This is a genomic window from Paenibacillus sp. FSL H8-0317, assembly GCF_045040685.1.
Taxonomy (GTDB): Bacteria; Bacillota; Bacilli; order Paenibacillales; family Paenibacillaceae; genus Paenibacillus.
In genome coordinates this window covers 4440709-4556051 of record NZ_CP150294.1, presented here as the reverse complement: position 1 = coordinate 4556051, position 115343 = coordinate 4440709, and the positions used below count along the sequence as shown (strand labels likewise).

Sequence of the window (115343 nt, the reverse complement as noted above, 5' to 3'; positions counted from 1 at the left end):
TAAATTAGATTTACCTTTTCAATATATTTTCTTCATACTTTTTTTACGAATTGGCATGGAATTAAAATCACATATTTCATCATTTATTGCTGGAGCTGGTATATCTGCTTACGCAGCAATACAAATGGGGATTTTTCACATGTTTGAGTGGATGGATGTAATGCATTCTGGTATTGTTCAACAGAATGAGGGGAGTCTGGTTTATTTACTACAGTTGTCTTCTATATTAGTTACATATTTAATTTGCTTCATCTTTTCTCTGTTCGATTTTGGATTTTCTTTTATTATAAGACCTCCTCATGATTTTATAATTAAAGAAAATTATCTGTCTAAGACAAACCTTTCCTATTTAATTGGAACGATGATCTCTGCAATAACAATTTGTATGACTTTGGTGTTGCTATACAGATCAGAACCAACAGGATTGTTAATATTAGCGATTGCTACTTTCGGAGTATCTTACTTCTTTTCAGTAAGGAGGGAGCGAGGTGATATTAGAAAGGCTGTCGAGGCGTATCGCAGTAAGCATAAAAAAATCTGATCCAGAGGGACCAGGTACTGTTGAGGTATTGGAGTACGAATTGGGACTACGACTCAATTGGTATACCGGACTGTTGCTTACGGTTATTTTAGGAATGACTTTCGGAACGACTATCGGCGCCTTGATTACTTTATTTTCATTTGTTGCATTAAGAAAGTTTTCAGGTGGCGTTCATTTGCCAATAACTATATGTTCAATTGTAACGGGCTTTGCGGCTGCGTTAATTCCCTTAATTAATTTAAATTACGAATCGATTATTTTATTGAATACAGTAAGCCTAATTATAATGTTAATTTACGCTCCAAATGATTTTGAATACGTTAATTCCACCCAATGGGATAAGTGGCTTAAGTGGATATCAGTTGCGCTGGTCATTGTAAATTTCGTAATTATATCACCAGAAATTACATTGGCATTCTTTGTTCAAGCCATTCTTATTCTTCCAGTATGGACAAAAAGTGAAGGAGGTGGTTAAATTGAATCAGAAAATAGCAAGAATGCTTAGTACTGACCTTACTAAAGGAGCAAAAAAATCATCCAAGAAACGAAAGGTTATTGTTGGAGCGATGAAAATGCCAGAAGAATTGAAAAAGAAGTGATCCTTGATGAATGATCGATCAATAATAGGTATTCAAGTCCAAAGCGATGGCTCTTACGGGCCTCGTTTTTCTTTTTCCGAGAATGATATTATGGGCATCGAAATGTGGAAGCCATCGAAAAATTACAATGTCCCATTTTTTTATACAAGAACGGGGAACTTTACTGTGCTTACAACGTTAAGCGCATGCGAACAGGCTTTTCCCAACTATAAATTTCTTGATGGATCAAATCTAGTGAATATAGATAACATCGATCGAGTATTGACTGGTTCATATGGCGGAATCGCATACTTTAAAGACGATATACATACCGGAATCAACCAGAAGAATCTCAAAGTCTGGAAAGATATCGTAGATGAAGTGAGACAGTTAAAGAAGGACAGCAGGCAGATTTTTGGTGTAGAAATAGTGGAGAACGGTCAGTTATCAACAAGTGGATTCTTTGACGCTTGTGATATTTACTATATAGATATGTGGGAGCCTAAAGCCAACTATTATGTACCTCGATTCCACACAAGCAAAGGTCTGTTCACAGTTGGATTGACATACAAAGCTTGCGCTGAGGCTATGCCATACCTCTATCCTGCTCATAATGGTAACCTGGTCAATCCATATTGGATCGAGAGAATTGATGAGCAGATATTTGGCTCTACAGCAATTTTTAAAGAATCTGATTATAGAGTTACTGTAGCGAGAAGTAAATTAAAAGCACTAAAAGGAATCATCAATTAGCAAACCCGGGGGAACCGGGTTTTTATTTATCACAAAATACATTTGTTGTCAAGATCAATCGATACTAGGTAACTAGAGGAAGTTTCGACAACCATCGACAAGTTACACGGCTGCGACATGTTATTATTAAATTGGAAAAAACAAGAATGAGTATTGGAGGGAATAGATATAAGATGACATTCAAAGTTGAATAGACACGTAGCTTATTGATAGGAGTGTGTGGATCACAAATTTCGAGTACTATATTAGTACTCATTCGACCGGGGAGAGCGGAATATTCCGCGACTCACTTCGTTAGTACTTCCCACTCATACAGCTGTTCCATTTGAATATCTAAGATCATCGCGGCTAGGTACAAAGCTTCTACATTCATAGGGCGCTGACTTGTCGCGAAAAACGAGACCATTCTTTTGGACCAACCCGTACGACGAGAGAATTCGGCTTGGGTCATTTGGCGGTGATCAAGCCAGTACTGAAGTAAGCATCTCCCTCGGATTATTTCCACCAAGAGTGCTCCTTCAACCATTTAGAGAGTTTAAATCAAATCGAAGTATAACATGTTCTGCAAAACAAGGTAAACAACAGAAATTCGTAAAATACATCATAGGAGTGCTGCGTAATGTTAAAAGGGTGGTTGGAACCAGCTATCGAAAAACGCCTTTGGGAAGTTGTAACTATATGCGAGGACGAAAATAAAGAGTTGTACGATGATTTTAATGTCACCTTAAATAGATTGAAGAAATACATTCCGTTGGAGTTAATCGACGACCTTAATAAATTGGAAGATATCTTCCTACAAAAAGGTTCCTCAATCAAGACTGCATACAGAACTGGATTTGACGATGGGTTAACGTTGGCACAAGAGTTAAGGAATACAATCTAAAAAAAAGGCCCTGTATCCGTAACGGATGACAGGGTCTTTATAATAGAAGATAAAAGGTTTAGTTTCAGGACAATACTCTCCACTCCTATCCAATAACTGTATTGCTCCACGTGAGCAATGGCCGCTTTTGTAAGCGGTCTTTTTTTTGTCTTGAAAAGTTATGGGAAAGGCATTGATATGTTAATAGTTACATTTAAACTTACATCCTCTATTTACATCTCCCTCCTTAATCTGTTAGGATACCTTAGATCAAAAAAATATCACATTTCTGTAACCTTTTCAGTATGTCGTCCGTCTATATAAGCAAGGCTTACCAAAAAGGAGCAAAATGAAGTCATGAACGTGAAAATGACCGCATATGAATGACAGGTCGGGTTCTGTGGATACCAATGGATTTGCCAGGATGATGCAGACCGTTGTACAATAAATACTGTTAATGTAGAAACGTTGGGGAAATTGCCATTACATAGGGGAATTTGGCGGGAAGGCCAGTTATGGCGCTGAACGCTGTTTATATGCGGTGAGAACCGCAACTTTTTTGTGCCTGTTCGGTAATACATGGATAGAGTCGAACGGGGAGAAGCACATGGATGGGCGAGGAGGGGTCGCACTCAAATGACGGATTCCCAGTTGATTCGAGAGATCAAGGAAGGTAACCTGGAGTTATATTCCGAGCTGATGAGTCGTTATCAGCGTAAAATACTGGCTTTCGTATATCATATGTTGAAAAGTTCCAATATGGAGCTGCTTGCGGAAGATCTCTGTTCTGAGACTTTCTATAAGGCGTTCCGCAGTCTGCACTCTTTCCGTGAGGTGGATGCCTCATTCTCAACCTGGTTATATACCATTGCGAGAAATACGGTACTGAGTGAGCTTCGCAAACAGCGCAGCGGAAATGTCCCACTTGAAGAGAGCGGGATTGTTCCCGTTGCTCCTTCGGAGAATACACCGGAGTATGCTGTACTACGTAGCGAGCGGGTGATGCTGGTTAGGGATGCGATTAACAATTTGCCAGAGAAGCAACGTTCTGCGATTATACTCCGCGAGTATGATCAACTAGACTACCAAGAGATTGCGAATATTCTTGGGCAGAGCGTCAGTTCTGTGAAATCGCTATTATTCAGAGCAAGATCAAGCGTAAAAACTCAATTGGAACCTTATTTCTTCGAACCGGTGTACGAGCCATATGAAGGGATGAAGAACCGATGAATTGCAATGAAGCCCAGGAACTGTTTGCACTGGTCTGGGACTTGCCGGAAACTCATCCTCAGCGGATTGCATTTCATGCTCATCTCGCTGGTTGTGATGAGTGCTCCGAGCAATTTGAGGTCTGGGAAGAAGCTCAGATCTTGCTGCACAGCATTCCGGTTCCAGTGACAGAACAACAGGCAGAGAGAGTGAACCGTAACGTGATGGACCGGATCTACGCGGAGTCTCCATGGCTTCTGCCGGAAGAGGTAAAGGTTAATCGTTTCTCTGCTGTGATCCGCAAGCATATGTCTTTGTGGATCGCCGCGTTCCTGGCTATTTTTTTATGCAGCTTTCTGTATATGGCAATGTTTAAGCCAGACGTATCAGAAGCTGAGCAAACCAAGGTTGTTGCTACGGGTATTCTGGAGACAGGGGTTGCCGGAAGCGGACCATCGTCCTCTGGAATGTATCAGTACAACATGACTGGAGCGGACAGAGGAAGTATCATAGAACCTTTTGTTGTGAGCATGGGACCTGCTTATCCACAGTATTGGATGGCCCTCTCTTTACTTGCAATAGGAATGGCGTTATTTTCTCTTGGACGTATGCATCGAACAACGAATAAACGCAAACAAGGTGCGAGTGCATAGGTAATAACCTTTCGTTCGCCGTGTGGAGAAATGAGGGATGTAAGTGCGAATCGGGCTTATTCGTCACGGTCTTACAGACTGGAATGCGGCGGGCCGTATACAGGGTCAGACGGATATTCCTCTGAATGGAGAAGGTCGTGAACAGGCAGAGCGCCTGGGAAGACGTCTGCTGACGGAAGAATACCAATGGGACTATATCATCACAAGTGGATTATCGCGGGCACAGGAAACAGGGGAGATTATCTCCAAGCTGTTGAATGTACCTTTGCTTGAGCCGGACGCACGGTTGAAAGAAAGGGCTTTTGGTCAGATTGAAGGTCTGACTTCAGAAGAACGGGTTGCCCGCTGGGGCAAATCCTGGGAGACATTAGATTTGGGGCAGGAGCAGATAGCGGATATCCAGATTCGTGCACTGGCGTTTCTGGAAGATCTATGGTCTGCCTATCCAGACCAAAACGTACTCATTGTCACTCACGGAGCTTTCTTAGCCAACCTGTTAACAGCCTTGTTTAAAGATCGCTATACAGAACGTATTGGAAACCTGTCACTGACGATCCTGGAAAAGGAACGTGATGACTGGAGTCCGCTGTTATATAATTGCACACGACATCTGTCTTTGGACACAGCGAAACAACCTGAGTAAGCTAACTTGGGTTGTTTTTTTGCGTTTTATGGGGAAATAAGACTTTATATGATTTCAAACCTCTCATTTTTCTTCTGATTGACCAACTTGAGGCATAGTATGTTTTAAAACATAAAAGATTTCCAAAAAGAGGTTTAGATTATGGGAATTCCGTCAACGATGTTTACAAAACCAAACTATTTCAGGCTCCGAATCAGCAGTCGAAGTAGTTAACGGGCGAGGCGATGGACCCATGAATCTAGCGGATATGCTTACTTTTGCCGATATTGGCCAGCTTAATCGAATAGCAGACTATTACCAATGTGAATGCAAGCCCAATTCCAAACATGAACTCATCCAGAGTATTCTCACTACATTGGGCAGCAGACCCTTTTTTGAGCAGCAGGTACGTCAACTGAATCAAGCAGATCAGCGTTTTTTGAACAACTTGTTGTTTGACCCTCGCCAGTATTATGGTATGGAAGAACTCATTGCCATAGCCCGTCAATCGATGGACAAAAAGGAGAGTGAGGCAGGCGCGAGTCCGCGTGATCTCATTGTTCGCTTCAATAAGAGTGGATGGTTGTTCAATGGAACAACGCAGCAGACCAGGTATTTGTATCAGGTACCCCAGGATCTGAAACTAAGATTCAGGGATGTGTTATCCACACATCTGCGAGCAGGGATTACCAAAACAACAGAACCACCCATGTATCGGGATGAGTATCATCTCTTAGCGGATGATCTCAAGTTGTTCCTGCAGTTTGTCCAGCAGCACGAGATTGCCCTTAACGCTGAAGGCATGATGTACCGTCGCTCTCAACAGCAGATTATGGAGCACCTGCACATTAGTGAGGAATTGGTGGGCAAAGGTGGATGGAGATTCGGATATGGCCGTTCCTTCAAGGATTACCCGGATCGTTTCGCACTTCTCTACGACTATGCATTTCACCATCGGCTGGTTCGTGAGGAGCAAGGCACGCTGAAGTTATCACCAGCTGGAGAAGACAAGCTGGGAGCTGAGAAAACAGCCGAAATGATACAGCTATTTAGGTTTTGGTTAAGATTGTATAAAGGTGCTATTCCCAATCTGTCCTCTATTGTGTACTGGACAGGCGAATGTGCCCAAGAATGGTCAACTGCCGAGTCGCTGTTTCGTCAGATCGGTCCATTCATTCAGCCGTTTTATTATGATACGGCCGATGCCATCTATGATAACAGAATTGTTAAAATGATGCTGCATCTTGGCATGGTTCGTATTGGGGAACATGAGGAAGGCCGGACTATACAAATGACAGCTTGGGGCACTCGTCTTGCTGTATCCTGTCGCTCCATCTCAGGAGACATTACACCCATTATGTTTGACAAATGAAGGAAAAGTTGCTAAAATCACTCCCAAATTAAGGAGTGATAATAATGATAATTCCATACAAAGGTCTACAACCTCAGTTACACTCTTCGGTATATATGGCTGAAGGTGCAAAACTGATCGGTGATTTGAGAATGGGAGAAGAGTCTTCCGTCTGGTTCAATGCAGTCCTGCGGGCTGATTTGGCTCCTATTATCATTGGAAAGCGCTGTAATATTCAAGATAACGTTGTCGGGCATGTCAATACTGATCAACCTTTGATTGTGGGAGATGATGTTTCAGTAGGACATACAGCGATCATTCATGGGTGTTGTATTGGAACAGGATCATTAATCGGCATGGGAGCCATTCTGCTGAATGGAGCCGACATTGGCGAATATACGCTGATTGGAGCCGGTTCTGTTGTTACTGAGAATAGTAAAATTCCGCCCTATACTCTTGCTTTGGGGACACCTGCCAAAGTGATACGTGAGCTGACTGATGCCGATTTGGAGCGGATGTCCAGAACTTCACTGGGTTATGTTACCAAAGGAAAAGAATATAGGAGCTCTTAAATCCGTTTTGGAGGTGCATCCTATTGGATAAAATGAAAGTTACGTATGAAGTCATGTTGGGGCTGGCAGCTGAGATGGTGTGGGACGAAGCGCTTCGCAAACAGCGCAGCGAGAAACTCTATTTGGAAATCGATAAAGCGTTAGCTACCGGAGACGAAGTAGCTTTCCGGAGTCTGACGGATGAACTGAGGACCATAAACTGATAGGCAAAATAGTTCCTTTCTGAGATAAAAGGGAATGCGCAGAGGCGTATTTCCTTTTTTGATATGTGTAATTCCAAAATGAATGTCTGGATTTATAAGATATGGTCATATATAATATGGGAATAAAATGGATAGAGAGGGGATATAGGGAATTGAAATTCAGTGAGATGACTCAAGACAGCTGGGCTGAACTGCAACTCTATCTGGATACATGCCTTATTCCATACACAGCTCTTAGCGGTGAGCAGTCGCCAGTTGAAGCTACCGAGGCATTGGAGCGGCTGAGAGATTTTCTGGATCTGGTCGAAATTCCTTTCAAAGGGAGAATCATGACTTATCCAGCCTTTCATTATGCTAATTCGGAATTGTCAATGACATTAAATTCCTTGTCCGCACAGCTTAAATCCTCGGGATTCAAATATGTGGTTATTATGTCATCAGATGGTCATTTGAATGGCATGGAAATTCCAGCTGCTGATTTGGTTTTGAGTCGGTCCGTGTTAACTCGTGAGGTCGGAGAAGAGGGGATTGCGAGATTTATAGGGGAGAAAATACGAGAGTTGTGGAAAAAATAGTTTTTGGCGACAAATGTGACAATTTTACAACATTTTTTTAATAACGCTTACAATTGAACCTTAAAAATGTGTGACAAATTCTTGACGGTGTTCTAGGGCTACTATATGATTATGTATGTTCTAGTAAGTCGTGGAATTTATGAAAATGAAAACGTTTGAGAGAGTTGGCTGAAAAAGGGGGTTGGAGACAGTATGAGCAGTGAGCATGACCACCACGAAGCTTCATTGAAATTGCCAAGCCGCATGGAGATGTCACGCAGGCAGTTTTTGACGTACACGCTTGGTGGAGCTACAGCCTACATGGCCGCCGGTGCAATCCTTCCTATGGTCCGTTTTGCGGTGGACCCGATTTTGCAACATAAGGGAGAAGGCACCTCTGTCAAAGTAGCTGAAATCAGCAAAATTACGAATGAGCCTCAAGAATTCACCTTTGAACTTAAACAACAGGATGGTTGGTATCTGAGTAATGCATCGTTAGTGGCGTGGATTCGCAAAGATGAACAGGGTAAAATTTATGCACTCTCACCTATCTGTAAACATCTGGGATGTACAGTAGGCTGGAATAGTGACAAGCAATACCCTGACGAGTATCATTGCCCCTGCCATGGCGCGCACTATGACAAGGAAGGGAAGAATCTTGCCGTAGCCCCCAAACCGCTGGATGAGTACGTAGTCAAGGAAGAGCAGGGTTGGGTATATCTGGGCGACATTGTTCCGAACACCCGAGTGAATTAGGAGGCGTGAACGCAGATGTTTAAAAATGTCTATGACTGGATTGACGAGCGTCTTGACATCACGCCAATCTGGCGGGACGTTGCGGATCATGAAGTTCCAGAGCATGTAAATCCGGCTCATCACTTTTCCGCATTCGTGTACTGCTTTGGTGGATTGACGTTCTTTATTACTGTTATTCAGATTCTGTCAGGCATGTTCCTGACCATGTATTATGTACCTGATATTATCAATGCCTACGCAAGTGTGGAGTATCTGCAGACCAAAGTAGCCTTCGGCCAAATTGTTCGCGGCATGCACCACTGGGGAGCCAGTCTGGTTATCGTAATGATGTTCTTACATACGATGCGTGTGTTCTTTACAGGCTCTTACAAGGCACCGCGAGAAATGAACTGGGTTGTTGGCATGCTGATCTTTTTCGTCATGTTGGGCCTGGGGCTCACAGGGTACTTGCTACCATGGGATAACAAAGCCTATTTTGCAACAAAAGTAACACTGGAGATTGCCAACACGGTTCCTTGGCTGGGACCAATCATCAAAGAATTCCTGCAAGGCGGTACGATTGTTGGTGCACAGACACTAACCCGATTCTTTGCCCTGCACGTATTCTTCCTCCCCGCTGTGCTTCTGGTGCTTCTGGTCGGACACTTTATCATGATCCGCAGACAGGGCATTTCGGGACCACTATAAACTGAGAAGGGAGGAATCGCAATGGCTCACGGACATAAGAAGGATGATGAGGAAAAGGTTATCTTTGTCGGTGATTCACGGGTCCGTAAAGGGGCGGGATTTATTACCCCTCCTGATTACACGGCATATCCCGGCAAATCAGAAGCCTTTATCCCCAACTTCCTGCTGAAAGAATGGATGGTTGGTGTCGTTGTATTGGTGGGGATTCTGGTTCTCACGATCTCAGAACCTGCACCTTTAGGCTATCCGGCCAATCCGAGCGCATCCGTAATTCCTATGCCGGACTGGTACTTCCTTTTTCTGTATCAGTACTTGAAGTATCCATACGCATCTGGCGATTACGTTCTGCTCGGCGTACTGGGGGTCAGCGGAGTCGCTTTTGGAGCTTTGCTGCTGGCACCATTCCTGGATACAGGCAAGGAGCGGCGTTTCTATAAACGCCCAATTGCTTCATCACTGATGATTTTGTCGGTCATTTCTGTATTCTACCTGACAAATGTAGCGTGGACGCACTACGAGCATGAGTTGGAAGCAAGTGGACAGAAGCCTGAACATATTCAACGTGAAGAAGAAGCGCTGGAGAGGCGTGAACAGGGGCTCCCACCCGTTTCCAATGCACCTGGACAGCAAGAAGAAGTTGCGATCGTGGAACAGGATGATCCTGCAATGGAAACGTACAAGAAGGCCGGTTGTATTGGTTGCCATGCGGCTGATATGAAGGGTGCAAGTGGACCTTCACTTCGGGGTGTGGGTGACAAGCACAGCCAGGAAGAGATTCTGACCATCATTAAAGAAGGTTATAACGAGATGCCTCCTCAGTACAATAACGCCATCGCTCAAGGTGTCACGGATGAAGAGATCACTCATCTGACCGAATGGCTTGCGAAACAGAAAGCAGAACAGTAAAATCGAAATAACCAATGAAACCTGATCGTTTATTCGGTCAGGTTTTTTTGAAGTGTTTTTTTGGATAGTACTGTATCGTGCACAATATTGATGAAGGAAGGGGCAGGGAATGTGGCTTTATCGTATTTCTGGAGTAGGGAATTTCTAACCAATCGTTATTTCCTGTGGCTATTATTTTGGTGTAATGCGGTAGGAACGGTATACGGATACATCTGGTACGGAGAGCAAATGAAATTGACGCTGGTTGAGCAGCCGATGTGGCAGATCGTATTTGTGCCAGATAGTCCAACAGCGAGTTTGTTTTTTACTTTATCGTTGTTATGGGTCTTGTACCCACCACGGTCCATCATGATCAAACGGATCGGACATGTGATTCAGGCGCTTGCCGTGGTCACATCTGTGAAATATGGCGTGTGGGCCGTATCCATTATTTTCGCTGGCTGGATGCAAGGTGGTACACAGCACTGGCAAGACTGGATGTTGATTGCTTCGCATAGTGCGATGGCCATTGAAGCTCTAATTTATGTACGCTTTTTCGGCTTCCGCTGGGCTGCCCTTGTCGTTGCAGGTCTCTGGACACTGTTGAACGATACGATGGATTATACATATGATATATACCCTTGGTTACCCGCTTCCCTCTATGATCATGTAGATGGTGTGCGTAATTTCACATTTGGACTGACACTGGTGAGCATTCTGTGCGCGTGGCTGGCCTTAAGACAAGCGAAACGAACCTGATATCCGATCTTGAGCTTGTTCTAACGAACTGTTTCCCGCCATACATTGGTGGTGGGAGGGATGTCCATGAAGAGAACGTTTGGGGTCAAAACTGGTTTATTGGTGGTATCGTTCATGGCTCTGCTGCTTTGGACGAACTTAGCATATCGTGTATCCGCGCAAAGTGAAGCATTGAATTCGAATTCAGATCAGCAAGTGTCCACAAGCAATTCAATTGCACAACTGAACGAGGAAGCAGCCATATTGTATCGTCAGGCGCTCGAGAATAATATTGAAGAAGTGCGAGGAAGCATTCTGCGTATCAGTAAAAGTCTGGAGCATATCTCCTTTGAGGGACAAACAACAGTTGAGGGCATTCACGCCTTGTCCGAAACCATAGTTGAAGTGAAACAAGCCGTTGTGAAGGTGAAAAATGACGATGCTTCTCTTCAGCAGTCCTCTGCCAAACTCAGACTTGCAGCAGATAGTCTCGCGAATCCAACCAAGCCTCTATGGCTTCAGTATTATAAAATCGTGAAAAACGATCTGGACGCTTTATCCGCTGCTACAAATCAAGGGCAAACTGCGGCCGTACTGGCAAACCGCTACACCGTTCTGGAGGAGCATTATGAGACGATTCGTCCTGCCGCACTGATTCGCCGTGAACCGTATGAGATTGCTCAGATGGACGCCTGGTTATCTCATACCAAAGGGCTCACCGCTGCCAAGCAACCTGATCTGGCTCGATTAAAGAGCATGGTGGGCCATGGGGAGGAACTGGTGAATCAGTTGTTTGGTCGCGAGAAGGACGAGAGCGCCTTTGTACCTTTTGTACAGGGGCCCGATCGCAGGGCAGCCGGGCTGCTCATTAGTTCGGTCATTGTGGCGACGTTAAGTTACGCCGGATATCGTAAATATCGTGCACAGCAGCAGGGGATTTTTCCTTTTCGGCGCTAATTGGATATGAAGTTGATCGTGGTATATAAAAAGACCTCTTTCCGCATGACCAGCCACACTAACGGCTCTTCATGTAAAAAGAGGTTTTCATGTACTTTCTGTGTTATATCAGCTTTCTTTGAAACCTTCGCCATGTACATCGTGAACATCGCTGATGATGACAAAAGCTCTCGGGTCAATGGAACGTACAATGGTCTGCAGTCGCCTGAACTCTTGCCTGGAGATCACGCAGTAGGCCATGTGTTTGGCCTGTTTAGAGTACGCGCCAATGGCTGGAATGAGGGTGACGCCACGGTCCATATCCTGTGTAATCTGGTCCGCAATCTCGGGTGCATGGTCACTAATGATCATAAATGCCCGGGCAGAATATGCACCTTCCTGAATAAAGTCGATGACTTTGGAGGCGATGAATACAGCTACGAGCGTATACAGAATTTTTTCTTTGGGGATGTAGATGAGAGAGAGCCCGATAATGACGAAGTCGATGCCCAGTAATACTCGGCCCATACTCCATCCATACTTGCGGTTGAGAATACGGGCAATGATGTCTGAACCGCCCGTCGTTCCACCCCAACGAAATACAATGCCAAGGCCGGCTCCAAGGGTGACACCTGCATATAGGGCTGCGAGCAGGAGGTCATTCTCGGTATGTAATGGTTCAATCCAGCCCAGATGAATCAACTTCTCAAACAACCATAGAAAAACGGTCAGTGCCCCGATTCCGATACCCGTATAGATCATCTGTCTGCCGCCCAAAATTTTGAGCCCAATCAGAAAGAGGGGAACATTCAGAATCAAGGTTGTAAGTGAAGGTGAGATGCCAAAAGCGTAATTGATCAGCACCGTAACCCCGGTGAGGCCGCCTTCCATAAGCTGGTTGGGGATAATGAAATAGAGGAGCCCAAAGGCATATAAGGCTGTCCCCAGCACGATGGGAAGAACCAGTTTAACTTGAACCCAGGTTTTGGCAGTGCTCATAAGATCCCTCGCTGTAGATAAATTAGAATGAAGAACTAATCATTCCCATCTAGTATACCTGTTTATTGAATCTTTAAAAATGATTTGTCGCTGATGATGGTGGAAGTGAATCTAAATAACTGATATTATTAGGAACAAATACGACATCATTTCAAAGGAGAATCCGTTCTCATGGAGAAAAGCATCGCAGAAATGCAGCGTGAGGTTGATCAGTATATCTCCCAGTTCAAGGAGGGGTATTTCAGTCCTCTGGCCATGTTGGCCCGGATGTCTGAAGAGGTTGGGGAGCTAGCGAGGGAAGTGAATCATGAGTTCGGTGAAAAGCCGAAGAAGTCTTCCGAAGCAGCCAATTCCATTGAACTTGAGCTTGGAGATATTTTATTTATCACGATTTGTTTTGCGAACTCGCTGGGAATTGATCTGGCTGAGGCGCACGACAAAGTCATGCATAAATTTAACACCCGCGATGCCAATCGGTGGACACCCAAAAACACCGATTAGGCGTAGATTACATATGCTGTACCATCACCCGATCGGGGAGGGTCAGCTTAATGATGAAACCGGAAGAATATATGCAGCAGGCTTACCGCTGTATATTGCAAAATGATTTTGAGCAGGCGATTCGTTGGTTCGAGTCAGCCATTCACGCTCATCCAAAACATGCGGAGTTATATTATCGCTGTTCCATTACACACGCCCGCAGCAAACATCTGGTTCCAGCGCTTGAATATGCGCGCAAAGCGGTTGAACTGTCCCCAGGAACAGAAGAGTATATTTTGCATCTGCAGACGTTGGAAGCAAAAGAATTGACCTCCAGAGCGAAGTTGCTGTTGGAGCAGGCGGGGATTGCAACACAGGAGCGCTATGTGGAAGCGTCTACGCTTCTGCAAGAAGCGGTCAAACTTGATCCGCTCTCAGTGGAGGCTCATGTTATGCTTGCGCTGGCTTACAGTGATTTGAATGAATTTGACTATGCAATTCAGGCGCTGCGTGAGGCAATTTTGCTGGACCCGCAGAATGGGCAACTGCATCAGATGTTACAGGAAATCAAGCAACGTATGAAATCCATTCAATAAAGAATTCATTTTGCAAAGATTTCTTTCGAGTTGAAATGGATTCTGCGATATGATCCAACATAGTGAGGAGATGCAGTCAATATGAGTGAAGTAATCAGAGTTGCCGTGATCGGAGCGGCTGGCCGTATGGGCCGTGAAGTTGTGAAATTGGTACTTCAGGACCCGGAATTGGAGCTTGCAGCGGCTGTCAACCGCTCCGGAGCAGGCACGGATGCAGGAACCCTTGTTGGTTTGCCAGCGTGCGGGGTGCTGGTGACTGATGATATCGAAATGGCTTTTGCCGAAACAAAACCTCAGGTTATGGTTGATTTTACAGTGCCGCTATATGCTTTTACACATACCGAAATCGCAATCCGTCATGGAGTCAGACCTGTCATGGGTGTTACCGGCTTTACGCCGGAGCAGATTGAACAGTTGGACAAGCAATGCCAGGACAAAGGAATTGGAGGGCTTATTGCCCCTAACTTCTCGATTGGTGCCATTCTGATGATGCGATTCGCAGCACAGGCTGCCAAACATATGCCAAATGTGGAGATTATCGAATATCACGGGGATCAGAAGCTGGATGCTCCTTCCGGAACTGCGATCAAAACTGCCGAACTGATTGCTGCCAATCGGGAAGAACTTCGTCAGGGTAATCCGAATGAGGAAGAAACGATTGAAGGATCACGCGGCGGTTATTACAACGGCTTCCGAATTCACAGTGTACGATTGCCTGGAGTATTCGCGCAGCAGGAAGTTGTTTTCGGAGACTATGGACAGTCTCTCAAAATTCGGCATGACTCCTATGAGCGCGCAGGTTATATGCCTGGTGTTAAGATTGGTGTGCAAAAGGTTATGGAATATACAGGAATGATCTACGGATTTGACCACTTTATCGACTAAAGGAGATTGTCATGTTGAAAATAGCATTTATCGCCCATGATCGTAAAAAAGAAGAGATGGTTAACTTCGTGACGGCATATGAGCCTGTTTTTACGGACCATCAATTATATTCTACAGGAACAACAGGCCTTCGTATTATGGAAGGAACGTCTCTGAAGATTCATCGATTCGAATCAGGCCCACTGGGCGGAGATCAGCAGATTGGAGCTTTGGTTGCGCAAAATGAGATGGATCTGATTATTTTCCTGCGCGATCCACTGATGGCACAACCTCACGAGCCGGATATTAATGCGTTGCTGCGTCTTTGTGATGTGCAGGGAATTCCACTTGCCACCAATATCGCAACCGCTGAGATTCTGGTTAAGGCTCTGGATCGTGGCGATTTTGCCTGGAGAGAGCTGGTACATAAATACAAGCCGGAGGCTGGATTGAATTCGGGTGATTCCGAATGAGTCTGGATATTCTCATCTTTGGAGCACATGCAGACGATGCGGAGATTGGTATGGGTGGAACGATTGCCAAACATACCGCTGCTGGCTTGAAAGTAGGCGTGTGTGATCTGACTCGTGCTGAGATGTCTTCCAACGGAACAGTAGAGCGCAGAACCGAGGAAGCGGAGCAAGCCTCCCGCATCCTCGGTCTTTCGTGTCGAACGAATCTGGGGCTTCCTGATCGTGGCTTGTATCTTACTCCTGAACATGTAGAGGCGGTAACGGCTGAGATACGGCGTCATGCCCCTCGGATGGTGTTTGCTCCGTATTGGGAAGATCGTCATCCGGATCATGTCAATTGCAGTAAGCTTGTGCAGGAGGCTGTATTTAACGCCAAGCTTCGCAACTACATGCCGGACATGCCTGCCGTGCAGGTGAAGGAACTTTATTTTTACTTTATTAATGACATCGGCCCTACGGATTTGATTGTCGATATTACGGAACACTATGGGCAAAAAGAAACATCATTGCTCTCTTATCGTTCCCAATTCGAACTGGGAGACGGAGCGGTCTCGACGCCATTGAATCAAGGGTATATCGAACGTGTAAGAGCCCGTGATTCCTTGCTCGGACAACGCAGTCTTATCCCGTTTGCAGAAGGTTTTGCTACAATTACGCCTTACGTGGTTCATCAATTTGGGCCGGGTGCCCAATGAACGATTTCACATTTTACGTTTAATGAAACGAAGGGTTTCATTATTCTGTTGTATTATATCAACCTGCATGAAGCGGGAGATCAAAGGAGCGTCCACAGGATGGATAAAAAGCTAAAAATCGGCATCACCTGTTATCCGTCCCTCGGCGGGTCTGGCGTTGTCGCAACGGAGCTGGGCAAATTACTTGCCGAACAGGGGCATCAGGTTCATTTTATTGCCAACAGTATCCCGTTCAGACTGGGTACGTTCCAGAAAAATATTTTTTATCATGAAGTTGAAGTAAATGATTATTATGTTTTCCGTTACCCTCCGTATGACCTGTCACTGGCAACAAAGATGGCTCAGGTGGCTAAGTCACAGCAGCTGGATCTGCTGCATGTTCATTATGCCGTGCCGCACGCAGTATGTGCTTTTCTTGCGAAACAGATGGTAGGAGACGGTCTTAAAGTGGTTACCACCTTGCACGGAACGGATATTACGGTTCTGGCTCAGGATGAATCTCTGAAGGATCTGATCCGTCTAGCCATTAATGAAAGTGACGCGGTTACTGCCGTATCACAAGATTTGATTCGGGAAACGGTCGAATTGCTGGATATTCAGCGCCCAATCGATCTAACCTATAATTTCATTGACAAACGAATATATTATCCGCGGGATGCTGCCAGTCTGCGAAGAGACTTTGCTGCGCCCGACGAAAAAATATTAATGCACATCTCCAATTTCCGACCGGTGAAGAGAACTCAAGATGTGGTAGAGGTCTTCCGTCAGGTCCAGGAGCAGGTTCCTGCCAAACTGTTATTTGTTGGTGAAGGACCAGATTTGCCGAAGATGCAATGGAAAATTAATGATCTCGGCTTGAATGATAAAGTTCATTTCCTTGGCAAACAGGATGACATTGCTCAGGTCATTTCCATGGCAGACGTGTTGATGCTTCCATCGGAGAAGGAGAGTTTCGGACTTGTGGCGCTCGAAGCAATGGCTTGTGGCGTACCGACGATCGGTTCACAGGCCGGAGGAATTCCGGAACTGGTCTTACATGGTAAAACGGGGTATTTATCCGCGATCGGGGATACACAATCCATGGCCGAGAACACCATCCGTTTGTTGACGGACGATCGTTTGGCTGCGGAGTTCAGGGAAGCATGTCTTCAGCGTGCGCATCACGACTTTTGCAATGATGCTATCCGGCATGAATACGAACAGATTTATTACCGGGTGTTGGGAAGGGAAGTTCCGAATCTGAAGCCGGTTTGTGGTTAATCATTTCTTTGACGAAATCATACTGTGCATACCACAACAGGCAAGAGAAGAGGTGATATGTGGTGGTTCAATGGACACAGGTAGATCATGAAATGGCAATGCAAAGTGAGAATGTACTCACAACATTAAACAAACATGGCTACAAGGCATATTGGGTAGGTGGTTGCGTTCGTGACGAATTGCTGGGACGAGTTGTAGACGATATGGATATCACGACATCTGCTTCTCCTGAGCAAGTCATGGAACTGTTTGACGATTGTATTCCTACAGGTCTGCAACACGGTACGGTTACCGTTCGTTCAGGCGGTTATTACTTTGAAGTGACCACATTTCGAACAGAATCCGAATATCAGGATAACCGCAGACCTGCTACGGTTCAATTTGTTCAGGATATCAAGGAAGATTTACAGCGGCGCGACTTCACGATGAACGCTCTAGCCATGGACGTCACTGGCACAATCGTTGACCCTTTCGGTGGGCAGGCAGATATCAAGGAAGAGCGAGTCAGATGTGTAGGTTCTGCGATGGAACGATTTGGTGAAGATGCACTGCGCATGCTCCGCTGTGTTCGGTTTGCTTCCGTATTTGATTTCAAAATTGCCCATAACACGTGGAAAGGTCTTGTAAGGCAGAAAGACCTGCTTCAACATATAGCAATGGAACGGGTACGTACCGAGATGGTAAAAATGATGTCTGGACCGCATCCTTTAAGAGGGTTGGAGCTGTTATACAGAAGTGATTCCCTTGCTCATATCAAAGCGCCGGTAAGCTCGACCCGATTTAACAAGATGTTGTTATCCAATTTGGAACAATTGTCGGGTCAGCATGTGTTGCTTCGTTGGTCACTCATCCTGATTGCTGGCGGTTATAGCAAGGATGAAGCAGATGTATTATTACGTCAGTGGACATTCTCCAATGAACATCGTTCTCGAATAACAGGGGTTCTTCAGGTGGAACAGTTGATTCATACTTCCGTTCAGGAGCAGAAGGATATGGTCAGTCTTCGTTCCGATTGGATCGTTACTGTTCTGGCTTGTGGCGTTCAGGCGGCGGATGATTGGCTTCGAATACAGTCTACATTGCCAGCAGGATGGCGGAATCAGTCCGAACAGGCAGAAATGCAGGTTGTTTTGGTTCAAGAGCTTGCAGGCGAATGGAGTCAATCGATCCCTGTGCATGACTTGAAAGAGCTGGATATCACAGGGGAACAAGTGTTACAAATGGTACAGCGCAAAGGCGGACCTTGGCTGGGTCAACTGATGAAACATTTGTTACGAGAAACAGCGATTGGAACGATAGAGAATCAGCATGCAGCACTAAGTGCAGAAGTGAAGCGGGTGGTTCAAGATGACCAAACATGAAGATCTGTTACATATGTTATTAAATGCAGAAGGACGATTCGTATCGGGTGAAGAGATCAGCCGTAATCTGTCCATCAGTCGGACCGCTGTGTGGAAACATGTGAACAAGTTGCGAGACATGGGTTATGAGTTTGAAGCCGTATCCCGCAAAGGATACCGTCTGGTAACGAAGCCGGATAGCATTGACGCTACTGCCCTCCAATTGGCACTGGATACAACCGTATTTGGCCGTAAGGCTGTTTTGTTGACTTCGACCCTGTCTACGCAAGGGGATGTTCTTAAGCTAGCTGAGCAAGGGCAGGCAGAAGGTGCTGTGGTCATTGCGGAAGAACAAACAGGAGGAAGAGGACGTTTTGGTCGACAGTGGTTCTCTCCTCCGGGTAAAGGAATCTGGATGAGTGTTCTGTTACGCCCTGATCTACCACTTCAGCACACGCCGCAGCTAACTTTATTAACAGGAGTGGCTGTATGTCGTGCCGTTCGAGCTTGTTCAGGAGCTGATGCAGGCATCAAATGGCCAAATGATCTGTTGATTGATGGACGCAAGGTATGTGGCATATTGCTTGAATCCACGGTGGAAGATCATGAAGTCAGATACTGTATTGCAGGTATAGGTGTTGACGTGAATTTTGATCCAGAGGATTATCCGGAAGATCTTAAAACTATAGCTACTTCGCTCAAGATGGAGACGGGTCAACCCGTTGATCGCACCAAACTAACGGCTGCCATTTTGACGGAGCTTGAACAGTTGTATTATTTGTATCAAAAAGAAGGATTCGGCGTGATCTCAGCACTATGGGAGGCCCTGTCCGTATCGATGAATCGAGAGATTACTGTGACGAATCCTCATGGTGTCATTGAAGGGAAGGCCATCGGTCTTGACCCTTCTGGAGCACTTATCGTGGAGAAGCACGATGGAGAACATACACTAATCATCTCTGGTGAGATTTCCTGGAAATTATAAACAATTTGTCGAATTTTCACTGGTAAAATGAACATAAGACGTGAAGTTTGAGCAGAACTTTGGTATACTGTGTTCGTGAGGCGATATCGGCTAATGCAGACCGAATTGCACTCCCGTAACAGTAACCTGTTCTGCTTGAATGGTTTTATATAAGCAGACCGCAGTGCAAGAATGAAATACGTTTAAGTGAGTTGTTGGATTCTGCTCTGAGCCGAAGAGGACCGAGACAGAAGGGACGATCGCAAGTGACTCTTTTTTGACTTTTCGGGACTTTTTAGTGGAAAACTAAAAGGTTTTTTTTGTTGCGTTTATTTGAAAAGAAGAAAGGAGCCATGAGAGAAAATGGCGAACAAACAAGCGATGAATATTGTGAAAATGAAAAAATACAAGCAGGATGGTGTGCCACTTACCATGATCACGGCTTATGATTATCCAACGGCGCTCCTCGCAGAGGAAGCAGGTATCGATCTGATCCTGGTTGGTGACTCACTTGGTAATGTAGTACTGGGTTATAACTCGACGCTTCCGGTGACCATCGACGACATGGTATACCATACACGTTCCGTAGTGCGCGGGGCCGAGAAAACGTTTATTGTGGCTGATATGCCTTTTATGACCTATCATGGCAGCGTGGATGAGACGCTTAAGGGTGTACGTCGACTGATGCAGGAGGGGCAAGCCCATGCGGTTAAAATGGAAGGCGGAGTCGAGATAGCGGACACCGTCAGAGCAGTCGTGCAAGCAGGCGTGCCTGTTCTTGGACATATTGGACTGACGCCTCAATCGGTTAATCAGATTGGTGGTTACCGCATTCAGGGCAAGGATGCAGCGGATGCAAAACGTCTGATGGACGAAGCCAAAGCTCTGGAAGCTGCAGGCGCGTTTGGCATTGTGCTTGAACTGGTTACGGAAGAAGTTGCACGGGCGATCTCGGAGGAACTGTCCATCCCAACCATCGGAATTGGAGCAGGACGAGGTTGTGATGGTCAGGTACTGGTATTCCACGATGTGGTTCAATACGCCTCTCCGTATACGCCCAAACGATTTGTCAAAACCTATGGAGATGTGGGTACATTAATCAGAACCAGCATCGAAGCTTACGTAAAAGAAGTGAAAGATCGTTCGTTCCCGGCCGAAGAGCATGTATTCAATGCTGCGGATGGTGTTCTGGATCAACTGTACGGCGGACAACGCAAGGAAAAGGTGGGGAATAACTCATGAAAGTATTACGGACAATCGCAGAGTTAAGACAGGAACTAAGCTTGAAGCGTCAAGCGATTCGGTCCAGTGCGTCCGTTGTAGGTCTGGTACCAACAATGGGTTATCTTCATCAAGGTCATGCAAGCTTGATGCAGGCAGCCAGACAACAGAGCGATATCGTGGTATTAAGCATATTTGTTAATCCAATTCAATTTGGACCTAATGAAGATTTTGACAGCTATCCGCGGGATGAAGCCAGAGATGTGGAGACAGCACGTTCACAAGGAGTGGATATCGTATTTATTCCCTCTGTTGAAGAGATGTATCCACAGGCAACGCAAACGACGGTATCTGTCTCCAAACTGACGGAGCGCCTATGTGGCGCTTCCCGTCCGGGGCATTTTGACGGGGTAACGACCGTAGTCTCCAAACTGTTTAACATTGTACAGCCACAGCGTGCATTTTTTGGAATGAAAGACGCTCAGCAGGTTGCGGTCATTCAACAGATGGTGAATGATTTGAATATGCCTGTAGAAATTGTACCTTGTCCGATTGTTCGCGAAGAGGATGGTCTTGCCCTCAGTTCACGTAACGTCTATCTTAGCGCTGAACAGCGTAATCAGGCTCTAGTTCTGTCGAAGGCACTGCGTGCAGCTCAAGAAGCGGCAGATACAGGTGTAGCTATAAACGCCGCAGATATCCGTCGTATTCTGCGCGAGCAGATTGCAAGCTCACCGCTTGCTGTTATCGACTACGCCGAGATTCAGGCTTTTCCAAGTCTGGAGCCGCTCGCAGATCAGGAAGAAATTCAAGGACGTGACGATCTGCTCATCGCACTTGCGGTGAAATTTGGAAAAACAAGATTGATTGACAATATAAGGTTGCAAAAATCGGAGGTACTGTCCCATGTTTAGAACACTGATGAAATCCAAAATCCACCGGGCTACGGTAACGGAAGCCAATTTGAACTATGTGGGTAGCATTACCATAGATGAAGACTTGATGGAAACATCCGACTTGATGGAAAACGAAAAAGTGCAAATTGTGAACAACAACAATGGTGCACGTCTGGAAACTTATGTGATTCCAGGACCGCGCGGAAGCGGGGTCATATGTCTTAACGGCGCAGCTGCACGTCTGGTGCAGCCTGGAGATAACGTCATTATCATTTCTTACGCCATGATGTCGCAAGAAGAGGCAAATATTCACAAACCAACCGTTGTATTTGTAGATGGACAGAATAAACCTGTACAAACGATGAAACAGGAAGTCCACGCAACAATTATGTAATCGACTGGTAAGGAGAATGAAATCGGCCCTTGAAGCAAAAAATGAGTACAGGTCACTGCACTAATCCATTTTTTCAAGGGTGGGGATGCATCGATGTTCCAGCATGTTTTCGCAGAAATGAACGACATGTTAGATGAAATTATCAAGAGCTATCCTTCCGCTGAAGGCCTGAACAAACAGGAATTGTTGCAAAAGTGGAATTTGCTTAAGCGGATGAGTGACGGAATGCTGGATGAATGGCTGATGTTTGAAGAAAAGATGAGCCAGGTGAGGGAGCGGGAGATGGATAAGCCTGCTTCCCTTGAACCGGAACAGGAAGCTGTTACCGCTCTGCCTGAACTCCATCTGGAATGTTTCAGTCGAGGTCAGGGTTATTTCAAATTACAGATGTATCCGCAGGCGATCATGCAGTTCTCCCGGGTTGTGACCGACCATCCGGAGAGTGCATTGACTCGTTTTTACCTGGCGCTCGCGTATCTGAATCTGGAACAAATGGCGGAAGCCGGGACACATTTGCAGCAGATCATGTACCTTAAGGGTTCACCCCGCTTAAAAGGGCTTGTATGTAACGCCCTAGGCTGTATTCAAGCCAAGCTTGCGAATCCCGAAGCTGCATGTTCACTCTTTGCACAGGCCCTTCAGTATGACCCGACATTGACCGAACCACTGTACAACATGGAAGCTTGCAGGTTGAACAGGGGAAAATTGCAATATGCTAATCAGCTGACGACCCTTCATTAAGCGGGAATTCGGCGACAAAAAACGGTGTTCCCTCCTTTGGCATAGCGGCGGGGACACCGCTTTTTTGTCAGTTAATTTTCAAATCCCCTTTTTTTTGCTATGCTGTAACATAGACTGGAATGGAAGGGACCGTACATTGCAATGAAATTTGCCGTATTGGATTTCGAAACAACCGGCACGCAGTCCGACGGTGAGATTATACAGGCCGGACTTGCCATCATAGATCATGACTACAGCATAACTCAAATATATAGTTCTTATGTGAACCCTGGTGTACCGATTCCCCCGTTTATTTCGGGGTTAACGGGTATTACCGATGAAGATGTGGCGGACGCTCCTTCACTCGAAGAGATGATGATGGAGATGGTTCCGCTGCTTAATGATGTGGTGCTTGTTGGACACAACGTCGCTTTTGATTTTCACTTTTTGCAGAATGCTCTCGACCGTTGCGGTTATTTGCCGTTCACCGGCCGCATTCTGGACACGATTGATTTTCTGAAGATCACATTCCCATCACTGGGTTCTTATCAACTCGGTTATGTGTCTTCCGAATTTGGATTTCAACATGATCGCCCTCACCAGGCAGACAGTGATGCACTGGCGACAGCCTATGTGCTGCTCAAGTGTCTGGATGAGTTAAAGGAATTACCGCTCATAACGATTCAGCGCCTCAGTGACCTGTTTGCACCAGAAGACAGTGACTTGGGCTGGTTCTTGGACGGAATGCGCAGTGAGAAGGAAGCAGAGCCGATTCAGGATCTGGACGGACATACCTATTATCGTCAGCTTGCTCTTAATGTAAGTGATTGGACCGATATTGGTGCACCACGCGATGAGCGGGAGGCTAACCCCCTTGATGGTGTAAGCTTCGAACAGTTTATGGACCAGGTTCGGGAGAACCTGAAGGATACACTGGATCATTACGAAGAGCGTGAAGCGCAGACTCAGATGTTCAGCAGTGTAAGGCAAGCCCTGGATGAAGAGAAACATCTCTTGATCGAAGCAGGAACAGGCACTGGTAAATCTCTGGGTTATCTGTTGCCTGCTATTTACGAAAGTGTGAAGCAAGAACAGAAAGTTATGGTTAGCACGCATACAATCAATCTGCAGGAGCAATTGAGAGAGCGAGACATTCCGATGCTGACCCAAGTGGTTCCGTTCCCGTTTAAGGCTGCTGTCTTCAAAGGACGTGGACATTACCTGTGCCTGCGCAAATTTGAACACAAAATCAATAAACGTGAATTCGCCACACCTAAAGAGGATTATTTCACAGCGGCTCAGATGATTGTCTGGCTCACGCAGACCGAAACCGGAGATGATGAGGAACTTAACCTTAGCGGACGCGGAGGGGACTTCTGGGAGACGGTACAGAGCGAATCCGAATCATGTCTGGGAAGATCCTGTCCATGGTTCCGTAAATGCTTCTACCATCGTGCCAAACATGAAGCAGGGTTGTCTGATATCGTAATCACCAATCACTCCAAATTATTTACGGATGTAAAAGCCGCGCATCAGTTGCTGCCAGCCTATGAGAGTCTTGTGATCGATGAGGCACATCATTTGGAGGATGTCGCTGGTAAACATCTTGGAATGCATATGAAATATTTCACCTTGGTTCATACACTGACCCGCCTGTTTAAAGACAGTCGTAATGGTCAGTTGCCTATGCTTCGTTCCCAGTTATCCGGGCATGAAAATTCAGTGCAATGGGGCTCCATGGTGGATCAAATGTTCCCGCTCGCTCTTGAAGTTAAGGAGCTGTGGGATCGTATGAGCGATGCCTTGTTCGGTCTGTTGCCTGAACGAAGTGATGCTTCACCGGGAGAGACGGGGCAATTTTCACTGCGTCTGAAAGCATCTCAGAAACCTGCTAAATGGGAGGAGTTGCAGGATCTGGAGAACCAGATCTATGTGACTCTGGGCGATTTGGTTCGCAAAGGGGACAAATTGCTGCTTGAGGTGAAAGAGGATCAGGATGATTATCAATCGGATAGTCTGATCACGGACATTACAGGATTGCTGAAAGATCTGACCACATTGAAGGAGAATCTACGTTTCTTCATGCGAATGGATGACGCCAAAACGGTGTACTGGATGGAAGCCAGCGGCCAGTTCCGCAGTAAATCTCTCCAGCTGTATGCCGTACCTGTAGATGTCAGTGCACAGCTTAAGGATTTGTTTTTTGACAAAAAGAAAAGTGTTGTGCTTACATCGGCTACGCTCTCTGTGGATAAGTCATTCCAGTTCATGATTGAACAGCTTGGCTTGCAGGAAGCTTCCGAGAATAATCGGCTGTTAACGTCGATGCTGCCTTCACCTTTCAACTATCGCGATCAGGCACTTCTGGTGATTCCGCGTGATTTCCCGAGTGTGAAGGGAAGTGTGGGTGATGCGCACTTTGTTAATATGCTGGTGCAATCCCTCGCAGAGACGGCAATTGCCACGCGTGGACGCATGATGGTTCTGTTTACTTCATACAAGATGCTGCGACAGGTCTATGATCCGCTGAAAGAAGCTCTTTCTGGTAACGACATCTCGTTACTTGGGCAAGGCGTTGACAGTGGAAGTCGTTCCAAATTGACTCGCAGGTTCCAAGATGCCAAAGCAACGGTACTTTTGGGCACAAGCAGCTTCTGGGAGGGTGTAGATATCCCGGGAGAGGCCCTAACCTGTCTCGCTATTGTTCGACTGCCTTTCCAGCCACCGAATCATCCGTTGGTGGAAGCCAAGAGTGAGCTGCTTCAGGAACAGAAGAAAAATCCGTTCATGAAACTGTCCGTGCCGCAAGCGGTCATTCGTTTCAAACAGGGATTTGGCCGGTTGGTGCGTACAGCGAAGGACAGAGGAATTGTCATTGTTTATGATACACGGGTGATTGAAGCGTACTATGGTAAATTCTTTTTATATTCATTACCTGGTCCCAAAATGGAACACATGCTCACGGAGCAGATGGTTCCACGAATTACCGAGTGGTTGGAAAAACCTGCTAATGAACAAAAATAATGGTTGTTTTGTTCGTTACATCATTGCATGACACTATTGTTTGGCGTTAAACTTTATTAGATATTCCCGTATCCGATTTAAGCAGTTGCACGCAAGAACTTATAACCTAAATTACAAGGAGCATTCTGTATAAAATGTCACGTTTATCTTTGAGTTTATACAGAATGCTCATCTTTTCATCTATTATTTTATCGTGGCCTTGGTAAGGGGGAGCAAGAATGAAATCGGATAAAATTTCGGAAGCGGTGGTACGACGTCTGCCTGTATACTTGCGTTATTTGAACGAGTTGCATCAGCGTGAGGTGGCTACTGTTTCTTCTCAAGAGCTTGGACAGAGGCTGGATCTGAATCCGGCCCAAATTCGTAAAGACCTGGCTTACTTCGGTGATTTTGGTCGTAAAGGGATCGGGTATGATGTATCCTATTTGATCGAGAAAATTCGTCACATTCTCAAGATCGATCAGCAAATTAATGTAGCTCTGGTAGGCGCGGGTAATCTAGGTCAAGCCTTGTCCAACTACAACGCATATCTGAAAGACAACATGAAGATTGTTGCTGTATTTGATGCATATGGACCGAAGATTGGTAGTCAAATCAACAGTTTGACGGTAAAACCAATGGATGAATTGACGGAAGCGGTTAAAACGGATAACATCCGCATCGGAATTATCACGGTTCCGGATACGGAAGCCCAAAATGTAGCCGATCAGCTTATTGAATCCGGAATCGAAGCGATCCTTAATTTTGCACCAACAATTCTAAAAACACCGCCGCATATCCGCATTCACCATGCTGACTTTACAACGGATCTGCTTAGTTTGGCCTATTACTTGGAGACTGGAAAGGACGACGAGGAAGATGACAACAAATAGATGGGTAATCCACAACGGCAAATTTGCCGTTAATGAAGGCGGCACAACATGGAACGTGGTCCAAGGATACATGGTTGTTGAGAATGACAAGATTGTGCATATTGGTGAGACATTGCCGGATGAAGACAAAAATAGTACCAAGGTAGATGGAAAAGGACTGTTCTTCCTGCCGGGTCTGATCAATACGCATGGTCATGCAGCGATGTCGTTGCTCAGAGGGCACGGAGACGATCTTGCATTGCAAGTATGGTTGCAGGAAAAAATGTGGCCGATGGAAGCGAAAATGACTTCAGAAGATGTATATTGGGGAACCTCGCTATCGGTGCTTGAAATGTTGAAAGGCGGAACTACGGCTTTCCTGGACATGTACGATCACATGGATCAAGTGGCCAAAGTTGTGGAGCAATCCGGCGTTAGAGCAGCACTGGCACGTGGTGTAATCGGGCTGTGCTCGGAAGAAGAGCAACTGCGGAAGCTGGAGGAGTCGGCAGCGTTTGCACGTGAGTGGAATGGACAGGCAGATGGTCGTATTACAACCGTAATCTCGCCACATGCCCCATATACATGCCCTCCTGACTACATAGAGAAGCTTGTACAGGTAGCGAATGACCTAAACCTTCCTCTCCATACACATATGTCTGAAACGCTTCGTGAAGTGGAGCAGAACGTGGCTGATTATGGACTGCGTCCTGTGGCACATCTGGAGAAACTGGGCTTTTTCTCCCGTCCATCCCTGGTTGCACATGCGGTGCATCTGAATGATGAAGAGATTGAAATTCTGGCCCGTCATGATGTGGCTGTATCCCATAACCCGGGAAGTAACCTGAAACTTGCTTCCGGAGTTGCGGGGGTACCTGCATTGCTGAAAGCAGGAGTTACCGTGTCACTCGGAACAGACGGACCAGCAAGCAACAACAACCTGGATATGTTCGAGGAAATGAGACTGGCTGCATTGATCCACAAAGGTGTATCTGGTGACCCGACGGCAGTACCGGCAGGCGAAGCGTTACTACTCGGAACGTCATATGGTGCCAAATCCATCTTCTTGAACAATACCGGAGCGCTTCAGGTCGGCATGAAGGCTGATTTTATCGCCCTTGATATTGAACAGGCACATTTCTATCCACATACAGACCTGATCTCACATACGATCTACTCGGCTTCTGCCAAAGATGTTGAGCACGTATGGGTGGATGGAAAACAAGTGGTGAAACATGGCGAATGTCTGACGCTGGATGAAGAACGTATTTTGCGTGAGTCTCAATTGGCATTTGATGGTCTGCTTGCTCGTTAATTGCAGGACAGCATCATAGGGAAAGGAAGTTCGGCTTTTGAAGAAAAAAAAGAAGTGGATATGGATTTCGCTACTTGCACTGGTTCTGATTCTGTTTGGACTTCAGCGTTATTACGTCTATGTCACGCAGGACCAGCGCAAGGAAGAAGCGCTCGCTATAGAGGCAGCACAGAAGCAACTGGGCATTACATCCTATGATGAATTGCGCAAGTACATCTGGGGAGACAAAGAAGGCTCTGACAATATCTACTGGACCCTGATCGGCAAAAATAAGGATAACCAGGATGTTATGGTCTGGGTTAAATTCGATGCAAACAATCAACCGGCTAAGGGTGCAAACGCTGTACACAGTGAGCTGCTGCAGAATGGCATGTCCGAAGCGCAGATCCGCAATCGCTTCAGTTCTGAAGTTCCTGCCGGTGAGATTAAGCGAATCATGCCCGGAGTTGTGAATGGAATATATGTGTGGCAAGTGTATTATAAAGACGGTACGCATAACCACTATCGCTTTTATCGTTTTAGCAACGGAGAACAGGTGGACCTGGTCTACACACTCCCGAACAGCTAGAACAAATAGAGTGACATAACTAGAGAATTTAAAGAAATGAAAGAACCGGCAGACGGATATCCGACTGAACCGGTTCTTTGTGTTGTCTGTAAACATTTTTGATTTAAATAGTTAAAATTAATAATTTATTCATATTTTCGCCTTCGAAATTGTATATACGATGTGATATACTCAGATATGTACTCAAAGTTACATTCAAAACAAATAAACCTGTCGAAATTATCGCAGGAGTCAATGATTCGTATATACCAATAAGCCAGTAGGTTAGGCCAAAATCTGGGAGGGGTAATTCACTTGAAGCTAAAAGTATTGCCTATTGCTTTAACTGCCGTCATTTCAGCCGTTGTGTTGTTTGGAGGTTGGTTTGTATATCGTCAGGTGGCCGTGCAGAATCCGATTGAAAAGATGGTTAACCAGTACGATGGAGTCAATGACGTTCAATTAACTATTAACCGCAATGACGTACAATTGAAACTGGATCTGCAACCTGATGTTGATTTGGGCAGACTGGTACAATATATTCACAAAGAAGGACAGACGGTGATTGGTTCACGCTCGTTAAAGCTGGATGTTGTGGATCATTCCAACGAGGCGCTTGAGAACTGGTGGGGTGATGCCATGTTTACCGTAGCCCAGGCGATGGAGAACAAGCAGTACACCGAAATTACACCAACGTTGTCGAAGATGGCGACGAACGGGATTAAAGTGAATACAGCTATGGATGACAACAATGTATATGTCAGTCTCAGTGACGGAGATGCTAGCAAGTTTATAATTCTGCCGCGTGTGCCCGGTCAGATAGGAGTGTGGCCTAATGCCTAAATGGACAAAAGAAGTTGCCATCGGATTTTTTCCTGTGTTGATTATTTTCCTTGCGTTTACTGGTGTTAATATTGTTCCGATTCTTATTGCGGCGGCGGTTGTCGGTGGTCTGCTGTTCATGATGCAAATGCGTGGCGGGATTACAGTAGGCGCTGCACAGGAACGTAAACGTAAGAAAAAAGGACCTTCCAAGCTTACTTTTGAAGAAATTGGTGGACAGGACAGTGCCAAGCAGGAATTGCGTGAAGCGCTTGACTTTCTGATCAAACATGAAGAAATCCGGAAGTTCGGGATTCGCCCGTTAAAAGGGATCTTGCTGACGGGCCCTCCAGGGACAGGGAAAACGTTGATGGCGAAGGCTGCTGCACATTACACCGATTCTATTTTTGTAGCAGCATCGGGTAGTGAATTCGTGGAAATGTATGTTGGTGTGGGTGCCAGCAGAATTCGGGATTTGTTCAAGGACGCGAGAACCCGTGCCACCAAGGAAAATAAGGAAAACGCTATTATCTTTATCGATGAAATCGATGTCATCGGGGGGAAACGTGAGGGTGGTCAACAGCGTGAATATGATCAGACTCTGAATCAGCTCCTGACGGAAATGGATGGAATCTATTCTTCCGATACGCCAAGAATTCTGGTTATCGCTGCAACGAACCGTAAAGAGATGCTGGATAGCGCCCTAACGCGACCGGGACGTTTTGACCGTCACATTCAAGTGGACTTGCCTGACAAAAAGGGCAGAAAGCATATTCTGGAACTGCATGCGGTGAACAAACCTCTGTTGAAGGAAGTTAATCTGGAGAAAACAGCGGAAGAATCATATGGTTTCTCTGGTGCACAACTCGAAAGTGTGATGAACGAAGCGGCAATATACGCCATGCGGGATGGGCTGTTGAACATCGAACAGCGGCACTTGTCTCTGGCTATTGATAAAGTCATGATGGGTGAAAAGACAGACCGTGAGTCCAGTGTGGAAGAGAAGAAAAGGGTCGCTATTCATGAGTTGGGACATGCCATTATGGCTGAACTTGTTCGTCCAGGCAGTGTTAGTCAGGTGGCACTCAGTCCGCGTGGTCAGGCGCTGGGATATGTCCGTCATAACCCGCAACAGGAACAGTTCCTATATACGAAGCGCTTCCTGGAAGAGCAGATCATGATTGCACTCGGAGGAGCAGCTGCGGAGGAAATGTACTACGGTGGTCGTTCCACAGGTTCACGCAATGACTTCGATCAGGCAACCAATGTTGTGCAGACGATGATGGCTTCCGGATTGACTTCACTTGGGATAGTGAACATGGATATGGTGACAACCGAGGAACTGATGAGAGAGAATAAATTAATTCTGCAAGAACTGATGGAACAGACGAAGCGGTTGCTTGAAGAACAACGGACAATTTTCGACAATTCACTCGACATCTTGATTCGTGAGGAAGTTTTGTCTGGCGAACAATTTCGTTGTCAATTTCGTGACAGTGCCCTTCTACCAGCATAATTTATTTATGCTGGTTATTTTTTTTTACATTTCACTCGTGCTAAGATATTATTATATGTTGGGTCGAAATTTGTAATTTTCGGCGAACAGGGTACAATAGAGAAATAGAGAACCGAAAGGATGGAGCAGAACCATGTTTTTCAAAAAAATAGGAGTTGTCGGCGGCGGTACGATGGGACAAGGTATTTCCCAGATGCTCGCAGCTAAAGGACTTGATGTGCTTCTCGTGGAGCATACAACACAAAAGCTGGATCATGCATATGACATGATCGAAACCAATCTGGATAAACAACTGGAGAAATGGGCGATTACAAAAGCGGAGAAGAAATTGATTCTTTCCCGCATTACCAAGGTAGCTCATTTAGCTGAACTTGGAACTTGCGACATGGTCATTGAGACAATTTCAGAGGATCTGGATGCGAAAAAAGCAGTATTCAGCCAACTGGACCAAGTTTGTCCAAGCAATGTCATTCTGGCAAGTAATACATCCACGCTGAGTTTGACCGAGCTTGCAAGCTCGACCAAATATCCAGAGCGTGTTATTGGCATGCACTTTATTCACCCGGTATCCCGGGTTGATCTTGTAGAGATTATTCGTGGACTGAAAACTTCGGATACAACATTCGAAGAGACCAGACGTTTTGTTGAAGAAGTAGCGGACAAAAAAGGAGTCATGATTTATGAATCCCCTGGATTCGTAACTTCCCGTCTGATCTGCCTGCTGATTAACGAAGCGTTGCATGTATTGCAAGAAGGTGTTGCATCTGCTGAAGATATCGATGATGCAATGCGTATCGGATACAACTTCCAACATGGACCACTCGAAATGGCTGACCGTTTCGGATTGGATTCTGTTGAAGCTGCACTCGAAAGAATGTTCCGTGAATTCGGAGAATTGAAATATCGTCCTTCTACAGTCCTGAAGAAAATGGTGCGTGCAGGACACCTGGGTGCCAAAACAGGCGAAGGATTCTTCAAGTACGACAAGGATGGTGACCGACTGTGAAAGTACTCGTAATTAATGCGGGGAGTTCCTCGCTCAAATATCAACTGTATAATATGACTGACGAATCTGTACTGGCTAAAGGTCTGGTAGAGCGGATCGGAATGGATTCCTCCATCCTGACACACAAACCGACAGGCCGTGAGGATGTTACAGAAGTTAGTGAGATTCTGGAGCATACAACAGCGATCCGTAAAGTCATTGATATTTTGACTCACAAAGAAAATGGTGTACTGGATTCTGTAAGTGAAATTCAAGCGGTTGGACACCGTGTTGTTCACGGTGGTGAAGCATTTAAAGAATCTGCATTGGTAGATGATGCTGCCAAAGCTGAAATTCGTCGTTTGTTCGACTTGGCTCCACTTCATAACCCTGCAGCAATGATGGGTATTCGTGCGGCTGAATTAAATATGCCTGGTGTGCCACAGGTAATGGTCTTTGATACAGCGTTCCATCAGACGATGCCGGAAAAAGCTTATCTGTATGCTATTCCGCGTGTGCTTTACAAAAAATATAAAGTACGTCGTTACGGCGCACATGGTACTTCCCATGATTTCGTAAGCAAGGCTGCTGCTGAGTATCTGGATCGTCCATTGGAAGATCTGAAAATCATCACTTGTCACGTGGGTAACGGTGGTAGTGTAACGGCAGTTAAAGGTGGCGTATCCGTGGATACTTCGATGGGTATGACTCCACTTGAGGGACTGATGATGGGAACACGTAGTGGTGACCTTGATCCAGCCATCGTACCTTATGTAATGAACAAGGAAGAACTGAGCGTAAGTGAAGTGAACTCCATGTTGAACAAACACAGTGGATTGCTTGCGATCTCCGGAATCAGCAGTGACATGCGTGAGATTACGGAAGGTATGGAGAATGGCGATGCCAACTCCACGCTTGCTTTTGAAATGTACGAATACCGTCTGCGTAAATACATCGGCTCATATGCAGCTGCAATGAACGGTGTAGACGTGATCGTCTTTACGGCAGGTGTAGGTGAGAACTCCGTTGTACTTCGCCAAAAAGTATGTGAGCAACTCACTTATCTGGGTGTTGAACTGGATGAAGCGCTGAATGCCATTCGTTCCGGCGAACCGCGCCGGATCACAACAGCGAATTCCAAAGTGGAAGTTCTCGTTGTGCCAACAAACGAAGAATTGGTCATTGCACGTGATACACACCGAATCGTATTGAATTCTCAGTAATCTAACTGTAAAGTAAATATAGAATGACAAGGAAGTGCAGAGGACAGGCATAAGCCTGCCCGCTGCATTTTCAAATTCAGGAATCAAGGGGAGATATGGGCATGAATACGAATTGTGTAATTCGTAATGTGAACGAGCATGTGGGCGAAACCGTAACAATCGGTGCCTGGATTAACAACAAACGTTCCAGCGGTAAAATTCAGTTTTTGCAGCTGCGTGATGGAACCGGATATATCCAAGGGGTCGTTGTAAAAAGTGAAGTTAGTGAAGAGATCTGGAACAATGCGAAAAGCCTGACCCAAGAAAGCTCTTTGTATGTTACAGGTATTATTCGTGAAGAACCTCGCAGTGCGTCCGGTTACGAGATGACTGTTACAGGGGTTGAGATTATTCACCTGACTGAAAACTATCCAATTACGCCTAAAGAGCATGGTGTTGATTTCTTGATGGATCATCGTCATCTGTGGCTTCGTTCCACGAAGCAACGTGCTGTTATGGTGATTCGTGCAGAGATTATTCGCGCTGTTCAGCAGTTCTTTGATGGTAACGGATTCACACAAGTTGATCCTCCGATTTTGACACCATCGTCTGCGGAAGGAACAACGAACCTGTTCCACATCAAATACTTTGATGAAGATGCTTATCTGACACAAAGTGGTCAATTGTATATGGAAGCTGCAGCTATGGCGCTGGGCAAGGTATATTCCTTTGGTCCAACATTCCGCGCAGAGAAGTCCAAAACACGTCGTCACTTGATTGAGTTCTGGATGATTGAGCCGGAAATGGCATTTGTAGATCACGAGGAAAGTCTGCGTGTACAAGAGAAATTTATCGCTCATGTCGTTCAATCCGTGGTGAAAAACTGCCGTGCAGAACTGGAATCTATCGGTCGTGACGTATCCAAACTCGAAGGCATCGTAGCGCCATTCCCGCGTATTACGTATGATGAAGCTATTGAATTCCTGCATGGACAAGGCTTTGATATTCCTTGGGGAGAGGACTTTGGTGCACCGCACGAAACAGCAATTGCTGAGAAGTATAATACACCGGTCTTTATCACACATTACCCTGCTGGAATCAAGGCATTTTATATGAAACCAGATCCGAATCGTCCTGAAGTTGTCCTCTGTGCGGATATGATTGCACCAGAAGGCTACGGAGAGATTATTGGCGGTTCACAGCGTATCGATGATCCGGAATTGATGCAACAACGTTTTGAGGAGCACAATCTCTCGGATGAAGCTTACCAATGGTATCTGGATTTGCGTAAATACGGATCGGTTCCTCACTCCGGTTTCGGTCTGGGATTGGAGCGGACGGTAGCATGGATCTGTGGATTGGATCATGTACGTGAAACAATCGCATTCCCACGTATGCTCTATCGTCTGTACCCTTAATGCTTAACCGGGGAGCGTCTATGGAAGACACTACATCCAAAGCTTGGATGGATGGAGCAGCTTATGGCATGACTTCGGGTACAGCCCATCTGCCGTATGCCTTGTTACGTTATTATCACCAGCTTGGCCTATCAGATGCAGAAGTTCTTCTTCTGATTCAACTGCTAGGGTTCCGTCAGGCAGAGTTCAATGAGTTTCCCACGCTTGAAGAGCTTGCGGCGCGCATGGGACTTGCACCTGAAGGCATTGCCAGAATGTTGCAACGTCTAATGAGGGATGGGTATATTGCTATTGACGAGCACCGTGACGAAGAACGGGACATCCAGTACGAGCGATATGATTTACATGGATTATATGCCAAGCTTGCAGCATGTACTGCTGAAGAAGTAGCCGCATTCCGTGCGGAGCAGCAGAGTAGCAATTCAGCACGTCAAGATTCGAACAGTGTTCAAAAAGAAGAGGAAGAACGGAACATGTTCTCCATCTTTGAAAAAGAATTCGGACGTCCGCTCTCGCCAATGGAGTGCGAGACGATATCCGGCTGGTTGGATCAGGACCGTTATCAAGAGGAATTGATTCTCATGGCTCTGAAGGAAGCGGTGTTTGCAGGCAAAGTACATTTTCGGTATATCGATCGAATCCTGCTTGAGTGGAGTCGCAATCGTGTCAAGACCGTTCAAGACGCGAAGGCGTACACACAGCGGTTTCGTAATGGTGGACGTTAATTCCAGCGTAGACAGGGACAAGAAACAGGCCAGAAGTCATTCTGTGCCTGTTTTTTTTGGATTAAAGATTGGATGAGTGATCAGCAACATCAACCTTTCAGGCAATGATTTCATTTTGTTTTACAAAAATTTGATGGATCACGCAGGGGTTAACACACAAGCTGTCGTCTATAGTATTGGAGAGGAGGGGAGAGTTATTGATGAAGCGCGCGTAATCGAACAAATCCGTCAAGGAGATACATCCCAGATGCGTACTCTGATTGATAAGTATAGCCAGCATGTATACCATGTGGCCTATTCCGTACTCAGGAACGATCAGGAAGCACAGGATGCAGCTCAGGAGGCGTTCATACAGATGTATAAGTCTCTCCCCGACTACCGTTCTGAAGGTTTCAAAACGTGGTTAACCCGAATTGCCTTTCACAAAGCGATTGATGCCAAACGCAAGCTGGGCAGACGAGCTGCTGAGGATCCGGGTGGAGAAGAAAAAATAATCAATATGCCCGGACGGGATGAAGACGTTCTTACCCGTCTCGTTCGTGAAGAACGTCAGGATAAACTTCTCGAACGAATTAATCAGTTGCCTGCTCAGCATCGTGACATTATCACTGCGTATTATCTAAGCGAAAAAAATTATGAGCAGATTGCCAGTGATGCACAGGTGGCTGTGAAGACCGTGGAATCCCGCTTGTATCGTGCCCGGCAGTGGATTCGAAAACATTGGAAGGAGGATGAATGGCGTGAGTAAACAGGAGAAGTATACCGCTGCGCAATGGACTGATTATATTGAAGGCCATATGAGTGAAACTCAAGCGAACCAAATGGAACAGCTTCTGCTGGAAGATCCGGATGCGATGGACATATATTTGGAAGCGCTCGGTATCCATGGGGAACTGCCTCCGTTGTCTGACCCGGCAGGGTTTGCGGATTCAGTCATGCATCGGATTGAAGGCATTCAATCCTCTAAGTCTCAACGTAAATCCCGCGCTGGACGAAACCGGCGCTGGCTTGAACATAAAGTGTTTCATTATGCGGTAGCAGCCTGTCTGACATTGATCTTCCTCTCATCTGGACTTTTTGACAAGGTAGCCCCTTATCACAAGTTCCAGGATGGCGACCACAGAGGGTCTTTCACCGAGAAATGGACGGAGACAGCCACTTCATGGCTGGATAACCTCAAGCCTAAACCATAAATGGTTTCGCATTGCCTGAAAAGAAAGGATGACGACTGTGCACTCAGATCGTAACAAATTACTCGCATTTCTATTAAACCTGATACCCGGTCTTGGTTTCATGTATTGGGGACGGGCTGCAAGAGCCGTGATTTATCCATTGCTTTTCTTCGGAACAGCTGTTGGTTCATTCATGTTAGCCATGGTCACTAATGAACAAGATTTATTGATTTTCGGTGCACTTTTTGCTGCTTTCTTCTGGGGGATCAGCATGCTGGATATGGTTATTGTTCTGCTCCGTACACCTTCTGCCCGAGAAGCACATTATAGGGGATACGGTGCGGCTTATGGAGCGCCTCCACACCAAGGGGCAGCCTACCAGGGAGCATACATGGGTCAGCAAGGGCCTATGGAGCAGATGAATGAAGATGAGCTGCATCAACATCCAGGTGGTGAATATGGCCATCCTGAGGGGCCCTATGGTCAACCCATGTACCAAAAAGGCAGTGAGGGTGAACGATTCTTCACTATTTTGCTCTCATTTGTTCCAGGATTGGGACATCTTCATCTGGGATTGTTGCATCGCGGGTTGTCCTTCCTGATGGCGTTCTTTGGTTCATTTGCCATGATGGTTTTTGTAGCTTCGATCACCAATGAATCGGTATTTTTGATGTTCCTACTCATACTGCCTGTAATATGGGTATACTGCATGTTTGACGCGGTACAGCATGTCCACCGTAAGCAGGCTGGTGAGATATTGCAGGATCGGACATTATTCGAAGAATTGGAGATGGGCAGAGTAGCCGGACGACGTAGCAAAGTGCTTGCAACGCTGCTATCTGCTTTTCCAGGTGCAGGTCATCTATATCTTGGATTGCAGAAAAGAGGCATGCAATTGATGTTCCTGTTCCTGGGCAGCATCTATGTTCTGGACCTGCTTCATTTATCGGTGTTTCTGTTCATGATTCCGTTGATCTGGTTCTACAGCTTCTTTGACGGGCTACAGTGCTCCAGTCGCTATGGACGCGAGCCTTTGGTTGATCAACCGATCTTCAAGGACTGGGCCCGCCATCAGCGTCTGATTGGATTCGGGATTGCCGCGCTGGGTCTATATTACCTGGCGATCCGTCTTGTCATTCCTCAGCTGAATGAACTCTTCCCTAATGCATTTATGACGTATGAGATACGTTCCTATTTAAATACCGTCATCGTATCCTTGCTGCTCATTTTTGGCGGTTTGAAACTGCTGTTTGGCAAGCAACGGGGGACGGGTATCCAAAGTGGTACTCATCGAAATGATGAGGGAGCAGACAGTCTCTTTTTATTCAAGGATCGGGATGATCGACTGTAGAGTGACCTAAAGATTATTTACACTGACACTACGATGACAGAGCAACCTTTCAATCGCTGTTATCCCACAACAAAAACACGCCAAAGGCTTATGTATATCAGCCTCTGGCGTGTTTTTGGTTGTGCAGCTTTGATTTCGAATAAATGATTGCTATTTCGTAGCGTTCTTCAGCAGAAGTTGACGGTACATCACTTCGAACAGGAACTCGAACGCTTCCAGATGACGTTTCGCTTCAAAAGCATCTTTACCCCAGGCATAAATACCATGGTTCCGAAGCAAGATCCCTGGTACATTGGCATCTAGAACATCCGGTACCAATTCAGCGATAGATGGAATATCCGCAAAGTTAGGCAGGACAGGTACACGAATCTCCGCATTTTCTTCCCAAATGTTAAAAGCCTTGATCAATTCAATTCCTTGAATCGGTACGTGCCCATCTGCTCCAAAGAATTCACTGATCAGGTTGTTAAACACGGAATGCACGTGGAATACAGCACCGCAGCCGGTCAAACGATAGATTTCGCAGTGAATCAACGTTTCGGCACTTGGTTTCAACGTTGTTGTTTCAATCGCTTTACCATGCTTGTCTACAAAAAGGAAGTCTTCAGGTGTGCGAAGAGATTTGTCTTTGCCAGAGGCGGTAACCGCAAAATAAAATTGCTCTGGATCAAAATCTCCTACACGCATCGACAGGTTGCCACTTGTTCCAGGGAACCAGTTACGACTGGCGAACAGTGCTTTAATATCAGCCAGTTCTTCCAGGACCTGACGTTTGTGTTCCAATGTAATCTTTTCAAAACCCATCGTTTACAGCACTCCTTGTGTTTGCTTCTGTTTCATATCTTCGATGATATCGTAAAAGGTAGCGAATGGGACATGGTCCACACCAAGTTCAATACATTTATCCGTCAAAATGGAGCGGGAGTAGACGAGATCGGCAATCTTTGCACCCTCAAAATCTGTCAGACTGTCTCCAATAAGAATTCGATTGTATTGTTCTTCCGGGAAGGTACGAATCACGGTTGTTTTGCACATGCCGCAGCCATTCTCACAAGGAGGTTGGCAGGGATTCGGCCATTCAATCTTAATGGTTTCACCCGAGAAGTCAGCTCCGTTGCAATAGACATGATCCTGCGGGATATGAAATGGTGCGAGTAACGGTTCGATAAAAAAGTCCATACCCCCGCTGGTCACATTGAATTCGATCCCTTCGCTGCGAACGTAGTCAAGAAACTCGCTGAATCCTTCACGGATCCCCGCTTGTCCAAGCACGAACTCCACAATTTCATCTTTCTGGGATGCAGGCAGAAGAGCGAACATGGCTCCAACACCTTCACGCAGCGAGATTTTTTGCTCAATCGTATCTTTCATAATCGCTTCAATGCCCTCAGGCTTGAAATGTTTCATGATTGCAACAATATTGTCCGAGAGCGTAATCGTACCGTCAAAGTCACAGAAAATGACTGTTTTCTTATCACTTCTCATCGTTCGCCACCCCACAGATCCAATGCGCTTTTCAGCTCTGGATGCTCAGTTGCATACTGAGCGAGTGGAATGGAACGCTGGGCTGCCTCAATCGCTTGCAGGAATGCACGTCCGCCTGCTTCAGTGCCCATAGGATGTCCATGAATACCGCCACCAGCATTAACGATGACATCTGTGCCAAAGTCGCGCAAAATAAGCGGTACAAGGCCTGGATGGATACCGGCTGAAGGTACGGGCATACTGGTTCGTACTGGCAGATCAGCTGTCAGTAATTGCTCCGTGATCGCCATGTTTTCTTCCTTCGGCATCGTTACTGATCCATAAGGAGAAGGGAAGAGCACCAGATCGGCACCCGCAAGACGCATCAACTGGCCAAGTACAACCGAAGCCGAGATGCCGTAATGTGGTGAAGGATACAGTGCACCTGCAAGAGCAGGGTGAGCCATAATCGGCACATTGATATCAGGATCACTGCTGAGTTCATGCAGGACATCATATCCGTATGACAATACGTTGAACAACAAGGCATTTGCTCCTGCACCAATAGCGCGTTCAGCCTGCTGCTTCAAACGAGATGTAGGTCCTGTAAGATTGGTTGCATAAAGAAGTTTCTTGCCTGTCTCCTGGCGTGCCTGTTCGGCAGCTTTCATGCAGACCTCGACTCTTTTTTCGATAGGGGTCAATTTATTCTCGAACAGAATTTCATCGTCCTTGATCAGATCAACGCCTCCAAGGGCCTGACGAATAAATTGTTCACGCAGTTCATCTGCATCCAGCCCAATAACCGATTTGAAGATACTCATTAACAGTGGACGGTCATGTACACCAAGCAGATCACGAACACCATTCAGTCCAAACTTGGGTCCCGGGAATGCACTCAGGAAGCCATCCGAGAAACCAAGCTTTGTTAATTTGATCCGGCCATCCATTGAGATTTTGCCAAAGACCGTCACGAGCAGGGCAGGGATATCACGGCTGAAGTTAACATCAGGATATCCGATGGTAATATCAGCGTAACGCTCACCCGCAGCCATTCCATCAGCTTCATGGACTTCTACGCTGATTACTTCGCCCAGATGTTTCTGCATCGCTTCACGCTGGGCTTGTGGCAACTCAGTCCAGCTACCCACGGTCATGCCAATCGCGATGGACTGAGCTTTCTTGCGAAAGTCTGCATGATCATCATGCAGACGATATGTGGCTGTGCACATGTTATTCATTTTAAATCCCCTTCCAAAGCAGCTCCCATCTCCCGTGAGCGCTCTGCACAGCGGTTGACGGCTGCGATTACATTTTCAAAGAAATCTCCTTCGTCCAGCGTTTTCAGCGCTGCCTGGGTTGCCCCTCCCGGGGATGTCACATCACTACGAAGCTTCATCGGTTCCAAACCGGTTTGTTGTACCATACGTGATGCGCCCAGCACCGTCTGAACTGTGAGATCACGAGATTGCTGGCTGGATAAACCACCACGAATACCTGCGGCAATCATGGCCTCCATTAGATAGTATACATAAGCAGGGCCGCTTCCGGAAATCCCTGTGAGTACTTCGAGTTTATCTTCAGGCACAATGGTCACGATTCCAACTGCTTCAAACATGGTCATTACCGTACTGCGCTGATCATCCGTAATCTCCGCAGAGAAGGCAAGACCGGTTGCGCCAAGTCCGATGGTACTGGATGTATTCGGCATGGTTCTGGCGATCGGTTGTTTACGACCGAGCAAGGACTGCATCGTGCGGATTGATAATCCGGCAATGACAGATACGATCAGTTGATCAGGTGATAACAGCGGACCCAGTTCGCGCAGTGCTGCGGCAGCATCTTTGGGTTTCATACAGAGTACAATGACCGGAGTGGAGGCAAGGTGATCCAGAGATTGTGAGGCCGTTCCGGTATGTACAGCATAACGGGTGCTGAGCTCCTCCTGACGTTTCTGGTTGCTGCGGTTCAGCATCGTAATATCCTGAGGACGAACGACTAGGCGGGAGATCAGTCCGCGCACGATGGCTTCAGCCATCGCGCCTGCTCCGTGGAAAGTAATCTTCTGTTGTAGTAACGTCTGTTGCTCTTGACTCATATTTATCGTTCCTCCTATATAACTGGTGCTGAGATATTATTGACGAATCTGTCCATTGCCTGTAATCCGATATTTGGTTGATGTCAGTGCTGGCAGTCCCATCGGTCCACGTGCATGCAGTTTCTGGGTACTGATTCCGATTTCGGCTCCATAGCCAAATTCAAATCCGTCAGTGAAACGTGTGGACGCATTGTGATAGACGGCTGCTGCATCCACATCATGCATAAAACGCTCTGCATGGGCTGTATCCCGGGTTACGATACACTCGGAATGTTTGGTTCCGTAATGTGCGATGTGCTGCATCGCTTCATCCAGATTCTTGACCACACGGATATTTAAAATATAATCGTTGTACTCGGTCGCATAGTCTTCCTCGGTTGCCTCAAGAGCGGAAGGGACAAGACGGCGTACCGTGTCGCAACCTTTCAAAATCACATTGGCCTCACGGAATTGTTCGGCAAGAGCAGGCAGGTGCTCTTCCGCGTATGCGGCATGTAGCAGTAACGTTTCCATGGAGTTACATACAGAAGGACGTTGTGCCTTGGCATTGATGGCAATTTCGGCTGCCATGACCGGATCGGCTGTTTCATCCACATAGGTATGGCAGATGCCAGCCCCAGTTTCGATGACAGGTACGGTTGCATTGGCAACCACATTACGAATGAGCGAAGCCCCGCCTCGTGGAATAATAACGTCCAGTAATCCGTTCAGTTTGAGCATTTCATCCACGGAAGCACGATCTGCATCCTCAACCAGTTGCAGCGCATCAGCAGGCACGTCTGTGGTTGTGAGTGCCTGATGCAGTACCTCGACAATTTTGCGGTTGGAGGACAAGGCAGAGGAGCCGCCGCGCAGAAGCACCGCATTACCTGTTTTGAGACATAATCCGGCTGCGTCCACGGTTACATTAGGTCGAGCTTCGTAGATGATACCGATCAGACCAATCGGCACTCTAAGTTTTTCAACATGCAATCCGTTAGGACGGGTAAATGTCTCCAATACTTCACCGACTGGATCAGGGAGATCCGCAATCTGACGTAATCCTTCAGCAATGCCAACAATGCGCTCTTTATTGAGGGCGAGTCGATCCAGCATGGATTCCGGCGTACCTTGTTCTCTGCCGCGTTCCAGATCTTCGGCGTTTGCCGTAATGATGGAATCTGTCTCCTTAATCAAAGCATTTGCCATGACACGCAGGGCTGTATTTTTCTGTTCTGTATTCAATCGGTTCAGCTGTGGAACCGCGGCTTGGGCCTTGATGGCTTTTTCTCTGACTTCACTCATCTTAATTCCTCCTCATATATATAATCTTAAAATTTTAACCACTATATAGCTTCATAGTTATTTTAACGTAATCCATTCGTCTCTATGAATAACTTCAAGTCTGTGGATGCTAGAAAGTTGTTTCATCACTTCGCCACTGGGAAGTCCGGCAATAAGTCGAAGCTGGTCATCATCATAATTGACGATACCGCGACCGAGCAAGGTTTCATCCATGCCAATGACCTCTACGACGTCTCCTGCATGGAATGTTCCCAGTACTCGCTTGACCCCTACAGGCAGAAGACTGTGGCCCCCATGGACAAGTGCTTCTTCAGCACCATCATCCACAACGACGGTTCCCAGCGGAGTGGACATGAAGCCCAGCCACTGCTTTTTACGGGATAACGAAGCGAGTCGTGTCTCAAAGTAAGTTCCTTTGCCCGTGCCATCCACTGCCTTCTGCATATCTCCGGGTTCTTTCACACTTCCCACAAATACCGGTACGCCTCCACGTGTAGCAACCTTGGCAGCATCAACTTTGGATCGCATTCCGCCTGTGCCAACCGATGATCCTGAACCGCCGGCAAAAGCATAGATCTCAGCCGTTATTTCGGGAATACGGTCGTAACGAACGGCAGAAGGATCTTTGCGCGGATCTGCGGTGTATAGTCCGTTGGTATCCGTAAGAATGATCAGATGTTGAGCCTTCACCAGGTTCGCAACGAGCGCGGACAACAGATCATTATCACCAAACTTCAATTCGTCCACCGAAACTGTATCATTCTCATTGAAAATTGGAATCACTCGCTGTTTGAGCAGCTCTTCTACGGTCATGCCTGCATTACCCATGCGTTTACGACTGTGAAAGTCTGTACGAGTTAACAGGATTTGCGCTGTAGTAACGCGGTGCGCTGCAAAAGCCTGTTGATATGCCTGCATCAGTAATGCCTGCCCAACGGCCGCTGCGGCTTGTTTCTCATGTAGCAGTTTGGGGCGCTGAGGATAACCGATCTCACGGAATCCGGCCGCTACCGCTCCTGAGGTGACCAAGAGCACTTCATGACCCTGATCAGCCAATGCTGCAATTTCTCCGGCAAAAAAAGTGATCGAACTGCGATCCAGACCGCCTTCTTCCGTTGTAAGCGAGCTGCTTCCAATCTTAACTACAATACGTGAAGTCATGGTTTCACTTCCTTAAACATGATTATTAAGTGCTTCTGGAGCAGGCTTTAGCGGGTACAAAAAAAACTCCCGCCCTTTAGTTAAAAAGGACGAAAGTTCGTTACTTCCGCGGTACCACCTTTATTGATGAATAAATCATCCGGCTTCATGCCCTGTAACAGAAGGCACTGTCCTGTACGTAACAGGCCGCTCAGGGGTAGGTTTCAGAGAAGAGTCGCGGTAAATTCTTTCAGCAGGGTGGAATTTACTCTCTGGGCGCGACTGATATTCTCTTACTGGTCCCGTCATCACGTTTCGTTCAATATTTCTTATAACATACCATGGAAAGTTGGCATATGCAAAGGGGTTATGGTCCTGTAAATTACTTGAATAAATTCAGTTTGCCAATCCGCTCCACAGCTTCGCGTAATCGGTTTTCATCACTTAGCAGTCCTGCGCGCACATAGCCTTCACCATGTGAACCAAAACCAATACCTGGGGCTACGGCCACCTTGGCTTCTCGCAGTAACAAGTCTGCAAATGAAGCGGAGGTATAACCGGCAGGTACAGGCAACCAGCTGAAGAATGAACCTGCTGGTTTCGAAGCTTGCCAGCCAATAGAGGATAGAGCGTCATAAAACGCATTGCGACGCGATTCGTAGCGGGAAACCAGTGAGGCAACACATTGCTGAGAGCCAGTCAGTGTTTCCGTTGCCGCAGCTTGAATTCCACCGAAAAGACTGACATAGATATGATCCTGAAGCAGATTGATTTTAGAGACAATCTCTGCATTACCGAGTGCGAATCCAACACGCCATCCAGCCATATTGTATGTTTTGGATAACGTATAGAATTCAATGCCCACTTCTTTGGCACCAGGGGCTTGCAGGAAACTGACTGGACGATGTCCGTCGAATCCAATTGCACCGTAAGCAAAGTCGCTGGCTACTACGATTTGATTTTGAATGGCGAATTCTACCGTATCTTCGTAGAACGAAAGGGGTGCCGTTGCTGACGTTGGGTTGTTGGGATAGTTCAGGAACATCAGCTTGGCTTTCTCCCGATCTTCGGCTGTAACAGCTTCATAATCCGGCAGGAATGCGTTAGACTCCAGCAAAGGCATAAATGACATGTTTGCTTTGGCGAGCGCAACACCAGACCAGTAATCCGGGTAGCCGGGATCTGGAACGAGAACGGTGTCGCCGGGGTTAAGCAGTACCTGTGGTAACTGAACCAGACCTGTTTTGCCTCCGAACAGAATGGCTACTTCAGTCTCGGGGTCCAGATCAACGTTGTAATCTTCCTTATAACGTTTGGCGACAGCTTCCTTCAGGAAAGAGTACCCTCTAAAAGGGGAGTATTTGTGGTAGAGGGGATTCTCAGCCGACTCTTGCAGTGTTTTCACAATATGAGGTGGTGTAGGTGTATCCGGGTTCCCCTGACCCAGATTGATCACGTCATGTCCACTTGCGATTTCACGATTTACATTTTGAACAAGGGTAGCAAAAAATTGCGTTGGCAGCTGTGTCATCACATCAGAAGTCGGTATCTTAAAAGCTGAACGAGCAGATGTATGGTCTGAATGGGTCATTAGATTCATCACTCCGGTTTATTAAAAATGGCAAATAGTTCTCATTAATTTATCACGCCAATCCCGAGCTGTATAGAGGGAAATGCACTTGAATATACAGTACATAGGAGGAAAGAGCGGAGTATTGTACAAAACTGAAAGTGCTCATTTCGTTTTGTCCATTGAGCTGAGAGAAACCATGTTTTATGATAATATCCGATAATGATAATCAATATCATTAATTTCTAGCACAACGCACATGATACAGGGGGAGAAATAGAAATGAAAAAAGGCATACGAAATACGGGAGTATTATTAACGATCACATGGTTATCCATCCTGCTACTGGCTTGTGGAAATCAGGCTGCAACACCTGCTGCTGGCGCAGATGATTCCAAAGCAGCCACAGAAACGACAGAGACCACGACTGCAACGGAAGAGACGAATGAGGGCGAGACCCGGATATTCAAAGACTGGACAGGCCATGAAGTTGAGATTCCTGTAAATCCGAAGCGAGTTATCTATCATGGAGAAGTTACAGGGGATCTGCTCGCGCTTGGTGTTGTTCCTGTCGGCATACTTCGTCAAGAGGGGACCGTGTACGATGAACAGGTTGCCCAGGCAGAAGATGTAGGATTTCCAATCAGTGTGGAAAAGGCGCTGGACTTGAATCCCGATCTGATCATTTTTTCCAACAGTGATGAAGCACAATATGATCAGATCGCAAAGGTTGCACCTACGGTTACATTTGATTCGTTTGGTTCAATAGAAGATCGTATTCGTATCCTTGGCGACTTGTTGAATAAGAAGCAAGAAGCGGAGGATTGGATTACGGCTCATCAAAAAGCGACGGAAGAGATGTGGACGCAACTTCATGAGAACGGATTAAAAGAAGGGGAGACCGCTTCGGTATTCACGATGTATCCGGGGAATCGTCTGTTTGTCATGGCGGGTGCAGGATTGCCACAGTTGTTATATGGAAAGGACGGGCTGAAGCCAACCGCGGAAATTCAGAACGTATTGGATGAAGACATGGGATTTGTAGAGATTTCGACTGAAAAATTATCTGAATTCGCCGGTGATCGGATATTTATTCTGGATCCTGTAACCGACGATGCGAAACAATCCACCAAGGAATTGCTGGATAGTACAATTTGGAAGAACCTGCCTGCGGTAAAAGAAGGAAAGGTATATCGTTTTAATATCGTAAAAGCTTCTAGTGATGCTCTTTCCAGGGAGTGGCTGTTACAAGAACTGCCAAAACAGATGATTCAATAATGGTGATGAGCTAGTGAGGCAGCAGTAACACCTTTGAGTAATGCAGTTATAAAAAAAGTGAAAGGGGCCTTCAACATTTCGTTGAACGCTCTTTTTTGCTGAATAAAGTCATATCTGGATTATTAACAATCGCTCGCTTATAATCAGACCATACAGAATGATTGATAATTATTCTCATTTTAGAAAAACGAGGTGAACCGACATGCAGGCTTTGGATGCCGATGGGGGAGCGTTGTTCTTTTCAGCATTCATGTTTCGGCTGGATCATCTGGTACGTCGAATTGAACCACCTGAACAGGTGATGCTGGAAGTAGCTTGTGAGAAACATGCCTTCCTCATCTGCGAAGAAGGGGATGGGCATTTATATATTGGACATGAACAGTTTCCGTTTACTACGGGATGTGTTTATCCGCTTTCTCCGGGAGAGGTGTACCAGATTGAACATCGTAATAACTCGGAATTGAAATATATCATAATGGCTTTTGATGTTATTCATGTGTTGACGGGTGATCCCGAACTCTTTACCCGCGCTGTATTTGAGCACAGAAACCAATTGAATGGTTATCCCTATGCTCCGTTAAGTGGGCTGCTGGAGCAGATGTATGTCATTCGGAATTATAAAACAGATGCTGAATACAGTCATTTGAATGCACAGTTCCAAAAATGGATGGAGATGATCATTACCCGGTACACTTCTCCAAAGACGGAACAGAGTATGGAGGCAAGACTACACAGTACCATTCAGTATGTAGACGACCATTATGCTGAAGAAATCACTGTACAGAAACTGGCACGTCTTGCGGAGATCAGACCTGTACAATATACGACCCTTTTCAGACAACTCACGGGTCACAAGCCGCTCGATTATGTGAATCATGTTCGCATCAAACATGCCAAGGACTGGCTTCGCAAATCAGATGAACCACTTCGGGATATAGCGAGCCGCGTGGGGTTTAAGGATGAGTATTATTTCAGCAGGCGTTTTCGCCAAATGACGGGATTATCTCCTCGTCAATATGACAGATCGATTCAGCAGCAGATGTTGGTACAGGATTGGTTGGGTCATGATGTGAATATTCCAGTTAACCCGGAGCGAATTATGTATTATGGAGATTCTGCTGGGGATCTGTTGATGCTGGGCATTCAGTTGCTGGAAGATCGGACATATGACGCGGTAGCCCCGGTTAATGTGGAAGCCGCTGTTATCATGAAGCCGGATTTGATTATTTTTGATAGCAGTAATGAACAGCAGTATGAACAACTTTACCGGATTGCACCGACGCTTGCTTACAATTCACATGCCACGTTGGAAGAACGAATGCGCAGATTGGGCAGCTGGTTTGGCAGACAACCGCAGGCTGAACAATGGCTAACCTCCTATGCGGAGCGTACTGAGCAGATGTGGGCGAAGATCCATACTGTGATTGAAGAGGGGGAAACGGCATCCGTATTTACATACCATCGGGGTGCACGATTATTTGTTATGGGCAATATCGGTCTCGCGCCTATGTTATATCATCCAATGGGATTCAGGCCAGTTACCAAAGTGAAGGAAGCACTTGCGGCAGGCAGAGCCTATAAGGAAATTTCGGCTGAAGCGGTACGTCAGTACGCGGGAGATCATGTGTTTGTTATGCTGCCTGAGGAAGTTGTGGCAAGACAGGCTACAGAGATGCTGATGAAAAGTCCCACTTGGCAGGCCCTTCCGGCTGTGCAGAATGGACGAGTATACCCTGTGGAGGAGTCAACATGGAATGTGGGTGATGCGCTCACGAGTGATCGATTGTTGACCCTGCTGCCTGAGTTGTTATGTGGAAGTTCATAACAAAAACAGGCTTGCAGTCTTCAGGAGGATCAAGCTATGATAGCAGGTATTACGGTTCAGAGGAGTGCTTGTCATGACAGAAAAACAACAGGGAGAAATGCGTGTAGCCCTGATTCAGGGTGATATTCAACTCGGAGACCCTGAGGCCAATCATAAACATATGCAGACGTTGCTTGAGCGTGCGGTAGAACAATATCCGGATCTGGGGCTGGCTGTGTTACCTGAGATGTGGAATACGGGCTACGCTCTGACGCAAATTCATGAACTCGCTGACCCGGAAGGCCAGAAATCTCGGGAATGGCTGTCTGCTTTTGCTCAAAAACATCAAATTTCCATCGTTGGCGGGTCTATCGCTGAGAAACGGGATGGTCAAATATACAATACAATGTACGCTTATAATCGTGAAGGGAAACAGGTAACACGATACGATAAATTACATTTGTTCCGTCTGATGGATGAAGAGAAATATCTACAGCCTGGTGCGGAACCTGAAATTTTTGAATTGCAGAACGGTCTTACAGCGGGGGCTTCGATCTGTTACGACATCCGGTTTCCGGAACTGGCCCGTACACTTGCTCTAAACGGGGCTAAGGCATTGATTGTACCTGCGGAATGGCCGAATCCTCGTCTGCACCACTGGCGTACCTTGCTTACGGCACGAGCGATTGAGAATCAGATGTATGTAATCGCCTGTAACCGTGTGGGTAAAGGGGGAGAGACTGAATTTTTCGGACATTCCCTCATCATTGATCCTTGGGGTGAGATTGTGGCTGAAGGTGGCGAAGGGGAAGAGATCGTGACCGGAATTATTCGTCCATCTCTGGTAGATGAGGTTCGCGGACGTATTCCCGTATTTGAAGACCGTCGACCTGGCGTTTATTTTGGCGAAAAATAAAAAAGCGGAATAAAATTTTCGTAGAAGTGTTTATTCTTCCATGACGCGGGTAATGATAACTATCCCGTCACCAAGGAGGATGATCAATCAATGGACAACCATGTGAAAGATACGCTCAGGAGACTGGAACAGGATAACACAAGGGAAGATCACTTAAGGGCATTCTTAGAGAATGGAGCAGGAGGGCTATCACCCCCTGATTCAACTGTTCAGGACGAAGGCCGTGTAATGAATCAGCAAAACAGGCTGACAAGCGATCGTAATTTGCGTAAATAAACCGCCAAACATGAAGTTTTCTTATGTACGTTTCAACGTTAACATTTTAAATAAGCATCGAAAACCAAACAACTTAACAAGCAACATTGTACTGGAACCAGTTACTGTGATTGCAAAGTAAGAACTTTATCCTGCGGATGCGGGAAACGAGTATAACAAAGGCTTGGCCCATAGGGGTCAAGCCTTTGTTTTGGTTCAGTATGAAATGTACCCATACCCATAGGAGAAATTTTTTAGTCTCCCTTTGACAGTTCGGCCACGGTTTGTTGAAACGTATGGATGAATGCTTCGGCTGCCTTCGACAGCACTCTGCCTTGACGATAAGCGACAACTAGTGTTCTGCTGGGAGTAGGCTCAGCAAGTGGCACATACACAGGCACGAACTCACTGCGCGGCGCACGGGCAATAAAGCGTGGAACCAGGGTAATACCCATACCTGTGGCGACCAGCGACTGAACGGTTTCAATATTTGTGCTTTCAAACACAACTTGGGGATCAAAACCAGCCTGCTCACAGAGATCAAATGTAAGTTTGCGGAAGCCCTGTCCTTTTTTCAATACAACAAAGGGTTCATCCCGAAGTTCTTCAATTCGCACAGGAAGCGGATGTTCCGGATCTGCCCTGCGTGCCAAAGGGTGATTCGGGGGAACTGCCAGATCAATCTTTTCCTCTCCAATGGCAACATAGGCGAGACTTGGCTCTTGTAAAGGAAGAGATAACAGACTGAGATCTGCTTTGCCGCTTGCTGTCAATTTCTCAAGCGTAAGCCCGGAGTCTTCCAATAAGGTAACCTCAATCTCGGGATAAGCTTGTTGAAACGCAGGAAGCACGTGTGGGAGCAGGTGTGATCCCGTGATCGGCATGCTGCCTACAACGACTTTACCTTTGCGAAGCTGGGAGATATCGGACATTTCCTGACGCAATAGCTCCACGGCATCTACGATCTTCTGGGCTTGCTCGACAAACGTAACACCCGCATGGGTTAACTCCACGGTACTGGTATTACGCTGAAACAGCAGCACACCCAATTCTTTTTCCAATTTGGATAATTGCTGGCTTAATGAAGGCTGGGCAATATGCAGCTTCTCTGCTGCCCGGGAGAAATTTCGTTCGGCCGCAATTTGCAGCGTATATTGAAGTTGTCTGAATTCCATCGTCATTGGTCATTCCTTTCGTTATGCCACCATTATATCATTACAGATGAAGAAATCATTAATTTCGCTTAACCGCTTGCACTCCATCAGAAGAGTTGATATACTGATTTTGAAAACGCTTAATAAGAACCACTTACCCGGGTAAAACAAAATCAACGTTTTCATGTGTGCCAGTTTCAAGTGTTAAAATGTTCATATTCTTTTTCGTTTATATAATTGAATAACATTCATCCAACGATGGCGTGTTACTGTTCGGCAGGCAAGACCTAGATTGGGTGGGAAGAGTTTCTTTTTCCTACCCTTTTTAGGTCTTTTTTTGTTCCCATCAAGAAAAAATGGCGGAGGTGCACCATGAATCACAAACAATTAGCCCAATCGATTATGGAGCTGGTCGGTGGCAATGATAATATCAACACGTTAATTCATTGCTCTACCAGGCTCAGACTTACCCTGAAGAATCCGGATATGGCGAAGACCCAAGAAATTAAGAGCCTTGATGGTGTTATTGGCGCAGTGAATAGCGGCGGACAATATCAGGTTATTATCGGTAATGACGTCGCGTACGTCTACAATGAACTTGCCAAGATGATGGATACTCGGCAATCAAACGAAATTCAGGAGAAACAAAAAGCGGATTATAGCCCCAAAGGACTGTTTAATACTTTTGCCAGTGTCATTGCAGGCATTTTTCAACCTATTATCCCAGCCATTGCTGCCTCGGGCATGCTTAAGGCACTGTTGCTACTGGCGACCGTGACCGGCCTGATGTCTAAAGAGAGCCAGACATATACCGTTTTGAGTGTCATGTCTGATGCTGCCTTTTACTTTCTTCCGATTCTACTGGCTTATTCCAGTGCAAATAGATTTAAAACCAACCCCTTTGTTGCCGTTCTGTTTGGTGGAATCATGTTACACCCGAATATGATTGGTCTGCTTGGCGGTGAAGATCCGGTGTCCTTTATTGGCATTCCTGTTGCATCCGTTCAATATGCGACATCCGTGGTACCCATTATTTTAACGGTCTGGTTCATGTCTTACATTGAAAAGTTCGCGGACAAGATCTCACCAGGGCCGGTCAAAATTTTCCTTAAACCTTTGATTGTTATTCTCATTGTTGCTCCAGTTGCCCTGATTGTACTTGGACCTCTGGGGATGTATCTCGGAACGGGAATGTCCAACCTGATCTATTGGATTCAGGATAAGATTGGATGGTTGACCGTTGTCATTATGGCTATACTGATGCCTCTGATTGTCATGTTCGGTATGCATAAAGTATTTTATCCCATTATTTTCGCAGCCTTGGCTTCACCTGGATATGAAACACTGGTGCTGGTTGCGATGCTGGCATCCAATATGGCGCAGGGAGCAGGCGCACTGGCGGTGTCATTCAAAACCAAAGACATCAAGCTGAAACAAGTCGCTTTGTCTGCAGGAATTTCAGGTGTATTCGGTATCACGGAACCTGCTCTGTACGGTGTACATTTAAGGCTCAAGAAAACGCTGTTTGCCTGCATGATCGGCGCCGGAGTCGCTGGGTTGTTCGCAGGTATTGTGAATCTCAAGGCATATGCTGCCGTGGGTCCGGGGATTGCATCTATGCCTATGTTTATCAGTGAAGATCATATGAATATTATCTATGCGATCATTACCATGCTGATCTCTGCCATTGTCGCGTTTGTCGCCGTATATGTCATTGGATTTCAGGATGTTGTTCCAACAGCAGTGTCGATGGAAGGCAGTCCTACAAACCAAGCGAGAGGTGAATCTGAAATCCAGCCATCTACAGGGATCAAATCGAAAAAGATCGTTTTTGCTCCTTTGGAAGGTAAAGTTCTGCCATTAAGTGAGGTGAAGGACGAGGCATTCTCGCAAGAAGCCATGGGACAAGGTATGGCGATTCAGCCAAGTGTTGGCAAGGTGTTTGCACCGTTTGACGGTACCGTTGAGACGGTGTTCCGCACTAAACATTCCATCGGTCTGAGATCGGTAGAAGGGGTTGAACTTCTGATTCATGTCGGATTGGATACGGTGAAACTGAAAGGCCAGCATTTTGATGTAAAAGTGAACGAAGGAGAACAGATCTCTCATGGTCAGCTCCTGATCGAGTTTGATCTTGAAGCTATACAAGCCGCAGGTTATGACACGACGACCCCTGTAATTGTGACCAATTCCTCCGATTATCTGGAGGTACTGGGCAATGAATCTGCAGCGATGACGGGACCGGGAAAACCATTAATTACGGTGTTATAAACCGCTGAAATATGAATGAAAGGCAGGCAGCCTGATATGGAAGTCATAAAAATACTGAATTCGAGCATTGTTCTTGCCAGACGTGGTGAGGATGATAAGGAAATTATTGTGATGGGAAAGGGCATCGGCTACAGGAGCAAACCGGGAGATGTCGTGGGCGAGGATGAGATCGAGAAGATCTATGTCTTTGAAAATGAAACGATCTCTTCGGATCTCACCGCTCTGATGAAGGAAACGCCAAAAGAATATCTGATTCTGGCTGATGAAATCATCTCTCACGCCAAACATACATTGTCCCGCCATCTGAGTGATCATCTCTATGTCGCATTAACAGATCACCTGTATATGGCCATGAAGCGATTCAAGGACAATATGACGATCCAGAACCGAATGTTGTGGGAAGTGAAAAAGTTCTATCCGCAGGAGTTCAGTATCGGGTTGCATGGTCTGTCTCTCATTCAAAAACAGCTTGGACTCTCCCTGCCTGAGGAGGAAGCGGCGAATATTGCCTTTCATCTCGTTAATGCGCAGCAGAATGATGACAATATGAATCAGGTCATGATGATGACCAATACAGTTAAGGATGTACTCAATATTATCAAAATTCACTATCAAGTGGAGCTGGATACACACAGCATCAACTATTCACGCTTTTTGACCCATTTGCAGTTTTTTATTCAACGGCTTTTTGAGCATAAAACATTAAACACACAGGATCATGAGCTCTTTGAGCAGATCGCGAATAAATATCCCCAGGAAGAAGCCTGCGTACTGCTAATCAAGGATTATATTGAAGCCCGGTTTGAACATACGATCTCCAATGAAGAGATGATGTATTTGATTATTCATATCAATCGGGTCATGAGTCGCAATTGAGCAAGAATGAAAGAGTCACAGAGATAATCCAAGGAGGAATACACAATGACCAATACAACAAGAACGTTTCCAGAAGATTTTCTATGGGGAGGAGCGATTGCTGCCAATCAGGCAGAAGGAGCGTGGAATGTGGATGGCAAAGGTCTGTCTACAGCCGACATTGCTATCTATCGCAAAGGTGTAGCCAAGAGTGAATATAAGAAACACAATGCGATCAATGAAGAGCAGATCAAGGCTGCGATGGAGTCTACCTCGGACAGAGAATATCCGAAACGCAGAGGCATTGATTTCTACCACCGTTACGAGGAGGATCTCGCCCTGTTTGGGGAGATGGGGCTCAAAACGTTGCGACTATCCATTGCATGGACCCGAATTTTCCCAAATGGCAACGAAACAGAGCCGAATGAAGCCGGTTTACAGTTCTATGACCGCGTTATTGATGGCATGCTGAAACAAGGGATCGAACCATTGATTACGTTATCGCATTATGAGATGCCGATGTATCTGGTGAATCACCATGGTGGGTGGACGGATCGGAAAGTCGTCGAGTATTTTGTTCACTTTTGCAAAACCGTGTTCACCCGTTATAAGGATAAAGTGAAGTATTGGATTACATTTAATGAAATTGACAGCATTGTTCGTCATCCGTTTACGAGTGGTGGTATTGTTCCGGAGCGTTTCGAAAATGTGGAGCAGGCTGTATATCAGGGGTTGCACCATCAATTTGTAGCGAGTGCGCTCGCAGTGAAATACTGTCATGAGATCATTCCTGGCTCTCAGATCGGATGTATGCTTACCAAACTGACAACATACGCTCATACATGTAATCCCGAAGACGTACTCGTTGCTTCCCGGGATAATCAATTCAATCTTATGTTTACGGACGTACAGGTGCGGGGAGCGTATCCGTACTTTACGAAGAGGTTTTTTGCCGAAAAAGGGATTAACCTCGATATGCTTGCGGGAGATGAGGAGATTCTGAAATTACACACTGTGGACTTTATCTCATTCAGTTATTATATGTCCCTGGTATCAAGTGTGGATGGCGACCGATTGGAGCAGGTGAGTGGCAATACAACTGGAGGGGTGAAGAACCCGTATCTCCAAACCAATGATTGGGGCTGGCAGATTGACCCGGTAGGTCTGCGCATCTCACTGAATGAACTGTACAGCCGTTACGAGGTGCCCTTGTTTATCGTTGAAAATGGGATTGGAGCGGTAGACACGATTGAAGCTGATGGTAGCATTCAGGATGATTATCGTATTGATTATTTCCGCTCTCACATTGAACAGATGCATGAGGCGATTCTGGACGGTGTTGAACTGCTGGGCTATACCAGTTGGGGAGTGATTGATCTGATTAGTTATTCTTCTTCAGAGATGGAGAAACGATATGGCTTTATTTATGTAGATCAGGATAATGACGGCAATGGAACACTGGAGAGAAAACGCAAGAAGAGTTTCTATTGGTACAAAGATGTGATTGCAAAAAACGGTTTGTAATACAGTAGTCGGACAAGCATTCTCATAGAAGGCGTCTTTTCTTTTCATTTCATAACAGAAACTAGCAAAGCAGCTCTGGATTCAGGGCTGTTTTTTGATGTTCTAGATAAAAAGCATTGACAGCGAAGCAGCGGAAACGTAGTATAAGACTTATCTGATAATGATAATTGTTATCAATTGAAACCTCTGCGATGAGCAGTGGTTTATTTGTCTTTATTACATTATAGGTTAAACCTATTACATCTATAGATATTATATCTTGGAACAATGAAGGACGGGGTGATATATTTATGTCATTCAAGAGCTTCACTTTTTAAAGAAAACAGAGGCTCTTCCAAGGACCGAACTTATAATGAGGTGAAAATGATGAGTAAAAAAACGATGTTTGAGAAAATTTGGGAAAATCACGTAATTCATCAAGAAGAAGGCAAACCAAGCATTCTGTATATCGATCTGCATCTGGTGCACGAAGTAACTTCTCCACAGGCATTTGAAGGTCTTCGTCTCAGCGGACGTAAAGTTCGTCGCCCTGAACTGACATTTGCAACAATGGACCACAACGTTCCAACGAAAGACCGTTTCAACATTACAGATCCTATCTCCAAACAACAAATTGATACACTTTCGCAAAACTGCCGTGATTTCGGCGTGAAATTGTATGATCTGGACACGATTGATCAAGGCGTTGTACACGTTATGGGACCTGAACTGGGTTTGACTCACCCGGGTAAAACGATTGTATGTGGTGACAGTCATACGTCCACACACGGTGCGTTTGGCGCACTGGCATTCGGAATCGGAACAAGTGAAGTTGAGCACGTTATGGCAACGCAATGTTTGCAACAAGCAAAAGCCAAAACGATGGAAGTTCGTTTTGTCGGCAAACGTAACCCGGGTGTAACCGCAAAAGACATGATCCTCGCAGTCATCGCCAAATATGGTACAGACTTTGCAACAGGTTATGTTATTGAGTACACAGGTGAATCCATCCGTGAGTTGAGCATGGAAGAGCGTATGACGGTCTGCAACATGTCCATCGAAGGTGGAGCAAGAGCAGGATTGATCGCTCCGGATGAAACAACATTTGAATATCTGCGTGGACGTGAATACGTACCAGCGGATGCGAAGTTTGATGAAGCGGTAGAGGGTTGGAAACAACTTGTAACCGATGAAGGTGCCGAGTTCGACCATGTGGTTGAAATCGATGTGGAGACATTGATTCCGCAAGTAACTTGGGGAACAAGCCCAGGTATGGGAACCGACATTTCTTCGAAAGTTCCTGTTCCGGCTGAATTGCCTACTGAAAACGAACGCAAAGCGGCTGAAAAAGCGCTTGAATATATGGGACTTGAACCGGGAACACCAATCGCCGAGATTCCAATTGACTATGTATTTATCGGTTCTTGCACCAATGGACGGATCGAAGATCTGCGTGCAGCAGCACAAGTGGCTAAAGGTCACACGGTATCCAGTCAGGTTACAGCAATTGTTGTACCAGGCTCAGGACGTGTTAAAATTCAGGCTGAACAAGAAGGTTTGGATAAAATCTTTACGGAAGCCGGATTTGAATGGCGTGATGCGGGATGCAGTATGTGTCTGGCAATGAACCCGGATGTATTGAAGCCAGGTCAACGTTGTGCTTCGACGTCCAACCGTAACTTTGAAGGACGCCAAGGACGCGGAGGACGTACGCACCTGGTATCCCCGGCAATGGCAGCAGCAGCAGCGGTTAAGGGTCACTTTGTGGACGTACGGGACTGGAATTTCAAAACAGAAGCAGCGATCTAATCTATAACAGACAGAAGGGAGAACGTTTAATATGGAAGAATTCAAAACATTACAAGGCATCGTTGCACCGGTAGACCGGGTCAATGTAGATACAGACGCAATCATTCCAAAACAGTTCCTGAAACGGATTGAACGTACCGGATTTGGACAATTTTTGTTCTATGAATGGCGTTTTGATGAAGAGGGCAACAATAATGCTTCCTTCGAAATGAACAAACCTCGTTATGAAGGGGCATCCATCCTGATCTCACGTGCCAACTTTGGCTGTGGATCTTCCCGTGAGCATGCGCCATGGGCGATTTTGGACTATGGATTCCGTTGTGTCATCGCTCCATCTTATGCAGACATCTTCTATAATAACTGCTTTAAGAACGGAATCTTGCCAATCAAGTTGTCAGAAGAGCAAGTTGAAGACTTGTTCCAACGTACAGCGACACATGAAGGCTATGAGATGAATGTAAATCTGGAAAACAAAACGATTACTGATGCATACGGACTGCATATCGATTTTGATCTGGATGAGCACCGTCGTCAATTCCTGTTGCAAGGATTGGACGATATCGGTCTGACTCTTCAACATGATGATGAGATCGCTGCTTACGAACAACGCCACGCGGCAAAACTGTTCGGTTAATTACTAAAGTATCGTATAGAAGAAAGCTTCTGCCTCGCCAAAGGGACCTGTTCCCATCGGTGAGACAGAAGCTTTTTGTAATTTCAGAAGCTAAATTAGCTTAATAAGTCAGCCATACATAGAACTCTTAATCCTTCTTGGCCGAACACTTCAACAGATACAATAACAGCCGACGAAATAGAGAATCTAAAAATCCATTACTGAGGTAACTCCAAAGGGTCGTTTTTTGTATTCTGAAAATAGACATAGATATAACAAGCCAAATGCACGAAGTTCACAAGTGACCATACGATAAGCCATATGATTGGAGTTGATAGGGTAGTCCAGATGCCAAACCAAGGCAACACACGTCCTCCGCCGATAAATGTAACTAATGGGAACAGAGACAAGAGAATTAGAACCGGGATCAGTCTACCCACCGTGATCATAATCAATTTGCTGATCGTTAGGCGGTGGTTTTTCCGAAGTATGCGAAAATAGCCGTAGATGCCCCATGCAACCGTAGCGATGATCAGCACAATCATGATCATTTCCATATTCCGACCGTTTACAAACGAGGTTTGGGGTTCCTGCCCCCTCATGATATCCGCTATTCCATCAATAAATGCCGAGTAATTCACATAAGCGTTTATACCAGAATTAAACATTACGGCAATGCCCATTTGCTCGTTCAAATAAACCAGTTCTTCTGACTTGTAGGTCCAGAAAATGCCGCTGTGGGAGATTGTGCGACCGCTAGACGCATCTTGGTTTGCAAGCCAGCCCATGCCGTAAGGACCGATCGCTCCTGCGGCATGATATTGTTTCATCAGCACAGGGGAAACGAGGCGGCCATTATATTGGGAAAGCATCCAAAGGGACATATCCTCTGCGGTTGAAACGATGCCGGCGGGGCCTTCAATGAACCAAAGCGGTTCGGATTGACTTATAGCGCGTCCCAAACTCAGGTAATGTCCTAGCGGGATAGTATTATTCTCATAGAATTGCTGCGTTGTACTGACACTGAAGGTATGATTCATTCCTAGTGGTTCAAAAATATGTTTTTTCAGATAATCCGAAAAGCGCTCTCCGCTAACACTTTCCACGAGGTTCGCCAGCAGCACGTAATTGGGATTATGATAGCTGTAGGCTGTTCCGGGGATATGAGCAAGTTGAACCGTGTTTAATAATTGGTTCGCTTCAGCCAGCGATTGGAATTGCGGAGTCTTTGTCATATCGGGATTTATCTTGTCATTGAGACCACTCGTCTGATTCAGTAAATGACGAACCGTGATATCAAGAACGCGGGGGTCCTGTGGAGAAAGCTCTGGAAAATAGGAAGCGTAAGTAGCATCCAAGTTGATCCGACTCTTGTCCACTAGCTGCAGAACAGCCAATGCAGTAAAGGACTTGCTGAGTGAAGCAATGGGAAAAGGGGTGTTGCCCGTAACCTTCTTGCCGTCCGCGAATGTCCCGTAGCCTTTTGCGTAAAAGACCTCATCGTTATTGGCAATTGCCAGTGAAGCAGCCTTAATGTGATTGGCCTTCATGCTCCGATTCATATATTCGTCGATCTCCTGCAGAACTTCTGTCCTGTCTCTGGCTTCATTGGCGGATAAGGGGGACGCCCACGCGGTACATAACAACAAGCAGCTAATTGTGATATACATTCTTTTTTTCAGTTTTAGCATGATAACACTCCTTGAATTCAAGATAAGGAGATGTTATTAGATCATTTTCAACTATTTATCAACTTGCGTCCCAATACTTGCCGTTACGCTTCCACCTCCGTTAGGACCGTTTGCAATCCGAAGACTACCTTCATGTTTTTCGCAAAACACCTTGCAAACGTAAAGGCCCAGCCCGCGATGTTCTCTCGCATCCCATACTTCGTCTCGGTAAAAAGGGAGAATAGCCTTACTCAGGGCTTCGTTAGAGAAACCAGGACCGTCCTCGGAGACGGTAATCTTCATAATGCCCCCCTGCACGTCATAGTGAACGTTTAATTGACTGGCTGCGTATCTTGCCCCATTAGCCACTATATTCTCGAAAATCTGCATGACGAGATAGGGATCTACATGTACTGAGGCATTATCATATTCCACGGAAGAGACGAAACGTATACCGTACTGTTTCGCGATTTGTTCAGCGCTGCCGTCCAGCAAAGCCGTCAATGAGATCGTATCCATCGATTGGATGTTCAACGGCACATCCTCCAGCCTCTGAATGGAGTTCATGGCCTCTGCATAACTCTCCAGACGCAAGATGTGAAGGTTCATGGTATGGATCAGGTCCAGCACCTTTTCTTCCGACAACTTCTTCTCTGGAAGATAGGTGGCGAGAAGCTCGGCGTTTCCTTTTAACACGGACAGGGGTGTTCTCAGATCATGGGCAAAAATAGCATTGATCTGCTTGCGCTCTTCAACCGAACGCCAAAGTGTCTTAAGGTTTTTTTCCAATTGTGAGCGCATGTTTTCAAATAGCGCGATCAGCTCGCCCATCTCATCCTGGCTGTCATAGGAAATGCGGAAGTCTAGATCGTTGGCCGAAATGTTTTCGGATGCTCGTTTTAATAGCTCGAGCGGACGTTTTAGCTTCCATCTGTAAAATAAAACGGCCATGGTGACAATTCCAGTCGCTACGGTGAGCAGAACCGCCGTGACGAGGGAGGGCATCACCCAATCCGTTTCTCCGAAACGCAGCCGCAGCTTCTCCGCCCAAGCAAACTCCATGGTTATGATGGCCAGCACGGCAATGAGTGTGACCACACACAACAGCATAAAAGAGTGCAGTAAGGACAATCGCTTTAAAAACAGGAGTCTAGTCATGAACTTGGCCATTTGTAGCCTACTCCCCAAACGGTCTCGATTTGATTATCACAGCCGTATTCCTTTAATTTGTAGCGAATTCGCCGGATATGCTCTGCGATGACGTTACTGTCGCCTTGCTCGTCCATGCCCCAAATCTTTTCGTATATGCGTTCCTTTCCAAACACCATATCAGGATGCGTGGACAGCAATTCGACAATATCAAACTCTTTTTTGGGCAGTGAAATTCGCTTATCCAGGTAGTAGAGCTCCCTGGCCGTATAATCAATGACCAATTCATTGCTAAACCTTACCGAAGATTTAGTTTGGATTCGTTGTTCCCTGCGTATATGTGCTTCGACCCTGGCGCCCAACTCGCGAATGCTGAAAGGTTTCAGAATATAGTCATCACCTCCGGCACGAAATCCCGCTATTTTATCAGAATCTTCGATTCGGGCCGTTAAAAATAAGATCGGGCAAGAGACGAAGTCCCGAATTTTCTCACATAATTGAAGGCCGTTCTGTTCAGGCATGTTGATATCTAACAAAACGAGATCGGGCTGTTTTTCCACTTTCCGCAGCGCTTCCCGGCTGTCCTTGGCCGTCATCACGGAATATCCGTTAATTTCAAAATAATCAGTCAGTAGCTTTCGAAGATCTGCTTCATCGTCCACAATCAGTATTTTAGGCATCAAGGCTCAATCTCCTGTATTCAAGTATTTGAACTCAGCATAGCAAAAATGGATGAGGAATGTAATTTCCATATGATTTTGGGAACTGGACTAATGAAGAAAGTAACCTTTATGCCACTCTGTTTCCGACTAAATATGACAACGTTGTAACCGGATGATCAGACAATATCTGATAAACTGATTAGTAGATTATGGAAGGTTACATATTGTCATTGATGTTACGCTGCAGAGAGTCAGGTCGGATGTTCAAAAGACAAAAAGAATGGTGGATGAGGTATGAAAAAATGGTCGGCAGCAGTCGTTTTTCTTCTGTTCCTATGTTTATTCCCAGTCTTGGCCCATGCAGACACCACTCCCTCGATTGTACTCGACGGTGTAACCATTAACCAGCAGACGGGTGCACCTGCAGAGAATATCGGGAAAACGGTCATGGTTCCAATTCGAATTGTATCCGAGAACCTGGGTTATAAGGTGAAGTGGGAGAAGGAAACTCAGTCAGTCCAGGTTCAAAAAGGAAACAGCATGATTCAAATGACGGCTGGCAAAGATGCAGCTACAGTGAATGGAAACGTGGTGAACTTGGATTCGCCCCCACTGATCAAACAGGGAACTACGCTTGTTCCGTTACGCTTTGTTGGGGAAGGCATGGGTCTGCGTGTTGGCTGGGACAATGGAACCAAGACAGTAAGCCTATTTAGTATTCCTCCCGTAGTTGAAACGGAAGGTGACAGTGACCCCGTCGAGGCACCTGTCCCGGATGGTTTGACAGAACTTCAAGGCATCAGCTTCAGCGGAGATCGCTTGATTGTAGCAACCAACGGTAATATTAGCCCCAAAGTATCCAGTATTGGTGGGCCAGACCGAATTATTGTTGATCTGCCTTCAGCGACATTCTCTCAGGAATTCATACAGGGACAAGCCTCTAACCCGGATGGCAGTGGACAGATTCTCGTTACGGATTCATCCATAGTTTCCAAAGTCCGGTATGCCATGTTCAGTAAATCGCCTTCTACCGTGCGTGTCGTTCTGGATCTGAATCAGACGGCTACAGCCAAATGGTCTGTTGGAGATAACAATGTCTTGCTCGTTGACCTGACAGCCACGAGTGGAGAACCGACAAGCCAACCGGCAGTACCTACCAATGATGGCAAAACGATTGTGGTCATTGATCCGGGACATGGTGGTCGTCAATCGGGTGCAGTGAGTTTGTCAGGAGCTTATGAGAAGGATTTCAATCTGGCTGTAGGACTGAAGGTACAGGCGATCCTTCAAAAATACCCAAATATTCAAACAGTCATTACACGCCAGGATGATACAGAACTTTCGCTCAAACAGCGTGTGGATATTGCCGAATTGAATCAGGCAGATGTTTTTGTATCCATTCATGGAAACAAATTCACTACACCGGTACCAAACGGCATTGAAACGCTCTACAGTCGTAAAGAAAGCAAGACTTTGGCTGACACCCTTCACAAATATGTGTTGCCGGTAACAGGACTCAAGGATCGTGGGGTCAAAACGGCTAGTCTGCATGTGACGCGTGAAACAACCATGCCTGCTGTGTTACTTGAACTTGGTTTTTTAAGTAACCCTACAGATGAAGCAGTCATGCTCACGGAAGAATACCAGGACAAATGTGCACAGGCAATTGTGGACGGAATTGTTGAATTTTTGGGACTGTAAATTGAATTGTGCGCAAATATGAAGGTTAGGGTAGTGCGTTGTTTAGAGATGTATATTTGATAAATAAGGAAAAAAGAAGACATTAAAATGTAAAAAAAGCTTGATCTGACAACGTTTTTTTTCTGTTATGTTGGAATATATTCGCAACTTTTGAGAGCGAGGGGCGTCTAATAGGTGTCTGGTAATGCCCAAGCGGTCAGTCGGAGTTGGAAAATGACAACATGCGGCAAAAAAATATGAGAATGGTAGGGGTGAAGGATGAAGAAGTTCGGTTTTTTGGTACTGTTATTTGTCTTTGGGCTCGTATTCCCGGGCTATAGTCACGCAGCAACAGACACGAAAATTATCCTAGACGGAAAAGAAATCGTACAGCCATCGGATACAAAAGCGGAAATTATCAACAGCAAGGTGATGGTTCCGATCCGGGTTGTGTCTGAAAATCTTGGGTATAGCGTGGAGTGGAAGCAGCAAACGCAAACGGTGACTATTAGCAAAGACAACACTGCCATGCAGATGATTGTTGGACAGAAGACGGCAACGGTGAACGGCAGTAACGTAAACCTGGATGCCCCGCCACTCGTGAAAAATGGTACTACGCTCGTACCTCTCCGATTTATTGGTGAGGAAATGGGTCTTAAGGTGGGTTGGAACAATACCACGAAGACGGTAACATTAGTTACCCAGAATTCAGGTTCCGGAAACGGGACAACCACACCTCCGAACTCTGGCAATGAAGGCGGAGGATCGGATCAAGAAGGTCTTGTACTGGTGAACGGCATCAGCTTCAGCGACAACCGCTTCATGATTGCAACAAGCGGAAGTACGAAGCCGAACGTCTTCACGATGACAGGACCAGATCGAATCGTTATAGACTTGCCGAATACCGCATTTGCTGATTCGTTCAGTGAAGGACAGGCTTTAGACAGCAACCAGAATGGACAACTCGTCGTTAGCGGTTATCCGGATGTGTCGAAGATTCGTTACTCGTTATACAGCAACAGTCCATCTACAATTCGTTTTGTAATCGATCTGTCCAGTTCAAAAGGGTACAGTGTGCAAAATGATTCCGGACTGGTTATGATTAACCTCGACAATCAAAGTGGTACACCTGCTCCTCCGGTTGGTAATAATGGCAAAAAAGTTGTCGTTATCGATGCAGGTCACGGAGATCATGATCCTGGGGCAATCGGTGTAACTGGTAAACGTGAAAAAGACTTCAATCTGGCAATGGCTCTGAAAGTGGAAGCCTTGTTGAAAAAAGAATCCAAAATTGACGTTGTGTTAACGCGCAGCGATGATACATTTTTGGCATTGAAAGAACGTGTGAAGATTGCACAAGACATAAAAGCGGATATTTTCATCTCTATTCATGCTAACAGTGGCCCTGCTGCTGCGAACGGTGTAGAGACATTCTATACACGCTCCAACAGCAAAGCACTTGCTACAGTGATGCACAAGTATCTTTTACAGTCTTCCGGACTGAAAGATCGTGGAGTGAAAACGGCAAGTCTCCATGTGACCCGTGAAACGACAATGCCAGCAGTTCTGCTGGAAGGTGGATTCCTTAGCAATAAGAGCGACGAAGCAGCCCTGTTCACGGAGAGTTTTCAGAACAGTGTTGCCAAAGGGATTGTTGCAGGAATCAAGGAGTATCTGGGAATTAAATAAGGGACAAGCCCTTATGTTGAGGAGGCGGAGTTAGAATGAACAAGAAAATATGGATTGCAGCCTTGCTGGTAACGGTTATGGCAGTTGCTGCTGGATGTGGAAGCAAGCCAACAGCTGCTCCGAATCAGACGCAAGGCGCAGGAACTGAAAACAATGTAACCGAGGTTGAAGGTGAAACAATTACCGAACCGGTAACTGCTGAGCCTGAAGAGAATACAACGCCTACAGAATCCACGGAGGAAGGCAGCTCAGAGGAAGCGACTACAACTACTCCGCCAAGCGAAACGTCTACGGAGAAGCCGGCAACTTCCGAAAGTAATGAAAAGAAAACGATCACTGTATTCTATACGGATGAAGAAGAACTGGAGTTGCACAAAGCTTCGGCAGAGATTTCATACGCATCAGATGATGCCAAATATAAAGCTGCCTTTGAATCACTGCAACAGAGCAAAGACGCTAAACTTGTTCCGCTGTGGTCTAAAGAAATTGAATTGAAGTCTGTTCAGTTCAAGGATGGCGCTCTTACGCTGGATATTCATATGCCAGATACGGCACGTCTTGGAGCAGGTGGAGAGTCTTATGCACTGGATGCTCTAAAACAAACGTTCTTCCAGTTTGATGAAGTAAAATCACTTGATTTACTGGTGGATGGTCAGCAGACGGAGAGTCTGATGGGCCATGTGGATCTTGAACATCCAATGACAAGATCCGAATAGGCTGTACAGCATGCTGTTGTACCGTGAATCCACGGAATATGGGTCGTTTTACATGAGAGAGGGGAATCATAGGTGACTTTTAAATATAACAATCCATCACACTCTAAAAAAGTAGTATCAGCCGTGCTTGCAGGCATGATGGCCCTTAGCGCCGGCGGAGCTGCCATGGCAGCAGAATCAACAGAAACGGGGCAGGGTCAGACTGCTGCAATAACAAATACGGCTGCACCAACTGGTTTGTTCAGTGACATCAAGGTCGGATACTGGGCTGAAAAACACGTCTACAAACTGGCATATCAAGGTATTCTTCTCGGTAACAACGGCCTGTTCCGTCCAGGAGATGCGGTAACACAGCAAGAAGCTGTAACGATGGCAATCCGTTTTATGAATCAAGAGGGCCAGTTGAATACCGACACGGCTGCGGCATTACCGACAAACATGGAAGTGGGAAATTATTTCAAGCCATATGTCGCGCTGGCACTTCAACTGGGACTGATTGACAAGACGGAAGAATCAACGGTGGATGTATCCAAGACCTCCTGGGGTCAAAAACCGGCTTCACGGGAATGGATTACCAAATTGTTAATCCGTTCATTGGACAAGGATGCTGAAGCGAAGGCACAAAACAATCAATCTACCGGATTTGCTGATAATGCAAGTATTTCCGAAAGTGGTAAAGGTTATGTTAATCTGGCTGTTAGCCTGGATCTGGCCAAAGGTGTGGAAGGCAACAAATTCAATCCAACCGGTTCCGTAACCCGTGCTCAACTGGCTACCTTCTTCAGTCGTGGTGAATCGTTAACGGATACAGCGTACCCGAACACATCCACGGGTTATGTGACAGGATTGAAAGATGGGCAGATCACGCTGGTTGTGGACGGCAAAGCCGTTAACTTCGCAGTGAACAGCAGTACACCTTACTTTACGAAAGACAGTGAAACTCGTGTTTCCTCCACAGATGTGAAGCTATATACGAAAGTTATGGTTGTAGGTTCTGCAGGTGTGGCTTCCTATGTGGAAGTTGTTGATGCTACACCGCAGGTGGAAAGTGTTGAAGGTACATTTGCACGTTCATTGTCTGGTAATAAAATTGGTATCTTTGTGGGCGAGAATTACGAAACGTACAGTTATGATGAGGCAACTGCATTCATCGATCAGAATGGTAATGCAATCAAACTATCCGATATTACGGCAGATAGCATCATCGAAGTACTGCGTGAGACGTTCTCGACTGACAAAAAAACAGTTGCTATTCGTGTGAAATCCGGCATTGTTAACAAGAGTGACAATGGCGTAGTTGCTGAAGTATCCACTTCTGGCAAAACGATCAAACTTGTCAATGCAGCGGGTGCAACAGAGCAGTTTGCATACAATGACAATCTGCTTATCACATATCAAAACCGTATCATGTCAGTAGCTGATCTTAAAGCCGGCAGTGCCGTGAAATACACTGTAAAGGACAGTGTTCTGCAAACTATCGCATTGTCTCAAGGTGTGGAGCAATCTGTGCGCGGAACATTGGTTGAGATCGGTGGCAACCAGTCCACGTTAACGTTCAAACGTGAAGGGGGTTCCCTTGAGGCGAAACTGCTGACTGAAAAGCCGGAAGTCATTATCAATGGCATTCAGGATGCAACGCTGAATGATCTCATCACGGATGCAACGAACGGGGATCAGGTGGAGTTGACATTGAACTCTGACGACCAGGTAACGCGTATTCAGGTGATTGGACGTCAAATGGAACCTATGAACGGAGTAAAGGTTGTATCTTACAACAGCAAAACAAAGGTACTTACCGTGTTGGACACCAACAAGAAACCGTTTGTATTTACATTGGATGAGAAAACCAAACTGGACTACAATACGACCAAACCTACACTCGCTGGTCTGGAGTCGATTTTAAATGATGGCCGCAAATTGGATCTGACCTATGTGGGAACACGTGCGTTGTCCGTTAAAGTGATTTACAAGTACGAAGGTACGATCAGCAACATTGACACATCGGGCAGAAAAATCAGTTTGTTGTCTGGTAATCAGACGATTACAGTGCCTTATACTACCGCACCTACGGTTGAGATCTATAACAAATCGGGCGCAAGTCTGGGAGATTTGAAGATTGGTGACAAAGTGACTGTAACGCTTGGGGCAAATCAGGATGTAGTGCAGAAGGTTGCACTGAACACTGTGGCTCAATTCGAAGTGGTTGCCTTGGAAGCAAATAGTCGTATTCGCGTAAAATCCGATCTGTTGACAAGTCAGTTCTACGTGGATCAAGCGGTACTGACAGGAGAGAGTGGTCAGACGATCACACCTTCACAACTGACAGCAGGCAACCTGATTAATGTAACGTTTGAAGGAGCTGCGCCAAAAGCGGTTCAAGTCGTGAAGCGTACGCTGGCTGAAGTTACAGCGGTGGATGCTTCATCTGTAACGCTCAAGCAGTTTAACGGCCAGACTGAAACCGTGCCTGTTAGCGGTTCGGTTAAAGTCGTAAAATCTGGCTCCATATTAACTTCATTGACTAGTCTTACGGTCGGAGATCGTGTGGAAATGACAAAAGATACGGATAATTCCACACGTTTCAGAGTACTGACTGTCATGAGCAAACAATTCTGGTCTTATGATGGCGTGGGTAACCAGATTTTGGTTAAACGGGAAACGACAACAGACACCAACTATCGTTTTGCACTCGGATCAAGTGTATTTGTTCACCAGGGTGACAATACTTTAAGCGTGCAATCTCTCAGAGATAATGATAATATTGTATTGTATCTCCTGAACAATGTTATTCTGGAGATTCAAAAACAGTAATCGTTTCTTTTCGAGGATCAAAAGAATGACCGTCTTGATACGGGATCTTTCCCGCATCAAGACGTTTTTTTTGCAAGCTTTTTGAGGTCCCCGCAAAGTACTCGGATGAAGCTTCGAAGTAAGGCTCCGCAGAGTGGAGTCATTTTGTGGGAGGTAGCTCTTCATGAATGCAGCGACGGTTAGACATATACTCGAAACTATGGAAGCAATGTTTCCTGATGCACATTGCGAATTAAATCACAGCAATGCATTTGAATTGACGGTAGCTGTCCTTTTGTCTGCCCAGTGCACCGATGAAACGGTGAACAAGGTAACCGCAGATTTGTTCCAGAAGTACAGAAGCCCAGCAGATTATCTGGCAGTTCCTCTCGAAGAGTTGGAACAGGATATTCGGCGAATCGGTTTGTACCGGAACAAGGCCAAGCATATTCAGAACATGTGCCGAATTTTAATAGAGCAGTATGGCGGTGATGTACCGCAGGAACATGATCAGCTTGTGACGCTACCAGGTGTCGGGCGGAAAACCGCGAATGTAGTTGTTTCCAATGCGTTTGGAGTACCGGCAATTGCGGTAGATACTCATGTTGAACGTGTATCCAAGCGGCTGGCGCTTGCGGGTTGGGATGACTCCGTACTTGAAGTCGAAAAGAAACTAATGAAGCGCGTACCCCGGGACGAGTGGACTTTAACTCACCACCGGTTTATATTTTTTGGACGCTACCATTGCAAGGCACAGAACCCTGCGTGTCATATCTGTCCATTGCTGGACATATGCAGGGAAGGGAAAAAACGTATGAAAACGTCCCAAATCAGGAAAGATAAGGAACGTGTCACCACCCGAAAACGAAAAATAAATTAATGAGTAGAAAAGGATGAATAATCATGAAATGCATTTCCGTGTACACTGACAATTTTGAGGCCTTCTCCGATATCTTTGAACAAATCGTTGAACAGGAAATGGCTGAAAATGAAGAAAAAGAAGTAGAAGGTATCACAGTAAGCCACTCTGGCGACGTGCCTGAACATTATCTGGAGCGTATGTCCGTTAAACCAGAAGTTGTTGTTATGAGAGACAAAGGCAGAGACATTACAATTCTGCAACATGGACAAGTATTTGAAATCTTGCTGCCTTCCATGGAGAACGCAGTTTCATAAGAAGTGATTACACTATTGTTTCTGTTGTATTAATGTCATGAGGATCGTTGTGGTTAAGGTGATCACATCGCATTCATGCAACAGACACTTGGCGTAAGCATTTGCTAAATACCGAGTATAAAACGTATTACAGATAAAACCGACTTGTTCGGTTTTATTTTTTTTAGATTATAGAACTTATACGTCCATTTATGTATATTCAATTCCAACCGTTCAAATTCAAACTTGATAATGTTAAAATAAATGTTGTAAAAGAGATAGACGTCGAAACGGATGTCAAATTAGAGGAGCCAGGGGGAAGGCCAGTCATGTCCAGAACAGATTACCCAAAAGAAATGGCCAAACCTCTGCTTCCGCTGCGTGAAGCGATGGAGCAGACAGGGGACCATACGGCTGTACAGGCTATAACGGATTTAATCAGCAAGGCTGAAATGAAACATCTGACGATTGCGTTCTGTGGTCATTTCTCTGCAGGCAAATCGAGTCTCATCAACAGTTTATGCGGTAAACGGGTCCTGCCTTCAAGTCCCGTGCCAACAAGTGCAAATGTGGTATCCATACGTAATGGTAAGCCAAGAGCGCTTATTTACACTACGCCAAACGTAAGCGCTGACAATGGAGCAGGAACACTTGAAGTTTCTCCAGAGGAATTGGAGGCGTATTGCAAAAATGGTGGAGCTTACAGCTCGATTGAGGTATGGGATGATATTCCTCTGCTGAAAGATGATGCTGTCCTGCTGGATACACCAGGTGTGGATTCAACAGATCGCGGACATAGTCTCGCGACCCATTCCGCGCTTCATCTGGCAGATGTGGTCTTCTATGTCATGGACTATAATCATGTTCAGTCCGAGACAAACCTTTCATTTGCCAAGAGTCTGTCGGATTGGGGCAAACCGTTGTTTTTGATCGTGAATCAGATCGACAAGCATCGGGAGCGTGAGCTTTCCTTTGACCAATATACCGAAGGTGTCGAAGCTATATTTGCGGCCTGGGAAGTCAGATATGACGGACTATTGTTTACTTCCTTACGCGACAAGCAGCATCGCTACAACCAGTGGGATATGCTGCCGGAACTTATTGGACACATGATGCAAGAGAAGGAAGCGTTAATTACGCACAGTTTGGCAAGTTCGGCCAGTCATGTAACGGAGCAACATCTGACGAGAGAAGCGGAGAAACGTGAAGACGAAGAGAATTCCCTGCTGGATGAGATTGGTGGCAAGGAAGGAATTGAACGCTTGGAACGAGAGTTGGAGCTTCTTGATATACAAGCAACAGACATTCGTACTGGGCCTTCGCGAGTGCGTGAGAAATTCCGGGCGGAGCTTGAACCTCTTCTGGCAAATGCAAATCTTACACCTGCGGATATTCGTGCGTCGGCTGCTGCCTATTTGGAGAGCCGCAAACCAGGTTTCAGGGTAGGTTTATTGTTCTCAGGTGGCAAAACCGAGCAGGAGAAACAACGCCGAGCTTCTGAGCTGGTCAGACTGTTACAGGATCAGGCTTCCGGACAAGTTGAGGTACATATTCGTACGATGCTTAGACAGCTGGGTGAGTCCCATCAGCTATGGGGAGCGGAGTGGGAGCAGGCGCTTAATACGGAGCTGCCTGCTGTAGATGAAGCACTATTGGAGATGAAACGCAGTGCCAGTGCAGAGGTATCTCCAGAGTATGTGATTCAGTTCAGTAAAGATGTGCGGGGCGAGATTGAGGCCCGCTATCGCAGATCGGCCATGATGCTGGCCGACCGCATGCTGGAAGCGCTGGCAGCGCAAGGCGAAGCCGCGCTCCAGGCGCTGGACGCCAGCCGCGCAGCGCTGCTGGCGCAATCCGCGGCGGCGGCGCGCTACACGGCGCTCCAGCGCAGCGCCGCCGCAGAGGCAGCAGGGCTGCGCAGCCTGCTGCCTGATGCGGGCCCCCTCCCCTCCGGGCTATTGCCGGAGGTGAAGGGCCCGCACGTGCCCGCGGTGCCTGAACCGGGCGAAGCCCCCGGTCCGCATGCGGGCACGTCAACGTCTGTGGCTGCGCAGCCACAGACGCCAGAGGCACCGCCGCAGCAGCGCGCAGTCGCAGCGGCGGTGCCTGGGCCATCGGCGGCGGCTGGCGCTGAACGCCGGCGACGCCTGGACGCAGCAGCGGCACGCCTTGAAGCCGCTGCTGCGCTGGTAGAGCCGTACCCCGCCATGGGGTCGGCGGTACGGGATCTGCGTGCCCGCGCGGCTTCGCTTGCGGGTGGCACGTTCACTCTGGCGCTGTTCGGAGCATTCAGCGCCGGCAAATCCTCCTTCGCCAACGCGTTGCTGGGCGAAGCTGTACTACCCGTCTCGCCGCATCCAACAACAGCGGCGATTAACCGAATCATGGCTCCTGCCGGGGGCGCGGAGCATGGAACAGCCCGGGTCCGCATGAAGACCCGGGACGCCTTCCAGGAAGACCTCGCTTATTCCTTCCGTTTGCTCGGACTGGGTGAGCCTGGAGCGGAGTGGCAGAAGCGAGTACGTTCCCTCTCGCCACAGGATGTGCATCCGGCGGGGCGCCCGCATTACAGCTTTTTGCAGGCAGCGGCAGCCGGCTGGGAAGAAACAGCGGACCAGTTAGGTCAGGATGTGTTGGTGGATCTGGACGGTTATCGTAACTTTGTCGCAAACGAGAAGAAGTCCTGTTTTGTAGACAGTATCGATCTCTATTACAGTTGCGATGTGACTGAACAAGGCATTGTACTGGTAGACACACCAGGAGCGGACTCCGTGAATGCTCGTCATACGGGTGTAACCTTTAATTATATGAAGAATGCGGATGCACTCATTTTTGTAACGTATTACAACCATGCTTTCTCACAAGGAGATCGTCAGTTCCTGAATCAGTTGGGACGTGTTAAGGATAGTTCTGCCATGGATCAGATGTTCTTTGTTGTGAATGCCAGTGACCTGTCTTCCTCCGAGGAAGAACTGGAGCAGGTTCTCGATCATGTAAGCACCCAACTGCGCAGTAATGGAATTCGGGCACCGCGACTTTTCCCGGTATCCAGCATACTGGCGATGGAAGGCAAGATGGCAGGTGATTCGAAGTTGCTTGAGCAATCTGGTTTTATCCATTTTGAGGAAGAGTTCAACCAATTTGCAGGCAGAGAATTAGCCGATCTTGCTGTAGGTGGAGCTTCGGAAGAGATGGCACGTGTCATTCAGCGGCTGAAGAATCGTGCAGAAGATGCGGCTCAGGGTGAAGAAGTATTGCAGCAGCGGCGGGATGAACTAGGGACTATTCAGGGGCAGTCACGTCAGCGCATACAGCAACTTGCAGCAAGATCGATGAAGGAAGAACTGTCACAGGAAACAGCAGAATTACTCTTCCATGTGCGGCAGCGGCTTGCCTATCGCCTTGGTCTATTCATGGCAGAAGCATTCCATCCATCCGTACTTCGGGAGGATCGAGGCAATCTGAAGATGGCTTTTGCAGCCTGTGGACGTGAACTGTTACGCATGATTGCCATTGAACTGGAGCAGGAACTGCTTGCTACCACTCTCAGACTTGAACAGGCAGGTCAGACCTGGCTGATGAAGCAAGTTACGGAATGTATAGATGAGGTGAGACAGTTATCAGGGGGCGTGGATGTGTCACTGCCACTGAACGAACGCTGGACTACACCTGTGCTTGAAGAAGTACGTCTGGAAGAACCGTCTGGATGGAAAAGCTATTTGAATTATTTCCGCAATCCGAAACAGTTCTTCGAAGGGGATGGACGTCAGCGGTTACAGGAGGCACTTGATCCTGTCCTCAAACAGATGATCATTGAAGTTCTACCTGCTGCGCAAGACAAGCTGATTCAGTTTTACGACAACCAGCTCTGTCAATCATTGCAACACCAATCCCGTCAGTTGGAAGAGCGTCTGGACGAGGCGGTAAGTGGAATTCAAGATACACTGGAGAGCGGTATTCCGGCCGAGCAATGGACCAGCTTGTCTAACCAACTGGAACAGATTGAACGCAGTTAAAATCACGGCATGACGTGTATTCTCTGGAAGTCTTTGTAAAACAAAATGAATGATACAGCAACACATTGAAAATGTTGCGAAAATCAATCCAAAAAGGCCCCTGCCGAAAAGGCATATAGGGAGCCTTTTTTTGCTACGAACAACCTGAAATAAAGAGAATATTCAAACATTTGATTGAAAGGTGGGTATTTACCTTCGTTAATGCGTCAATAAGCTGAAAGCAGGCAGAATATGGTCTGTTATTCGCTTTGCCGCGAATGGGGTACGGTGATAAACTTCATAAATGTTCATAGTATTTTTGAACGACATAAGAGGAGGAGAAACATGGATGTTCTTAGGCAACTGCAAATCTTTTTTTGGGAAAAGCGAACGTATTTATTTGTATCAATCTTGTTCCTCGCCTTAGCGACCGCACTTGGGTTGGTGTATCCGTACATGCTGAGGATACTGATTGATGATATTATTGTTCCGCGAACTTTTGAAGACGTTCCCATCATTGCTTTGACTGTGTTAGGTGTAGTTATTTTGAAAGCGGGAATGCAGTTTTTACACGGTTTTTTTGGAGGACGCTTGGGTAACTTCCTGGCGTACAGACTTCGTAACGCATGTTACGAAAAGCTTCAATTTTTATCCTTCCGTTATTATGATACGGCCAAGACAGGTGATCTGATGTCCCGCCTCACGGGAGATTTGGAAGCCATCCGTAACTTTATCGGATTTGGTTTCGCCCAGATTCTCAACATGGTTTTGATGGTCGTGTTCGGCGCAATCATGATGATGACCATGAGTTGGCAGCTTACGCTGTTCACACTCATATGCATCCCATTACTTGCCTTCGTTGCGCTGAGATTCGAATCCAAAATTCACCCTGCATTTCAGGAGATGCGGCTGGCGCTCAGTTCACTGACGACAGCGGTACAGGAGAATATCACTGGAGTACGTACGGTAAAATCCTTTGCACGTGAGCCTTATGAAGTGGAGAAATTCTCCACACGCAATGAGCGTTACAAGACGAATCAGATTCATGCCGCAACATTGTGGAGTCGCTATTTTCCAATCATGGAGATTCTTGCTTCGGTGAGTATCGTTTTGTTGCTGATAATCGGTGGAAGAATGGTTATACAGAAGACGCTGACACTCGGTGAACTCGTTGCCTTTTTCAGTTTGATCTGGTACATAATCGGTCCAATGTGGAACCTTGGGTTCCATATCAACAACTATACGCAATCCAAAGCTTCAGGTGAACGGGTGCTCGAACTGCTCAATACGCCAGTGGATGTGGAAGAAACGCAAGATCCGGTCATTGTGGAGGCAGATCAGGTCAACGGCCATGTAACGTTTGAATCCGTTACCTTTGCCTACGGCAATAAAATGCCAGCGGTAACCGATATTAATTTTGATGCTGCACCCGGTTCTGTAATCGGTTTCCTCGGGGGAACAGGGTCAGGTAAATCGACCATTATTCAGCTCCTGATGCGTGCCTATAACGTGAACTCGGGAACGATCAAGCTGGATGGCAAAAACATCAAAGATATAGGTATCCGTAGTTTGCGGAGTCAGATCGCTTCTGTTTTCCAGGAAACATTCCTGTTCTCATCCAGCATTCGCAATAACATATCATACGGACTTAAGAACGTCACTATGGATGAAATTATCCGTGCAGCCAAGCTGGCCAAGGCTCATGACTTCATTATGGAGTTCCCGGACGGATATGACACGGTGGTTGGTGAACGCGGTATGGGATTATCGGGTGGACAGAAACAGCGGATTGCGATCGCAAGGGCTTTGCTGAAAAATCCGAAAATTCTGGTACTTGATGATGCAACCAGCGCCGTGGACATGGAGACGGAACATGAGATCCAATCCGGTTTCCAGGAAGTTATGCGCGGCAGAACAACATTTATTATTGCACACCGGATATCTTCACTACGACATGCAGATGAGATTCTGGTGCTCGATGAAGGTCGCGTGGTACAACGTGGCAAACATACCGAACTCATTGAAGTGCCTGGACCATATCAGGATGTTTATAAAATTCAATATGCAGATTATATTGCCCGCGGTAAGCGGGAGGCTGGGGAGCAGGTGAATTCATGAGTGCCGAAACGATAGCAGACAGGCGCGAGGCAAAAGTGGCCTCTGAGAAGAAACTGAATGAACGATTTGTGTATCAGGATGATGAAATTATTGAAAAACCGTTTAACTGGAAAGAGTTCGGACGTTTATTTGCATACATGAAACCTTATGCAAAACAATTGTTACCACTCGTTATTCTAATGATGATTTTGGGTACCATTACGAAATTGTCCGTACCTTTTCTAATCAGTCTGGCGATTGACCGGGCCATCGCACCGGCAACGGGGTTGCCAAGCATGACTATGCTGTATCTTATCGCAGGCTCCATATTTGTGTTATATCTCATTCAGTGGGCTGCCAATACGTACCGGATCAAATTGACAAACATTATCGGACAGCGTGTTATTTATGACCTTCGCTCGGATCTGTTCAAGCATATCCAGAAGCTGTCCTTTAACTTTTTTGACAAAAGACCGGCAGGATCCGTACTGGTACGTGTTACGAATGATATTAACTCCCTTCAGGATCTGTTCACGAACGGTGCAGTTAACGTCATGATCGACTGCGTACAGTTGCTCGGGATCATTGTGATCTTGCTGTTGATTAACTGGAAACTGGGCCTTGCCGTAATCATTACGGTGCCGATCATGTTTATCATCTCGACCAAACTGCGGGTGCTGATCCGCCGTGCCTGGCAGGATGTGCGCATGAAGAACTCTCGTATTAACTCCCACTTGAATGAATCCATTCAGGGGATTCGAGTGACTCAGGCTTATACTCAGGAAAAAGAGAACATGAAGTATTTTGACAACATGAACCTGTCCAGCAAAAAGTCATGGGATAGAGCATCAGCGATGAACCAGGGCTTCGGACCGCTGATTGAGATTACCGGCGGTTTTGGTACATTGATACTCTTCTGGTTTGGTGCCTATCTGATTCAACAGGATCAGTTGACCGTGGGATTACTTGTCGCTTTTGCCAACTATGTCGGCAACTTCTGGGACCCGATCAACCGTCTGGGACAAATGTACAATCAGTTGTTGGTTGCAATGGCGTCATCAGAGCGTATCTTCGAATTCATGGATGAAAAGCCAAGTATTGCGGATAAACCAGGTGCCAAGCCACTTCCTTCTATTAAAGGAGATATCGCATTCGAAAATGTGGTGTTCGAATACGAGAAGGGCAGACAGGCGCTGAAAGGGATCAGCTTCTCGGCGGCTGCGGGACAATCGATTGCACTGGTTGGTCATACGGGCTCAGGTAAAAGTACGATCATCAATCTGATCAGTCGTTTCTATGATATATCCGGCGGACGTCTCACCATTGACGGACAGGATGTGCGGGATGTAACGGTAGAGAGTTTACGGAGCCAGATCAGCATTGTATTACAGGATACTTTCATCTTCTCGGGTACGATTCGTGACAATATTCGATTTGGACGACTGGATGCAACGAATGAAGAGGTGGAGGACGCAGCCAAAGCAGTCAATGCACATGAGTTCATCATGAAGCTGCCTGGCGGATATGATACCGAAGTAGAGGAACGCGGGAACGTATTATCCATGGGACAACGACAACTGTTATCCTTTGCCCGTGCGCTGCTTGCTGATCCACGCATACTGATTCTGGATGAAGCTACAGCGAGTATTGATACAGAGACAGAGCTTAAAATCCAGGAAGCGTTGAAGGTGCTGTTGCAGGGAAGAACGTCCTTTATGGTTGCTCACCGTCTCTCAACCATCCGGAATGCAGATAACATTATCGTCCTGGATCATGGTGAAATTAAAGAAGAGGGCAACCATGAGCAGCTTATCCAAAAACAAGGCGTCTATAATGGATTAATAGAAGCTCAATACAGATTTTTGTGATGAAAATGAAAACTTCGGATGCTTGTGAAGCGTCTGAACATCTATGAACTTATAACACTCTGGTGTTCTATAGCCTGTTCTTTCAATAATAAGTGCATCTTATTCATTGAAGACAGGTTAGAGGATAGCCGGAGTGTTTTTTTTAAACGTTAGTGTGGTATGTTATATTTTTGAAGAATGAAATCAATACTATCGTTCATGGCTGGAGGGAGATCAATGCAGATGGACAACAACGAAATAAATTCAAAGCATTTGGATCACCTGGATCATATGAATTTTAGGCTCCTTCACGTGAATTATACGAGTGCCCCTGCGACGGAGTGGCTTTTGAGGAAACACTTCATTGAAACATACATGTTATTATTTGTAGCCAGTGGGCAAGGGTGGTTAAAGATAGATGGCAGTTTCATTGAATTAAAGGCGGGCGGACTGTACGTAGGTTTCCCGGGGCAACTGGTTGAGGCAAATGTGCATTCGTTGGATGAACGAGGTGTGTATCACATGAGTTTTGATGTCATGTACACATTGGAGCAGGATGGTGGGACAGCCCTTGAAATGATGAAGCAACTTTTACGTAATGAAGTGAATGGGGAGGTCAGCTCATCTTCACCCGTTGCTGTTGGTGTGATCTGTCAGATGATTTACCACCACACGTTGAAGAAGGATGGTTTGCAAAGGTACTATGGTCAGATTCGTTTTCAGGAACTGTTGTATACCATGTTTTACGACGTGGCCTTTACCGAAAAGACGGACCTGGCTTCACCAATTGAACATGTCAAAGGCTACATGGAGCAGAATTATTCGAAGAGATTAACCATTGAGGAATTAGCAAATGTGGCACGAATGAGCCCTCGACATTTCATGCGTTTATTCAAGAAAAGGTATGGTTACAGTCCAGTGGACTATTTAACGCTATACCGAATTAAACAAGCCCAGATCTTGATGAGAAATGATCACAGTTATCGACTCAAGGATGTGGCATCGTACGTGGGTTATCAGGATGAGACGTATTTCCGGCGTAAATTCAAGCAGATCTCTGGCATTCCACCAGCAGCGTTTATACGTAATAGCAAACAAAAAATTGCTGCAGTTCATTCTTGGAGCATTGGTATACTGCTTGCATTGCAGATTATTCCATGTGCCGCGCGAGCAAGTCATCCATGGACATCCTATTATAGACGTAAATATGAAACGGACAAAGTTATGCCACTCGCAGAGAGTGAGACCATCTGTCTGGAACAGCTGCGATTAGTTAAACCTGATTATATTATTACGATTGGGACGGAATCTAAGGCTCTGCAAAGTCAACTTCAATCCATTGCTCCGGTGTGTGACCTCCCGTGGGAACAAGGAGATTGGAGAGAACATTTGAGATATGTTGCAAGCTTTTTGGACAGGTCGGATATTGCAGAAGTGTGGCTTCAAAGATATGAAGAGAAGGCAAAAATCATTAAGAATCAGCTTACAGATTTCATACGAAAAGACAGGCTGGTTGTACTCAAAGTTCATGGTGAAGCGTTGCAGATGTTAGGCCCAAGGAGCATTGCTTCCGTTTTTTACGTTGATATGCAAATGGAGGGTCCCGAAGGAGTTGAGACTTATTGGGAACGTGGCACAGTAACCATTAAGGAGTTATCCGTTCTCAACGTGGAAAGAATATTACTGATTGTGGGTGATGATGAGACATCCAGGCAGACATGGTCTGCTGTACGTAAGTCTGAAGAATGGTTTGCGTTGTTAGCGGTACAGAATGGCAGAATGGATATGCTTTTGTCGAGCGTCCTGCTGGACTACACTGCATTTACCCATGAGCTTATGTTGGATGAAATATTAAAGTTATGGCAAGATCGTCCATAGCAAAAAGTCTGAATAGTCAATATCATACCTGAACATATTTTAATATACTTACTCCTATATCGTAATGATAATGATAATTATTATTAATTAGACGTTGTCATAACTAAATGCCATATAGGGGGTACATAAAGAATGAGATTCAGATGGTTAACGGCACTATGCACCATGATGTTGGTGCTCATTATTTCGGCTTGCGGTGCAGCAGGCAACGAAGCATCCTCGAGCGAGGGACAAGAAGCGGGTACCGCCAATTCTTCAACAACAGAAGCCAGTCAGGTGAAAAAAGTGAACACGGAAATGGGAGAAGTTGAAATTCCGGTGAACCCACAAAAAATAGTTGGTTTGTCCGTTGTATATCCAGAATTTTTATATTCACTTGGCATCGTACCCATTGCTGTACAGAACTACCATGAGGATTTTCCTTCTTACTTGCAAGAGCCATTCGCAAACACGATGAAAATGGGAATAGGAAGAACGCCTAACTTTGAAGCCCTGATGGAGGCAGCTCCGGATTTGATTATCGCTCCTGACTGGTGGTCCAAAAAGGACTATGATCAGCTTACTCTGATAGCACCTACCGTACTTTTGCCACAGCGTGATGATTGGCGCGATGAACTGCGGGATATGGCCAAAATTTTGGACAAAGAAGAACAGGCAGAAAAGGTGATTCAGGATTTGGTGGATAAGGAGAAGGTAGCTGCTGCCAAATTGGATAAGCTGATTGGTGAGGAGACTGTTCTCTACATTAGAGTGATGGAAAAAGAAATCGTACTTCATGGTGAGAACCTTGACCGAGGAAACTTTGTCCACAAACGATTGGGAATGAATCCACTTCCTAATTTCCCGAAAGATCAAACTGCCATGTCCGTATCCTTGGAAGTACTGCCTGAATACAACGCAGATCATCTGATCGTTCAGCTGGATGATGAGACTAATCCGGAAATTAAAAAGAAATTTGAAGATATGTTATCTTCATCATTATGGAAAAATCTGAAAGCAGTCAAGCAGGACCACGTCTATATGGTGGGTGGCAAGGAATGGTTCAATCTGGGAATGTCTCCACTTGCCGATGAATATGTCATTGATGATATTGTTGCTGCTTTTGAAGCAAAAAACAAATAAAGCAAACGGGTAAAGTGACATGTATCTCGAATTCATAACTAAATTAACAAGGTGTGTTTAAAATGAATGAAGAAGATATCTATGATGTAACCATCATCGGAGGCGGCCCTGCTGGCATGTATGCGGCTTTTTATGCAGGAATGCGTGATATGAAAGTTAAAATCATCGAAGGCAAAGACCAGCTTGGTGGATTTCTGCATACCTATTCGGAAAAAACAATCTGGGATGTTGGCGGTCTTCCGCCTATGAAATGTTCGAAGTTGATCGAGTGGCTTGTTCAGCAGGCCAATACACTTAATCCAACGGTTGTATTGAATTGCAAAGTGGAAAGGTTCACTCGACTGGATAACGGAATATGGAGTATGTATACCACAGGAGGGAAGATACATTATACGCGTACGATCATTGTCGCAGTAGGCCGTGGTATTGCAGAGATTCAGAAGCTGGAGCTTCAGGAGCCGATTGAATATGAGCAAGAGAATCTTCATTACACCGTGCAAAATCCGGAAGATTTTTCTGGGAAGCGTGTACTCATTTCGGGTGGAGGCAACAGTGCTGTAGACTGGGCAATTGAACTTGCTCAACTTGCTCGCAGCGTAGTTGTAATCCACCGGAATAATGAGTTTCGCGCGATGGAACGAAATGTCAGTGAGATGAACAATATAACGGATGTGAGAACACCATACAGCATCACGCAGCTGCATAATAATGGTAAGCGAATCCAGCAGGTTGAGATTACGCACATGGAAAGTCAGGACAATGTAGTGTTGGAAGTGGATGAAGTCGTCATTAGTCACGGATATAAAAGCAATCTAAGTGATCTTGTCAGCTGTGGCTTAGCAATGGACGATGGAATGGTTCTAATGAGCCAACATGCGCAGACGAACCTCCCGGGTATTTTTGCAGCAGGAGACTGTGCGACACACGATAGCAAAGTTAGGCTCATTGCAGGAGCTTTCAATGATGCGATCGTGGCAGTTAATAGTGCGAAACAATATATGACGCCTGACGCACCCAAGATGGCTTATGTTTCTTCCCATAATGAAATCTTCAGAGAAAAAAATCGACAAATCCCAAGTCTTTAAACTTGGGATTTGTTTGCGTATTTTGCTTCGTTGGAGTATTAAAGTCTGCTCTGTTAACATTTCCTTAATTTTGGGAGGAATGGAAGGAGTATCGAATCTGAGAGCAGTAATTGTAAAATTTGATCGAAAAAACACAAAAAATCTTGTAAAATTCACAAGAAAAATAGGGAGCACTCTTGCAATCTTTAACCAAAACCCCGAAAATAGAGAGACAGACAGATATAGAAGATTTCTCTTTGGGAGGATTGGAAAGAACATGTGGGGTGCTCCTTTTACGGCTCAAGCCAAAAAAATGCTGCTACTAGGCAGTGGAGAATTGGGAAAAGAGGTCGTTATTGAGGCCCAACGACTGGGAGTAGAGACGATCGCTGTTGATCGTTATGAGAACGCACCTGCGATGCAGGTCGCGCACCGGTCTTACTGCATCGACATGCTGGATGCCGAAGCTTTGAAACAATTGATCCGTAAAGAAAAACCTCATTACATCGTACCTGAGATTGAAGCTATTGCAACAGAAGCTTTACTGGAGCTTGAGGAAGAGGGATTTTGTGTAGTACCTACTGCCCGAGCTGCACGTTTAACGATGGATCGCGAAGGCATCCGTCGGCTTGCAGCCGAACAATTGAAACTTCCGACAGCTGACTACCTTTTTGCGGACAACCTGGAACAACTTCAGGAAGCCGTACGTAAGCTTGGCACACCTTGTGTCATTAAACCATTGATGAGTTCTTCCGGCAAAGGGCAGAGTGTATGCCGAACACCGGACGACGTGGAGGATTGCTGGAACATTGCTCTTTCGGGGGCTCGTGGCAAATCCGTTCGTGTTATCGTGGAGAGCTTTGTGCAATTTGACAGTGAGATTACATTACTCACCGTTAGGTCTGTATCAGGCACCGTATTTTGTCCTCCGATTGGTCATATTCAAAAGGATGGGGATTATGTCGAATCCTGGCAGCCTCATGCAATGACTCCTGAGCAATGGCAGCAAGCTTGTCATATTGCCAAATCCGTCACGGATGAACTTGGCGGGAATGGACTGTTTGGAGTGGAATTGTTCCTCACATCGGATGGGGTTGTGTTCAGCGAGGTATCTCCTCGTCCGCATGACACAGGTATGGTTACAATGGTGACGCAAGACAGTTCCGAGTTTGCGCTGCATGTACGTGCAATTCTTGGTTTTCCGGTCACAGGTGTACATCTGTTGACACCGGGAGCTTCAGCAACGCTGAAGGCTAATGATGAAACATCTGACTTTACTGTAGGCGGGATTGAAGAAGCACTGGCTCTTCCTCGTACTCAGATTCGTGTATTTGGCAAACCTGAGACCAAAGTAGGACGCCGAATGGCTGTAGCCTTAAGTGCTGGCCAAGATGTGGAAGAAGCTCGTAAAACAGCGGTGCAAGCCGCTAATATGCTGAAAGTGGAGGTAAATCATGTCCAATAATGTTGAGGCCCCTGTACTGATGATCCGAGAGTGTGAGCTGCGAGATGCTGAAGCGGTAACGGGACTGATGCGAGAGGTCAGCTATCCGACAACAACCAATGTCATGAAAGAACGTATTGAATGTTTGGAAACCAATCCAAATGCATGCATGCTTGTTGCCGAAGTGGATGAACAAATTATTGGTGTGATTGGCTTGCAATGTGTGCAAAGTCATGCCTATCCAGAACCTGCCGCACAAATTACTTCCCTGATTGTAGGTCAAGAACATCGTGGTGGTGGGATTGCCCGTCGTCTGATGGCTCGTGCCGAAGATTGGGGCAGACAGCAAGGTGGTAAACAACTGTTTGTCACGGGTGCAAACCGTGAAGTGACTTCAACAACGTACTCTTTTTATGAGCACATTGGTTTTCAGAAGAGAGGTTATCGGTTCAGTAAAGTTCTTCTATAGTATAAATAAAGTTTCTTCTATTGCATGGAAATTCTCATGATATCCTGATCTGCACATTCTGGTGTGGTGAATGATAAATAGATGGTGAAGCGACATTCGACTAGCATTTTTAGTCCGAATGTCTTTTTTTTATGCTTTTGTCGATGGGGGTAGAGCCTTACAGGATAAGCCCTCAGTCAAATCTGTAACATTCTAAAAAATGACAAAAAAGTTACTTTTCCATATTTTATAGGTTCACAATCTCCTGTTGAATTGATATACTGCTAGAGTATTAATTACAAAGTTGTAATAACTAATCTTAAGGAGATGAATGAATTTGACAAAGAAATGGATGAAAACTGTCGTAACGAGTAGTCTGACAGCCGTACTGGCCGTAGGGGTAATGCTTCCTGCTTCCGCGTCTGCTGCAGATTCAACATATAAGACTATCACAACGTACAAAATTACAAGTACAGACAGCTTGAAAGCTTATATTGAGAAATGGCTCAAACAAAATGGATACACCGTATCCGAGGGGCAAATTGTAGAGAAACCTGCTACGCAGCCTGATCAAACGACGAAACCTGCTGAGCCGACCACAAAACCAACTCAACCAACAACAAAACCTGCTGAGCCTACAACTAAGCCTGAGCAACCGACTAAACCAACACAACCAGTTCAAGAAGAAAAACCGGAAACTACACCGGCTAAAGATCCTTCAAACACGGGTAACACAGGTAACAATACAAGTAATAATGGTGGCGAAAGCACACAATCCGACTTTGCTACTCAAGTTGTAAAACTTGTGAACGCTGAGCGTGCTAAAGCAGGTCTGAACGCACTGACTTCAGATGCACTTCTGGACAAAGTAGCTGTTGCTAAAGTAAAAGATATGAGTAACAATAACTATTTTGATCACCAGTCACCTACGTATGGTTCTCCGTTTGATATGATGAAACAATTCGGAGTAACTTACAGCTATGCAGGTGAGAACATTGCCCAAGGACAAAAAACACCACAGGAAGTGGTTACAGCTTGGATGAATAGTGAAGGTCACCGTGCCAATATTCTGAGCAAAAACTTTACGCATATCGGTGTAGGTTTCTACAACGGATACTGGGCACAAGAGTTTATCGGTAAGTAATCGATTTATAATGAAGAAAGTATGATTTTCTTTTCCACAAGGTTATGCCAGTACACAGTTCATATCTGTGTATGGCATAACCTTTTTTCCGTAAAATGACATATAAAAAATGAATTCTGCGAATGCAGCGCCAAAGTTTGCAAATTAACGACAGAACATTTATGTTATTTAGGAATAGCATCATCAAGGCGTGTCTGAAAACTCCGAAGTAAGCGGATTTTCAGACACGCCTTAATGTAAAGTCATTATAAATTATAAAGCACCCGGATTGGTGTACATGAGCGGAGATGTGATGATGAAAAAGAAAAAAAGCCTTGATTCAGCACCATGGATCTGGAGAACTGTCAGTACAGTATCCATCTTGGCAACTTTGCTGTTGTTATTTGGATTTGGATACGCCATAAAAGACGTGATTTTCCCCGAGGGAGATTCCGCATTAACTACAGGCCAGGAGGCAACTGCTCCATCTAAGGATATCGAGGGGAAACCCGCTGTCGTGGAAGATGGCAAGATTCGGATGGCCGTCATCGGCGATTCCCTGGCAAGAGGCACGGGGGATGATGAAGGACTCGGTTTTGTGAGACGTGCAGGGAACCTGCTTAAAGATAAAGGATATGATGTTCAGGTTCTTAATAATCTGGGTGTAAACGGTTTGAGAACAGATGCTTTATTGGAAAAACTCGATGAGCAAGGCGTGCGTTACGTCCTGCAACAGTCCAATTTTATTTTGCTCTCGATCGGCGCAAATGATTTGTTCCAGGGAGGACAAGTTCTCCAGGGGGAAGATCCGCCAACAGCAGAGCAGCTGGCAGCGGCTTTGCCGGAAACGTCCAAGCGCCTTCAAGAGATATTGAAGAAAGTTAAAGAAATTAATCCCGATGCACAGATTGCGTACATAGGGCTGTACAATCCATTTGGTGATGTGAAGGAACTGGAGAAGCCGGGTAATGCAGTAGTTGCTGCATGGAACGATGCTGCACTGGCTATTTTGAACAATGAGGACAAGATGACACTGGTTCCTACATTCGATTTATTTGAAAATCATCTGGGGGAGTATCTCTCGTCAGATCATTTCCATCCCAACGGACAAGGTTATGAGCAAATTGCAGTTCGGATTGCACAGGAATTCCAGGCAGATACATCGGCAGAAGGGAGCGGAAATTAAATGGCAGAGCAGCAGTATGATTCCGTCCTATCCGTACAGAATCTGAAAAAGCGGATCGGACGCAAATGGATCATTAAGGACGTTACATTTGACGTGAAACCGGGTGAAATCTTCGGATTTCTCGGTCCCAACGGTGCCGGCAAAACAACTACGATACGGATGCTAGTCGATCTGATCAAACCAACAGAAGGAAAAATTAAAGTCTGTGGTTATGATGTGAATCGGGACCCTGAGCGTGCTTTGAAGTATGTAGGCTCCATTGTTGAAAATCCGGAGGTATATACATATCTGACAGGGTGGGAGAACCTGGAGCATTTCGCTCGCATGCAACCAGGTGTGGACAATGAACGAATTCAGGAAGTTGTAGATATTGTGCGTCTGGATCAGCGGATTCACGATAAAGTCAGAACGTACTCATTGGGTATGCGTCAACGGCTCGGTATTGCACAAGCGCTGCTTGGGCGACCGCGTCTGCTTATTCTGGATGAACCGACAAATGGTCTTGATCCAAAAGGGATTAAGGAACTTCGTGTCTTTATTAAGCAACTTGCCAGTGAAGGTATGGCTGTATTTGTCAGCAGTCACTTGTTAAGTGAGATCCAGCTTCTCTGTGACAGAGTAGCCATTATCAGTGCTGGGCGTGTGCTTGCTGTTGGAGGTGTAAGCGAACTGATTGAAGATCATTCCAAGTTGGCCATATGGCATGTTTCACCACTGGAGCAAGGCAAAACAATGTTGCAGGATGCAGGCATTGCTCTGGTAGGTCGACCTGCGGATGTGATGGATGATACCATTGTTGCGGGCCTTGGTCCCAACGCTGTGGTTGCCGAGATGCACGAAGATCGAATTCCTGATATGGTGCAACAGATGGTTCAAGCTGGTGTACAGGTTGAAGGGGTACAGCGGATTCAGCCTACGCTTGAACAACTATTCTTAAAAATGACAGAAGGTGAATCCATTGAGTAATATCATGCCGCTGATCCGCAATGAAACGATTAAGATGGTGAAGAAAAAACGGCTTTATATTATATTTATTGTACTTGCGGTCCTCGTACCGATGTTTACGTATGCCCAGATGAAATCTGCGGAGAATAATCGCGACAAGTTTGGCGGCGATTGGCGTCTTGAACTGCAACAGGCCATCACAGACAATCAAAATTCGCTCGGTAGCGATCGGGTACCTGAAGAGTACAAAAAATATAGAACAGTATATATCCAGCAGATGCAGTATTATCTTGAGAATGACATCAATCCCAAAGAACCGGGCGGTGTCACCTTTACGCGGGAGTTCATGAACAACGCGGTTGGATTGTTTATTCCACTGTTAATCATGGCTATTGCTTCAGATCTTGTTTCTGGTGAACGTACGACAGGGACGATTAAAATGCTTTTAACGCGTCCGGTTAGACGCTGGAAAGTGCTTCTGAGTAAATTAATTACGCTGATTATGTTTGTTTCGATCATAGTGGTATCAGCCTACATTATATGTTATGTCATATCGGGTGCGGTCTTTGGTTATAAAGGCTTCAACATGCCAATCTTCACAGGATTCAAAGTTGTGGGAACAGATGTCGATATGTCGGCAGTTCATGCTGTAGACCAGTGGCTTTATATGCTAATGCAGGCAGGACTGATCTGGTTTGTGAGTGTAATTGTGGCTATGCTTGCATTTATGGTATCCGTGCTCGTGCGCAGTACTGCTGCAAGTATCGTTATCATGATGGCCGCGCTGATTGCAGGAACAATCTTGACCAGTATGGCAGCATCTTGGCAGACAGCGAAGTATTTGTTCATGGTTAACCTGGAACTTCCGAATTATTTGTCTGGCGGGTTACCTCCAATCGAGGGTATGAATTTAGGTTTTTCCCTTATTGTGCTTAGTGTTTGGGGCATTGCTTCACTCATTGTGTCATTCCTTGTCTTTACGAAACGGGATATCTTGAATTAAAATGGACAAGGATAAGAAAACATCTGTTTGCATTTTAGGCATTTTTTTAGTTGCAAGTTAAGAAGGGGGAGCATGAATGGTCGAGCAAATCGATATGTCGGCAGGTTCGACAGGCGGAGGACAGGGGTCTTCAGGCTACGACGCGGACGACATTCAAGTACTTGAAGGGTTGGTAGCGGTACGGAAACGGCCGGGGATGTATATCGGCAGCACCAGCACTTCAGGTTTACATCATTTGGTATGGGAAATTGTCGACAACGCTGTCGACGAACATCTCGCCAAATTCTGCTCCAAAATCGATATCACGCTGCATAAGGACGGTTCTATTACGGTTCAGGATAACGGAAGGGGAATTCCGACAGGTATACATAAAACAGGGATTCCTACTCCCCAGGTCGTGTTTACGATTTTGCACGCAGGCGGAAAGTTCGGTGGATCAGGATACAAAAAATCAGGCGGTTTGCACGGTGTAGGTGCGTCAGTTACAAACGCATTGTCCGAGTGGCTTGAAGTCGAGATTTTCCGTGATGGCAAGATTCATCGTCAGCGATTCGAGTATTGGAAGGACAAAAAAGGGATTGAACATGTCGGTGAACCGGTCTCCGGTCTCGAAGTGTTGGGCAATACCAATCGGACAGGTACAAAAGTTACATTTAAACCGGATATTCGGGTGTTCCAGAGCGGCATTCAATTCAATTATGATACATTGGCAGAACGTCTTCAGGAGATTGCTTTTCTGAATTCGGGTCTGAGAATTGTGCTCAAGGATGAACGTTCGGGCAATCAGGATGAATACATGTATGAAGGCGGAGCAAGCCAGTTTGTTGCTTTTCTTAACGAAAATAAAGATGTGTTGCATGATGTTATTCACTTCTATGCGGAGAAGGATGACATTGAAGTCGAAGTGGCAATCCAGTATAACGCGGGTTATACGGAAACACTGGCTTCGTTCGTGAACTCAATCCCTACTCGGGGCGGCGGTACTCATGAGACCGGATTCAGGGCTGCGTATACCCGTGTAATGAATGATTACGCGCGGCGTACCAGCATGATCAAGGAAAAAGATAAAAATCTCGAAGGTAATGACCTGCGTGAAGGTATGATGGCCGTCATCAGTGTCAAAATGTCAGATGTTGAGTTCGTAGGTCAGACCAAGGATCAGCTCGGCAGCGCTTCCGCTCGAAGTGCAGTGGATTCGGTCGTGTCCGAAAATATTCAGCGGTTCCTGGAAGAAAACCCGCAGGTAGCGCAAACGTTAATTCGCAAAGCGGTTCAAGCTTCCAGAGCCAGAGAAGCGGCTCGCAAAGCACGAGATGATATGCGTACAGGCAAAAAGCGCAGTGAAAGTTCCAACCTGAACGGCAAGTTGACGCCGGCGCAATCGAAGGATTTTACCCGAAATGAGTTATTTATTGTCGAAGGGGATTCCGCAGGTGGTTCTGCCAAACAGGGACGCGACTCGAAGATTCAGGCTATTTTGCCGCTCAAGGGAAAACCGCTCAATCCGGAAAAATCGAAGCTGGCTGATATTCTCAAAAATGAAGAATACCGCGCTATTACAGCGGCGATCGGGGCGGGCATTGGAACCGAATTTGCAGTTGAAGACAGCAATTATTCCAAAATTATCATTATGACCGATGCTGATACCGATGGTGCACATATTCAGGTGCTGCTGTTGACCTTCTTTTATCGTTATATGAAGCCTTTAATTGATGCAGGCAAAGTATATATTGCTCAGCCGCCATTATACAAACTTACTCGTAAGTCTGGTAAGCTTGCGACAGTTCGATATGCATGGACGGATGAAGAGCTGGCTAATTACATGAAGGAATTCGGTAATAATGTTGAGCTTCAACGTTATAAAGGACTAGGTGAAATGAACCCGGATCAACTGTGGGAGACCACAATGAATCCGGAAACTCGTGCGATGCTGAAGGTACAGATTGTTGATGCAGCAAAAGCAGAACGTCGTGTATCTACGCTCATGGGTGATAAGGTTGATCCGCGAAAACGCTGGATTGTAGAGAACGTCGACTTTACAGAGTACGAAGAATAGAAGGTGCTTGGAATGAGTCCATCAGAACAATTTATGCCGGCCTTTCTCGAAGAGGTCGTTGGGGACCGTTTCGGTCGCTACTCCAAATATATTATTCAGGATCGAGCCATTCCGGATGTCCGGGATGGGTTGAAGCCAGTACAACGGCGTATTCTGTACGCCATGTACGATTCAGGTAATACGCCTGACAAGACTTACCGCAAGTCTGCCAAAACCGTTGGGGACGTAATGGGTAATTATCATCCACATGGTGACTCATCCATCTATGAGGGCATGGTGCGGATGGCTCAGCCATGGAAAATGGGCCATATGCTCGTGGACGGTCATGGTAACTGGGGATCACAGGATGATGACCCGGCAGCGGCGATGCGGTATACGGAGGCCCGTTTGTCGCCCATCGCGATGGAGATGCTTCGCGATATCGAGAAACGGACGGTTCTGTTTAAGGATAATTTTGATAATACGGCCAAAGAACCGGTTGTATTGCCATCCCGTTATCCGAACTTGCTGGTTAATGGCGTCAGCGGCATTTCCTCTGGATTTGCAACGGAGATTCCTCCACACAATTTGCGTGAAGTCATTGATGCTTCGATCGCTGTGATGGAGAAACCGTCGATTGAGCTGGACGAAATCATGATGTTTATGAAGGGTCCTGACTTTCCAACAGGCGGATTGATTATGGGCGGTGACGGCATTCTGGATGCCTATCGCACAGGTAAGGGACGGATCTATATCCGGTCCAAAACCGAGATTGAAAACATGCGCGGTGGCAAACAGCAGATCGTCATTACCGAAATTCCTTATCAAGTCGTGAAATCTCGTCTGGTTACAGCGATGGAGAACATCCGACTTGAGAAGAAGGTTGAAGGTATTGCCGAAGTGCGTGATGAGAGCGGACGTGAAGGTCTGCGAATCGTGGTTGAGTTGAAAAAAGAAGCGGACGCACAAGGTATTTTGGCTTATTTGCTGAAGAAAACCGACCTGCAGGTCACCTATAATTTCAATATGGTTGCGATTGTGAATAAAGCACCTCATCAATTAGGATTGAAATCGATTCTCGAGGCTTACATTGCCCATCAGCGGGAAGTTGTAACATTCCGTACCCGGTTTGAGCTGGAGAAGGCGCAAGACCGTGCACATGTGCTCGAGGGCTTGGTAAAAGCACTTAACATCCTTGACGAGGTCATTGCAGCGATCAAAGCGTCGAAGAACCGGCAGGATGCTCAGAATAACCTGATGTGGATGTTTGGATTCACGGAACGCCAAGCGGATTCCATCCTTACGTTGCAATTGTACCGTTTGACGAATCTGGAGATCAATTCTCTGGAGAAGGAACTCGGTGAACTGATGAAAAAGATTGCACAACTACAATCCATTCTGGATAGTGACCGCAAGCTCATCGGAGTCATCCGCAAAGAATTGATGGAGATTCGCGATAAATACGGAATAGACCGTCGTTCTGCGATTCAGGGTGAAGTGGAAGAACTCAAGGTTAATCTCGAAGTACTTGTGAACGCGGAAGATGTATTTGTTACGTTATCCAAAGAAGGATACGTGAAACGTACAGGCATGCAGTCCTTTACACGTTCTGGTGGTGAACGGAGCGGAAGTGGTGTGAAAGACGGCGATTATATCGCTCAGGTTCTGGAAGTAAATACGCTTGAGAACTTGCTTGTCTTTACGAGGAAAGGTCAGTACTTCCTGTTACCTGTTCACCAGGTACCTGAATTCAAGTGGAAAGATCCAGGCACAGCCATTGTGAATGTCATTCCCCTTGCGAAAGATGACCGTATTGCAAGTGTGCTTGCTGTGAAATCCTTTGAAGAGCCAAATCACAGTCTGGTCTTCGTTACGCGAAGAGGACAGGTGAAACGAACGGAGCTGAAGGATTACGTTACCAAGCGTTCCGGTGCAGTTGCGGCTTGTAAAGTGGGCAAGGAGGATGAAGTGTTATCTGTACATCTAAGTACAGGTGGTCAAGATATTATGTTGATTACAAAAGAAGCTATGGCGATTCGTTTCCGAGAGGATGAGGTTAATCCAATGGGACGTGTATCCGGTGGTGTTCGTGGTATTCAGTTAAGAGATACAGATGAAGTTGTATCCGCTCTATGGGTAGAAGGAGATGAAGGTGAAGTTGCCGTGTTGTCCGATCTGGGATATGGTAAACGATCATTACTTCTGGATTACGCTATACAGAGCCGTGGAGGCAAGGGGCTTGCCACATTCGAGTTCAAAGAAGGCAAACGTGTGAAACCGAATGGTAGCCGTATTGCTGGAGCGTTTTATTGCAAAGAGCAACGTAAGATCACTGTAATGACCAAAGAAGGCCAAGTGTTCCCGATCTCTTCGGATGGTGTCCCGATTACAGAGCGCAAACATATTGGCAAGCTGATCGTTCATGTGGATAAACAGGACGAGATCGTTGAACTTCTAAGGGACTTCAATGAGAATCAACCAGCATCATCTTCATAAAAACAAACAAACGAGACTTTTCGCAGAACAGCTAATCCTGTCATGCGAGGAGTCTTTTTTTGTTGTTCGAAGGCGGATTAGAAGAGGGCATTCATGCGAAGTTTAACAACCTTCGTCGATTACGGTCGATCGCTAGGAAATTGAAAAAAGGCAGCAGGAATGTGGCTTTGGAGCGCGAAAACTTAAGCAGGTGAAGTGATAACCGGTTGCAGAGAGGAGCGATGGAAGATGTATAATTCCGATTTTGCCAAGTGCTGGTCCAGGTTGACCAAAGATTATAAATTGCATATGGATCAAGAGCTGGCACCCTCATTAACGGAGGCTCAGCTGGCTGTTCTGGAGGTACTTGAAGATCATCAGAAGATGAAACCTTCGGATCTGATTCCTTATCTGTCTACTACGCCAGCTGCTGTAACCATGCTGCTCGATCGAATGGAGAAAAATGATTTGATTCGCAGGAATCGGGATAATCAGGATCGACGCATTGTGTGGGTATCTCTGTCAGAGAAAGGAAGAATGGAAACAGAACGGGGAATCACCATCCGTAATGAATTCATGAACTCTGTTCTCAGTAACATTTCGATGCACAATCAACAATTGCTGGTATATCTGTTAGGCAAAATGACCTCACCCAAGACCAAAGAGCCTGCCTTATCTACTTCGGTATGATACCATGCTGATTCTTCTGAATAACCATAGGAGTGCCTGCTCGTTTCATGCAGGAACCCTATGGTTATTTTATTTACAAATTACATATGATACAGACTGTGTCCAGGTTAGTTGAGTAAAGGCATGGATGTAACACAGTTAGTATGTCCTAATAATATTTTTGTGAATTCATATGTAAAGAGTTGACTATGTAAATATTTTTGTTATAATAAATAATTGTTCCCCTGATATTTCGTGTACGAAATATTATATTCCAAAAGTAAAAGGGTGAATCAATGACTGATACGTATGAAGTATTCTATATTATTAATTCGTTCCGCCAAGTGAATCAAATGCTTTTTCGAGCATTTTGGAATGAAAACAAGGAGATCGAGCTGACTTCGATCCAGTTTATGGTGTTATCCATCCTGAGGGAGCGTCCTTCCATTGGCATCAACGAAGTGGCTGAGCTATGCCATATGGGCAGCAGTTCCATGAGCGCTGTTGTGGAGCGGCTCGTCAAAGGCGAGTATATCGTTCGGACACGTTCAGATGCTGACCGCCGATCCGTTAAGCTTCAGATTACGGATAAAGGGGAACAGGCCCAACAGGAAACGCACCATTTGTGGATGGAAAGAGTGTCACCCATTCTGGATATATCGAAGGAAGACCTTGAGCACCTACTTAGAATTCATAGTCAAATGATTGAAAAGTTAGAAGGAAGAGAGATGAACAACATATGAGTACGACTACTGCTGCAGCTCCATCCTCAGCGATGGACAACATCAAGAAAGGCCCGATTGTAGCGGCATTGTTAATTGGTGCCTTTGTGGCATTCCTGAACCAAACCCTGATGAACGTAGCACTTCCTAAAATCATGGAAGACCTCGCGATCAATGCAAACAAAGCCCAGTGGTTAACCACGGGTTACATGCTTGTGAACGGTGTACTGATTCCGGTTACGGCATATCTGATTGCCAAATTTTCAACGCGTCAAATTTTCATTACAGCCATGACTCTATTTACCATAGGTACATTAGTCTGTGGTCTTAGTCCAACCTTCACCATTCTGATGGTAGGTCGTGTCATTCAAGCGGCAGGTGCAGGTATCCTAATGCCTCTGATGACCGTTGTATTCCTGACCATCTTCCCGATTGAGAAACGCGGTCAGGCCATGGGAACCATGGGGATCGCGATGATTCTGGCTCCTGCGATTGGGCCTACACTTTCAGGTTATGTGGTTGAGCATTATTCCTGGAGATTGTTGTTCTACATCATCTTGCCATTCTCTATTATTGCAACGGCAATTGGTATTGCTTTTGTCAAAAACGTAACACGTCAATCCAGACCTAAACTGGATTATCCAGGCGTTATTTTATCTACACTAGGTTTTGGTAGTTTGCTCTACGGATTCAGTGATGCAGGTACCGATGGATGGGGCAGTGCAATTGTCATTGGGTGCCTCGTTGTAGGTGCGATATCCCTGATTCTGTTCGTTATTCGTCAACTGACAACAGATCATCCGCTCCTTGAGTTCCGTATTTTCAAGTACAACATGTATACATTAACAACGATTATTAACATGCTCGTGACAATGGCGATGTTTGCAGGTATGATCCTGCTCCCTATTTTCCTGCAAAACATTCGTGGATTCTCACCGATTGAATCAGGACTTCTGATGATGCCGGGTGCGATATTGATGGGGATTATGTCCCCAATTACAGGTCGCATATTTGATAAAGTGGGCGCGCGCTGGCTTTCGGTTGCAGGTCTTGCCATTACGGCAATTACAACTTTTGGACTGAGTCGTCTGGCAATCGATACTACGTACGGCTACATGATGTTTATCTACACGGCTCGTATGTTCGGTATGTCGATGCTGATGATGCCGATCCAGACAGCAGGTCTGAATCAACTGCCTCAACGTCTGAACGCGCATGGTACAGCGATGTCCAACACATTGCGTACTGTTGCCGGTGCGATCGGTACAGCCGTTCTCGTAACCATCATGAGTAGCAAGCTCAAAACACATCTGGCGGATGCAGTGGCTGCTGGTCAAGTTGACCCTAGTGATAAGACAGCAATGATAGCTGCTACAGCAGATGCAACGATTTACGGTGTTAACTATGCATTCATCGTGGCTACAGGAATGACCGTGGTTGCTTTGATCATGGCGTTCTTTATTCGGAAAACAAAACCAGCTATTGAACCTGTTACTGTAGAACAGGAAAAAGCGACGGCTACAGCGTAACGAACATCAGATAAAAAAACAAAAAAAAGAACTCTAGCAGTTGAAAAGGGGTAACCCTAACTGCTTGAGTTCTCTTTTTTTTGGTGTGCGTGATAGGAGGAGAGCACTTTTATTATTCGAGCTGGATCGTTGGATCGATAAGAAATACAGGATCGGGCTCATGACCGAACTGTTTGAGATTAATGGTTCCGTTCAGTTGAAACTCGACACCTTCGCTAATCAGTTCTGTTTCCTGCATCATGCGCGAGTGTTCGTCCGTTATGGAGATTTCGCCTTTTGCGTTGACGACACGGTGCCAGGGAAGACGTTCTTTGCGGCTCATCGAGTGCAGAATACGGACGACTTGTCTCGCGGCTCTTGGACTTCCAGCATGGGCTGCAATCTGACCGTAAGTCATCACTTTACCTTCAGGAATCGCTGCGATGATCGCAATGACTTGTTTGGTAAATGGGGTCACTATGATGTCTCCTCTCTGTATCTTAGGTATATAGCTGAAAATATGAAAAAACGTGTCGTTCAGATACAGAATCTGAACGACACGTTGTATGGACAGATGTAACCTGATCCTGTGCACTTATAGAGGTTGTTCAAAAAAACCGCTTTTGATTACGAATGATGCCTATCGGCATCATAAGCATCGAATATGGAATTCAGCCGAAATGTCCGTTGCTCACGTAGCTTTTCTACGCTCCGCTACTCCATTTCTATCTTCATCCCATCTTCTTGGTACTGAAAACCAGTCTTTTTGAACACGTACTTATTGAGGTTGTCCAAAAGCCTTTTGGTACACGGCAGCGGGCCATTCTGCCCATGGGAATTCTCTTGCAGGCAAAGATTGCAGAATAACTTCTTCCTTGGTAACTGGATGAGGAAAAGCTGCAATCACAGACCATAGGGCAATCTGCTGGCCGGGTTTATTCACGCTTGCGCCGTACTTCTGATCCCCGTACAGAGGACAGCCCATTTCTTTCATTTGCACCCGAATCTGATGAGATCTGCCGGTGTGCAGTTCGATATGAATGAGACTGTATCGATCTGTTTCTCCAATAACCCGGTAATCCAGAACGGCATCCTTACCACCAGCCGTACCTTTAGGTACAACAGTAACGGTATTTGTGCGTGCATCTTTCAGGAGTGTGTGTTTTAACGTTCCCTGCTGTGCAGGCAACTTGCCATGTACAACAGCCGCGTATATTTTACGGAAATGCCGTCCCCGCACAGTCTCGGACAATCTCGAAGCTGCTTTGGAAGTCTTGGCAAAAATCATTGCCCCTCCAACAGGACGATCAAGTCGGTGTACTAACCCGAGATACACATTGCCAGGTTTGTTGTATCGTTCTTTCAGATCCTGCTTCAGCAATGTAAGCAAATCCGGATCACCTGATGAATCTTCCTGGGTAGGTACATTGACCGGCTTCGTAATGCCTAACAGATGGTTATCTTCGAACAGAATCGGAATCGCATCGTGGTCATGCCGATGTTCTGACATGATTAAGACTCCCAACGGCCCAGAATACCACAAGGCAGATCAAGACCACTACGTGTGATTGGCAGACCAATTTCACCTGCAGTAATGTCACCACCGTACTGAGCAGACATCGTCATGGTCAACATGTTGCGCAGAACCGTAGAGGAAATGCCCGTAGTGTAAGAGTTAACCAGCATGAATAATGGATTATCCGACAAGATCGTCATACACGACTTCAAGAAAGGATATAGGTTCTCTTCCAGTTTCCATGTCTCTCCATTAGGGCCACGGCCATATGAAGGAGGGTCCATAATAATGGCGTCGTAACGATTTCCGCGACGTTGTTCCCGTTGTACGAATTTGAATACATCATCTGTAATAAAACGAACAGGGCGATCAGCCAGTCCAGATAATTGAACATTTTCCTTGGCCCATTGAACCATGCCTTTAGCTGCATCCACATGCACAACAGAAGCGCCTGCGTAAGCTGCGGCTACCGTTGCTCCACCTGTATAGGCAAACAGGTTCAAGACAGAAATAGGGCGTCCTGCATTGGAGATTTTATCCATCATCCAGCTCCAGTTGGCAGCTTGTTCAGGGAACAGGCCAGTGTGCTTAAAGCTGGTAGGTTTAATGTGGAATTTCAGGTTTTCGTATCCGATCGTCCAACGCTCGGGAATGGGCTTTTTCATATCCCAGTTACCGCCACCGGAAGAGCTACGATGATAGTGACCATGCACCTGACGCCATTCATTGGTTTCTTGCTCAAGGGGCCAGATAATCTGTGGATCGGGTCTGCGTAAAATTACATCTCCCCAACGTTCCAGTTTCTCGCCGCCTCCTGTATCGATTACTTCATAGTCCTTCCAATTCTTAGCTACGTACATAATGATTTATCCATCCTTCAAAAGTCATTTGGATACTATTGTACAACAAAAAAGGGCTTGTACGCCAGTTGGGGGACGGGAGTGTACCATATACTGAAAAACAAAGATAACCAAAAAATTAATTTGACAATGATAATCATTATCACATATGATTTTGTTAATCCAAAATTCATTCTTTCTTCATGAAGAGAATATAACATGATCAAACTAAAGCGAGGGAAAAATAGATGGCTAAATTGTTAGTGGCTTATGCAAGCATGACGGGAAATACAGAAGAAATTGCAGAACTGATTGTGGAAGGAATTACACAGGGAGGTCACGACGCAGATCTGAAATCCGTAACGGATTGTAATGCATCCGATGTATTGGACTATGACGGATTCATGATCGGCGTCTACACTTGGGGAGACGGGGAGTTGCCAGATGAATTCCTTGATTTCTATGAAGAGTTGGATGAGCTTGACTTGAGCGGCAAGAAAGCAGCAGTGTTCGGTAGTGGTGACACGTCTTATGAGCAGTTCTGCGGAGCGGTTGATCTCGCGGCTGCCAAGCTGCAAGAGCGTGGGGCGGAGGTATCTCCAGAGATGTTGAAAATTGAATACAGTCCGCTTGAGCAGGAGAAGGAAAAATGCCGTGACTTTGGTAAACGCTTCGCTGCTGCCGGATTACAGGTATCCTAAAGATCATGTTAAGACATAATGTTCAGGCAGCGATGCCAGTCGGAAGGAATGACCTTCCTGGACGTCTGCTTGAAGATTACAGATTGGAAGAAATGCTGCGCAGCCCACACGGATTCATCCGCCCTGAACCAGTGTCTGAGCAGCGTTCTCCACTGCAATGGAGGCATCGTGTACAATATGCGGTGAGCCACGCGGTCAATGCCTTTTACAGTCTCGACCCCGATGTTCGCAAAGAGGTACCCGTACAGTATTTACTTGAGAAGTGGTGGCCCAGAAAGGCGGATGGTTTCGAATCTGTTCTCCATTACTGGGATGTGAAGAACAAGATTACGGATGAATTGTCACTCGCCATTGCAATGAACGATGATCTGAAGCATCCAGCCATTCTTTTTGAACAATGGAGAACGGAGTTACCTTCATTATCCATGCATTTGTCGATGATATTTCAGGCAGCCTGGCAACCAGAAGGCTGGGATTCGCTGCTTATTCAGAAATATATGGTTGTCCACGATCCAAACGTAGTTGAGGCGTTTCAGCATATGGTCAGTGCATTCTGCTGGGAAGCCTTCGGTAAATTACCGGGTATGATCGAGATATACTGCTTGTTGGAAGGACGCAAAATTAGGTACATCCCTGGACGCCAGTCTCTGATCCGTTCCATGGACTACATTCGCTTGATACGTGACAGCATGCCTCAAGCAGAAGTGTTGGAGTCAGAACAGTTTACGACGCGTGATAAAGCGCGCATCCACGAAGAGGTGGATCGCTGGAAAACGGAAGCCGTTGAACCGAAGAAAACATGGTTGATGTGAAGGCGATTGAAGGATAAAGATATATCATGCAGATAGAGGAGGGGAAATTGCCATGTCTACCGGTCTAAGTCAAGATATAAGCAGCGGCAAGAGACGTGCAGGCACTTGCGAATTCAGTCCGTTGCCAGTACCCCAGTCGGTTATACGAAAGTTGCTTGATGAAGCAGATCCTTCATTATATGTGATGAGTTCAGAACCCTGGAGGTTTATGTTGTTTGCAGGCGAAGGACGACAGCTTTATCTGGAAGCGGTCAGACAGAGCTATCCACCCCACCTGGCTGATCGCTACGGCGATTGGGCTACATATCAATACACGGAAGCAATCCCTACCCATCTGGTTGTTGTGGCGCCTAAAAATGCCCGTGAGGATGATCTTCTGCCGGCCAAAGCCTGGAGCAAACGCTTTAGTATTCTGGCTGCGGAACAGGGTTTGAATGCTGTCTGGAAGATCAATGATTATCAACAACATCCTGTGTTTATGAATTTGATGGGTTTGACAAGTGATGAGAAGGTGCTGGGGGTATTCCATATCGGTTACGGAGACCAGCCTGCATTGCGGGATATGGATGCAAGCAGACCAGCCTCTGAACTGATGACGGTCTATGACCATCTGGTATAAAAAAAGATTCATTAGTTCTCTTATTTGCTGGTGTTGAATAGAAAATCACGAACGAGCTGACGATTCGTCTGATCTTTGTTGTAGACGGAGAACAACCGATTGGATACCGTAAGGACATTGCCAAAAAAGAATCGTTCGAATTGGGTCTGTCTGCCCCCAAATGATCCAGCCCCAAGCTCCCAGATCAGGCGGAACAGAGCGTTGCGTTCGTGAGAAGCCATATCGTTCCCTTTCAGATATATATTCAGTGAAGGAGCGATATCGGATTGAAACTCTTCTTCCTGAGGGATCATAATCACCCCGCTCGAACCCAAGAGCTGCAGAATTTCAATCATCTCAGGATAAAGTTTCGGAAAGAGGAGATTGGCTGCCATCAATGGTTTGGGTGCAGGTAACACAAATCCGCGCCCATCTGGGGTGGCACCTGCCTCCGCGGCCAAGGCCAATGCTTTTAACGATTCGAGACCTGCGAACACACGCGCGGTTTTCTCGACAACATGTGCTTCCGTATTCAGATCCAGCGTATCCGTGAGAAGCTGGAGTGTACCGAGAACAAATTCCGTTTTGGCAATATAACGACACAATACCTGATGACCTGCGTGAATATGAAAGTTACTACCACTGAAGAGACGCGAGGACATTTCCTCACTTCCTGCAAAAAATATTCGTTCATGCGGAACGAGCACCCGGTCAAAGATGACGATATTGTCCATTTCTTCATATCTGGAACTCAGGGGATAGTTGGTGTGAGATTCGGCTGCGTAGGTATCCCTGCATACCAGACTAATTCCCGGAAGATCATTGGGGACAGCAAAAGAGAATGCAAATGGATTTTCGTCATCAAATGGGGCGGGAGAAGGTGACGGATAGACAAAAATCTCATCCGATGTGGCTGCTTGTGTAGCCATCATGAATGCTCCGCTAATAATGAGACCTTCCTCGGTGCGATCCACGACCTTTGCGGCAATAGCATCCTCGGTAGCGTCCAGTTGCCCTGAGATTTTGCTGGCATATGGCTGAATGAAGGCATGGGATAACGTGATATCATGATCACGGCAATACGCATAATAATTCTTGAGATTTTCTGCATATTGGGGAGATAGTTCGTTCAGGAGATCGGCACCTGTGTAAAAGGACATTATGGCTGTATTCATGTAATCGGGTGAGCGACCAAGAAAGCCATGATGCACGTTTGTCCAGATATTCATCCCTTCCCGTCGTTTACGGAGATCGTCGGCACTGGTTGGAGGCAGGAAGGATATGCCCACAGGTTTGCCGTCTGCCGGGGAGGCATACGTCATCGTTTCTGCAAATTTAGGATCAGATTGCAGATCATACATGTACATCTGAGTCTCCATTAGACCAGCAAATGCTACATGTTCAGAGCGTTTTCCAGTAATAAGGTTACCTTTATACCAACAAGGGACGGACTGTGCATCAATTCGTTCGCGATACTGTGTGCCACTTTTAACAGGCATTGTTATTCACCTCTTGGTTCTAATCGTTCATGGGCATACTGACTTCTTACGTAGTGTACGTAGGTCATCTGTCCAATGTGCATTGAAGAGGTGAGAAGGATTTTTACAGAATAGGGCTTGATAATAATTATCATTCTTGTTACAATAGACAAAGAAAAAAGGAACCGGTAAGGGCTCCTTTAAGTGAATCACATGAAATTACTTATTTTACTTCAAAAGTCTTACAGTCTGTTTCAGCAGACTGACTTGCTTCTTTGTTACTGTGACTCACGATGTAGATCGAGGAAGCATTACATTTGTTCTCTTGAGCCCAGTGACGACAGGAATTAACTTCACACAATACGTCTTTTGCCATGATTGTTAACCTCACTTTAAATGGATTACAGTCGTTGGTATAAAGAATCCGGATATAACAAGTTGCCGCTTGCGAATCTGGAAAATTTTGTTGCTCTCATGAAATTTAGAGGGCTTTTTTGCGTTATACACAACGATGCATATTCAGAATAGCAAATTTTCTTGATGCTTGCAACCAAATGCCCCCATCTGTGGCAAAATAGTGGACGTGCTGTGTTTATATTTGCAAAAAGAAAGTAGTATGTTATTATTTAATAGTAATAATTACGATTAAAATCTAATTGATTCTATATAAATTGAACTAAACATTTACACGAAAACGGAGAGGGCAGAAAGAACCTGAAGAAGCGGAGCGTTCGCCTTTATCCCCGGATTTCCCTTCAAGGAAAAAACCAAAAAATCTGGGGATAACAGCGATCGGAAGGTTGTTCTGTCATCGAAGTGGTCAGTGTAAATATTCATTAGTTCAACTTAAATAACTTGAATCACGGACTGAAACCATAAATGAAGGAGCATGTGAATACATGAGCAAAATAAATCATATGAATCGGATTCCCCGCGCGAAAGGGATCGATATGGCTGCTTTTTACACGCCAAAAGAGTGTGGGCGAAAAGCCCAGCATATTGTATTTTCCGCAGAAAATGAGCGTATCATTGATGAATTTATCACCATTCTGGGCATGAAAGAGAAGTTCAGGGAGCATGATGTATCAATCCCCAACAAAATGGTCATGTTCGGGCCACCCGGTACTGGTAAAACATTAACGGCATCACATCTGGCTGAGCGCCTTGACCTGCCATTGGTACTTGTGAGATTAGATGCAATCATTCATAGTCATCTTGGGGAGACCGGAAGTAATGTACGCAAGTTATTCGAATATGCACGTATTAATCCCTGTGTACTATTCTTGGATGAATTTGATGCCATAGGTCGAACACGTGAGAGCAATGATGAGGTGAAAGAGATGGCGCGTGTTGTCAATACGTTGTTGCAGTGTCTGGACGAATTCGATGGGGACAGCATTCTGGTGGCTGCAACGAATCTGGAAACCCAACTGGATCACGCCATTTGGCGGCGGTTTGATACCAAGATGACCTACGGTATGCCTGATGATTCGAGTCGCAAATTATATATCAATAAGTTGGTGGGATCATTTGAACAGGAGACTCAGTTGGAAGATTACATATGTGAACGCTTGACTGGGTGCAGTTATGCGGATATAGAGCAGATCGTTTTGAAAGCAAAGCGGAAAGCAATCATTGCCAGTAGTGCACTTCATAAGCAATTGATCTCAGATGCTTACGATGAATACAGACCACGTGTATTAGAGTGTTGATTGCTTCCATTCTGGATAAAGCAACAAGGAACACGTTGAACTAGCCCAGTCTCCTGAATGGAGTTCTGGGCTAGTTGTCATGTTAGCGAGGTGCGTTATACTTTAACGGCTGCTCCGTATGCTTTTTCTGTATTCATGGCTTCTTGTGTAGCAGTCCAGCGTGGCAGGCTTAATCTGAACATGCTGCCTTCCGGGCTGCTGGAGACAAGTGTCAGTTCACCGCCCTGTTCCTGAGCGAGTAGGCGGCTATATGTTAATCCTAGACCCAGACCGCGGTTACGACGTTTTTTGAGTTCTCCACGATAAAACCGTTCGAAGATTTTGGGTTGTTCTTCGGCTGCGATGCCTGTGCCGTGGTCCTTAACATCAACGTACAGCATCTGTTCTTCTACGCGTAGATAAATATCGAAGACAGCCTTTTGTTCAGGAGCTGTGGCATGAAGTGCGTTATTAAGCAAATTGACAATGATCTGCTGAATGCGGAGAGCATCCCCCATGGTAAAAAAGTTAATTGGAGGGGCGTGCAGCTGAACCTCTGGCATTTTGTCCTCATACGCAATCTTCCACTGATAGATGATCTCACCGACCAACAGCTTCAGATCCGTCCGTTCCTTGCGAACGGAAACACTTCCTGCAGCCATGGCATTATAGTCAAGCAGATCTGCGACCATACGCTCCATACGTTCGGATTCTTTCAAAGCGATATCCAAAAATTCTTTACCTTCTTGTGGACTCACCACATCGTCACGTACTGCCATAACGAGCCCTTTGATGGAAGTTACCGGTGTCTTGAGTTCATGACTTACTCCTGCCAGCGATAGTGTACGCCACTCTTCGAGTTGTTGTAGACGTGTAGCCATATCGCGGAATGAATTTACAAGTTCGTTGATCTCACGTTCTCGTGTATTCAAATCAAGACTCACATCATAATTACCACCTCGAATCTGCTCAGCCGCATAGGCGACCTGACGAATCGGTCTGGATAACTTACTGGACAGGAGATAGATTGTAAACCATCCACAGAGGATTAATCCTCCCAGAATTAGAGCAACAAGCCATAGGGTCTCTGGACCAAATGTAATGGATTGTTTGGACTGCATGACCCACACTTTGCCCAAGGTTTGATCGCCTTCGGATATGTTGACCGTTACGCCCGCATATTTGTTGTTTCGCGGTTCACGATAGTCATCTGACAGTCGATAATGCACATCTTTTTGCTCCATTTTAGGCTGGGAAAAAATCAATTGATTGTTGTTGTCCAAGATCATGACACAAAAATAATGATCTGTGTTGAATAGTTTCTCTCGTTTGGTTACCAGTCTGTCCAGATCGGGTGGAACCCGAAGCATATTGTTTTCACTAGTGACTTGATCAGCGATCTCCAGACCAAGCAGTTCTGCGGTTTTTAGGCTTTTTTCAATAGAGGTTGTTCTAATCCAGTAAAGTGCGCCTGCCACAATAATCGTGAAACCAATACACAAAATGAGAAAATATCGCAGTGTCCAGTGTGACAAAATGGATATGGTTCGTTTGGGTTTCTTTGGTTTCAGTTGGCGATCCAAAATTGATACCCCATTCCTCGTAACGTCCGAATTTCTCCCGTCTCTTGCGACCAGTGGGAGAGGGCTTGACGTAGTCGTTTAATCGATAGATCCACAGCACGGTCACTGCCATCATAGTCCATCCCCCATACCTGCTCAATAAGATGATCTCTGGTAAATGTACGATTCGGATAATCGGACAGGAAGAACAGTAACGACAGGTCACGAGGTGTGAGTGCAACCTCTGCACCGTTCAGCAGCACCTGTTTGGCAGCAAGATCAATGACGAGATTTCCAAAGGAACGTTTCTCTTCGCCACCTGAGGTCCAATGTGGATTACGGCGCAACACCGCATTAACTCTGGCGACCACTTCTTCCGGTACAAAAGGTTTGCTCATATAATCGTCAGCACCGGCATTTAGTCCGTTGAGACGGTCTGAAATGTCATCCAGTGCAGTTAGCATGATCACGGGACAAGCACTTTTTTCACGAATAATCCGCAGCAGATCCCATCCGTCCATTCCTGGCAGCATCACATCAAGTAATACAAGGGAAGGCGTTACGGTATCAAAAAGGGTAAGTGCAGTTGGTCCATCTGCTGCATGATGAACTTCAAATTCTGCTTTTCTCAGATAAGCAGCCAGTACTCGTGCAATAGCTTGCTCATCCTCAACGATGAGTATGGATTTCAAGAAAAGCGTTCTCCTTTCGCTTTGTAAACTTGTACTGATTTTACATGAGCTAGAGCGTAAAGCCAATCCTGTATTACGGATTTCAAAAAAATATGGGACTTGTCTTATCTTGACTTCTTCCTGACACATTCAATTGATATGATTCACTCCAAGAAGCAACCTAAACAATCATGTACTGGAGGAAACATAGAGATGAATAAGAAAGCAAAAGCATGGCTTATTACAGGTGTAGCGGCGGTTGCCGTAATCGGTGGCGGTGGTTACTATATCACCAATAGTTACTTGGGGAACAACGTGGAGATTGAACAAGTGCTTCCTGCGAGCACAGCGACATCCACAACAGCTGTAGATAGCACAGGAACGGTTGTGGCCAATGAAACTGCAGGAGCAGAGCAACTGAACGGAGACTGGAGCATCAGCGAAGGTTCCAAAGTATATTTCTCCGTAACCACATCACAGGAGACCGTTAACTTTGTGGACGAGCAGGTAACAGGGAATTGGACAATTAACGTAGACGATGCTTCTCAGATGAAGGCAGAAGGACAGATCGAGATGGACGGAATTGATTCCGGGAATGGACAACGTGATGGTCACGTGAAGCAAGCCGATTTCTTCGACATCGCTACATATCCACAAGCTACATTTACAGCGACTTCATTCGAAGGGGTACCTGCGGAATGGCCTGTCGGTCAAACGGTTGATATCAAAATGAATGGTACCATTACGGTTAAAGGTATTGAAAAAGAAGTAACTTTTGATGCAAAAGCTGCTTATGAGAATAATGCAGTATTGTTGTCGGCGACATCGATGGTAACATTCGAAGATTTCGGAATGGAAAATCCACACTCCGTTGTGCTCTCGACTGAAAATGATATCCAGGTACAGCTTGAATTGAAACTTTCTAAATAAGTGTAACAACGATTATATATCTAAAAATCTGCTCTGTTCTGCCTTACGGTGGACGGGCAGATTTTTTTGTTTCTTTTGCAAAATAATGTGATCGATATAGCTCAAATGTAACTGTCACAGGATCATATTGTTAAAATAACTGCTGTTTCCTTTGGATTATGCCGTGTCGCCTATCGCTATTAAGCGCTTACAATGAGGAGGATTCATAACATTCATTGATCTATGCACAATCAAACACAAAAAGGGGGAGATCAAGAGTGAATAAGAGGTACATAAGCGGGTGTCTGGTATTACTGATGCTATTCTGTGATCTGGGGTTAATGGTTCGTCCAGCGGCTGCAGAAGATGCAAAAGTGAACGTGGCACTTAACAAGGCGGTTACGGTAAGCACAGAATATTTGGAGTGGGGAAGTAACAAAGACCATTTGGTTGATGGTAAAAGTGACACGCATTGGACTGCTACGGCGGGAGTGACAACGGAACAACCACAGTGGGCGATGATTGATCTGGGTGAAGACTACAATCTGTCCGGAGCGGAAATAACGTGGAGAGAAAACACGGTTGTGAAATATATGGTAGAAACCTCTGCTGACCAGCAGGCATGGACCAAAGTTGTTGATCAAAGTGAAAATGCCGATCCTAAACAGATCGCTGATCTGACGTTTGAGCAGAATGATGTGCGATACATCAGACTGAACATCTCCTTTTACAAGGGTGAGGGAGTCTGGCCAGAAATATTGGAGTTCAAAGTGTGGGGAGAAGCAGAAGGAACTGAACCAGCCAATATTATAGGATATGATGAGATCGAAGTAAGAACGGTGACCAGAAGCGCGCCAGTTCTGCCTAATCAGGTAAAAGCATGGTACCAGAATGGAAAATCAGGAATGGTGCTTGTGACATGGGATCATATCGACCCTATGCAATACGCCTCTGCGGGCAATTTTACGGTTACAGGGGTTGTATATGGTGCGCCTCCAGAGCCTCAGCTTAAAGCTAAGGTGATCGTTGAGGGGTATCGTGCAGACTATGTTAGAGGTGTCGATATTTCCACGTTGACTGCCATTGAGGATAAAGGCGGAAAATACGTGGACAGCAACGGTACAGAGCGTGATTTGCTCGATATTCTCAAGGATCGCGGTGTCAATTATGTGCGTCTTCGTCTGTGGAATGATCCACAGAAATCAGGGGGATACAACGACAAGGACGATGTCATTCGTTTGGCCGAGCGCGTGAAGCAAAAAGGTATGAAAATCCTGCTGGATTTCCACTACTCGGATGAGTGGGCGCACCCGGGCCAGCAGCTTCGTCCCAAAGCTTGGGAAGATCTTTCTCCCGAAGAGCTGAAGCAGGCGGTATACAACTATACGGTTGAAGTTGTAGGAGAAATGAAAGCTAAGGGCGCCATGCCTGATATGGTGCAGATCGGTAATGAGATCAACAGTGGTGTTCTGAATGGCTTGAGCAGCGACGTGGATTTCAATCAAAATGTTGCGTTGCTGAAAAGCGGAATTGATGCTGTACGTGCAGTAGAAGGAGAAATCACCGATAACGAGGATAAGGTGAAGATTATGATCCATCTGGCTGAAGGTGGCAAAGTGGATACGTTCAAATGGTACTTTAAAGAGTTAAGGGATGGCGGACTGGACTATGACATTATCGGACTATCGTATTACCCGTTCTGGCATGGGACATTTGCTGATGTACAGAAAACGATGAATGAAGTGTCAGTCGAGTTTGGCAAAGATGTCATTATCGCTGAAACGTCCTATCCGTTTTCCTACAAAAACGGGGACGCTCATGGAAATATCATCGGATCGGACGAAGCGCTTCATGTAGGGGGAGCAGACTTCCCCGCAACCGTTCAAGGTCAATATGATGCCATTGCCGGCATTATGGACATGATTGCGAACGTGCCAGATAATCATGGCGCAGGTTTCTTCTACTGGGAGCCAGCGTGGATACCGGCGGGTGTAGGCTGGATTGCATCCGAAGGTAATGCATGGGAGAACCAAGCGATGTTTGACTATGATGAATTTCCGGCCAACGGCGGGCATTCGTATGAAGGCAGAGCGTTATGGTCCCTTGATGTGTACAAACGTGGATTAAGTCTTCTGCCCGCAGACCGCCAGCAACTGGATGCGGCACTTACACGAGCCAAATCATTGGTACAGACTGATTTTACTCCGGAAAGCTGGGTGACTCTGGCTCCGGCAATCTCGGCAGCGAATGATGTATACCAACAGGCATACACGCCGGGCGGGGTGACTCAAGCGGATACAGATGCAGCGACAACAGCATTGGAACGTGTGATGCAGCAAATGCAGGTTATCGCCCCGCAGCTTGACGAGCTCAGAGCTAAAATAGCGGAAGCGCGTACGTATCAGCAGACTGAATGGTCTGCGGCCACTTGGGCGGTATTGACCAAAGCGCTGGAAGGCGCTGAGCAGGTCTTGAATGATCCAAGAGCAACACAGACGGATGCGAATACAGCGGTTAAACGTTTGCATGATGCCATTCAAGGTCTATCCAATGTGGACAAAACACAACTGCACCAGTACATTCAACAAATGCAGCAGCAGACTAAATCTTCCTATACACGCCGGAGCTGGTCTGTATTGGAACAGTCTTTGCAGGCAGCGATTCAGGTCCGAGATAACAATGCTGTTGTCCAGTCTGAGGTGAATTCAGCACTGAGTACGTTGAAACAAGCCTTTACTAGTCTGGTCTCTCTGGAGGCTTTAACAACGGGAAAAACGGCAACGGCTTCAAGTAGTGCCGGGACAGGAGGCAATCAAGCCAACTCTTCTGAAGGTGCACTTGACAACAATCCGAACACTTCATGGGGAACAGACCAGAGTAAGGATAGCTGGTGGCAAGTGGATTTGGGGCAAGTTGCTAACCTCCGCAAAATCGAAATGTCGATGTGGAGTGGCGGCATCAAATATACGATCGAAGTGTCCAATGATAACAAAAATTTTGTGAAAGTAGTGGACACCACAAGTGATGTTGTTGTATCGACCGCACCTAGCCATGAACTTCCAGAAGGCACGGAGGGACGTTACATTCGGGTAACGATTAAAACAGGTCCCACATGGGTAGGATTCATGGAATTTGAAGCATACGGTACGTTCCCAGCGGACAAATCGGCACTGCAAACTACTGTAGATACCGCTGAGAAATTAAAACAAACCGAATACACGACATCAAGCTGGAATGTATTCAGTAAGGCACTTTCTGAAGCGAAGGCATTCATTCTGGATGTTGAATCTTCAACGCAAGATGTAAGCAATGCGGATCGTGCGTTACAAGATGCTGTGAGTAAGCTTGTACGTCAAGATGGTACACCTGGCCCTGGCCAGCCATCACAACCAAGTGTACCATCACAACCTTCCAACCCGGGCACAGCTCCAACGCCAGGGAATCCCGATGTAACCCCACCGGCTGAACCTGGTAATCCACCAGCGAAGGGTTCAATAACGGTAAAAGGAACAGCAACCGGGGATGACAAGTATTCGATTCGTCCAGATGTAACTCAATTAACACAGGCACTGCAATCCATGGATGCAGGAAATCGTACGTTGAAGCTGCTTGCAGATGTGCCTGCCACAGCCAAGACAGTCACATTCCAATTGGCTGCAAGTCAACTGGCGGCGTGGATTCGTTCCGAGGAAGTTAAATCCCTGGATGTAGTTGTAGGACAGACTACCGTTCGTGTTCCTCTAAAATCACTCTCGCTAACCATTGCGGAGACTGTGGGAACGTTCGACATCGTAGTGGCAACAGGATCGACAGGTACACTGACTACATCTCAAAAAGCAGCGATCGGTAATCATGCGATTGTTGATGTGAATTTGTCAATGAACAATAAGCCATTGCAATGGACAAACAGAGCGGTTGAAGTTGCCCTATCCAATGTAGAGCAGCATAAGAAGAATGATGTAGTTATGGTTGTACATTCCATATCTTCAAATGGGGAAATGAAACCTGTTACGTATTCCAAGTACGATGACAAGACGAAGACGATGGCGTTTAAACCGCTGGGATCCGGCAGTTATGTCATTGCGGAAGTTGAAGTACCATTACATGATCTGCAAAATCACAATTGGGCTCTCCAAGAAGTGCAGAACCTATACGGTAAGGGAATTATTACGGGGATGAGTGCAACTCGTTTTGCCCCACAAGGTGAACTGACCAGAGCACAATTTTTGCAAATGATTATTAAAGGTATCGGTGATACACGCCAGCCTGATCCATCTATTTCGGTCCCAACGGATGTGAAGGAAGGGCAGTGGTATGCCGATTCAGTACGACTTGGAATTGAAATGAACATTATTCAAGGCCGAGCAGATGGAAGCTTTGGAGCCAATGAACGTATTTCACGAGAAGATATGGCCGTTATGCTGAATCGAGTGCTGCAGGTTGTGCAGCGTGAGGATGCGACCAATGCTGCACAAGGAAATAAGGTGTTTTTAGACAACGCTGAGATCGCTGGTTATGCGAAAGAAGCTGTAGCCTCGATGCAACAACTTGGACTGCTAAACGGCATGCCTGATGGCACGTTTGCTCCGAAAGAAACGGCGAACCGTGCACAAGGGGCTGTTGCAGTCGCCAGACTGATGGAACAACTCTATTAGAGATAGTTCAAAAAGTCCGCTTTTGATTACGAAAGGTGCCTGGTTGCAACATCAACACGCATGAATAGAAAAAACAAAGCAGGTAAAGAGATCGGATCATATGATCCGGTCTCTTTATTTTTTGCGGAAAAAATGAGGTTCAGACTTTATCCACCTCTCTAATAGGCATATGAACATTTTGTTAATGTCGTATTGACAATATCGAATTCATTTGTTATCATTTCGATAATATCAAAACGACAATATTAAGAAATGGGGAATGAGCCATGTTTGGATTCCGATTTGTGAAATTTCAACCCAGTGAGTATGTCATGAAGGTGAAAAATGGTGAGGTACAGCGTCAAGGTGTGGGATTGTCCTTCTATTATTATGAGCCGACCACATCGGTAGTGGTTCTACCCGTGTCCTCGGTGGATGTACCGTTCATGTTCGAAGAGATTACGGCGGATTATCAGACAGTTACTGTGCAAGGGCAGCTAAGTTATCGCATTGTGGATTATCTGAAAATAACCCAGAGCCTGAATTACACGTACAATCTGCGCAAGAATCGGTATATCTCCGACGACCCCGGCAAGCTGGATCAACGGGTGATCACCACAGCCAAAGTACTGACCAAGAAACATCTGGAGCAAATGCCGCTGAAGGAGGCCATTCAATCCAGTGAACGTCTGGCGAGCAGCATGAAACGCGAGGTTGTGCAAAGTGAAGAGTTGGAGAAACTGGGTGTTGAGTTGATGAGTCTATCGATACTGGCCATTCTGCCTAATAAAGAGACGATGCGTGCATTAGAAGCACAAGCGCGGGAAGAGATTTTGCGTCAGGCAGACGAAGCACTCTATGTCCGTCGCAATGCATCCATTGAACAGGAAAGACGAGTGAAAGAGAACGAACTGAACACCGAAATTGCCGTAGAGACAAAGAAACAGCAGATTCGTGAGACCCAATTGCAGGCAGAACGCTCGGTGAAACAGAAACAAAATGAGATGGAGCAGGAGCAGCTTCAGTTCAATACCGCGATGGAGGAACGCAAGCAGCAACTGATTGAGTTAACCATTGCTAATCACAATGCCGAAGCGGATGCCAAAGCCTATGAGATTGCTGCGGTAATGAATTCATTGCAAAATGTACAGCCGAATGTACTGCAAGCAATGGCGAATATGGGCATGAATTCTGATAAGCTGATCGCACTCGCGTTCCAGGAACTGGCTGAAAATGCAGGCAAGATCGGACAGCTTAATATCTCGCCGGATCTGTTGCAGGGATTGATGTCTCCTGCGCAGGGCAGAGATCAAGGAGGTCGTGCGAGATGAGATTAGGAAGAAGAGAACAAGTTGAACAGGCAGAAAAATCAGTACGTCAGCAGGCTGCAGCGGACGATCGAATGACCGAACACAAGCTGATTCTGGTGAAGCGCCGGACCCGACTGGAGGAACTGGTGGTTCGATACAACACGGTGCAGCAAGCTCAGTTCTATATTGAACGTCTGGGCGCAGATTTCAGTGATTATATGGAGGAAGACCGTCGTTATCGGCTATCTGTGCAGCAGGCACAACAGCAGCTGGGACAATTAGGCCGCGTTCAGACGATTGATCGGGAACATGTGCCCAATTTTATCTTTGGAGAGCAGGATATCGTGGTTGTGGTTGGACAGGATGGGCTTGTAGCCAACACCCTCAAATACGTAACCGAGCAGCCGCTCATCGGTGTGAACCCGGACCCGATGCGGTGGGATGGCGTGTTATTACCTTTTACCGTGGAAGATCTGAGCTTCATTGTTCCTGATGTCATTCGAAAGCAACGAACATTAAAAGAAGTTACTCTCGCCAAAGTGGAACTCAATGATGGACAGTATCTATATGGTGTCAATGATCTGTTCATTGGTCGGAAGACACATGTGTCGGCACGTTATGAAGTGCGTTTGGGTACATCGACAGAACAACAATCCTCCAGTGGCATCATTGTATCCACTGGCATGGGATCGACAGGCTGGTTCAAAAGTGTGTTGGCGGGAGCCACGGGCATTGTTGGATCGGCGGTATGGCAGAACATGAATTCCGAAGCGGAGGTCGCTACAGCATCGGCATCCATTCATGGAAGCAGGCAAGATCTGAATCATTTTAACTGGGATGCGCCTTATTTATATTTTTCAGTACGTGAACCGTTCCCGAGCCGGACGACTGCGGCCAATCTGGTGTTTGGACAGATTCATTCGAAGCAACCATTGCACATTGTATCCCAGATGCCGGAGGACGGTGTTATTTTCAGCGATGGGGTCGAGCAGGATTTTCTTGAGTTTAATTCAGGAGTGGAAGCCATCATTGGGTTGGCAGAGAAGAGGGGACGTCTCGTGGTCTGACCCTTTATTTTCAAGCCGTTTCCGACTAGAATGGGTAACTAGATGTGATACACTGATGTCAGGAAACGGAAAGAGGGTTAACGATGCAGTCGATATTGTTGGTTGAAGATGATGCCAAGCTAGCTGGATTGCTGGCGGCTTATCTGACCCGAAATGGATTCCAGGTACAGGTCACAGATGATTTTCGTCATGTACTGGATGAATTTGTGGAAATGAATCCGGACCTTGTGCTGATGGATGTGAATTTGCCTCAATATGATGGATACTACTGGTGCAGGCAGATACGCACACATTCCATATGTCCCATTTTATTCATATCGGCTCGTGATAGCGGTATGGATCAGATTATGGCGTTGGAACATGGAGCGGATGATTATATTACAAAACCTTTTCAATATGAAGTCGTTCTTGCCAAAGTACGAAGTCAGCTGCGCCGAGCCTATGGTTCTTACGCTGCTGTTCAGCAGGAAGTAACAGTGAAGAATGGTCCCATGATCCTCTATCCTGAGCGATTTGTGCTGGAGTATGAGGAACGTTCAACAGAGCTGACACAGAAGGAAGCGATACTGGTGGAAGCACTGATGGCAAAGGCAGGTCGAGTTGTCAGCCGGGAAAAATTGCTGGAACAGATGTGGGAAGATCAGCATTTTATTGATGATAATACGTTGAATGTCTATATTACACGTGTTCGCCGGAAGTTGAAGGAGCTGGGTGCAGAAGAGATTTTGGAGACGGTTCGCGGAGCGGGTTATCGTGTGTTGGAACTGGATTCATCCGCACAGGGGAAAGGAAAATGAGACTTTTCCTGAAAGACCACCTGATGTTAGTCGGATTTTATGTGTTACAGATGCTGCTGGTTCCGTGTGTCTACTGGCTCTCTGGTGAGGGCCGTCCGATGAAGATTGTCCTTTATGGCATGCTGATCAGTATCGTGGTATTGATGGTTTATCTGGTCACTCGTTACTTCCAGTTGCGAGCATATTACCGTCTACTTCAACAACCACGCAAACTGGTAAACGAGCCTTTTCAAACGCTTGGAAATTCGGTCGTGGCGGAGGCCATCCAGGAATTGTTACATGAACTGGAGCGTAATCGGCAGAACGAGATGGGTCAGTTACGTACTAGCAAGGAACAGCAGGTGGTATTCATGAATCGCTGGGTTCATCAGATGAAGACCCCGTTGTCCATCATCCAACTGACCTTGGAAGATGTGGACGATGAGACGGCTGGCAGTATTCAGGATGAGCTGGATAAGCTGCGCAAAGGACTTGAAATGGTCTTGCATTCATCAAGGCTTGAACAGTTTGAAGGGGATTTTCGTGTGGAGCTGTTGTCTTTGCAAGAAGTGCTTCGGAGTAGCATTGCTGAGAACCGACGTTTGTTTATTCGCAGAGGCATTACGCCGGATATTCGTATGGAGGACGACCTTCAGATATATAGTGACTCCAAGTGGCTGCGGTTCATGTTCACCCAGATTCTGACCAATGCCGTGAACTATTCCGATAGCAAATCTGGCAAAAAAGTGATCATTACAGGCTATAAGCAGGAAGAACGTACAATCCTGGACATTCAGGATGAGGGAATTGGCATCTCGTCCGAAGATATTCATCGCGTGTTCAATCCCTATTTTACAGGCGAACGGGGCAGACAATACCATGAATCTACGGGAATGGGATTATATCTGGTTCGTGAGATCAGTGCCCGCCTGGATAACCGTGTCGAGTTGTTTTCGGAGCCAAATGAGGGAACGTTGGTTAGATTCAGCTGGATTCATTCGAAATATCCGAAGTGAAAAGTGCTTTGCCCATGGGCGAGGTGCTTTTTTTAATGCACAGAATTGTGATAGAGGAGGTAGGGGAACAAAACCTTAAACGGGCTGTAAGAGAAGTTTAAGGTAATTCGATAGCACCGTTAGGGGAGGTCGGTTAGGATAAGAATAGAATTAACGTATAAAGAATGATGGATCAGGAGGGAATTACGAATGGAAATGTTACAGGTATCGGGACTGAACAAAGTATATCAGGGCAAAGTGCAGACTCGGGCCCTTAGTGATATTCATCTGACAATCAAGCAAGGTGAGTTTGTGGGTATTATGGGCCCGTCGGGTAGTGGCAAAACCACATTGTTAAACATGGTCTCCACCATTGATGAACCCAGCTCAGGCAAGGTGCTGATTAATGGCATGAACCCGTTTGATATGAAAAAGAAAGAACTTGCCATGTTCCGACGTCGGGAACTCGGATTTGTCTTTCAGGATTTCAATCTGCTGGACACGCTGACTGTTGCTGAGAATATTGTGCTTCCATTGACACTGGACAAGGTCAAACTGAAGGAGATGGAGAGCAGACTTCATCGCATTACAGCGAAGCTCGGGATTGATCATATTCTGGATAAACGAGTCTACGAAATTTCGGGCGGACAGCGACAACGGACAGCCATTGCGAGATCCATGATCAATATGCCTTCGATTGTTTTGGCGGATGAACCCACCGGTGCCCTGGATTCTACGTCATCCCAAGCGGTCATGGAGTCACTTGAACAGATTAACCAGCAGGAGAAAACAACCATTATGTTGGTTACACATGACCCGCTTGCTGCAAGTTATTGCAACCGCATCGTGTTTATCAAGGATGGAAAACTGGCAGCCGAGGTACACCGCGGAGATAATCGACAGACGTTTTTCCAGCGGATCATTGATACTTTATCCTTCTGGGGAGGGAATTCACATGAGCTTTCCTC

Annotated in this window: 105 protein-coding genes and 1 other annotated feature (3 of these 106 cut by a window edge); of the genes, 86 read left to right on the top strand and 19 right to left on the bottom strand. The window is 46.0% G+C overall.

Annotated features, from left to right (window positions below):
* The 17 genes from MHB43_RS20205 to MHB43_RS20125 form a co-directional block, all read left to right on the top strand.
* Positions 1-541, top strand: the 3' portion of a protein-coding gene (locus MHB43_RS20205) for a hypothetical protein (protein WP_405117836.1). It extends 170 nt beyond the left edge of the window; the window shows 541 of its 711 coding nt (coding positions 171-711); the start codon falls outside the window, past its left edge; its stop codon occupies positions 539-541.
* The gene (locus MHB43_RS20200) at positions 489-1016 is read left to right on the top strand and encodes an accessory gene regulator B family protein (protein ID WP_405117835.1); all 528 of its coding nucleotides are present in this window, start codon (positions 489-491) and stop codon (positions 1014-1016) included. The genes MHB43_RS20205 and MHB43_RS20200 overlap by 53 nt, the downstream gene beginning before the upstream one ends.
* A 1-nt stretch (position 1017) precedes the next feature.
* On the top strand, positions 1018-1140 hold the full coding sequence (locus MHB43_RS20195) for a hypothetical protein (protein WP_405117834.1): 123 nt from the start codon (positions 1018-1020) through the stop codon (positions 1138-1140).
* Between the two features lie 6 nt (positions 1141-1146).
* A complete protein-coding gene (locus MHB43_RS20190; RefSeq protein WP_405117833.1) occupies positions 1147-1872 on the top strand; it encodes a hypothetical protein in 726 nt (241 codons plus the stop codon).
* A 619-nt stretch (positions 1873-2491) separates the two neighbouring features.
* Positions 2492-2755: a hypothetical protein gene (locus tag MHB43_RS20185; protein WP_341073424.1), complete on the top strand. Its 264-nt coding sequence runs from the start codon at positions 2492-2494 to the stop codon at positions 2753-2755.
* A gap of 615 nt (positions 2756-3370) precedes the next feature.
* Complete coding sequence (locus MHB43_RS20180; RefSeq protein ID WP_036607662.1) at positions 3371-3964, top strand: RNA polymerase sigma factor; 594 nt, start codon at positions 3371-3373, stop codon at positions 3962-3964.
* A complete protein-coding gene (locus tag MHB43_RS20175; protein WP_076209924.1) occupies positions 3961-4596 on the top strand; it encodes an anti-sigma factor in 636 nt (211 codons plus the stop codon). The genes MHB43_RS20180 and MHB43_RS20175 overlap by 4 nt, the downstream gene beginning before the upstream one ends.
* A 43-nt stretch (positions 4597-4639) precedes the next feature.
* Positions 4640-5239, top strand: coding sequence for a histidine phosphatase family protein (locus MHB43_RS20170; RefSeq protein ID WP_221820330.1), 600 nt, complete (start codon positions 4640-4642; stop codon positions 5237-5239).
* Between the two features lie 232 nt (positions 5240-5471).
* On the top strand, positions 5472-6590 hold the full coding sequence (locus MHB43_RS20165) for a hypothetical protein (protein ID WP_221820332.1): 1119 nt from the start codon (positions 5472-5474) through the stop codon (positions 6588-6590).
* Between the two features lie 44 nt (positions 6591-6634).
* On the top strand, positions 6635-7141 hold the full coding sequence (locus tag MHB43_RS20160) for a gamma carbonic anhydrase family protein (RefSeq protein WP_091028957.1): 507 nt from the start codon (positions 6635-6637) through the stop codon (positions 7139-7141).
* 23 nt (positions 7142-7164) lie between these two features.
* Positions 7165-7344, top strand: coding sequence for an IDEAL domain-containing protein (locus MHB43_RS20155; protein WP_017687723.1), 180 nt, complete (start codon positions 7165-7167; stop codon positions 7342-7344).
* A 152-nt stretch (positions 7345-7496) separates the two neighbouring features.
* Positions 7497-7919, top strand: coding sequence for a DUF2487 family protein (locus MHB43_RS20150; RefSeq protein ID WP_221820334.1), 423 nt, complete (start codon positions 7497-7499; stop codon positions 7917-7919).
* Between the two features lie 192 nt (positions 7920-8111).
* Positions 8112-8654, top strand: coding sequence for a ubiquinol-cytochrome c reductase iron-sulfur subunit (locus tag MHB43_RS20145; RefSeq protein WP_017687725.1), 543 nt, complete (start codon positions 8112-8114; stop codon positions 8652-8654).
* A gap of 15 nt (positions 8655-8669) precedes the next feature.
* Complete coding sequence (gene qcrB, locus MHB43_RS20140) at positions 8670-9341, top strand: menaquinol-cytochrome c reductase cytochrome b subunit (RefSeq protein WP_017687726.1); 672 nt, start codon at positions 8670-8672, stop codon at positions 9339-9341.
* 21 nt (positions 9342-9362) lie between these two features.
* The gene (locus MHB43_RS20135) at positions 9363-10247 is read left to right on the top strand and encodes a c-type cytochrome (RefSeq protein ID WP_405117832.1); all 885 of its coding nucleotides are present in this window, start codon (positions 9363-9365) and stop codon (positions 10245-10247) included.
* A gap of 111 nt (positions 10248-10358) precedes the next feature.
* Positions 10359-10985 (top strand): DUF1405 domain-containing protein, encoded by a 627-nt coding sequence (locus MHB43_RS20130; RefSeq protein ID WP_221820336.1) that lies wholly within the window; start codon positions 10359-10361, stop codon positions 10983-10985.
* A gap of 66 nt (positions 10986-11051) precedes the next feature.
* Positions 11052-11921 carry a sporulation protein YpjB gene (locus MHB43_RS20125; RefSeq protein WP_405117831.1) on the top strand — a complete coding sequence of 290 codons (870 nt, stop codon included), beginning with the start codon at positions 11052-11054 and terminating at the stop codon, positions 11919-11921.
* Positions 11922-12029: 108 nt separating this feature from the next.
* Here MHB43_RS20125 and MHB43_RS20120 read toward each other — a convergent pair whose 3' ends face one another.
* Complete coding sequence (locus MHB43_RS20120) at positions 12030-12899, bottom strand: YitT family protein (RefSeq protein ID WP_405117830.1); 870 nt, start codon at positions 12897-12899, stop codon at positions 12030-12032.
* A gap of 171 nt (positions 12900-13070) precedes the next feature.
* On the opposite strand from MHB43_RS20120, the gene MHB43_RS20115 reads away from it, so the two are divergent.
* The 25 genes from MHB43_RS20115 to MHB43_RS19995 all read left to right on the top strand — a co-directional run bounded on the left by MHB43_RS20115 (position 13071) and on the right by MHB43_RS19995 (position 37730).
* Complete coding sequence (locus MHB43_RS20115) at positions 13071-13400, top strand: nucleotide pyrophosphohydrolase (protein ID WP_017687732.1); 330 nt, start codon at positions 13071-13073, stop codon at positions 13398-13400.
* A gap of 50 nt (positions 13401-13450) precedes the next feature.
* Positions 13451-13975, top strand: a complete 525-nt coding sequence (locus MHB43_RS20110) for a tetratricopeptide repeat protein (protein WP_091028965.1) — start codon at positions 13451-13453, stop codon at positions 13973-13975.
* Between the two features lie 81 nt (positions 13976-14056).
* Complete coding sequence (gene dapB, locus MHB43_RS20105) at positions 14057-14860, top strand: 4-hydroxy-tetrahydrodipicolinate reductase (RefSeq protein WP_405117829.1); 804 nt, start codon at positions 14057-14059, stop codon at positions 14858-14860.
* Positions 14861-14871: 11 nt separating this feature from the next.
* Positions 14872-15312, top strand: coding sequence for a methylglyoxal synthase (gene mgsA / locus MHB43_RS20100; protein WP_017687735.1), 441 nt, complete (start codon positions 14872-14874; stop codon positions 15310-15312).
* Positions 15309-16007 (top strand): bacillithiol biosynthesis deacetylase BshB1, encoded by a 699-nt coding sequence (gene bshB1 / locus MHB43_RS20095; RefSeq protein ID WP_221820342.1) that lies wholly within the window; start codon positions 15309-15311, stop codon positions 16005-16007. The genes mgsA and bshB1 overlap by 4 nt, the downstream gene beginning before the upstream one ends.
* 99 nt (positions 16008-16106) lie before the next feature.
* Entirely contained in the window at positions 16107-17267 is a 1161-nt protein-coding gene (bshA, locus tag MHB43_RS20090; RefSeq protein ID WP_076209934.1) for an N-acetyl-alpha-D-glucosaminyl L-malate synthase BshA, read from the top strand.
* A gap of 62 nt (positions 17268-17329) precedes the next feature.
* On the top strand, positions 17330-18628 hold the full coding sequence (locus tag MHB43_RS20085; RefSeq protein ID WP_313771432.1) for a CCA tRNA nucleotidyltransferase: 1299 nt from the start codon (positions 17330-17332) through the stop codon (positions 18626-18628).
* Positions 18615-19592, top strand: coding sequence for a biotin--[acetyl-CoA-carboxylase] ligase (locus MHB43_RS20080; RefSeq protein WP_405117828.1), 978 nt, complete (start codon positions 18615-18617; stop codon positions 19590-19592). The genes MHB43_RS20085 and MHB43_RS20080 overlap by 14 nt, the downstream gene beginning before the upstream one ends.
* Before the next feature lie 342 nt (positions 19593-19934).
* On the top strand, positions 19935-20813 hold the full coding sequence (panB, locus tag MHB43_RS20075; protein ID WP_339177473.1) for a 3-methyl-2-oxobutanoate hydroxymethyltransferase: 879 nt from the start codon (positions 19935-19937) through the stop codon (positions 20811-20813).
* The gene (panC, locus tag MHB43_RS20070; RefSeq protein WP_405117827.1) at positions 20810-21706 is read left to right on the top strand and encodes a pantoate--beta-alanine ligase; all 897 of its coding nucleotides are present in this window, start codon (positions 20810-20812) and stop codon (positions 21704-21706) included. The genes panB and panC overlap by 4 nt, the downstream gene beginning before the upstream one ends.
* Positions 21699-22082, top strand: a complete 384-nt coding sequence (gene panD, locus MHB43_RS20065; RefSeq protein ID WP_405117826.1) for an aspartate 1-decarboxylase — start codon at positions 21699-21701, stop codon at positions 22080-22082. Before panC ends, panD begins: the two co-directional genes overlap by 8 nt.
* Before the next feature lie 93 nt (positions 22083-22175).
* Complete coding sequence (locus MHB43_RS20060) at positions 22176-22823, top strand: tetratricopeptide repeat protein (protein WP_036607621.1); 648 nt, start codon at positions 22176-22178, stop codon at positions 22821-22823.
* A gap of 141 nt (positions 22824-22964) precedes the next feature.
* Positions 22965-25826, top strand: a complete 2862-nt coding sequence (gene dinG, locus MHB43_RS20055; protein WP_405117825.1) for an ATP-dependent DNA helicase DinG — start codon at positions 22965-22967, stop codon at positions 25824-25826.
* Between the two features lie 218 nt (positions 25827-26044).
* Positions 26045-26698 carry a redox-sensing transcriptional repressor Rex gene (locus tag MHB43_RS20050; RefSeq protein WP_076209939.1) on the top strand — a complete coding sequence of 218 codons (654 nt, stop codon included), beginning with the start codon at positions 26045-26047 and terminating at the stop codon, positions 26696-26698.
* A complete protein-coding gene (locus MHB43_RS20045; RefSeq protein WP_405117824.1) occupies positions 26685-27992 on the top strand; it encodes an amidohydrolase in 1308 nt (435 codons plus the stop codon). The genes MHB43_RS20050 and MHB43_RS20045 overlap by 14 nt, the downstream gene beginning before the upstream one ends.
* 37 nt (positions 27993-28029) lie before the next feature.
* The gene (locus MHB43_RS20040) at positions 28030-28560 is read left to right on the top strand and encodes a DUF5590 domain-containing protein (protein ID WP_076209941.1); all 531 of its coding nucleotides are present in this window, start codon (positions 28030-28032) and stop codon (positions 28558-28560) included.
* A 294-nt stretch (positions 28561-28854) separates the two neighbouring features.
* Entirely contained in the window at positions 28855-29382 is a 528-nt protein-coding gene (locus MHB43_RS20035; RefSeq protein ID WP_405117823.1) for a hypothetical protein, read from the top strand.
* Positions 29375-30877 (top strand): AAA family ATPase, encoded by a 1503-nt coding sequence (locus tag MHB43_RS20030; protein ID WP_221820356.1) that lies wholly within the window; start codon positions 29375-29377, stop codon positions 30875-30877. Before MHB43_RS20035 ends, MHB43_RS20030 begins: the two co-directional genes overlap by 8 nt.
* A gap of 133 nt (positions 30878-31010) precedes the next feature.
* Entirely contained in the window at positions 31011-31883 is an 873-nt protein-coding gene (locus tag MHB43_RS20025; RefSeq protein ID WP_017687750.1) for a 3-hydroxyacyl-CoA dehydrogenase family protein, read from the top strand.
* Complete coding sequence (locus tag MHB43_RS20020; RefSeq protein ID WP_315936014.1) at positions 31880-33085, top strand: acetate kinase; 1206 nt, start codon at positions 31880-31882, stop codon at positions 33083-33085. The genes MHB43_RS20025 and MHB43_RS20020 overlap by 4 nt, the downstream gene beginning before the upstream one ends.
* Before the next feature lie 101 nt (positions 33086-33186).
* Positions 33187-34482: an asparagine--tRNA ligase gene (gene asnS / locus MHB43_RS20015; protein ID WP_017687752.1), complete on the top strand. Its 1296-nt coding sequence runs from the start codon at positions 33187-33189 to the stop codon at positions 34480-34482.
* Positions 34483-34502: 20 nt separating this feature from the next.
* Positions 34503-35207, top strand: a complete 705-nt coding sequence (locus tag MHB43_RS20010; RefSeq protein WP_405117822.1) for a DnaD domain protein — start codon at positions 34503-34505, stop codon at positions 35205-35207.
* A 247-nt stretch (positions 35208-35454) separates the two neighbouring features.
* Positions 35455-35955 carry an RNA polymerase sigma factor gene (locus MHB43_RS20005; protein ID WP_405117821.1) on the top strand — a complete coding sequence of 167 codons (501 nt, stop codon included), beginning with the start codon at positions 35455-35457 and terminating at the stop codon, positions 35953-35955.
* A complete protein-coding gene (locus tag MHB43_RS20000; protein WP_405117820.1) occupies positions 35948-36400 on the top strand; it encodes a hypothetical protein in 453 nt (150 codons plus the stop codon). Before MHB43_RS20005 ends, MHB43_RS20000 begins: the two co-directional genes overlap by 8 nt.
* A 28-nt stretch (positions 36401-36428) precedes the next feature.
* On the top strand, positions 36429-37730 hold the full coding sequence (locus MHB43_RS19995; RefSeq protein ID WP_221820362.1) for a multi-tm2 domain protein: 1302 nt from the start codon (positions 36429-36431) through the stop codon (positions 37728-37730).
* A 150-nt stretch (positions 37731-37880) separates the two neighbouring features.
* Here the strand turns inward: MHB43_RS19995 and MHB43_RS19990 are convergent, their stop codons facing one another.
* The 7 genes from MHB43_RS19990 to MHB43_RS19960 all read right to left on the bottom strand — a co-directional run bounded on the left by MHB43_RS19990 (position 37881) and on the right by MHB43_RS19960 (position 45307).
* Positions 37881-38534 (bottom strand): methylthioribulose 1-phosphate dehydratase, encoded by a 654-nt coding sequence (locus MHB43_RS19990; protein ID WP_405117819.1) that lies wholly within the window; start codon positions 38532-38534, stop codon positions 37881-37883.
* Positions 38535-38537: 3 nt separating this feature from the next.
* Positions 38538-39215, bottom strand: a complete 678-nt coding sequence (locus MHB43_RS19985; protein WP_017687758.1) for a 2-hydroxy-3-keto-5-methylthiopentenyl-1-phosphate phosphatase — start codon at positions 39213-39215, stop codon at positions 38538-38540.
* On the bottom strand, positions 39212-40435 hold the full coding sequence (locus MHB43_RS19980; protein WP_405117818.1) for a 2,3-diketo-5-methylthiopentyl-1-phosphate enolase: 1224 nt from the start codon (positions 40433-40435) through the stop codon (positions 39212-39214). Before MHB43_RS19980 ends, MHB43_RS19985 begins: the two co-directional genes overlap by 4 nt.
* On the bottom strand, positions 40432-41292 hold the full coding sequence (gene proC, locus MHB43_RS19975; RefSeq protein WP_036607595.1) for a pyrroline-5-carboxylate reductase: 861 nt from the start codon (positions 41290-41292) through the stop codon (positions 40432-40434). Before proC ends, MHB43_RS19980 begins: the two co-directional genes overlap by 4 nt.
* Positions 41293-41328: 36 nt before the next feature.
* Positions 41329-42576 (bottom strand): glutamate-5-semialdehyde dehydrogenase, encoded by a 1248-nt coding sequence (locus MHB43_RS19970; protein WP_405117817.1) that lies wholly within the window; start codon positions 42574-42576, stop codon positions 41329-41331.
* Positions 42577-42633: 57 nt separating this feature from the next.
* Entirely contained in the window at positions 42634-43737 is a 1104-nt protein-coding gene (gene proB / locus MHB43_RS19965; RefSeq protein ID WP_405117816.1) for a glutamate 5-kinase, read from the bottom strand.
* Positions 43738-43819: 82 nt separating this feature from the next.
* Positions 43820-44034 (bottom strand) — a binding site (T-box leader).
* 64 nt (positions 44035-44098) lie between these two features.
* On the bottom strand, positions 44099-45307 hold the full coding sequence (locus MHB43_RS19960) for a pyridoxal phosphate-dependent aminotransferase (protein ID WP_405117815.1): 1209 nt from the start codon (positions 45305-45307) through the stop codon (positions 44099-44101).
* Positions 45308-45568: 261 nt separating this feature from the next.
* Here MHB43_RS19960 and MHB43_RS19955 point away from each other — a divergent pair, with 261 nt between their 5' ends.
* The 4 genes from MHB43_RS19955 to MHB43_RS19940 all read left to right on the top strand — a co-directional run bounded on the left by MHB43_RS19955 (position 45569) and on the right by MHB43_RS19940 (position 49560).
* Positions 45569-46564, top strand: a complete 996-nt coding sequence (locus MHB43_RS19955; protein WP_405117814.1) for an ABC transporter substrate-binding protein — start codon at positions 45569-45571, stop codon at positions 46562-46564.
* Between the two features lie 202 nt (positions 46565-46766).
* The gene (locus MHB43_RS19950; RefSeq protein WP_405117813.1) at positions 46767-48389 is read left to right on the top strand and encodes an ABC transporter substrate-binding protein; all 1623 of its coding nucleotides are present in this window, start codon (positions 46767-46769) and stop codon (positions 48387-48389) included.
* A gap of 73 nt (positions 48390-48462) precedes the next feature.
* Positions 48463-49284, top strand: coding sequence for a carbon-nitrogen family hydrolase (locus MHB43_RS19945; protein WP_339166286.1), 822 nt, complete (start codon positions 48463-48465; stop codon positions 49282-49284).
* Positions 49285-49374: 90 nt separating this feature from the next.
* Positions 49375-49560 (top strand): hypothetical protein, encoded by a 186-nt coding sequence (locus MHB43_RS19940; protein ID WP_017687767.1) that lies wholly within the window; start codon positions 49375-49377, stop codon positions 49558-49560.
* 233 nt (positions 49561-49793) lie between these two features.
* On the opposite strand, the gene MHB43_RS19935 is transcribed toward MHB43_RS19940, so the two are convergent.
* Positions 49794-50714 (bottom strand): LysR family transcriptional regulator, encoded by a 921-nt coding sequence (locus MHB43_RS19935; protein WP_036607891.1) that lies wholly within the window; start codon positions 50712-50714, stop codon positions 49794-49796.
* Positions 50715-51065: 351 nt separating this feature from the next.
* Between MHB43_RS19935 and MHB43_RS19930 the strand changes: the two genes are divergently transcribed.
* The 5 genes from MHB43_RS19930 to leuD all read left to right on the top strand — a co-directional run bounded on the left by MHB43_RS19930 (position 51066) and on the right by leuD (position 57765).
* On the top strand, positions 51066-52964 hold the full coding sequence (locus MHB43_RS19930) for a beta-glucoside-specific PTS transporter subunit IIABC (RefSeq protein WP_405117812.1): 1899 nt from the start codon (positions 51066-51068) through the stop codon (positions 52962-52964).
* Positions 52965-53000: 36 nt separating this feature from the next.
* Positions 53001-53840 carry a BglG family transcription antiterminator LicT gene (gene licT, locus MHB43_RS19925; protein ID WP_405117811.1) on the top strand — a complete coding sequence of 280 codons (840 nt, stop codon included), beginning with the start codon at positions 53001-53003 and terminating at the stop codon, positions 53838-53840.
* 45 nt (positions 53841-53885) lie between these two features.
* Positions 53886-55343, top strand: a complete 1458-nt coding sequence (locus MHB43_RS19920; RefSeq protein WP_405117810.1) for a glycoside hydrolase family 1 protein — start codon at positions 53886-53888, stop codon at positions 55341-55343.
* Between the two features lie 366 nt (positions 55344-55709).
* A complete protein-coding gene (gene leuC / locus MHB43_RS19915) occupies positions 55710-57131 on the top strand; it encodes a 3-isopropylmalate dehydratase large subunit (RefSeq protein WP_036607575.1) in 1422 nt (473 codons plus the stop codon).
* Positions 57132-57162: 31 nt separating this feature from the next.
* On the top strand, positions 57163-57765 hold the full coding sequence (gene leuD / locus MHB43_RS19910; RefSeq protein WP_036607574.1) for a 3-isopropylmalate dehydratase small subunit: 603 nt from the start codon (positions 57163-57165) through the stop codon (positions 57763-57765).
* Between the two features lie 197 nt (positions 57766-57962).
* Here the strand turns inward: leuD and MHB43_RS19905 are convergent, their stop codons facing one another.
* Genes MHB43_RS19905 through MHB43_RS19895 form a run of 3 tightly spaced genes read right to left on the bottom strand, consistent with a single transcriptional unit; the run spans position 57963 to position 61243 of the window.
* Complete coding sequence (locus MHB43_RS19905; protein ID WP_405117809.1) at positions 57963-59435, bottom strand: serine hydrolase domain-containing protein; 1473 nt, start codon at positions 59433-59435, stop codon at positions 57963-57965.
* 51 nt (positions 59436-59486) lie between these two features.
* Positions 59487-60584 carry an ATP-binding protein gene (locus tag MHB43_RS19900; protein ID WP_405117808.1) on the bottom strand — a complete coding sequence of 366 codons (1098 nt, stop codon included), beginning with the start codon at positions 60582-60584 and terminating at the stop codon, positions 59487-59489.
* Positions 60569-61243, bottom strand: coding sequence for a response regulator transcription factor (locus tag MHB43_RS19895; protein ID WP_405117807.1), 675 nt, complete (start codon positions 61241-61243; stop codon positions 60569-60571). The genes MHB43_RS19900 and MHB43_RS19895 overlap by 16 nt, the downstream gene beginning before the upstream one ends.
* 276 nt (positions 61244-61519) lie before the next feature.
* Here MHB43_RS19895 and MHB43_RS19890 point away from each other — a divergent pair, with 276 nt between their 5' ends.
* The 23 genes from MHB43_RS19890 (at position 61520) to MHB43_RS19780 (ending at position 94837) form a co-directional block, all read left to right on the top strand.
* Positions 61520-62926: an N-acetylmuramoyl-L-alanine amidase gene (locus MHB43_RS19890; RefSeq protein WP_405117806.1), complete on the top strand. Its 1407-nt coding sequence runs from the start codon at positions 61520-61522 to the stop codon at positions 62924-62926.
* Between the two features lie 258 nt (positions 62927-63184).
* Positions 63185-64594, top strand: a complete 1410-nt coding sequence (locus tag MHB43_RS19885) for an N-acetylmuramoyl-L-alanine amidase family protein (protein WP_036607564.1) — start codon at positions 63185-63187, stop codon at positions 64592-64594.
* Between the two features lie 35 nt (positions 64595-64629).
* Entirely contained in the window at positions 64630-65310 is a 681-nt protein-coding gene (locus tag MHB43_RS19880) for a GerMN domain-containing protein (RefSeq protein WP_036671957.1), read from the top strand.
* Between the two features lie 72 nt (positions 65311-65382).
* Positions 65383-68121, top strand: a complete 2739-nt coding sequence (locus MHB43_RS19875; RefSeq protein ID WP_221820396.1) for an S-layer homology domain-containing protein — start codon at positions 65383-65385, stop codon at positions 68119-68121.
* A 163-nt stretch (positions 68122-68284) separates the two neighbouring features.
* Positions 68285-68980, top strand: coding sequence for an endonuclease III (nth, locus tag MHB43_RS19870; protein WP_036607558.1), 696 nt, complete (start codon positions 68285-68287; stop codon positions 68978-68980).
* A 23-nt stretch (positions 68981-69003) separates the two neighbouring features.
* On the top strand, positions 69004-69276 hold the full coding sequence (locus tag MHB43_RS19865; RefSeq protein ID WP_017687779.1) for a hypothetical protein: 273 nt from the start codon (positions 69004-69006) through the stop codon (positions 69274-69276).
* A 308-nt stretch (positions 69277-69584) separates the two neighbouring features.
* Entirely contained in the window at positions 69585-73271 is a 3687-nt protein-coding gene (locus tag MHB43_RS19860; RefSeq protein ID WP_221820397.1) for a dynamin family protein, read from the top strand.
* Positions 73272-73595: 324 nt separating this feature from the next.
* Complete coding sequence (locus tag MHB43_RS19855) at positions 73596-75368, top strand: ABC transporter ATP-binding protein (RefSeq protein WP_221820398.1); 1773 nt, start codon at positions 73596-73598, stop codon at positions 75366-75368.
* Positions 75365-77215, top strand: a complete 1851-nt coding sequence (locus MHB43_RS19850) for an ABC transporter ATP-binding protein (protein WP_221820399.1) — start codon at positions 75365-75367, stop codon at positions 77213-77215. The genes MHB43_RS19855 and MHB43_RS19850 overlap by 4 nt, the downstream gene beginning before the upstream one ends.
* 216 nt (positions 77216-77431) lie before the next feature.
* The gene (locus MHB43_RS19845; RefSeq protein WP_405117805.1) at positions 77432-79072 is read left to right on the top strand and encodes an AraC family transcriptional regulator; all 1641 of its coding nucleotides are present in this window, start codon (positions 77432-77434) and stop codon (positions 79070-79072) included.
* Positions 79073-79204: 132 nt separating this feature from the next.
* Positions 79205-80194 (top strand): ABC transporter substrate-binding protein, encoded by a 990-nt coding sequence (locus MHB43_RS19840; protein ID WP_405117804.1) that lies wholly within the window; start codon positions 79205-79207, stop codon positions 80192-80194.
* A gap of 62 nt (positions 80195-80256) precedes the next feature.
* Positions 80257-81279: an NAD(P)/FAD-dependent oxidoreductase gene (locus tag MHB43_RS19835; protein WP_405117803.1), complete on the top strand. Its 1023-nt coding sequence runs from the start codon at positions 80257-80259 to the stop codon at positions 81277-81279.
* 256 nt (positions 81280-81535) lie between these two features.
* Complete coding sequence (gene purT / locus MHB43_RS19830; RefSeq protein WP_405117802.1) at positions 81536-82723, top strand: formate-dependent phosphoribosylglycinamide formyltransferase; 1188 nt, start codon at positions 81536-81538, stop codon at positions 82721-82723.
* Positions 82713-83171 carry a GNAT family N-acetyltransferase gene (locus tag MHB43_RS19825; protein WP_036613284.1) on the top strand — a complete coding sequence of 153 codons (459 nt, stop codon included), beginning with the start codon at positions 82713-82715 and terminating at the stop codon, positions 83169-83171. Before purT ends, MHB43_RS19825 begins: the two co-directional genes overlap by 11 nt.
* Before the next feature lie 316 nt (positions 83172-83487).
* Positions 83488-84294: a CAP domain-containing protein gene (locus MHB43_RS19820; RefSeq protein WP_405117801.1), complete on the top strand. Its 807-nt coding sequence runs from the start codon at positions 83488-83490 to the stop codon at positions 84292-84294.
* Positions 84295-84571: 277 nt separating this feature from the next.
* Positions 84572-85459, top strand: a complete 888-nt coding sequence (locus MHB43_RS19815) for a GDSL-type esterase/lipase family protein (RefSeq protein ID WP_405117800.1) — start codon at positions 84572-84574, stop codon at positions 85457-85459.
* Positions 85460-86425: an ABC transporter ATP-binding protein gene (locus MHB43_RS19810; protein WP_405117799.1), complete on the top strand. Its 966-nt coding sequence runs from the start codon at positions 85460-85462 to the stop codon at positions 86423-86425.
* Positions 86418-87407 (top strand): ABC transporter permease, encoded by a 990-nt coding sequence (locus tag MHB43_RS19805; RefSeq protein ID WP_036613298.1) that lies wholly within the window; start codon positions 86418-86420, stop codon positions 87405-87407. Before MHB43_RS19810 ends, MHB43_RS19805 begins: the two co-directional genes overlap by 8 nt.
* A 76-nt stretch (positions 87408-87483) precedes the next feature.
* Complete coding sequence (gene parE / locus MHB43_RS19800; RefSeq protein WP_221820406.1) at positions 87484-89463, top strand: DNA topoisomerase IV subunit B; 1980 nt, start codon at positions 87484-87486, stop codon at positions 89461-89463.
* 12 nt (positions 89464-89475) lie between these two features.
* On the top strand, positions 89476-91938 hold the full coding sequence (gene gyrA, locus MHB43_RS19795; RefSeq protein ID WP_405117798.1) for a DNA gyrase subunit A: 2463 nt from the start codon (positions 89476-89478) through the stop codon (positions 91936-91938).
* Positions 91939-92166: 228 nt separating this feature from the next.
* Positions 92167-92607 carry a MarR family winged helix-turn-helix transcriptional regulator gene (locus MHB43_RS19790; protein ID WP_221820408.1) on the top strand — a complete coding sequence of 147 codons (441 nt, stop codon included), beginning with the start codon at positions 92167-92169 and terminating at the stop codon, positions 92605-92607.
* Positions 92608-92882: 275 nt separating this feature from the next.
* Positions 92883-93329: a MarR family winged helix-turn-helix transcriptional regulator gene (locus MHB43_RS19785; protein ID WP_036613308.1), complete on the top strand. Its 447-nt coding sequence runs from the start codon at positions 92883-92885 to the stop codon at positions 93327-93329.
* Positions 93326-94837: a DHA2 family efflux MFS transporter permease subunit gene (locus tag MHB43_RS19780; protein ID WP_405117797.1), complete on the top strand. Its 1512-nt coding sequence runs from the start codon at positions 93326-93328 to the stop codon at positions 94835-94837. The genes MHB43_RS19785 and MHB43_RS19780 overlap by 4 nt, the downstream gene beginning before the upstream one ends.
* Before the next feature lie 112 nt (positions 94838-94949).
* On the opposite strand, the gene MHB43_RS19775 is transcribed toward MHB43_RS19780, so the two are convergent.
* From MHB43_RS19775 to MHB43_RS19765, 3 genes are all read right to left on the bottom strand, one after another.
* Complete coding sequence (locus MHB43_RS19775) at positions 94950-95294, bottom strand: MGMT family protein (RefSeq protein ID WP_405117796.1); 345 nt, start codon at positions 95292-95294, stop codon at positions 94950-94952.
* A gap of 300 nt (positions 95295-95594) precedes the next feature.
* Positions 95595-96326, bottom strand: coding sequence for an RluA family pseudouridine synthase (locus MHB43_RS19770; protein ID WP_405117795.1), 732 nt, complete (start codon positions 96324-96326; stop codon positions 95595-95597).
* A gap of 2 nt (positions 96327-96328) precedes the next feature.
* Positions 96329-97192 (bottom strand): class I SAM-dependent methyltransferase, encoded by an 864-nt coding sequence (locus tag MHB43_RS19765; protein ID WP_017687801.1) that lies wholly within the window; start codon positions 97190-97192, stop codon positions 96329-96331.
* Positions 97193-97419: 227 nt separating this feature from the next.
* Here MHB43_RS19765 and MHB43_RS19760 point away from each other — a divergent pair, with 227 nt between their 5' ends.
* Genes MHB43_RS19760 through MHB43_RS19750 form a run of 3 tightly spaced genes read left to right on the top strand, consistent with a single transcriptional unit; the run spans position 97420 to position 99303 of the window.
* Positions 97420-97872, top strand: coding sequence for a flavodoxin (locus MHB43_RS19760; protein WP_405117794.1), 453 nt, complete (start codon positions 97420-97422; stop codon positions 97870-97872).
* A 5-nt stretch (positions 97873-97877) separates the two neighbouring features.
* Positions 97878-98684 carry a hypothetical protein gene (locus MHB43_RS19755; protein WP_405117793.1) on the top strand — a complete coding sequence of 269 codons (807 nt, stop codon included), beginning with the start codon at positions 97878-97880 and terminating at the stop codon, positions 98682-98684.
* A 52-nt stretch (positions 98685-98736) separates the two neighbouring features.
* Complete coding sequence (locus MHB43_RS19750; protein ID WP_339177373.1) at positions 98737-99303, top strand: nitroreductase family protein; 567 nt, start codon at positions 98737-98739, stop codon at positions 99301-99303.
* A 20-nt stretch (positions 99304-99323) separates the two neighbouring features.
* Here MHB43_RS19750 and MHB43_RS19745 read toward each other — a convergent pair whose 3' ends face one another.
* Both MHB43_RS19745 and MHB43_RS19740 read right to left on the bottom strand, forming a co-directional pair.
* Positions 99324-100781, bottom strand: a complete 1458-nt coding sequence (locus MHB43_RS19745; protein WP_405117792.1) for a 4-hydroxyphenylacetate 3-hydroxylase N-terminal domain-containing protein — start codon at positions 100779-100781, stop codon at positions 99324-99326.
* A gap of 202 nt (positions 100782-100983) precedes the next feature.
* The gene (locus MHB43_RS19740) at positions 100984-101136 is read right to left on the bottom strand and encodes a DUF1540 domain-containing protein (RefSeq protein ID WP_076209985.1); all 153 of its coding nucleotides are present in this window, start codon (positions 101134-101136) and stop codon (positions 100984-100986) included.
* Between the two features lie 523 nt (positions 101137-101659).
* Between MHB43_RS19740 and MHB43_RS19735 the strand changes: the two genes are divergently transcribed.
* Complete coding sequence (locus MHB43_RS19735; protein ID WP_339177368.1) at positions 101660-102472, top strand: ATP-binding protein; 813 nt, start codon at positions 101660-101662, stop codon at positions 102470-102472.
* 95 nt (positions 102473-102567) lie between these two features.
* Here MHB43_RS19735 and MHB43_RS19730 read toward each other — a convergent pair whose 3' ends face one another.
* Positions 102568-104034, bottom strand: coding sequence for a HAMP domain-containing sensor histidine kinase (locus tag MHB43_RS19730; RefSeq protein WP_339177366.1), 1467 nt, complete (start codon positions 104032-104034; stop codon positions 102568-102570).
* Positions 104019-104705, bottom strand: a complete 687-nt coding sequence (locus MHB43_RS19725) for a response regulator transcription factor (RefSeq protein ID WP_339177363.1) — start codon at positions 104703-104705, stop codon at positions 104019-104021. Before MHB43_RS19725 ends, MHB43_RS19730 begins: the two co-directional genes overlap by 16 nt.
* A gap of 192 nt (positions 104706-104897) precedes the next feature.
* On the opposite strand from MHB43_RS19725, the gene MHB43_RS19720 reads away from it, so the two are divergent.
* Positions 104898-105614 (top strand): YceI family protein, encoded by a 717-nt coding sequence (locus MHB43_RS19720; protein ID WP_339177359.1) that lies wholly within the window; start codon positions 104898-104900, stop codon positions 105612-105614.
* A 257-nt stretch (positions 105615-105871) separates the two neighbouring features.
* Positions 105872-110248, top strand: a complete 4377-nt coding sequence (locus MHB43_RS19715; RefSeq protein ID WP_405117791.1) for a glycosyl hydrolase 53 family protein — start codon at positions 105872-105874, stop codon at positions 110246-110248.
* A gap of 266 nt (positions 110249-110514) precedes the next feature.
* Positions 110515-111558: an SPFH domain-containing protein gene (locus tag MHB43_RS19710; protein WP_221820422.1), complete on the top strand. Its 1044-nt coding sequence runs from the start codon at positions 110515-110517 to the stop codon at positions 111556-111558.
* Between the two features lie 71 nt (positions 111559-111629).
* Complete coding sequence (locus MHB43_RS19705) at positions 111630-112604, top strand: sugar kinase (protein WP_405132451.1); 975 nt, start codon at positions 111630-111632, stop codon at positions 112602-112604.
* Positions 112605-112687: 83 nt separating this feature from the next.
* Positions 112688-113401, top strand: a complete 714-nt coding sequence (locus MHB43_RS19700) for a response regulator transcription factor (protein ID WP_405117790.1) — start codon at positions 112688-112690, stop codon at positions 113399-113401.
* Positions 113398-114396, top strand: coding sequence for a HAMP domain-containing sensor histidine kinase (locus MHB43_RS19695; protein WP_221820425.1), 999 nt, complete (start codon positions 113398-113400; stop codon positions 114394-114396). Before MHB43_RS19700 ends, MHB43_RS19695 begins: the two co-directional genes overlap by 4 nt.
* A gap of 189 nt (positions 114397-114585) precedes the next feature.
* On the top strand, positions 114586-115343 hold the 5' portion of the coding sequence (locus tag MHB43_RS19690; protein WP_221820427.1) for an ABC transporter ATP-binding protein. Its footprint extends 13 nt past the window's final position; the window shows 758 of its 771 coding nt (coding positions 1-758); it begins with the start codon at positions 114586-114588; its stop codon lies beyond the right edge, outside the window.
* Positions 115331-115343: the 5' end (the start) of an ABC transporter permease gene (locus tag MHB43_RS19685; RefSeq protein ID WP_221820429.1), read on the top strand. It continues 1946 nt past the right edge of the window; 13 of the gene's 1959 nt are visible here — the first part of the coding sequence; it begins with the start codon at positions 115331-115333; its stop codon lies beyond the right edge, outside the window. Before MHB43_RS19690 ends, MHB43_RS19685 begins: the two co-directional genes overlap by 26 nt.

What these genes read in the sequence shown, in the direction of transcription:
- proB (WP_405117816.1), bottom strand. Translation starts at nt 43,737, where the DNA reads ATGACTTCACGTATTGTAGTTAAGATTGGAAGCAGCTCGCTTACAACG.
- MHB43_RS20060 (WP_036607621.1), top strand. Translation starts at nt 22,176, where the DNA reads ATGTTCCAGCATGTTTTCGCAGAAATGAACGACATGTTAGATGAAATT.
- MHB43_RS19885 (WP_036607564.1), top strand. Translation starts at nt 63,185, where the DNA reads ATGAAGAAGTTCGGTTTTTTGGTACTGTTATTTGTCTTTGGGCTCGTA.
- MHB43_RS19865 (WP_017687779.1), top strand. Translation starts at nt 69,004, where the DNA reads ATGAAATGCATTTCCGTGTACACTGACAATTTTGAGGCCTTCTCCGAT.
- MHB43_RS20080 (WP_405117828.1), top strand. Translation starts at nt 18,615, where the DNA reads ATGACCAAACATGAAGATCTGTTACATATGTTATTAAATGCAGAAGGA.
- MHB43_RS19695 (WP_221820425.1), top strand. Translation starts at nt 113,398, where the DNA reads ATGAGACTTTTCCTGAAAGACCACCTGATGTTAGTCGGATTTTATGTG.
- MHB43_RS19970 (WP_405117817.1), bottom strand. Translation starts at nt 42,576, where the DNA reads ATGAGTGAAGTCAGAGAAAAAGCCATCAAGGCCCAAGCCGCGGTTCCA.
- MHB43_RS20030 (WP_221820356.1), top strand. Translation starts at nt 29,375, where the DNA reads ATGCCTAAATGGACAAAAGAAGTTGCCATCGGATTTTTTCCTGTGTTG.
- MHB43_RS19985 (WP_017687758.1), bottom strand. Translation starts at nt 39,215, where the DNA reads ATGAGAAGTGATAAGAAAACAGTCATTTTCTGTGACTTTGACGGTACG.
- bshB1 (WP_221820342.1), top strand. Translation starts at nt 15,309, where the DNA reads ATGAGTCTGGATATTCTCATCTTTGGAGCACATGCAGACGATGCGGAG.
- MHB43_RS19905 (WP_405117809.1), bottom strand. Translation starts at nt 59,435, where the DNA reads ATGCTAAAACTGAAAAAAAGAATGTATATCACAATTAGCTGCTTGTTG.
- asnS (WP_017687752.1), top strand. Translation starts at nt 33,187, where the DNA reads ATGAATACGAATTGTGTAATTCGTAATGTGAACGAGCATGTGGGCGAA.
- MHB43_RS19810 (WP_405117799.1), top strand. Translation starts at nt 85,460, where the DNA reads ATGGCAGAGCAGCAGTATGATTCCGTCCTATCCGTACAGAATCTGAAA.
- leuC (WP_036607575.1), top strand. Translation starts at nt 55,710, where the DNA reads ATGAGTAAAAAAACGATGTTTGAGAAAATTTGGGAAAATCACGTAATT.
- MHB43_RS19825 (WP_036613284.1), top strand. Translation starts at nt 82,713, where the DNA reads ATGTCCAATAATGTTGAGGCCCCTGTACTGATGATCCGAGAGTGTGAG.
- MHB43_RS19735 (WP_339177368.1), top strand. Translation starts at nt 101,660, where the DNA reads ATGAGCAAAATAAATCATATGAATCGGATTCCCCGCGCGAAAGGGATC.
- MHB43_RS19890 (WP_405117806.1), top strand. Translation starts at nt 61,520, where the DNA reads ATGAAAAAATGGTCGGCAGCAGTCGTTTTTCTTCTGTTCCTATGTTTA.
- MHB43_RS19980 (WP_405117818.1), bottom strand. Translation starts at nt 40,435, where the DNA reads ATGAATAACATGTGCACAGCCACATATCGTCTGCATGATGATCATGCA.
- MHB43_RS19995 (WP_221820362.1), top strand. Translation starts at nt 36,429, where the DNA reads ATGACGACTGTGCACTCAGATCGTAACAAATTACTCGCATTTCTATTA.
- MHB43_RS20165 (WP_221820332.1), top strand. Translation starts at nt 5,472, where the DNA reads ATGAATCTAGCGGATATGCTTACTTTTGCCGATATTGGCCAGCTTAAT.
- MHB43_RS19790 (WP_221820408.1), top strand. Translation starts at nt 92,167, where the DNA reads ATGTATAATTCCGATTTTGCCAAGTGCTGGTCCAGGTTGACCAAAGAT.
- MHB43_RS19785 (WP_036613308.1), top strand. Translation starts at nt 92,883, where the DNA reads ATGACTGATACGTATGAAGTATTCTATATTATTAATTCGTTCCGCCAA.
- MHB43_RS20010 (WP_405117822.1), top strand. Translation starts at nt 34,503, where the DNA reads ATGGAAGACACTACATCCAAAGCTTGGATGGATGGAGCAGCTTATGGC.
- MHB43_RS19700 (WP_405117790.1), top strand. Translation starts at nt 112,688, where the DNA reads ATGCAGTCGATATTGTTGGTTGAAGATGATGCCAAGCTAGCTGGATTG.
- MHB43_RS19750 (WP_339177373.1), top strand. Translation starts at nt 98,737, where the DNA reads ATGTCTACCGGTCTAAGTCAAGATATAAGCAGCGGCAAGAGACGTGCA.
- parE (WP_221820406.1), top strand. Translation starts at nt 87,484, where the DNA reads ATGGTCGAGCAAATCGATATGTCGGCAGGTTCGACAGGCGGAGGACAG.
- mgsA (WP_017687735.1), top strand. Translation starts at nt 14,872, where the DNA reads ATGTTGAAAATAGCATTTATCGCCCATGATCGTAAAAAAGAAGAGATG.
- MHB43_RS20005 (WP_405117821.1), top strand. Translation starts at nt 35,455, where the DNA reads ATGCGTACTCTGATTGATAAGTATAGCCAGCATGTATACCATGTGGCC.
- MHB43_RS20025 (WP_017687750.1), top strand. Translation starts at nt 31,011, where the DNA reads ATGTTTTTCAAAAAAATAGGAGTTGTCGGCGGCGGTACGATGGGACAA.
- MHB43_RS20145 (WP_017687725.1), top strand. Translation starts at nt 8,112, where the DNA reads ATGAGCAGTGAGCATGACCACCACGAAGCTTCATTGAAATTGCCAAGC.
- MHB43_RS19930 (WP_405117812.1), top strand. Translation starts at nt 51,066, where the DNA reads ATGAATCACAAACAATTAGCCCAATCGATTATGGAGCTGGTCGGTGGC.
- MHB43_RS20045 (WP_405117824.1), top strand. Translation starts at nt 26,685, where the DNA reads ATGACAACAAATAGATGGGTAATCCACAACGGCAAATTTGCCGTTAAT.
- MHB43_RS19940 (WP_017687767.1), top strand. Translation starts at nt 49,375, where the DNA reads ATGGACAACCATGTGAAAGATACGCTCAGGAGACTGGAACAGGATAAC.
- MHB43_RS19895 (WP_405117807.1), bottom strand. Translation starts at nt 61,243, where the DNA reads ATGCCTAAAATACTGATTGTGGACGATGAAGCAGATCTTCGAAAGCTA.
- MHB43_RS19755 (WP_405117793.1), top strand. Translation starts at nt 97,878, where the DNA reads ATGTTAAGACATAATGTTCAGGCAGCGATGCCAGTCGGAAGGAATGAC.
- MHB43_RS20120 (WP_405117830.1), bottom strand. Translation starts at nt 12,899, where the DNA reads ATGAGCACTGCCAAAACCTGGGTTCAAGTTAAACTGGTTCTTCCCATC.
- bshA (WP_076209934.1), top strand. Translation starts at nt 16,107, where the DNA reads ATGGATAAAAAGCTAAAAATCGGCATCACCTGTTATCCGTCCCTCGGC.
- licT (WP_405117811.1), top strand. Translation starts at nt 53,001, where the DNA reads ATGGAAGTCATAAAAATACTGAATTCGAGCATTGTTCTTGCCAGACGT.
- MHB43_RS19955 (WP_405117814.1), top strand. Translation starts at nt 45,569, where the DNA reads ATGAAAAAAGGCATACGAAATACGGGAGTATTATTAACGATCACATGG.
- MHB43_RS19920 (WP_405117810.1), top strand. Translation starts at nt 53,886, where the DNA reads ATGACCAATACAACAAGAACGTTTCCAGAAGATTTTCTATGGGGAGGA.
- MHB43_RS20110 (WP_091028965.1), top strand. Translation starts at nt 13,451, where the DNA reads ATGATGAAACCGGAAGAATATATGCAGCAGGCTTACCGCTGTATATTG.
- MHB43_RS19855 (WP_221820398.1), top strand. Translation starts at nt 73,596, where the DNA reads ATGGATGTTCTTAGGCAACTGCAAATCTTTTTTTGGGAAAAGCGAACG.
- MHB43_RS19765 (WP_017687801.1), bottom strand. Translation starts at nt 97,192, where the DNA reads ATGTACGTAGCTAAGAATTGGAAGGACTATGAAGTAATCGATACAGGA.
- purT (WP_405117802.1), top strand. Translation starts at nt 81,536, where the DNA reads ATGTGGGGTGCTCCTTTTACGGCTCAAGCCAAAAAAATGCTGCTACTA.
- MHB43_RS19945 (WP_339166286.1), top strand. Translation starts at nt 48,463, where the DNA reads ATGACAGAAAAACAACAGGGAGAAATGCGTGTAGCCCTGATTCAGGGT.
- MHB43_RS19745 (WP_405117792.1), bottom strand. Translation starts at nt 100,781, where the DNA reads ATGCCTGTTAAAAGTGGCACACAGTATCGCGAACGAATTGATGCACAG.
- proC (WP_036607595.1), bottom strand. Translation starts at nt 41,292, where the DNA reads ATGAGTCAAGAGCAACAGACGTTACTACAACAGAAGATTACTTTCCAC.
- gyrA (WP_405117798.1), top strand. Translation starts at nt 89,476, where the DNA reads ATGAGTCCATCAGAACAATTTATGCCGGCCTTTCTCGAAGAGGTCGTT.
- MHB43_RS19840 (WP_405117804.1), top strand. Translation starts at nt 79,205, where the DNA reads ATGAGATTCAGATGGTTAACGGCACTATGCACCATGATGTTGGTGCTC.
- MHB43_RS20115 (WP_017687732.1), top strand. Translation starts at nt 13,071, where the DNA reads ATGGAGAAAAGCATCGCAGAAATGCAGCGTGAGGTTGATCAGTATATC.
- panC (WP_405117827.1), top strand. Translation starts at nt 20,810, where the DNA reads ATGAAAGTATTACGGACAATCGCAGAGTTAAGACAGGAACTAAGCTTG.
- qcrB (WP_017687726.1), top strand. Translation starts at nt 8,670, where the DNA reads ATGTTTAAAAATGTCTATGACTGGATTGACGAGCGTCTTGACATCACG.
- MHB43_RS19880 (WP_036671957.1), top strand. Translation starts at nt 64,630, where the DNA reads ATGAACAAGAAAATATGGATTGCAGCCTTGCTGGTAACGGTTATGGCA.
- MHB43_RS19950 (WP_405117813.1), top strand. Translation starts at nt 46,767, where the DNA reads ATGCAGGCTTTGGATGCCGATGGGGGAGCGTTGTTCTTTTCAGCATTC.
- MHB43_RS19705 (WP_405132451.1), top strand. Translation starts at nt 111,630, where the DNA reads ATGACCGAACACAAGCTGATTCTGGTGAAGCGCCGGACCCGACTGGAG.
- MHB43_RS20190 (WP_405117833.1), top strand. Translation starts at nt 1,147, where the DNA reads ATGAATGATCGATCAATAATAGGTATTCAAGTCCAAAGCGATGGCTCT.
- MHB43_RS19835 (WP_405117803.1), top strand. Translation starts at nt 80,257, where the DNA reads ATGAATGAAGAAGATATCTATGATGTAACCATCATCGGAGGCGGCCCT.
- MHB43_RS19710 (WP_221820422.1), top strand. Translation starts at nt 110,515, where the DNA reads ATGTTTGGATTCCGATTTGTGAAATTTCAACCCAGTGAGTATGTCATG.
- MHB43_RS20050 (WP_076209939.1), top strand. Translation starts at nt 26,045, where the DNA reads ATGAAATCGGATAAAATTTCGGAAGCGGTGGTACGACGTCTGCCTGTA.
- nth (WP_036607558.1), top strand. Translation starts at nt 68,285, where the DNA reads ATGAATGCAGCGACGGTTAGACATATACTCGAAACTATGGAAGCAATG.
- MHB43_RS19760 (WP_405117794.1), top strand. Translation starts at nt 97,420, where the DNA reads ATGGCTAAATTGTTAGTGGCTTATGCAAGCATGACGGGAAATACAGAA.
- MHB43_RS19740 (WP_076209985.1), bottom strand. Translation starts at nt 101,136, where the DNA reads ATGGCAAAAGACGTATTGTGTGAAGTTAATTCCTGTCGTCACTGGGCT.
- MHB43_RS20185 (WP_341073424.1), top strand. Translation starts at nt 2,492, where the DNA reads ATGTTAAAAGGGTGGTTGGAACCAGCTATCGAAAAACGCCTTTGGGAA.
- MHB43_RS19770 (WP_405117795.1), bottom strand. Translation starts at nt 96,326, where the DNA reads ATGTCAGAACATCGGCATGACCACGATGCGATTCCGATTCTGTTCGAA.
- MHB43_RS19780 (WP_405117797.1), top strand. Translation starts at nt 93,326, where the DNA reads ATGAGTACGACTACTGCTGCAGCTCCATCCTCAGCGATGGACAACATC.
- MHB43_RS20180 (WP_036607662.1), top strand. Translation starts at nt 3,371, where the DNA reads ATGACGGATTCCCAGTTGATTCGAGAGATCAAGGAAGGTAACCTGGAG.
- MHB43_RS20125 (WP_405117831.1), top strand. Translation starts at nt 11,052, where the DNA reads ATGAAGAGAACGTTTGGGGTCAAAACTGGTTTATTGGTGGTATCGTTC.
- MHB43_RS19850 (WP_221820399.1), top strand. Translation starts at nt 75,365, where the DNA reads ATGAGTGCCGAAACGATAGCAGACAGGCGCGAGGCAAAAGTGGCCTCT.
- dapB (WP_405117829.1), top strand. Translation starts at nt 14,057, where the DNA reads ATGAGTGAAGTAATCAGAGTTGCCGTGATCGGAGCGGCTGGCCGTATG.
- dinG (WP_405117825.1), top strand. Translation starts at nt 22,965, where the DNA reads ATGAAATTTGCCGTATTGGATTTCGAAACAACCGGCACGCAGTCCGAC.
- MHB43_RS19860 (WP_221820397.1), top strand. Translation starts at nt 69,585, where the DNA reads ATGTCCAGAACAGATTACCCAAAAGAAATGGCCAAACCTCTGCTTCCG.
- MHB43_RS19720 (WP_339177359.1), top strand. Translation starts at nt 104,898, where the DNA reads ATGAATAAGAAAGCAAAAGCATGGCTTATTACAGGTGTAGCGGCGGTT.
- leuD (WP_036607574.1), top strand. Translation starts at nt 57,163, where the DNA reads ATGGAAGAATTCAAAACATTACAAGGCATCGTTGCACCGGTAGACCGG.
- MHB43_RS19900 (WP_405117808.1), bottom strand. Translation starts at nt 60,584, where the DNA reads ATGGCCAAGTTCATGACTAGACTCCTGTTTTTAAAGCGATTGTCCTTA.
- MHB43_RS19960 (WP_405117815.1), bottom strand. Translation starts at nt 45,307, where the DNA reads ATGACCCATTCAGACCATACATCTGCTCGTTCAGCTTTTAAGATACCG.
- MHB43_RS20175 (WP_076209924.1), top strand. Translation starts at nt 3,961, where the DNA reads ATGAATTGCAATGAAGCCCAGGAACTGTTTGCACTGGTCTGGGACTTG.
- MHB43_RS19845 (WP_405117805.1), top strand. Translation starts at nt 77,432, where the DNA reads ATGCAGATGGACAACAACGAAATAAATTCAAAGCATTTGGATCACCTG.
- MHB43_RS20135 (WP_405117832.1), top strand. Translation starts at nt 9,363, where the DNA reads ATGGCTCACGGACATAAGAAGGATGATGAGGAAAAGGTTATCTTTGTC.
- MHB43_RS19935 (WP_036607891.1), bottom strand. Translation starts at nt 50,714, where the DNA reads ATGGAATTCAGACAACTTCAATATACGCTGCAAATTGCGGCCGAACGA.
- MHB43_RS19815 (WP_405117800.1), top strand. Translation starts at nt 84,572, where the DNA reads ATGAGCGGAGATGTGATGATGAAAAAGAAAAAAAGCCTTGATTCAGCA.
- MHB43_RS19990 (WP_405117819.1), bottom strand. Translation starts at nt 38,534, where the DNA reads ATGGGTTTTGAAAAGATTACATTGGAACACAAACGTCAGGTCCTGGAA.
- panB (WP_339177473.1), top strand. Translation starts at nt 19,935, where the DNA reads ATGGCGAACAAACAAGCGATGAATATTGTGAAAATGAAAAAATACAAG.
- MHB43_RS20160 (WP_091028957.1), top strand. Translation starts at nt 6,635, where the DNA reads ATGATAATTCCATACAAAGGTCTACAACCTCAGTTACACTCTTCGGTA.
- panD (WP_405117826.1), top strand. Translation starts at nt 21,699, where the DNA reads ATGTTTAGAACACTGATGAAATCCAAAATCCACCGGGCTACGGTAACG.